Here is an 87,383-nt window from a genome sequence, read left to right as displayed (position 1 = left end):
ATAGGCTGATTCAAGGCATTTACGGGAGAAAAAATCGGCTCAAACATGAAGAAATGAAATGACTGAGTCAGCCGAGAAGTATTTCCCCGCTTATTCGCACCTTCCTTAGCAAAGCTGGTAAGCAATGGATGGTCAAATAATTTCCTCAATGCCGCCTTTACCTCGGCATTAATGTTTGGTTATTTCATCGGCTCTCTTACCGGTGGGTTCATCGGTGATTATTTTGGGCGGCGCAGGGCTTTTCGCATAAATCTTCTCATCGTCGGTATTGCGGCAACAGGGGCCGCTTTTGTCCCTGATATGTACTGGCTCATCTTCTTTCGCTTCCTGATGGGCACAGGAATGGGGGCGCTGATTATGGTTGGCTATGCTTCGTTTACGGAGTTTATCCCCGCGACGGTGCCTGGAAAATGGTCCGCGCGGCTCTCATTTGTCGGTAACTGGTCGCCCATGTTGTCTGCGGCGATAGGCGTGGTGGTTATCGCTTTTTTTAGTTGGCGGATAATGTTTCTGCTGGGTGGTATTGGCATACTGTTAGCCTGGTTTCTCTCAGGTAAATACTTTATTGAGTCGCCTCGATGGTTGGCGGGGAAAGGACAAATCGCAGGTGCAGAAAGCCAACTTCGTGAAGTAGAGCAGCAAATTGAAAGAGAGAAGAGTGTTCGTTTACCCCCGCTTACTTTGAATCAGAGCAACAGCAAGGCTAACGTAATCAATGGTACTTTCTGGCTGCTGTTTAAAGGGGAAATGTTACGACGTACATTAGTCGCGATTACTGTTTTAATTGCAATGAACATTTCACTTTATACCATCACCGTATGGATACCGACCATATTTGTTAACTCCGGCATTGATGTTGATAAATCAATATTAATGACTGCTGTTATTATGATTGGCGCTCCGGTAGGAATATTTATTGCGGCATTAATTATTGATCATTTTCCTCGTCGATTATTTGGCTCCGCCTTACTTATTATTATTGCCGTGTTAGGCTATATCTATTCAATTCAGACTACAGAGTGGGCGATTTTAATCTATGGCCTGGTGATGATCTTCTTTTTATACATGTATGTTTGCTTCGCGTCGGCGGTTTATATCCCGGAGCTTTGGCCAACGCATTTACGCCTGCGTGGTTCAGGTTTCGTTAATGCCGTCGGACGGATCGTCGCGGTCTTCACGCCTTATGGCGTTGCGGCACTATTAACGCATTATGGGTCAATCACGGTGTTTATAGTGCTTGGCGTGATGTTAGTACTCTGTGCGCTGGTTCTCTCCATTTTTGGCATCGAAACGCGGAAGGTGTCATTGGAAGAGATTTCTGAGGTGAATTAAATCTTTCGTTGATGGCGTCAATTGCCAGATGTACCACTGACGTGTTTTATCTGGCCTACAATGGCAGTACAGAATTGTAGGCCAGCATAAAATTACTCCTGCGTCTCTTCCCAGTCTGCCAGCGTATATAGCGTTGCCCCAGCTGCTGACATCTCCATAAACGCGTGCGCACTGTCCTGTGGCTGGATATTCACACCACGACAACCATCGGTAATCACATTAACCTTATAACCTAACTGTAACGCGTCCAGTACGGTAAACTTCACGCAATAGTCAGTAGCCAGGCCCATAATGATCAATTCATCGATTTCATGATCGCGTAACCAGTCATCGAGCGTGGTTTTCTGCCGACGGCCGTTATCAAAAAAGGCACTGTAACTGTCAACTAAAGGATTTTCGCCTTTATGGAACACCGCTGCGATCGCTTTTTGGTTCAGTAACGGATGTAATTGTGCGCCTTCACTGTTCTGCACACAGTGATCTGGCCAGAAGGTTTGTGGCAAACCGTCGAGTTGGCCTGGCGTATAAGGCTCTACACCGTGCTGACTGGCAAAACTGCCGTGATTCGCCGGGTGCCAGTCCTGACTGGCGATAACCGCTTCACCGCGCGACTGGCACCAGTCAATCAGGCGGTTAGCGACATCCACCGTACTGTCACCTTCCGGCACGGCGAGCGCGCCACCAGCACAGAAATCATTTTGTAAATCGACCAGTAACAGGGCGCGAGGGGGCATTGCAGTCTCCTTAATCATCCGGCGTCAGTTCGCCGCGCAGGTTTTGGCTCATGGCCTTGCGAATGGTTTCAGTATCCAGTTCCTGGCTAAGCAGGTAATGCAGTTTGGTTAGTGTGGCTTCTACAGTCATATCTGCACCGCCAATAACGCCGGCATGGGCGAGGGCGTTACCGGTGGCATAACCACCCATGTTCACTTTACCGGACATACATTGTGTCAGGTTGACCACCACAATACCGCGATCGCTGGCTTCTTGTAATTCCTGCAGGAAGGCTTTGTTTTGTGGCGCATTACCCACGCCATATGAGCGCAGAATCAATGCTTTCACCGGTTGGCGCAGAAAATTGCGCACGACGTCAGCAGAAATCCCTGGATAAATCGTCACTACGCCAATCGGTTGTGGGGTGATTGGATGAACGATCAATTCCCCTTCACCGTGCGGGGCGGGTGGCGTATTCAAACGACGAATATGGATACCTGCTTCCAGTAACGGAGGAAGGTTTGGAGAGGCAAACGCATCAAAACCATCGGCATGGGCTTTGGTGGTACGGTTGCCACGATAAAGTCGATTATTAAAAAAGAGAGTTACTTCGTTGATAGGATAATTCGCCGCAACGTACAACGCATTCAGCAGATTAATTTGTCCGTCAGAGCGTAACTCAGCTAGCGGGATTTGTGACCCTGTCACAATAACCGGTTTACCGAGATTCTCGAGCATGAACGACAGCGCAGAGGCGGTATACGCCATCGTGTCGGTGCCGTGCAGAATGACAAAACCATCATAGTCGTCATAATGCGCTTTAATATCTTCAGCAATATGCTGCCAGTCTTCTGGCGTCATATCTGAAGAGTCCATCAGCGGCGTATATTCATGAATGGTGAAATCTGGCATCTCCGGGCGATGGAATTCCGGCATCAGCGCCAGTTGGCGCTGTAGATGACCTGACACCGGAATATAACCCTGCTCGGAACGCTGCATCCCGATGGTCCCGCCCGTGTAGGCGACGTAAATTGATTTCTTTTGCATGATATTGATATGAATGATATCGAAAGAGCAAAAGTATATACGTGAGGCAGGGGGAGCGCACCTGATACTATGCGGATAAGGAAATATGGGGCGAGACAGCGGGAAGAGGATTCGTCGAGGTAAAAAAAATGTGGCCGACGATCTGTCGGCCACTTAGTACAAGACTTAACGCACGTTGGCGCAGGTCAGGCAAAACGCATAACGGTTTTGTGGGTCGTTAAACGCTGCCAGCTTGTCGCTTTCACTTTTAACGGTAGAGACTACCGAGGCCAGCGGTGCAGGTAACATGGCCTGGAACGCATCTGGCAACATTGCCCGGACAGAACCAGACATGTTGTCCATCACTTTGTCGAAGAAGGTCGGTTCATCAACGTAGTATTCCAGATGCCACTGTTTCACTTTTGCCAGCTCTGCTGCTTTGGCGACCGCATCATCGAAATCCCCGAGACTATCGACCAGCCCGTTAGCTTTTGCATCCTGACCGGTCCAGACGTGGCCCTGGGCGATTTTATCAATCTGCTCCGGCGTCGAATGACGCGCATCAGCAACCAGCGTGATAAAGCGTTTATAGCCATTCTCAATGCTTAACTGCATCATCTGCTGCGCTTCCGGCGGCAGTGCCCTGGTGATAGAAACATCCGCCAACGGTGAAGTTGATACACCATCAGTATGAACACCAATCGAATCCAGACTATTTTCTACGGTGGTGATCACGCCGAAGATACCGATAGAACCGGTCAGGGTGCTGGGGTTAGCCACAATGTAATTAGCTGGTGTGGAAATCCAGTAACCACCAGATGCCGCCATGCCGCCCATCGATACAACCACAGGCTTACCCGCTGCCCGGGCTGCTGCCAGTTCAGCGCGAATCACTTCAGACGCGGTAACGCTGCCGCCTGGGCTATTAACACGCAGGACAATCGCTTTCACTTTCGGGTCAAGGCGAGCGTCGCGGATTTGTGCCGCAGTGGTATCACCGCCAACATTCCCCTGAGTTTCCTCGCCATCCATAATTGCGCCATTAGCGAAGACGACGCCGATGCTGTCACCGGTATCTGCCGGCGTTTTCAATGCGTAATCGTAATAACTGATGGCGCGATAATTTTTATCAGTCTTGCTCCAGCCGAACTCTTTGGTCAGAGTTTTTTCGATTTCCGCACTCGATGCCAGTGCATCGACCAGCTTGTTTTCCAGCGCATATTTCGCGGTATCGCCACCGGTTTTGGTTAAACCCTCAAGCAACCCTTGCGCGCCAGGGAATACCTGCTGAGCAGGGATCTGCCGGTTAGCGGCAACAGTATTCAGATAGTTTTGCCACAGCTCACCAATCCAGCGGCTGTCAGCTTCGCGGGCTGCCGGTGACATATCATCACGAATAAACGGTTCAACGGCAGATTTATACGTACCCACGCGGAACACATGGGTGGAAACTTTCAGCTTATCCAGTAACGATTTGTAGTACAGACCGTTGGTGGCAAAGCCGTGCAGATCAACCACGCCTTGCGGAGACAGCCAAATTTTATTGGCGAAACTGGCGAGATAATATTGCCCCTGGCTGTAGTTCTCGCCTATGGCATAAACTGGTTTCCCGCTGTCACGAAACTCTTTCAGGGCTTTGCCGATGTACTGCATAGACGGCTGGTCGCCGCCTGCGAAGTTTTTCAGATCCATCACGATACCGGTGATATTGCGGTCGTCCTTCGCCTGGCGAATGGTGTTGACGATATCAAACAGTGAGTTTTCCTGCAGACGATCGGAACTGGCACCAAGTAGTTGGCGGCTTAATTTACTAAACCGCTGAGAACTGTCGGGTTTATCGACGATCACACCAGATATGTCCAGCAGCAGCGCGCCACGACTGGCCGTTTCTTTCGAATCACCACCACTGACCTGCATCCAGATCCCCACACCAACCAGCACGAGAAAAATAAAGAACAGGTTAAGTACCATTTCACGGACGAAATTCAGCAGACGCCACGTCCATTTAAAAAATCCGGCAATAAATCGCCAAAGGGTTCGCATGTATTCTCCCAACTTAAGGTCACACCTGTCACAGGCGCAATAGATGTGGTTATCGTAATGACCCAACCGGCACTTGTCAGCAGGAATTGCGGACTGTGCTGTAACAAAATCCACTCTCGTGTTAATTTTGTGAATAAATATCATGACAGGAGTTAATCAAATGGATGCACTCGAACTATTGATCAATCGCCGTAGCGCCTCCCGCCTGGCTGAACCTGCGCCAACGGGTGAACAACTGCAAAACATACTGCGAGCGGGTATGCGTGCGCCGGACCATAAGTCCATGCAACCGTGGCATTTTTTTGTGATTGAAGGGGAAGGACGCGAGCGTTTCAGCGCATTATTGGAACAGGGGGCGATTGCTGCCGGTAGTGATGAAAAAGCTATCGACAAAGCGCGTAATGCGCCGTTCCGCGCACCGCTCATCATAACGGTGGTGGCAAAATGCGAAGAAAATCATAAAGTCCCGCGCTGGGAACAGGAAATGTCTGCGGGATGCGCGGTCATGGCGATGCAAATGGCAGCAGTTGCCCAGGGGTTTGGCGGCATCTGGCGCAGTGGCGCATTAACTGAAAGTCCGGTAGTGCGTGAAGCATTCGGTTGCCGTGAGCAGGATAAAATTGTCGGTTTTCTCTACCTTGGTACGCCGCAGCTGAAAGCATCTACGTCGATTAACGTCCCGGACCCGACGCCGTTTGTCACTTATTTCTGATAATTGTCGCGAAACTGTCTGGATTGTGAGCAAAGGCGCAGGAATTCAGACACTCTCACTTATCACTTCACGGAATGAGGGTTACCATACCCGGATTGCATTGACAGGAGATGTCCATGAGCGAGAACTCGATTCGTTTGACCCAATACAGCCACGGAGCTGGTTGCGGCTGTAAAATTTCCCCAAAAGTGTTGGAAACTATCCTGCACAGTGAGCAGGCGAAGTTTGTTGATCCGAATTTGCTTGTGGGTAATGAAACCCGCGACGATGCGGCGGTGTACGATCTGGGCAATGGCACCAGCGTTATCAGTACCACCGACTTCTTTATGCCGATCGTTGATAATCCTTTCGATTTTGGCCGCATTGCGGCGACTAACGCCATCAGTGATATCTTCGCGATGGGTGGCAAACCGATTATGGCGATTGCGATCCTCGGCTGGCCTATTAACAAACTTTCCCCTGAAATTGCCCGCGAAGTAACCGAAGGTGGACGCTATGCATGCCGTCAGGCGGGTATTGCGCTGGCTGGCGGTCACTCCATCGATGCGCCGGAGCCGATTTTTGGTCTGGCGGTAACGGGGATCGTACCGACCGAGCGGGTGAAGAAAAACAGTACCGCACAAGCCGGATGCAAACTGTTCCTGACGAAACCGCTGGGGATCGGCGTTCTTACCACGGCTGAGAAAAAATCACTGCTGAAACCAGAACATCAGGGACTGGCGACGGAAGTGATGTGCCGGATGAACATCGCAGGCGCGTCCTTTGCCAACATCGAAGGCGTAAAAGCGATGACCGACGTTACGGGCTTTGGTCTGCTGGGGCATTTAAGCGAAATGTGTCAGGGTGCTGGTGTGCAGGCGCGCGTCGACTATGAAGCGATCCCGAAACTGCCGGGGGTTGAAGAGTACATTAAGTTGGGCGCAGTGCCTGGCGGCACCGAACGTAACTTTGCCAGCTACGGTCATCTGATGGGTGAAATGCCGCGTGAAGTGCGCGATCTGCTGTGCGATCCGCAAACTTCTGGCGGTTTGCTGCTTGCGGTCATGCCGGAAGCAGAAAATGAGGTTAAAGCTGCAGCCGCCGAGTTTGGCATTGAACTGACGGCAATTGGCGAACTGGTGCCAGCGCGCGGCGGTCGTGCCATGGTTGAGATCCGTTAATTCAATGCGGTTGTTTATTGCCGAAAAACCGAGTCTGGCGCGCGCCATTGCTGATGTCCTGCCCAAACCGCACCGGAAAGGCGATGGCTTTATCGAGTGCGGTAATGGTCAGGTGGTGACCTGGTGTATCGGTCACCTGCTTGAGCAGGCGCAGCCAGACGCCTACGACAGCCGCTATGCGCGCTGGAATCTTGCTGATTTGCCGATTGTCCCGGAAAAGTGGCAATTACAGCCCCGACCCTCCGTGACCAAACAACTTAATGTCATCAAACGCTTCCTGCATGAAGCCAGCGAAATCGTTCACGCCGGTGACCCGGATCGCGAAGGGCAATTACTGGTGGATGAAGTGCTGGACTATCTGCAACTGGCACCGGAAAAGCGCCAGCAGGTGCAGCGTTGCTTGATAAACGACCTGAACCCGCAGGCGGTTGAGCGGGCGATCGACCGTCTTCGTTCCAACAGTGAGTTTGTGCCGTTGTGCGTTTCTGCACTGGCGCGAGCCCGAGCCGACTGGCTGTACGGCATCAATATGACCCGCGCTTACACCATTCTCGGTCGCAATGCGGGTTATCAGGGCGTACTTTCCGTGGGACGCGTGCAGACGCCCGTACTCGGACTGGTGGTGCGCCGCGACGAAGAGATTGAAAACTTCGTGGCGAAAGATTTCTTTGAAGTCAAAGCGCATATCGTGACACCTGCCGATGAGCGGTTTACCGCTATCTGGCAACCGAGCGAAGCGTGTGAACCTTATCAGGATGAAGAAGGGCGCTTGTTACATCGTCCGCTGGCGGAGCATGTGGTCAACCGCATCAGCGGCCAACCGGCTATTGTCACCAGCTATAACGATAAACGGGAATCAGAATCCGCACCGCTGCCGTTTTCGCTTTCGGCGTTGCAGATTGAAGCGGCAAAACGCTTTGGTCTGAGCGCGCAGAACGTGCTTGATATCTGCCAGAAGTTGTACGAAACGCACAAGCTAATCACTTATCCGCGTTCCGATTGTCGCTATCTGCCGGAAGAGCATTTTGCCGGACGCCACGCAGTGATGAATGCCATCAGCGTTCATGCACCGGGGTTGTTACCGCAGCCAGTGGTCGATCCAGATATACGCAACCGCTGCTGGGATGACAAAAAGGTCGATGCGCACCACGCCATCATCCCGACCGCACGGAGTTCTGCGATCAACCTGACGGAGAACGAAGCGAAGGTCTATAACCTGATTGCCCGTCAGTACTTGATGCAGTTCTGCCCGGATGCGGTGTTCCGCAAGTGTGTTATCGAACTGGACATTGCCAAAGGCAAATTTGTCGCTAAAGCCCGTTTTCTTGCTGAAGCAGGCTGGCGCACACTGTTAGGCAGCAAAGAGCGCGATGAAGAAAACGACGGCACGCCGCTGCCTGTGGTGGCGAAAGGCGATGAGTTGCTGTGTGAAAAAGGTGAAGTGGTAGAGCGGCAAACCCAGCCGCCGCGCCATTTTACCGATGCAACACTGCTTTCAGCGATGACCGGGATAGCACGTTTTGTGCAGGACAAAGATCTGAAAAAGATCCTTCGTGCGACCGATGGTCTGGGGACAGAAGCGACTCGCGCCGGGATTATTGAACTGCTGTTCAAGCGAGGCTTCCTGACCAAAAAAGGGCGCTATATCCACTCCACCGACGCCGGAAAAGCGTTATTCCATTCGCTGCCAGAGATGGCGACGCGACCGGACATGACCGCGCACTGGGAATCGGTGCTGACGCAAATCAGTGAAAAGCAGTGTCGCTATCAGGACTTTATGCAGCCGCTGGTGGGGACATTGTACCAGTTGATTGATCAGGCAAAGCGCACGTCGGTAAGGCAGTTTCGGGGAATAATGGCTCCCGGCGGTGGAGAAGGGAAGAAAAAGGATTCGCCACGCAAGAGAGCGCCGAAAAAAAGCCCGCCATCAGAAGAGGCGGGCAATGGAGTGATAACATAAAGGTTCTTTCAACCATCTGATACTGAAGATTTTTATTGCCGGATAAGGCGTTTGCGCTGTATCCGGCACAATTGTCTTAAATCACGCCCTGGCTTAACATCGCATCCGCAACCTTCACAAAACCGGCAATGTTCGCGCCCTGCACGTAGTTGGTTTGCTCACCTTCACCACCATGCTCAACACAGGCATGGTGGATATCCAGCATGATGTGATGCAAACGTGCGTCAACTTTCTCGGCTTTCCAGCCCAGGCGCGCAGCGTTTTGCGCCATTTCCAGGCCCGATGTTGCTACACCGCCAGCATTAGCCGCTTTACCCGGTGCAAACAGTACGCCTGCCTGCTGGAACAGTTCAGTCGCTTCGATGGTGGTCGGCATATTTGCCCCTTCGGCGACGGCTTTAACGCCATTGGCGATAAGCTGATGCGCGGCGTCAACATCCAGTTCGTTCTGGGTGGCGCAAGGCAGGGCGATATCAACTGGTACAGACCACGGCTGTTGGCCTTCGAGATAGACCAGACCAAATTCTTTGGCGTAATCTGCCACTCGACCATCGCGGCTGGCTTTGATTTCGATAAGACGCGCCAGTTTCTCTTTCGTGAATCCGCTTTCATCAACTACAGTGCCACTGGAGTCTGACGCAGTGATCACACGAGCACCAAATTCCATCGCTTTTTCGATAGCGTACTGGGCGACGTTGCCGGAGCCAGAAACGGAAACGCGCATTCCTTCAAAACCCATACCGTGGCGTTTTAGCATTGCTTCTGTGAAATAAACCAGACCGTAGCCGGTAGCTTCCGGGCGAATAAGACTGCCGCCAAATGAAAGGCCCTTACCGGTGAAGACGCAGGCGGTATTGTTGGAGAGCTTTTTCATCATCCCCGCCATAAAGCCGACTTCACGACCACCAACCCCGATATCACCTGCCGGAACGTCGGTATCCGCGCCCAGGTGGCGATACAGTTCAGTCATCAGCGCCTGGCAAAAACGCATCACTTCACCTTCGCTTTTTCCTTTCGGATCGAAATCGCTGCCGCCTTTACCACCGCCCATCGGCAGAGTAGTCAGGGCATTTTTGAAGGTTTGTTCGAAGCCGAGGAATTTGAGAATGGAAAGGTTAACTGACGGATGGAAGCGCATACCGCCTTTGTACGGGCCGATGGCAGAGCTGAACTGCACACGCCATGCACGGTTGACCTGTACCTGGTTGCGATCATCAACCCATACCACGCGAAACTGGATCACGCGCTCCGGTTCAACCAGACGCTCCAGTAATGACATCTGGCGATATTTTGGATTTTGTTCAAGAAAAGGCCAGAGTGTGGTCATTACTTCACGAACGGCTTGCGCGAACTCGGTTTGATTCGGGTCGCGCTTTTGGACATGGTTGAGGAATGACTCCAGAGAATATGTCTGATCCATAGATATAAAACCCTTATATATTAATACGATTGTGCTTATGTTGTTTATGTCATGTGCTTTTGCAGTTTTCGACTATACCATCAAGAATGTGACGGTAAGCAAGAAAAAATGACCCAGGAAAGCAAATTAATAACGAGAGTAATCTCATAACCAAATGCGATAACTCAGACGCTAAAGTTTTGCCACCCGGCTACCGTTATCAGTAGCAGAGACAATAACGTTAAGGAGTTCCCTGTGAGTCGAGCATTGTTCGCCGTAGTATTAGCATTTCCATTAATTGCACTGGCTAACCCGCATTATCGTCCGGACGTGGAGGTAAACGTACCGCCAGAAGTGTTCAGTTCAGGCGGGCAGTCAGCGCAGCCCTGTACTCAGTGCTGCGTTTATCAGGATCAAAATTATTCTGAAGGGGCGGTAATTAAAGCCGAAGGAATACTGCTGCAATGCCAGCGTGATGACAAAACCCTTAGCACTAATCCGCTGGTCTGGCGGCGCGTAAAGCCATAAACGCCTCTAATAGTGGAATGTCAGCAGGGGCCAGCGGATATTGCAGCGCCTCTTCAGGTGAGCACCAGACCAGCGCCTGATGTTCATGTGCCTGTAACGTCCCGTGGAAGTCGGGTACGTGCCAGGCATGAAGATGGATAATCCGCCCCGAAACTTCTCGCTGATGGCTGGCAACATATTCACCCACAGCTGCTTCGATGCCCAGTTCTTCGCGTAACTCACGCACCAGCGCCTGCCGCTGGCTTTCATCCGGCTCGACTTTACCACCGGCAAACTCCCATAATCCCGCCTGATCGCTATGGGCGGGGCGTTGCGCGAGTAAAATTTTGCCATCACGTTCGATGATGGCGGCAACAACTTCAATCATTTTCATAAATTACACACGGGCAGATAAGCGAAAAATGCCATAATATCCGCACTGTTGCTCAATCAGAAAGGCTTTATATTTAAGGAGTGCCTGTGCTAGACCGCCATCTTCATCCCCGGATTAAACCGTTGTTGCATCAGTGCGTGCGGGTTCTTGATAAACCGGGCATTACGCCAGATGGTTTAACATTAGTGGGATTTGCCATCGGCGTGCTGGCACTGCCTTTTCTGGCGCTGGGCTGGTATCTGGCGGCGCTAGTCGCCATTTTGTTGAACAGGCTGCTTGATGGTCTGGACGGTGCGCTGGCGCGGCGCAGAGGGCTTACCGACGCGGGCGGCTTTCTCGATATTTCTCTCGATTTTCTTTTTTACGCGCTGGTGCCTTTTGGGTTTATCCTTGCCGCACCGGAGCAAAACGCGCTGGCAGGCGGCTGGCTGCTGTTTGCGTTTATCGGCACGGGCAGCAGTTTTCTCGCCTTTGCTGCACTGGCAGCAAAACATCAGATTGATAACCCCGGTTATGCACATAAGTCGTTTTACTATCTGGGGGGATTAACCGAAGGCACTGAAACGATCTTACTGTTTGTGCTGGGATGTTTATTCCCTGCATGGTTTGCGTGGTTTGCGTGGATCTTCGGTGCGTTGTGCTGGATGACGACCTTTACGCGGGTGTGGAGTGGGTATCTGACGCTGAAGTCGCTCCAGCGTCAGTAATTGCAATGTTATTTGCTGCTGTCCGGGCCGCGTTCACCGGTTGCAACCGGATTTTTTGGATCGCTGCTCCATTCGTACCAGCCGCCGTCGTAAACGGAGACGTTATTCCAGCCCATTGCTCGTGCGTACATAAAGGTTTCGGATGCGCGCCAGCCGGTGCCGCAGTAGAATGAAACTTGCTGATCTGGCTTGATATTCCATGCTTTCCACATAGCGGTAATATCATCGGCGCTACGCATGGTGCCATCCGGGTTATGGAAATCTTCCATATGCGTCGAGTCGCTACCAGCGTGTCCCCAACGTGCTCCGGCTATTTCACCTTTTGGTTTAATATAGCTGTAACCGCTGGTCGTACCGATAAATTCTGGCCACGAACGAATGCTCACCAGCGATGCATCCTGGCGATGCAGCAGTCCACGCGCCTGTTCCATATCAAGCATCAGTTGCGGTTGTGCCGGGATCTTCACGCCGAAATCCGGTTCCGCTTTCACTTTCGGTGGCGTTCCGCGCTCAACGGGCAGTCTCGCGTCGGACCAGGTTTGCCAGCCGCCGTCCAGCAGGCGGACATCTTTCACGCCAGCGTAGAGCATAATTTGTGCCACACGCGCTGCAGCGTATACGTCACGCCCGTACAGAATGACCGTGGTGTCATGGCGAATGCCGTGTTTTGCCAACATCGCTTTTAGTTGTTCATCAGAAACTTTGTTCCACAGCGGTTCGCTTTCCACTTCGTTGGTATCGATGTAGTCAGCGCCGGGAATATGGCTGATAAGGTAAAGCTTAGGAGCGCCCCAGGCCGCTTCAATGACTTTCCAGTCACCGGCAGGTTTCGCCGTAACCTCTTTACCTTGTTGCAGGTCATGCAGCCATTGCGGATAAACCAGCTGCTCAAAGTGCGGCAGTTTTTGCAGACGGGAAGGTTCGCTTAGCGCGTCACTCAGAATGGAGATATGCGTAAAACCTGCTTTTTGCAGTCGCGTTTTGACGGCGTCGACATCTTTGTCATTACCGTACAGCGCCACCGGAGCATCGGCTTTCAGGTTATGTTGCTTGATCCACGCGTTAAGCTGTTCGGTGCTCATTTTGTCGAGCCAGCTAGCAGAGAGGTTTAAGGCGGCAGGTTCATGACCAGAAGGGCCATTTAAGGTTTGTGGCCAGCCGTTATAAAACGCGCTGGGGCGAGTATCTATCGCTTTGCCATTTTGTTGTTGAAGCTGGTCAAGTGTAAGAGGCTTCGCCAGTTCAGCGGCCCACGAAGAAGCGCAAGCCAGCCCTAAAGCCATTGCCAGCGCGGTCATTTGAGAAACACGTTTCATCGAAAATCCCGACATTGTAGTTTTGAGTGCGCCATTCTGAACTGACGCATTGGGAAAAACTTTGCGTTATCGCAGTTTGTTGTAATTTTCTGACCACTGCGCCATATCCAGAACAGAACTATCAGCAGGAACATCCTGGAGATCGTGCGTTACCTGAACGACGGGGATCGCCTGGGCGCGAACTTCGCTGAACACCCACTGGCGAAAATTATCGCGCAGAGCCACATCAAGACGGCTGAATGGCTCATCCAGTAGCAACGCTTTTGGCTGAGCGAGAAGAGCGCGAAGCAGAGCAACGCGCGCTCGCTGACCGCCAGACAAAGTGGCAGGATCCTGATGGAACATACCGCCAAGCCCCGCACGCTCCAGCGCATCATTTACCGCATCGCGCCTTGCAACACCTTTGAGTGCCGCTGGCAGAGCCAGCAGTAAATTTTGCCCGACGCTGAACTGGTCAAATAACAGTGCATCCTGGAAAAGAATGCCAATCTGACGCTGAGCGGTGGGTAGCATGTCAATCCGTTGCTCATTGAGCCATAGCTCACCTGTACAAGAAAACTGTCCGGCCAGCGCACCAATCATCCATGAAAACAGTGTAGATTTTCCACAGCCAGACGGCCCCATTAACGTGACAATGTCACCTTTATCTACCGTAAAGTTAACGTTTGTCAGCAAGCGGCTTTCTGGTAAACGTAGCGAAACATTTTTCACGCAGAGCATTAGCGGAGTCCTTGTCTGACATAACCTACCCATTTTGCGACTAACGCGGTCAGGGCAAAAATAATAAGCGGTAATAGCAGTTGCCATAAAGCCTGGGCGGCGAGAATGCCGTTGCTGCCGCCGCTGCTTAATGCCACCGCTTCAGTGGTGAGCGTCGGAAAACGCCCCGCGCCCAGCCACAGCGTCGGCATATACTGCGCAATACTGACTGAAAATCCCACCGCGAAGGCAATCAGCGTAGGGCGTAGCATAAGCGGACATTTCACGTAAAAGAAGATTTTGGCCCGCGACCAGCCCAGTGTTTGCGCAATCAAAATTAACCGTGAATCAATGCGCTGCCAGGCGGGTTGCAGGATAAACAGCATCCACGGCATTACCCACAGCAGATGCCCCCAGACCACCGCCGTCCAGCTTCCATCCAGGTTCAGCCATAGCGCCAGCGTGTACTGGCACGCCACCAGCGGCAGAGCGGGTAATAAAATGGGCAACCATAGCCACAACTGGCGACGCTGTGGCCCCCATTCCAGCCACAGCAGTAACAGGAGCAAAGCGATGAATGCCGCCACCAGCCCCATTGTCAGGCTGTTGATGAGCGCTTCACTATTGATCGTCGACTGATCCGCGAGGATCGCCAGCAGAACCACACACAGCACACCGGTTAAGGGTAAAAAACTCGCCAGCGTAATGCCTGGCAATAAAGGCGTGGCAGGCTTACGAACGCCATCTACGCGGGGAATAGTACGCCGCCAGCTACGCCATAGCAGATAGCCCAGCAAAACGTAGGCGGCGAGTAACAGCATCAGCAGCAGGCTGGCGAGTGCGCCTTTCGTTTGTTGATCGGCGTCGCCCTGAGTTAACCACTGCCAGCTAATTACTGCCAGCGTCGGGGGATTACCTGGCCCAAGGATAATCGCCACATCCACGACCGACAGCGACCAGGCGACAATCGCCAGCATCGCCATTGCCAGTGCAGGTGCGACGGAGGGCAACAACAGCCAGTTCAGGCATTGCCAGCGGCTGTAGCCCAGCGAATCCAGTACAATAACTTGCTGCAACAGCCGTTTTTCGCTCAATACTGCCGCTAAGATCCACAGCAGAAATGCGCTTTCTTTCACTGCAAGGGTGAGGCCCAGACCGATGCCAAATCGATCCATTGGCGGAGTGAAATACGGGAAATAGTCATAAAGCAGCCCTCCGTCAGCAAAGAGCAGAAGGGCGCTGGTGGCAAAAGCCACATGGGGAATGGCGAGCAGCCACGGCAGACGGGCGCACATACGCTGCCATTTCGGCCCTGGCCACAGCGTCACAATCACCAGCAGGGCAATCAACAACGCCCCGACCGCCGCGATGGTTGTCGACACCAGCGTTGCCAGTAATGCCTGCGGTAACTGTGGATCGGCAAATAACGTCTGCCAGTGTGTCAACGACAAAGCAGGCGATATCAGCGTGAGAGCTGCCGGGATCAGCGGTGCATAAATCACCGTCACCATCGCCCACAGCAAAAAGATTAATGCGTACCGTAACGGTGTAGCCATTCTTGTTCCAGCGCATTTACCCAACCTGCGTGCGGTTCAGCCAGTACCGGCGGCAGATCCTGCGGCATTCTTGATTGCAATATTTCGCGCTGCCCGTCAGGCAGTTTTTGCGGATCGAGAACCGAAGGATCGCCCCAGACAGCAGGGTCTGCTTTACGCAGTTGTGCATCGGGTGAGAGCAGGAAATTGGCAACTACCTTCGCCGCAGCACTGGCATTCGCGTTGGCGGGAATGGTGACGAAATGCACGTTGCCAATCATTCCCTCGCTAAAGCCAAAGCTGTAACTGCTGGCGGGTAAATCGCCGCTGGCGATTTTTTGCTGCGCATGAGCAGGATTAAAGGTCAGCGACAGGCGCAATGTGCCGGCTTTCAGCAGAGCATCCATCCGCGCGGGCGAAGGCGGGAAATCCTTTCCTTCGCGCCACAAATACGGATGCAGCGCATCAAGATATTGCCACAAGGGAGCAGTGACACGGGCGAAAGTCGCATCGTCCAGCGCTTCTTTTAATGCGGCGGGATCGGGCGTCAGCATAATCAGCAACTGTTCAAGAAACGCCGTGCCGGTAAAGTCCGGTGGGCGCGGATAGGTAACCGTACCGGGATTGGCTTTAGCAAACTCCAGTAAGGCTTGCGGCGTTTGTGGTGACTGTGGCGTAACATCGCGGCGGGCGATAAACGTCAATTGCGCGCCGCCCCAGGGCGATTCCGCACCTTGCGTTGGCACTGAAAAATCTTCCCGCACCGGCAGCTGTGTGTCGACATAGCGCCAGTTGGGCAGAGTCTCCACCCAGCCCGTTTGTAATAAATTGGCCTCTTTTAAGGTGCGGAAGTTTTCGCCGTTCACCCAGAGCAGATCCACCGAACCGCCTGTTTTGCGTCCGGCAGCAGCTTCGGTCTGAATGCGCTTCACCGCGTCTGCGGCATCCGCGAGACGAACAATCTTCAGGTTTATAGCGTAATGGGTTTTCATCTCGCCGCTAACCCAGTCGAGATAGCGGTTAATTGCGGTATCGCCGCCCCAGGCGTTAAACCAGACGGTTTGCCCTTTGGCGTCGTTTTTGATTTCCTGCCAGTCACTGGCATGTGTTGCCAAAGAAAACAGCGATAACAATCCCAGCAACCACCCACAATGGCGCATCATCTCTCCTTAAGAACGTTTTTCAGGAATACGGCACAGCCCCTGAGCGGGGATCGCCAGGGCAGAATTAAAACGAGCCGACAGGTTTTGCAGGCCGATCAATGCCGTCAGTTCGGTGAGCGCCTGAGCGTCAAAATGCGCAGCCAGTCGGGTACGCAGGGCATCATCGACTGTTGGCGGTGTGACGCTTGCGGCTTCGGCGTACTCCAGCGCCAGCCGTTCTTCATCGCTAAAGAGCGGGCTTTGCCGCCAGTCAGCCACTGCCAGCAGTTTATCGGTGCTGCCAGTGCGCTCGGCGACTTTCATACTAGTGATATCCACGCAAAACTCACACAGACACATTTGCGCAATGCGCGCGCTGACAAGCGATCGCACTACCGGATCCAGCGGTGAGCGTTTGCGCTCCAGCCAGCCGACAAACATCGACACCAGATAAAAGATAAACGGGATCCGCCCCCACCAGCGAATCGGGCTTAGCACCTCGCCGTAATGGCGACGATGCAGCCACGCCTGCGGACGTAAAATGAAAGGAATTTTGCTAAGCGGCGGTAAACCCATCAGGCATTCCTCTTCTGGCGCTCAAGCCATATTTTCTTCGCCATAAAAATCACCACGGTCAGGGCAAACAGAATAAACAGTCCGGTGACAAACCAGAAGGTACCGCCTGTTAACATGCTGCCCGCCCAGGAATAAACAATAGTCGCTGGTAACTGACCAAGCCCGGTGGCGATAAAAAACGAGCGAAAACGTATTGAAGTCAAACCGGCAGCATAGCTTACGGGATCAAAAGGCACAAAAGGCAATAATCGGCATACCAGAATGGTGTGTTTACCATAGCGGGTAAAAAAGCCGTCCATACTATTGAGTACCGTTTTACCCGTTAACTTTTCCACCACTTCGCGGCCCATCACTCTGGCGATAAAAAAGCACAGCGCCGCGCCGGCCATCGAACTGGTCCACGACAGCAAGCCGCCCCAGAACGCGCCAAACAGCGACGCATTGGCAAAGGTGATCAAAAACGCAGGTAGCGGTGCAGCAATGGCCTGTAAAATCATCAACAAGAACGAGACAACTGCCGCCAGTGCGCCGTAAGACTGAATAAAGCGTTCTATACCCTGTTGGTCCACGGCGGCAAACGCCGCAACGCTGCGATTGATAAACTCATGGACGCCGGGAAGCAGCGCCCATGCCAGCAGCATAGCGAACAACAGGATGATGAGGGTTATACGGTAGTACCAGATTTTTCGCGATTGCATCTTCATCATCCTTTATCCTGGCTTTATTCGGTGATTTTAAAGGTAACCGTTGCCAGCGTGTTATCCGCCGGGAGAACCGAGGCATTGCCTTTGAATTTAACTTCACCTCGTTTTTCAACCGCACCATAAGTGTATGTTGCATTGCTGACGATGCCGACCGGGCAGCTATCCAGACACACCAGGCAGCCCGTTTTCTTCTCTTCTGCTGCCGTTAAATTACCGCCAAAGCGCATGTCCAGTTTCTTGCCATTACTGTCAACAATCACTTCATCGAAGGAATACGCTTTTGCCGCCCCTTGCCAGTTGACCGAAATATCCAGTTTGCTGCCTGTGACATGAGTCGTTTCTTTATTATCCATCGTCATGTTTTCGCCCGGTGTACCACCTGCCTCTTTCAGGGCTTCATAAAATGCTTTCGGGGTCGCATAACCCATAAACAGCGATTTATGTCCGTTGGAGCCATCTTTAAACACAATACCGTGACGAGTGTCGTCGGTGAGGAAACGACCATTAATTTGCACCAGCATGGTTACCGTATGGTTATTAGCATCGACACGCAGCGGTTGGCTGTTCGAAAGTTCGTCGTATTCCACTTTTGCCGCCGCATTCTCTTTTTGATCGCAGCCGCTAAGCCCGGCAACAGCCAGTAAGCAGAGTGCAGTCAGTCCTTTTTTCCATGACACTGAATAATGTTGCAACATCGTTCTATCCTTCATTTTTGGGGTGAGTAAGTGGGCTGCGGCGAGAAGCAGACAGATCCACATGTTTGTGTCGGGCATAGAGTTTGGCGAGCTGGACGAGAATAAACAGCGCCATGCCCGCCAGACAGAGTTGTAATATAAAGCGCAGCGTAATGCCTTCATTGGCGAGATCGCTTGCCATCACGGTATAAATAACAATACCGGGCAGGGTTGTGAGTGCCGAAATAAGGGTATAAGGCCAGAAGGTGATTGTGGTTAATCCGTAAGCGTAATTTTGAATATTGTAAGGAAACAACGGGATTAAGCGGGTCAGAATAAGAAAATCAATACCGTTACGCGCAATGCCTTTCTCAATGGCCTGGAAGGTATGGCTATGGCCAACGTATTTCAGCAGTAAATCACGTCCCAGCCAGCGCGCCAGCAGGAATGAGCATGAGGAGGCCAGCGTGGCGGCAATTAATGATAGTAGTGTCCCTAAGAGCGGGCCAAAAACTATCCCTCCAGCGATCACCAGTATGCTTCCTGGTAACAGAAAGAGGGTGGCAATGATGAATAACAGAATATAGAGGCTATAACCGAACAATCCGCTCTGGCGAATGAGTGTCTGTAAGTGAGGTAAATCGGTGAGCAGCTCGAATAAACCGAAAGCGTGGATAGCGTAAATGAGCAGCGCAAAAATAAGACAGGCAAAAAGAAATTTACGCTCAGCGTTCATTGTGGAGTTTCCTATATCAAACTTGATAATAGAGAAGTGGTCAGACAACTAAAAACGCAGTGACGGTATAACAAAGGGCGGCAGGCAACAAATCATTACTGACAGTTTGTTGATTTTTCTCAAGGTTAATTCTCCTGACCCAGTTTGAGCCAGGAGAGCTGCTAAATTAGCGGCGGAAGGTCGCCCAGACGGGGGCGTGATCGGACGGTTTTTCCATGCTGCGAATTTCATAGTCGATGCCGGTTTCTACGCAACATTCTGCCAGCGGTTGGCTGGCGAGAAGCAGGTCGATGCGCAGACCACGGTTATCGTCAAAACCTTTTGAGCGGTAATCAAACCATGAGAAACGATCTGCTGTTTGCGGATTCGCATGGCGGAAGGTATCAACCAATCCCCAGCTCATCAGTCTCTCCATCCATTCGCGTTCCTCCGGAAGGAAAGAACATTTTCCGGTACGCAGCCAGCGCTTACGGTTCTCTTCGCCAATGCCAATATCCAGGTCGCCAGGACTGATATTCATATCGCCCATAATCAGCACCGGATTTTCACGCTTGAGTTCGGTTTCCAGATAGTTTTGCAGATTCTGATAAAACTGCGCCTTTGCCGGGAATTTTATCGGATGGTCGCGGCTTTCACCCTGCGGGAAGTAACCGTTGATCACGGTGACATTGCCCAGCGGCGAGGGGATTTCCGCCATAATAATCCGCCGTTGCGCCTCTTCGTCGTCACCGGGAAAGCCGCGACGCACGGCAATCGGCGTCTCTTTGGTCAGCAGCGCCACGCCATAATGGCCTTTCTGCCCGTGATAAAACACGTTGTAGCCGAGCTTCGCCACCTCTTTGAGCGGAAACATATCGTCATGAACTTTTGTCTCCTGCAGGCCAATCACATCCGGTTGGTGCTTTTCGACGATGGCTTCAAGCTGGTGAGGTCTGGCGCGCAGGCCGTTGATATTAAAAGAGACAAATTTCATAGTCGCTGCCATTTATTCAGATAAAGAGTGCGTGGATGGTAGCAGAATTTCGCTTTGCGTACCGCCTGTTGTTAAGTGATTTGATCGATGGTTGTTAATGATGTCAACGATGGCGCAAAAAATGCCCGCTTTTGGTGCGCGCTGCGTCAGAATGGCGCAGTAATTTCCAGTAAATTTCGTCAATGATCACAATTCCAGAATTATATTTTACTTCTGCATAACATTGCGTTTTTTATTCTTTTTATTCACCCATATCGCAAACGTATTCACTTTATATGCACTTTAAATGCATATGGTTTGGTTATAACTCCTTGATTTCCAGTTAGCCACCGCGGTTTATGCACTTTTATCACTGGCTGGCACGAACCCTGCAATCTACATTTACAGCGCAAACATTACTTATTATTAACATATAAATAACGAATTATTTACTGTAGAGGTCGCTATGTCTCAGCCAATTACGCGTGAAAACTTTGATGAATGGATGATACCTGTTTACGCTCCGGCACCGTTTATACCGGTACGTGGCGAAGGTTCGCGCTTGTGGGATCAGCAGGGGAAAGAGTATATCGACTTCGCGGGTGGCATTGCGGTGAACGCGCTGGGCCATGCGCACCCGGAACTGCGTGAGGCGCTGAACGAACAGGCGAGTAAGTTCTGGCATACCGGCAACGGTTACACCAACGAGCCGGTACTGCGACTGGCGAAAAAATTGATCGACGCCACGTTTGCCGATCGCGTCTTCTTTTGTAACTCCGGTGCGGAAGCCAACGAAGCGGCGCTAAAACTGGCGCGTAAATTCGCTCACGACCGCTACGGCAGCCATAAGAGCGGTATCGTGGCGTTCAAAAATGCGTTTCATGGTCGCACGCTGTTTACTGTCAGTGCGGGTGGGCAGCCCGCCTATTCACAGGATTTTGCGCCACTGCCGCCGGATATTCGTCATGCTGCATATAACGATATTAACTCTGCCAGCGCGCTGATTGACGACTCTACCTGTGCGCTGATTGACGACTCTACCTGTGCGGTGATTGTCGAACCCATCCAGGGGGAAGGCGGTGTGGTGCCAGCCAGCAACGCATTTTTACAAGGTCTGCGTGAATTGTGTGACCGCCACAATGCGCTGTTGATTTTTGATGAAGTACAAACCGGCGTCGGGCGCACCGGGGAACTGTATGCCTATATGCACTACGGCGTGACGCCTGATCTGTTAACTACCGCCAAAGCGCTGGGCGGCGGTTTCCCGGTCGGTGCGTTGTTGGCAACCGAAGAGTGCGCCAGCGTGATGACTGTTGGCACTCATGGCACCACCTATGGCGGCAATCCGCTGGCCTCGGCGGTGGCAGGCAAAGTGCTGGATCTCATCAACACGCCAGAGATGCTTAATGGCGTTAAACAGCGTCACGACTGGTTTGTTGAGCGTCTTAATACCATTAATCACCGCTACGGTTTGTTCAGTGAAGTTCGCGGCTTAGGTTTGTTGATTGGTTGCGTGTTGAATGCCGATTACGCCGGGCAAGCGAAACAGATCTCTCAGGAAGCGGCGAAAGCAGGCGTGATGGTACTGATTGCGGGTGGCAACGTGGTGCGTTTTGCGCCTGCGCTCAATGTTAGCGAAGAAGAGGTGACGACCGGACTGGATCGCTTTGCAGCTGCTTGCGAACACTTTGTTAGCCGAGGTTCTTCATGATGGTCATCCGTCCCGTTGAGCGTTCAGATGTCTCGGCGCTGATGCAGCTTGCCAGCAAAACGGGCGGCGGCCTGACGTCGCTTCCCGCCAATGAAGCCACGCTTTCGGCGCGTATCGAAAGGGCAATCAAAACCTGGCAAGGCGAACTGCCCAAAAGTGAGCAGGGCTATGTGTTCGTGCTGGAAGATAGCGAGACAGGCACAGTGGCGGGGATTTGCGCCATTGAGGTGGCAGTTGGGCTGAACGATCCCTGGTACAACTATCGCGTCGGCACGCTGGTTCACGCTTCGAAAGAGCTGAATGTCTATAACGCGTTGCCGACGCTGTTTCTCAGTAACGATCACACCGGCAGCAGCGAGCTGTGCACGCTGTTTCTCGACCCGGAGTGGCGCAAAGAGGGCAACGGCTTTTTGCTGTCGAAATCGCGCTTTATGTTTATGGCGGCTTTTCGCGACAAGTTTAATGACAAAGTGGTTGCCGAAATGCGCGGGGTGATTGACGAACATGGCTATTCACCGTTCTGGCAAAGCCTCGGTAAGCGCTTCTTTTCGATGGATTTTAGCCGCGCCGATTTTCTCTGCGGCACCGGGCAAAAGGCATTTATTGCAGAACTGATGCCGAAACATCCGATCTATACCCACTTTTTATCTCAGGAAGCCCAGGACGTCATCGGTCAGGTACATCCGCAAACCGCGCCTGCCCGTGCGGTACTGGAGAAAGAAGGTTTTCGCTACCGTAATTATATCGACATCTTCGACGGTGGGCCGACGCTTGAGTGTGACATCGACCGCGTGCGCGCCATCCGTAAAAGTCGGCTGGTGGAAGTGGCAGAAGGGCAGCCTGCGCAGGGCGATTTTCCGGCCTGCCTGGTCGCCAATGAAAATTATCACCATTTCCGCGTGGTGCTGGTGCGTACCGATCCGGCAACCGAGCGTTTGATTTTAACCGCCGCACAACTGGATGCCCTCAAATGCCACGCAGGGGATCGCGTTCGTCTGGTGCGCCTGTGCGCAGAGGAGAAAACAGCATGACTTTATGGATTAACGGTGATTGGGTAACGGGCCAGGGCGCATTGCGTGTGAAGCGTAATCCGGTATCGGGCGAGGTGTTATGGCAAGGCAATGATGCCGATGCCGCTCAGGTCGGGCAGGCTTGTCGGGCAGCCCGTGCGGCGTTTCCGCGCTGGGCGCGTCTCTCCTTTGGCGATCGTCAGGTAAGAGTTGAACGCTTTGCCGGATTGCTGGAAAGCAATAAAGCCGAATTAACCGCGATTATTGCCAGAGAAACGGGTAAGCCGCGCTGGGAAGCGGCAACCGAAGTGACGGCGATGATCAATAAAATCGCGATATCAATTAAGGCGTATCATGTTCGTACCGGCGAGCAGCGTAGCGAAATGCCGGACGGCGCGGCGAGCCTGCGCCATCGCCCGCACGGCGTGCTGGCGGTGTTTGGGCCGTATAATTTCCCTGGTCATTTGCCGAACGGACATATCGTTCCGGCATTGCTGGCAGGTAACACCATTATCTTTAAACCCAGCGAACTGACACCGTGGAGTGGCGAAGCGGTAATGCGTTTATGGCAGCAGGCTGGCTTGCCGCCGGGCGTGCTGAACCTGGTGCAGGGCGGGCGTGAAACGGGTCAGGCGCTGAGTGCGCTGGAGGATCTCGACGGCTTGCTGTTTACCGGTAGCGCCAATACTGGCTACCAGTTGCATCGTCAGCTTTCCGGTCAGCCGGAGAAAATTCTCGCCCTCGAAATGGGCGGCAATAACCCGCTGATTATCGATGAGGTGGCGGATATCGATGCCGCTGTCCATCTGACCATTCAGTCGGCATTTGTCACAGCCGGGCAACGCTGCACCTGCGCCCGCCGTTTATTGCTGAAAAGCGGGGCGCAGGGCGATGCGTTTCTTGCTCGTCTGGTTGCCGTCAGCCAGCGATTAACGCCGGGCAACTGGGATGACGAACCGCAGCCGTTTATTGGCGGGCTGATATCAGATCAGGCCGCGCAGCAGGTGGTGACGGCCTGGCAGCAACTGGAAGCGATGGGTGGACGCCCCCTGCTTGCGCCGCGCTTATTACAAGCAGGGACATCGTTGCTGACGCCGGGGATCATTGAAATGACGGGCGTTGCTGGCGTACCAGATGAAGAGGTGTTCGGTCCGCTATTGCGCGTCTGGCGTTATGACACCTTTGATGAGGCGGTTCGGATGGCGAACAACACCCGCTTCGGACTCTCTTGCGGTCTGGTTTCCCCCGAGCGGGAAAAATTCGATCAACTGCTGCTTGAGGCACGGGCGGGGATTGTTAACTGGAACAAACCGCTTACCGGCGCTGCCAGTACCGCGCCATTCGGCGGCATTGGCGCTTCCGGTAACCATCGCCCCAGCGCCTGGTATGCCGCAGATTATTGTGCCTGGCCGATGGCGAGCCTGGAGTCGGACTCGTTAACATTGCCCGCCACACTTAACCCCGGGCTGGATTTTTCCGAAGAGGTGGTGCGATGAACGACTGGGAAGTCAATTTCGACGGGCTGGTAGGGCTGACGCATCATTACGCGGGCCTGTCGTTTGGTAATGAAGCCTCTACCCGTCACCGTTTTCAGGTCTCTAACCCGCGACTGGCGGCGAAACAGGGCTTACTGAAAATGAAAACCCTTGCCGATGCGGGATTCCCCCAGGCCGTGATCCCGCCGCACGAGCGTCCGTTTATTCCGGTGCTGCGTCAGTTGGGATTCAGTGGTAGCGATGAGCAGGTACTGGAAAAGGTTGCACGCCAGGCACCGCACTGGCTTTCCAGCGTCAGCTCCGCTTCGCCAATGTGGGTAGCCAATGCGGCAACGATCGCGCCATCTGCCGATACGCTGGATGGCAAAGTGCACCTCACCGTTGCCAACCTGAACAATAAATTTCACCGTTCGCTGGAAGCCCCTGTCACCGAATCGCTGTTAAAAGCGATTTTTAACGATGAAGAAAAATTCACCGTCCATTCGGCGTTGCCGCAGGTAGCCTTGCTCGGTGATGAGGGAGCGGCAAACCACAATCGTCTCGGCGGTCATTATGGCGAACCAGGTATGCAGCTTTTTGTCTACGGGCGAGAAGAAGGCAATGATACCCGGCCTTCCCGTTATCCGGCGCGGCAGACTCGCGAAGCCAGCGAGGCGGTGGCAAGGTTGAATCAGGTGAATCCCCAACAGGTGATTTTCGCCCAGCAAAACCCGGACGTTATCGACCTGGGCGTTTTTCATAATGACGTGATTGCCGTGAGCAACCGCCAGGTGCTGTTTTGCCATCAACAGGCGTTCGCTCGCCAGTCACAGTTACTGGCAAACCTGCGTTCGCGGGTCAATAGTTTTATAGCGATAGAAGTTCCGGCGGCACAGGTTTCCGTGTCGGATGCGGTGTCTACGTATCTGTTTAACAGCCAACTGCTGAGCCGCGATGATGGTTCCATGATGTTGGTGCTGCCTCAGGAGTGTCGGGAACACGCCGGAGTATGGGGGTATCTCAATGAACTCCTTGCCGCTGACAACCCGATTAGCGAACTAAAAGTCTTTGATTTACGTGAAAGCATGGCGAATGGCGGAGGCCCGGCGTGCCTGCGGTTGCGCGTGGTATTGACAGAAGAAGAACGCCGGGCGGTGAATCCGGCGGTGATGATGAACGATACGCTGTTTAATGTGCTCAATGACTGGGTGGATCGTTACTACCGCGATCGTCTTACTGCTGCCGATCTGGCCGACCCGCAATTGCTGCGTGAAGGGCGGGAAGCACTGGATGTATTGAGCCAATTACTGAATCTCGGTTCGGTTTATCCGTTCCAGCGCGAGGGAGGGGGCAATGGATAATTTTCTTGCTCTGACCTTAACGGGTAAAAAACCGGTTATCACCGAGCGAGAAATCAACGGCGTTCGCTGGCGCTGGCTGGGCGATGGTGTGCTGGAACTGACGCCATTAACGCCACCGCAAGGCGCACTGGTGATTTCAGCGGGAATACACGGTAATGAGACGGCACCTGTGGAGATGCTGGACGCGTTGCTTGGCGCGATATCTCACGGCGAGATCCCGTTACGTTGGCGGTTGCTGGTGATCCTCGGGAATCCTCCTGCGCTGAAGCAAGGGAAACGTTATTGCCATAGCGATATGAACCGAATGTTTGGCGGTCGTTGGCAGCTATTTGCTGAAAGCGGGGAAACCTGTCGCGCGCGCGAACTGGAACAGTGCCTGGAAGATTTTTATGACCAGGGCAAAGAATCTGTGCGCTGGCACCTTGATCTCCATACCGCAATTCGTGGCTCCTTGCATCCGCGGTTTGGTGTATTACCGCAACGCGACATTCCCTGGGACGAGAAATTTCTGACGTGGCTGGGTGCGGCGGGTCTGGAGGCACTGGTGTTCCATCAGGAGCCTGGTGGTACGTTTACCCATTTCAGCGCCAGACATTTTGGCGCGCTGGCCTGTACGCTGGAACTCGGCAAAGCGTTGCCCTTTGGACAAAACGATCTTCGCCAGTTTGCAGTCACTGCCAGCGCAATTGCTGCGCTGCTATCTGGTGAGAGTGTCGGTATCGTGAGAACGCCGCCGCTCCGTTATCGGGTGGTTTCGCAAATTACTCGCCACTCGCCGTCCTTCGAAATGCATATGGCAAGTGACACGCTGAATTTTATGCCGTTTGAGAAAGGAACATTGCTGGCGCAGGACGGGGAGGAACGTTTTACCGTAACCCATGATGTAGAGTATGTGTTATTCCCTAATCCTTTGGTAGCGTTGGGATTACGCGCGGGATTAATGCTCGAAAAAATAAGCTAATACTTACCCGCAGAAATCATTCTGCGGGTATTAAGTTACTTTCTTATAAATTAATACAGATTAATCCTGGTTATTTGCTTTATTTATCACCAGTCATCCGGTATAGTTCTTCATAATCTCTGCAAAATCATCGTGTTGTAATATTCCCTCATCACTCTCCATCAAATTTTCTTTTTTTCTCCATAATTGGCGCAAAAGTGTTTTTTACACTTTCATTGTTTTACCGTTGCTCTGATTAATTGACGCTAAAGTCAGTAAAGTTAATCTCGTCAACACGGCACGCTACTTAAGAAAGCCGTAATAAATAACTGAAAGGAAGGATATAGAATATGCGTAAATTAACTGCACTGTTTGTTGCCTCTACCCTGGCTCTTGGCGCGGCTGACCTGGCCCATGCCGCAGACACCACTACCGCAGCACCGGCTGACGCGAAGCCGATGATGCACCACAAAGGCAAGTTCGGTCCGCATCAGGACATGATGTTCAAAGACCTGAACCTGACCGACGCGCAGAAACAGCAGATCCGCGAAATCATGAAAGGCCAGCGTGACCAGATGAAACGTCCGCCGCTGGAAGAACGTCGCGCAATGCATGACATCATTGCCAGCGATACCTTCGATAAAGCAAAAGCTGAAGCGCAGATCGCAAAAATGGAAGAACAGCGCAAAGCTAATATGCTGGCGCACATGGAAACCCAGAACAAAATTTACAACATCCTGACGCCGGAACAGAAAAAGCAATTTAATGCTAATTTTGAGAAGCGTCTGACAGAACGTCCAGCGGCAAAAGGTAAAATGCCTGCAACTGCTGAATAATCTTTCAGCCAAAAAACTTAAGACCGCCGGTCTTGTCCACTACCTTGCAGTAATGCGGTGGACAGGATCGGCGGTTTTCTTTTCTCTTCTCAAACAGATGCAAAAAAAGCCTGATCGCCACTAACGTAAATCACCCGAGTTGCCGATAACCATCCACGGTTACCTGAACGATAACAATGAAAAGAACGGGCCGGGAGCGAGTATGGAATACTTTGATATGCGTAAAATGTCGGTGAATCTGTGGCGAAACGCTGCCGGTGAAACGCGCGAAATTTGCACTTTCCCACCGGCAAAACGTGATTTTTACTGGCGTGCCAGCATTGCATCCATCGCGGCGAATGGGGAGTTTTCTTTGTTTCCCGGTATGGAAAGGATAGTGACGTTGCTGGAAGGCGGCGAGATGTTCCTTGAAAGCGCAGACCGCTTTAACCATACCCTAAAGCCGTTACAGCCTTTTGCCTTTGCGGCAGACCAGGTGGTTAAAGCGAAACTGACGGCAGGGCAGATGTCGATGGATTTCAACATCATGACACGCCTGGATGTCTGTAAGGCGAAAGTCAGAATTGCCGAACGTACGTTTACTACCTTTGGCTCACGCGGCGGGGTAGTGTTTGTCATTAACGGGGCGTGGCAATTGGGCGACAAACTGCTCACTACCGACCAGGGCGCGTGCTGGTTCGATGGCAGGCACACCCTGCGGCTTTTACAACCGCAAGGCAAACTGTTGTTCAGTGAAATCAACTGGCTCGCTGGTCATTCGCCGGATCAAGTTCAGTAATTTCATAATTACCGGAAAGCAGCGGCTTACAAAGAATTTTATAACCGTCGTGATCAAACCCGGCGGGTGTCCGAATTAACGTTGTCGCTTCTTCCAGCGAATTAACCGCCCCCAGCCACAGCCAGTTTTGAATAATATGATATTGAGTCATTTCCGGGTGCTGTTCTTTCAGCGCCACCGCACCATTCCACGGCCAACAAACTACTCGCAAACGTTCCAGAGCCTGGCGCAAGCGTAGCGCATGATCGTCATGGCTCTCTTTACCGCAACACGCCCCGGCGCAACGTTTTAATGCAGAACGAAAACATGAACGACCGCGGCTAAACGGTTCCAGTCCCAACAGGCCATAACAAAGTTTTTGTTCATCGGCGATGGTCTGCAATGCTTGCAAAGCTGCGCGCCTATTGGCAAACAGGCCAAACAGGTTGGGGGCTCGTGAAAAATCCACCTCTTTGGCATACACCACATCGACGCGCTTTTCATTTAATTGCAGGGCACAGAGCTGGCGATTGCGGCGCAACCGTTTATTAAACAGCGGCTGTTGTTCTTTGATTAATCGCGCTTCAAGGAGCAGAGCGCCGATTTCGCCTGCGGTGCAGATCCAGCTAATTCGCCGGGATTGCCGTAGCATGGCGGCTTCATCCGGGGTGCGTAAATGAGAAAGCACCCGACTGCGGATATTAACGCTTTTGCCGATATAGAGCGGCATGGTGTCACTTTCGCCATGAAACAGATACACCCCTGGTCGGGTGGGTAAGTCATTAAGGAATGAACGTAAATGTTCGGGATATTCATAAATTGCCGCAGCTTCAAATTCGAGCCGCGGAGAAGTTAAACGCCGTACCACTGTTGACTCCGAATGCTGGTTATCTATCCAGTGTAACAGGCGGGGAGCGATTAAAAAAGAGGCGGGTTGATGACAAAGGTTACACCGTCTGACGTGCTACGCCTGTCAGGCCTATTCGACTCATGCAATATATTGAATTTGCATAGTTTTGTGGGGCGAATAAGGCGTTCACGCCGCATCCGGCGTGAACAAAGTACTCTTTTTCGCACAAACCAATATGTGCAAATTATTACTTTTTCCAGAAATCATCGAAAACGGTAATTGGCGGACGGCGTTTATGTTCGGTTTTCAGATACCAGTTCTCTATTGTTCTGGCGACCTGTTCAGGTACGTTTTTCCCTTCCAGATAGTCGTCGATATTGTCATAGGTCACGCCGAGTGCCACTTCATCTGGCAGAGAAGGGCGATCATCTTCCAGATCGGCCGTTGGGGCTTTCTTATAAAGGTGTTCCGGGCAACCTAATGCTGCCAGTAACTGTTTACCCTGACGTTTGTTGAGACGATACAGTGGATTAATGTCCGTACCGCCGTCACCATATTTAGTGAAGAATCCGGTAATGGCTTCTGCTGCATGATCGGTGCCCACCACGACACCGCTGGTCATACCCGCAATGCTATATTGTGCTTTCATCCGCTCACGCGCTTTTTCATTGCCACGAACAAAATCGCTCAGTTCAATGCCCGCTTCGCGCAGCGCCTGTTCGCTGGCCAATACCGCGCCCTTGATATTAACGGTTAATACGCGATCCGGTTGAATAAAGGCAATGGCATCCTGGCAATCTTGTTCGTCAGCCTGAACACCATAGGGCAGGCGTACGGCAATAAATTGCAGTGATTCGTTGCCAGTTTCCTGGCGCAGCTCATTAATCGCCATCTGGCACAGCTTTCCGGCAAGCGTGGAGTCCTGACCGCCGCTGATCCCTAGCACCAGTGATTTAATGAACGGATAAGTTTGCAGGTAGCTTTTCAGAAAATCGACACTACGACGAATTTCCTCTTCAGCATTAATCTGCGGTTTTGCGCCCAGCGCCTTTATTATTTGTTGTTGCAATGTCATTGAACCCCTCCAGACAGAAAAGACAAAACTTCCTTAAAGCTAACCCGTTGCTACTGAAACGACAAGCGACAGCGGGCTGAATGGTGGTTAAAACGTCATACAGGAATCCTCTGAAAGCGGAGCCGTTTCGTTCACGGGCTTGAAAAAGCGCCCAATGTATTCCAGGCTTATCTAACACGCTGATAAACAAGAGGACGGAATATGAACAAGAATATGGCAGGAATTCTGAGTGCAGCGGCGGTATTAACCATGCTGGCGGGTTGTACGGCTTATGATCGTACCAAAGACCAGTTTGTACAGCCTGTGGTGAAAGACGTCAAAAAAGGCATGAGCCGGGCGCAGGTTGCACAAATTGCGGGTAAACCTTCGTCTGAAGTGAGCATGATCCATGCTCGTGGTACTTGCCAGACCTACATCCTGGGTCAACGTGATGGTAAAGCAGAAACCTACTTTGTCGCGTTAGATGATACCGGACATGTCATCAACTCCGGTTATCAGACCTGTGCTGAATACGACACTGATCCACAGGCTGCGAAGTAATCACTTCGCCTGAAAGCTTGAGTTACAACGGAAACCGGCCATTGCGCCGGTTTTTTTTGGCCTGAGTTCTTAATTATCTTCGCGAATTATTTGCCCGAAATGTGAAGAGGGTCATAACCGCAGGTCAAGGAGAGACAATTTATAAGGTCAAAGAAATACTATTGCTCAGGTCTATACCGTATACTCCTTTCAGCCACAAAAAAAGTCATGTTGGTTTCGCAAGTTACCCAGAGCATGGAAGCAGGTTAAGGCTTGCGGAGTGTCTGGCTGACAGATAATCGTCGATGAGGGCAGTTTTATGGAAAAGAAACACATTTATCTGTTTTGTTCTGCGGGCATGTCTACCTCTTTACTGGTATCAAAAATGCGCGCACAGGCAGAAAAATATGAAGTTCCGGTCATTATTGAAGCATTTCCGGAAACACTGGCTGGTGAAAAAGGTCAGAATGCCGATGTCGTGTTATTAGGGCCGCAGATTGCTTATATGTTGCCCGAAATCCAGCGTTTGTTACCCAACAAACCGGTTGAAGTAATTGACTCGCTGCTTTATGGCAAAGTCGATGGTTTAGGCGTGCTTAAGGCTGCGGTTGCAGCGATTAAAAAAGCCGCAGCAAATTAATTTATTTTAAATTTTCCCGTCAAAGAGTTATTTCATAAATCAATACCGTAATATTTAAATTGCGGTTTTTAAGGGTATTTTTCTATGAGTAATGTTATTGCATCGCTTGAAAAGGTACTCCTCCCTTTTGCAGTTAAAATAGGAAAGCAGCCACACGTTAATGCAATCAAAAATGGCTTTATTCGCTTAATGCCGTTAACCCTTGCGGGGGCCATGTTTGTATTAATTAACAACGTTTTTCTAAGCTTTGGGGAGGGGTCGTTTTTTTATTCCTTAGGTATTCGCCTGGATGCCTCAACCATTGAAACACTTAATGGTCTGAAAGGTATTGGCGGCAACGTATATAACGGAACATTAGGGATAATGTCTTTAATGGCACCGTTCTTTATTGGCATGGCGCTGGCAGAAGAGCGTAAAGTCGATGCGCTGGCGGCTGGGTTGTTATCCGTTGCAGCATTTATGACCGTCACCCCATACAGTGTCGGTGAGGCCTATGCGGTTGGCGCAAACTGGTTAGGTGGGGCGAATATCATCTCCGGGATTATTATTGGCCTGGTGGTGGCAGAAATGTTTACCTTTATTGTCCGCCGCAATTGGGTCATTAAATTGCCCGATAGCGTACCTGCTTCAGTATCGCGTTCCTTCTCGGCTTTAATTCCCGGCTTTATTATTCTTTCCGTGATGGGGATTATTGCCTGGGCGTTGAATACCTGGGGCACCAACTTCCATCAGATCATTATGGATACCATCTCAACCCCACTGGCATCGTTGGGTAGCGTGGTGGGCTGGGCCTATGTGATCTTTGTTCCACTGCTCTGGTTCTTCGGTATTCATGGTGCGCTGGCGCTGACCGCACTGGACAACGGCATTATGACGCCTTGGGCGCTGGAAAATATCGCGACCTATCAGCAATATGGTTCCGTCGAAGCGGCGCTGGCAGCCGGTAAGACCTTCCATATCTGGGCCAAGCCGATGCTGGACTCCTTTATTTTCCTCGGTGGCAGTGGTGCGACTTTAGGTCTGATCCTGGCTATCTTTATCGCTTCTCGCCGTGCTGATTATCGTCAGGTGGCAAAACTGGCGCTGCCGTCCGGCATCTTCCAGATTAACGAACCGATTCTGTTTGGTCTGCCAATTATCATGAACCCGGTGATGTTTATCCCGTTTGTACTGGTACAACCGATTCTGGCGGCAATCACCCTGGCAGCGTACTACATGGGCATTATTCCTCCGGTGACCAATATTGCACCGTGGACCATGCCAACCGGTCTGGGAGCCTTCTTTAACACCAACGGTAGCGTCGCCGCATTGCTGGTCGCACTCTTCAACCTTGGTATCGCAACGTTAATTTATCTGCCCTTTGTTGTGGTCGCTAACAAAGCACAAAACGCGATTGATAAAGAAGAGAGCGAAGAAGATATCGCTAACGCCCTGAAATTTTAATCGATGCCGGTACGGGTAATCGTGCCGGTAAGAATAGAGAGGAACGATGTATGATGGATCTCGATAATATTCCCGATACGCAAACGGAAGCTGAAGAGCTGGAAGAAGTGGTGATGGGGCTTATCATCAACTCCGGACAAGCGCGCAGCCTGGCGTATGCGGCACTGAAACAGGCGAAGCAGGGCGATTTTGCCGCAGCAAAAGCCATGATGGATCAGTCACGGATAGCATTGAATGAAGCGCATCTGGTACAGACGAAACTGATTGAAGGCGATGCGGGCGAAGGTAAGATGAAAGTGAGTCTGGTGCTGGTCCACGCTCAGGATCATTTAATGACGTCCATGCTTGCGCGTGAACTGATTACAGAATTAATTGAGCTTCATGAAAAACTGAAGGCATAAGGAGTCGATGATGCAGCCAGTGATTAACGCGCCGGAAATTGCCACTGCCCGAGAACAGCAGTTGTTTAATGGCAAAAACTTCCATGTGTTTATCTATAACAAAACTGAGAGTATCAGCGGACTGCATCAGCACGACTATTATGAATTTACTCTGGTATTAACCGGGCGTTATTTCCAGGAGATTAACGGTAAGCGCGTGTTACTGGAACGGGGCGATTTTGTTTTTATTCCGTTAGGTTCGCACCATCAAAGTTTTTATGAGTTTGGTGCCACGCGCATATTGAATGTTGGGATCAGTAAACGCTTTTTTGAGCAGCATTACCTGCCGTTGTTGCCTTATTGCTTTGTCGCTTCGCAGGTATACCGGACCAATAACGCTTTTCTCACCTATGTGGAAACAGTGATTTCTTCATTGAATTTCCGCGAAACAGGGCTGGAAGAGTTTGTTGAGATGGTTACTTTTTATGTCATTAACCGTTTACGTCATTACCGCGAAGAACAGGTGATTGATGATGTACCGCAGTGGCTGAAAAGTACGGTAGAAAAGATGCATGATAAAGAGCAGTTTAGTGAGTCGGCACTGGAGAATATGGTGACGTTGTCAGCCAAATCACAGGAATATTTGACGCGAGCGACTCAACGATATTATGGCAAAACGCCAATGCAGATTATTAATGAAATCCGTATTAATTTTGCCAAAAAACAACTGGAAATGACCAACTATTCAGTGACGGATATTGCGTTTGAGGCCGGTTATAGTAGCCCGAGTTTGTTTATTAAAACGTTTAAGAAATTAACGTCCTTTACGCCTAAGAGCTATCGTAAGAAATTGACTGAATTTAATCAGTAAGTCGTTATACCTGACAATTCACATATCTGTCCTGTTGCTGGATTATTTATGTCCGGGGGGGCAGATATGCCAGATATCAGTATTCTGTACTGAAGGGAGAAATTATGAGCCAGAAATTAAAAGTCGTCACTATTGGTGGCGGGAGCAGCTATACCCCGGAGTTACTGGAAGGATTTATTAAGCGTTATCACGAATTGCCGGTCAGCGAATTATGGCTGGTGGATGTCGAAGGTGGTAAAGCTAAACTGGATATTATTTTTGATCTCTGCCAACGGATGATTGATAACGCTGGCGTCCCGATGAAGCTTTATAAAACGCTGGATCGCCGCGAAGCATTGAAAGATGCTGATTTCGTTACTACCCAACTGCGCGTAGGCCAATTACCGGCGCGCGAACTGGATGAACGTATTCCATTAAGTCATGGTTATCTTGGTCAGGAAACTAACGGCGCGGGCGGTCTGTTTAAAGGTCTGCGTACCATTCCGGTGATTTTTGACATCGTAAAAGATGTCGAAGAACTTTGTCCGAATGCATGGGTGATTAACTTCACTAACCCGGCGGGAATGGTCACTGAAGCCGTTTATCGTCATACCGGATTTAAACGCTTTATCGGCGTGTGTAATATTCCGATCGGCATGAAGATGTTTATTCGCGATGTTCTGATGCTGAAAGACAGCGATGATTTATCTATCGATCTGTTCGGCCTCAACCATATGGTGTTCATTAAAGATGTGCTGGTAAATGGCAAATCACGCTTTGCCGAATTGCTTGATGGTGTGGCATCCGGGCAGTTAAAAGCATCTGGCGTTAAAAATATTTTCGATCTGCCATTTAGCGAAGGCTTAATTCGTTCTCTGAATCTGTTGCCGTGTTCTTATTTACTTTATTACTTCAAGCAAAAAGAGATGCTGGCTATTGAAATGGGCGAATACTACAAAGGCGGCGCACGAGCACAGGTAGTACAGAAAGTCGAGAAACAACTTTTTGAGCTGTATAAAAACCCGGAGTTGAAAGTTAAGCCGAAAGAACTGGAACAGCGCGGTGGGGCTTATTACTCTGATGCAGCGTGCGAAGTGATCAACGCTATCTACAACGACAAGCAAGCTGAACATTACGTTAATATCCCGCATCATGGGCATATTGATAATATTCCGGCAGACTGGGCGGTAGAAATGACCTGTACGCTGGGGCGCGATGGCGCGACGCCACATCCGCGCATTACGCATTTCGATGATAAAGTGATGGGGCTGATTCACACCATTAAAGGCTTCGAGATTGCTGCCAGCAACGCTGCACTTAGCGGAGAATTTAACGATGTGTTACTGGCGCTAAACCTTAGTCCGTTGGTGCATTCCGATCGCGATGCTGAGCTGCTGGCACGCGAGATGATTCTGGCGCACGAGAAATGGCTGCCAAATTTTGCCGACTGCATCGCAGAGCTTAAAAAAGCACATTAACCGAGGCTGATTATGGAACGCTTACTGATTGTTAATGCCGATGATTTTGGCTTAAGCAAAGGTCAGAACTACGGCATTATCGAGGCCTGTCGCAATGGGATTGTCACGTCGACGACGGCACTGGTGAATGGGCAGGCTATTGACCATGCAGTGCAGTTGAGTCGTGATGAACCGAGTTTGGCCATAGGGATGCACTTTGTCCTTACTATGGGCAAGCCACTGACAGCTATGCCGGGGTTAACCCGCGATGGCGTGCTGGGAAAATGGATCTGGCAGTTGGCAGAAGAAGATGCTTTACCGCTGGAAGAAATTACTCAGGAGCTCGCCAGTCAGTATTTGCGTTTCATTGAGCTATTTGGACGCAAACCTACGCATCTTGATAGCCATCATCATGTGCATATGTTCCCGCAGATTTTCCCGATTGTTGCCAGGTTTGCGGCTGAAGAGGGGATTGCGTTGCGCATCGACCGTCAGTCGCTTTCTAAGGATGGTGATTTACCGGCTAATCTGCGCAGTTCGCAGGGATTCAGTAGCGCGTTTTATGGTGAAGAGATTAGCGAGACACTGTTCCTGCAAGTGCTTGATGACTCCAGTCATCGCGGCGAGCGCTCGCTGGAAGTGATGTGCCACCCGGCGTTTATCGATAATACGATTCGCCAGAGTGCTTATTGCTTCCCTCGGTTAACGGAACTGGATGTGCTGACTTCAGCGTCGTTGAAATATGCGATTGCTGAGCGTGGTTATCGGTTGGGTAATTATCTTGATGTGTAAGTAAGGTGGTAAGGTCACTCCCCAGGGGGCGTGACCTTATCCATATTTACGCCGGAATTTTGTCAATCTTAGGAATGCGTGACCACACGCGGTGTGCTGCCATCAGAGTTAACAGTTCATCCATAAAACTACCGTCGGCGCTGTCAGCTTCCACAATCCCTTCCTCACCCTGGTCAGAGACCTTGATTGTTGCTTTAAACTTACGCGCGTCTCCCGCCAGCGCAATCGGTTTAAGGTGTTTGTAGGCTTCCATCAGGTAGTAGTTGGCATCGCCGTTGTCAGCGATATCCGCGATATTGCCGCAAGGGACAATAACCGCATCGACCGTCAACGAAGGCGCACCGGCAAAGGTAGCAGCTATAGGCAACACCGTACCGTCATCCGCAGTCACTTCACCCATTCGGGAGTAGAGCAGTTTGGCATGAACGCCTTTGGCCTTCAGCGCCTTGAGAATGGCCAGAAGGTCTGCCGATCTGACTTCATCATTAAGCAAAATCGCTACCACGCGACCTTTTACATCACCGTCAGGAATGGCGTACAGACTTAAGGATGGATCCTTTTTCAGACCGTTGACGTCCGGAGGCGGGGTGATATTCAGCTGGTCGTCAGTCAGTTCGATACCGAGATTTTTCGCCACCGCCTGGGCCAGAGTGAGATCAATATGCGCCAGCTGGTCAACAACGCGCTCACGAATATACGGCCGAACTACTTTGCTTAACTCAAAACTGAAACCATCGACAATATGGCGCTGCTCGAATGGCGTCTGACTTAGCCAGAACAGACGCGGATGGGAATAATATTCGCCAAACGATGGACTGCGCTCGCGAACTTTATTGCCTTCCACGCGTTCCTGGTATGATTCAAAACCGCCACGTTTCGGCCCCGGCGGTGTTTCGCGCGGCCAGTTATCGTTGATCGAGTTCGGTTCGTAATTCGCCGGGTTAGTGTCGATCCCCATACGATGCATGCCGTCACGCTGGAAATTATGGTAAGGGCAGGTCGGGCGGTTAATCGGAATCTCATGGAAATTGGGTCCGCCAAGACGACTGATTTGTGTATCGGTATAAGAGAACAAACGCCCCTGCAACAGCGGATCGTTGGTGAAATCCAGACCGGGGACAATATGCCCAGGATGGAAAGCCGCCTGTTCGTTTTCGGCAAAGAAGTTATCCGGGTTGCGATTGAGCACCATTTTGCCAACACGCTGAACGGGTACCAGTTCTTCCGGGATGAGTTTGGTTGGATCGAGAAGATCGAAGTCGAACTTAAATTCATCTTCCTCAGGAATCAACTGGAAGCCCAGTTCGTATTCCGGAAAATCGCCTGCTTCGATGGCTTCCCACAACTCGCGGCGGTGGAAGTCCGGGTCACGTCCGGTTAGTTTTTGTGCTTCATCCCAAACGAGTGAGGCTTTACCTGCCAGTGGTTTCCAGTGGAAACGTACGAACGTTGCCTTCCCTTCGGCATTAATCAGGCGGAAGGTGTGAATACCGAAGCCTTCCATGGTGCGGTAACTGCGTGGGATCCCGCGATCCGACATCGCCCACATCACGTTGTGCAGAGTTTCAGGTTGCAGAGAAACATAATCCCAGAAAGTATCGTGGGCGCTTTGCCCTTGTGGAATTGCCCAGTGCGGTTCTGGTTTTACCGCATGAACAAAATCGGGGAATTTATGCGCATCCTGGATAAAGAAGATTGGCGTGTTATTGCCAACGAGGTCAAAAATACCCTCTTCGGTATAGAACTTGGTGGCAAAGCCACGGATATCACGCACGGTATCGGCAGAGCCAGCACCACCCTGAACGGTAGAGAACCTAACAAATACTGGGGTGATTTTGTTCGGATCTGAGAGGAAATCCGCTTTGGTGATATCGCTTAAGCTTTTATATGGCTGGAAATAACCGTGAGCTGCTGATCCGCGTGCATGAACAATACGTTCCGGGATGCGCTCATGGTCAAAGTGAGTGATTTTCTCGCGCAGAATAAAATCTTCCAGCAGCGTTGGACCACGGTTACCGGCACGCAGTGAGTTTTGATCGTCGGCGATGCGTACGCCCTGATTAGTGGTCAGCGCATAATTTTCACTGCCTTTGCGTACGTCTTCCAGAGAATTAAGTTTTTCGTTACGCGTATCAGGGGCTTTCAGGCTCCCTGGGGCGGTAGGTTGTGCACCTGGCGGTGTTGGTTCAGTCGCTGGACGATGAGATCCGTCCTCAGGTGCCAGTGAGTCCATCCCCGGTTTCGCTTCGCTGGAATCGTGTAGTGGTGACTGGTGCTGATGTGGGTTCTTTTCGTTATGTTGCGACATTGAACTCGTCTCCTTAATTTATTACTGAAAGGGCCGCTGTTTTGGTCAAAAAACCCTCTAACTATAGACCATCAGCCAGATCCCGCTTCGGAGACTATTCTGGAAACGGTGTTATGAAATACACGCAAAGCGGGACGTATGGGGGCTAGATCGGCTAAACTACAGTTTTTCTGATTTTTAATATGCGTTTAGTGAAGCCAGTAATGAAGAAACCGCTCCGCCAGCAAAACCGCCAGATTATTAGCTATGTCCCACGCACGGAACCCGCGCCGCCAGAACATGCGATAAAGATGGATTCGTTTCGTGATGTCTGGATGCTACGTGGCAAATATGTTGCGTTTGTACTGATGGGAGAGTCATTTCTGCGCTCACCGGCGTTTACTGTGCCTGAATCCGCCCAGCGTTGGGCAAATCAGATCCGCCAGGAAGGGGAAGTGACTGAGTAAGGATTACGTACCTCCCGGTTCTGCCGGGAGTTACATGGCCTGAAATTCTGTATTTCATTGCTACATTCATTCAAACCACCTGTAACAAAAAGCTGCCTTTGACGATCTATTGCTATAAATAAGTGAACTTTTTTCTTTAATTGTTTATTTATTTTAAAATGGTTAAGTTTTGCTAATCATGATGAGCTATTTTTGATAGTTCATCCTGTGGTGTCGCTCTTAAACTTATATTGTAAATGACTTAGATTTAAATGAGATAATAATTTTGTTAACAATATGAGGCGGGAGATGTTTTCTACAAACTTAATACAGAATGATTATGGTAATTTAAATATTAAAAACCTTGCCTTCGACTCTTTTAAAGAAAGACTGCAGTCTACCATGACAGCACTCACTTTCTTTATATCAACGGGTCAATGTGCCTGCGATGAAATAGCAGAATCAAACTTCAATTATATGATTGCCTATATGTCTAACATTAACTATGATGCCTCAAAGCCAGGAGCGCCAGCACTTAGTTTTGATACATATCTGCAGGACAATGTTAAATATAGAGTGATAATTAATAATCTTTATGGTAGTGAAATTAGGATAAGAGGTATTAATGAGAATTTTGTTGGGATGGATTTTACCTGTGAATTCCGACCAGAAAAAATGACCAATTTGATCAATATAAAAAACAGGTTGGTTATTCACTATTTAAGAACGATATACTATGAACAAAATTATATACATCCTGTTGGGAGCATTTTTGCTGCGATTCAAAAAAATGAGAGTCTCCTAAAGTTTCCTTCGGTAATATCAATGCTTAATGTCAATCTTCTTTTTAATCCACTGAATCTTCCGGGAATGGGAAGTGGTGTGCTTGAAGAGATTATGAGTATTTCAGATAGTTCACTTAGAAAACGTCTTGGGTATGAGGTTTTAAGCTTCTCGCTACAAGCACATTCATTGAGTCAGGAATGTATCGATAAGTTAGCCATTTTTTTCGCTGACGATCTGTTTAAATATGAGTCAGTATGCATCGCCGCGATGGAACATTTAAAAAGTAAGGCAACGGCTCCTATACAAAACGGACCGTTGCCAGCATAAGAATTAACGGTGTGCCAGTTCGGCGTCGTCTTCGCTATCCAGAATGGCTTTATCGGTTTGCTTCAGCCACTGGCTGGTCAGCGTGCCAGCGGTCATCGAGCCACTAACGTTTAGCGCCGTACGCCCCATGTCGATAAGCGGTTCAACGGAGATTAACAATGCCACCAGCGTTACAGGCAGGCCCATCGCAGGCAGCACAATCAGTGCGGCGAAAGTTGCACCACCACCGACACCGGCAACGCCTGCGGAACTAACGGTAACAATACCGACCAGCGTCGCAATCCACATCGGGTCCATCGGGTTAATGCCAACCGTAGGCGCAACCATCACCGCCAGCATTGCCGGATACAAACCGGCACAGCCGTTCTGACCAATGGTTGCACCGAAAGAGGCGGCGAAACTGGCGATGAATTCAGGAACACCCAGACGACGCGTTTGTGCTTCCACATTCAGTGGGATAGACGCAGCACTGGAACGGCTGGTAAAGGCAAACGTCAGAACTGGCCATACCTTACGGAAGTACTTCAGCGGGCTCACGCCATTAATACCCAGCAGAAGGCCATGCACTGCAAACATAATCAGAAGACCGAGGTAGGACGCGACAACGAAACTTCCCAGTTTGATGATGTCTTGCAGGTTAGAACCTGCAACCACTTTGGTCATCAGCGCCAGAACGCCGTAAGGGGTCAGCTGCATGACCAGGCGAACCAGTTTCATCACCCAGCTTTGCAGGGTATCGATAGCGGTTAAGACGCGTTCACCTTTCGGCGCATCATCCTTCAGCAGCTTCAGCGCAGCTACGCCGAGGAATGCGGCAAAAATTACCACGCTGATAATTGACGTCGGATTGGCTCCGGTCAGATCGGCAAACGGGTTTTTCGGGATAAAGGACAAGACCAGCTGCGGAACGCTCAGGTCAGAGACTTTACCAACATAGTTACTTTCAATGGCGTTCAGACGTGCAGTTTCTGCACCACCCTGAACCAGACCTTCAGCCGTCAAACCAAACAGGTTGGTGACCAGCACACCGACCAGCGCCGCAATCAGCGTGGTAAACAAAAGCGTACCGATGGTCAGAAAACTGATTTTGCCTAACTGAGATGCGTTATGCAGACGGGCAACCGCGCTCAGAATAGAGGCGAAGACTAACGGCATAACGATCATTTGCAGCAGTTGAACATAGCCGTTACCAACAATGTTAAACCACTGTACAGAATCTTTAAGTACCTGGCTGTCAGAACCATAAATGGTATGCAGGGCGAGGCCAAAAACCACACCCATCACCAGACCCACCAGCACTTTTTTCGCCAGACTCCACTGTTTATGGCGGGTCTGAGCCAGCGCAAACAGCAGTACAACGAACACCACGATGTTCGCAATTAATGGAAAGTTCATCCCCGTTCTCCTGATCTTATTATTTCTATCACTGCGTAGCAGTCATAGTGTTGGCGCAAGATTAACAGAACTGTGAGCTGGCTCTTATATTCAAATGGAATTGCTTATTCCAGAAAGGTGATTTTTGCCTTTTTAGTATTCAACCTGATGCTTAATAAGCCGATGAAACTGGATCTGCAAAGTATTGATCATTTGCGATGACCAACGAACAGCGCTGTTTTCGGGTAATGAATGGGGCATCCATACCGACCAGACAAATAATGCCATGCAGATAAAACGTTCCAGTTGGTTGCCCTTTTGGGGAACCAGGATAGGCAAGCGGAAACGCCAGCGGCATGGCCAGAGCAGGGGAACACCGGCGGGTGTCAGCATATCGGCAAGTATGTGGCTCAAATAACCCAGCACCATTCCTTGTAGCGCATCAGCCGGAATGAACCAGCTTTCAGGAACCTTAAGGTAAAAGGTTGCCAGCAGCGCAAATACCGCCAGCAGACTGTGGGTAAAACCACGATGCCCAAAAGCGCGGGCGATCGGTTTTGATATCCACTTTAATCGCTGCCCAAGAAACGACTTTGGGTGATCGATGTCCGGTAACAAACACGTCAGGATTGCGGAAGGGACAATATGCCACCAGTCACCCTGTGCCAGCACGGGCGTCAGCTCGGCATTTTTGGCAAATACCGCACAAGCAATAGAAAAGAGAAGGTGACCTTCCGCCGTCATGATAAAACTCACTAAACTGTCAATACGTACAGTATAGGATTTTTATACAGTGCACGGAAGTGGTGACGGTGTAACTCTTTCTCTTAAATTGACGATTAATCCGTCAGTTGAATGCAAATTCAGATAAAGAACCAGGAGCAGTGTGATCACTGCCCCTGGTCATTAACCGAGAAGGTCTTTTGCGGTGAGTTCTGTCAGCGATGAGAGTTTGACGTTTGCTAATACAAAACGTGGATCATTTTGCGCTTCTGGCGCAGGAACGACGATGGAACGCATGCGGGCTGCTTTAGAAGCGATCATGCCATTTACCGAGTCTTCCAGCGCCACGCAGGTCAGTGGGTCAACGCCCAGTTTTGCTGCGCAGTCGAGATATACTTGCGGATGCGGCTTGCTGTAAGGCAGTTTTTCAGCCGAGGCGAGGGCATCGAAACTGTCGCGTAAGTCAAACATGGTCAACACTTTTTCCAGCATATGTAGTGGTGACGCGGAGGCCAGTCCCACTAATAAACCTTGTTCTTTGCATAACGCAACAGCTTCGCGCACGCCTGGTAATAATGGACGCGTCTCTTCAACCAGTGAAATGGCACGAGCAATAACCCGTTCTACTACTTCCTGACGGCTTGGCCCATTCCAGGGTTGCCGGGCGTACCAAAGATCGACCACCATATCGATGCGTAAACCTAAGGTGTCCGGCAGCTCGTTACGACGGGAGATATCCACCCCCAGGCTTGCCATCACATCCAGTTCAGCTCGATCCCATAAAGGTTCTGAGTCGATAAGTAATCCATCCATATCAAAAATTGCAGCAAGAATCTGACGCGGGGTTGACATTACAACCTCTCCTTTAGAGCATTATGTGTAAAGTATTAAGCCGTGCTTATGATTAAGCGCCTATCATATCGCCTTTAAAGAATGGGCGAAAACAGATATCTACAGGTAAACTAAGTGAAACGACGCGTCTTAATCAAGGAGAACTCATGACGTATCAACAAGCTGGACGCATTGCTGTTTTGAAAAGGATTTTGGGTTGGGTGATTTTTATACCTGCATTGATCTCTACACTGATTTCTTTGCTGAAATTTATGAATACCCGGCAGGAAAACCAGGAAGGCATTAATGCGGTCATGCTCGACTTTACTCATGTCATGATCGATATGATGCAGGCGAATACGCCTTTTTTGAATCTGTTCTGGTATAACTCCCCGACGCCCAATTTTAATGGTGGCGTGAACGTTATGTTCTGGGTGATTTTCATCCTGATTTTTGTCGGACTGGCGTTGCAGGATTCCGGTGCCCGGATGAGTCGCCAGGCGCGCTTCTTGCGGGAAGGTGTTGAAGATCAACTCATTCTGGAAAAAGCCAAAGGGGAAGAGGGGCTAACGCGTGAACAAATTGAGTCACGTATTGTTGTGCCGCACCATACTATTTTCCTGCAGTTTTTCTCGCTGTATATCCTGCCGGTTATTTGTATTGCTGCAGGTTATGTGTTCTTTTCTCTGCTGGGGTTTATTTAATCAAAAGGCCGCACGGAGCGGCCATTATCCTCACCCCATATTATGCTGCTAATAATCTATCCAGTGACTGCTGAGCAATAACCAAATGCTGACCGCCAAATAACCTTGCACGATTTAACAGCGTGTAGAGTTGGTAAACCGGTTGACGTTCAAGGAAATCGGCAGGTAGCGGGGATACTGACTGATAGCCGTCATAGATTTGTGGCGGCTGTTCAGTATGCAGCGGTAACATCGCCAGGTCGCACTCTCGGTCACCCCAGTAGCAGGCCGGGTCGAAAATGTACGGGCCATCCGGACCCAGCGCACAGTTGCCGGACCATAAATCGCCATGCAACAGAGAAGGCTGCGGTTGATGCGAGGCCAGACGCTGCTGAATATGCTCTACGATGGCGTCGATATTGCCGAAAGCGATCCCTTTCTCTGCTGCTAGTTCCAACTGCCAGCCAATCCGTTGTTCAGCAAAAAACGTTGACCAGCGACGTTGCCAGGTGTTGGGCTGCGGAGTTGTGGAGAGCGAGTTATCAAAATCGAGGCCAAATTGTGGTTGGTCGCTCCATTGATGTAAACGCGCAATTTGCTGACCAAGAATAAATGCGCTATGCGCATCCAGCGGGCGAGGTGGGAGATAATCCATCACCAGAAAACTGTAGTCACGGTCAGCGCCAACTGCCCAAACCTTAGGCACGGTGACGGTTTTACTACGCGACAGTAACTCCAGTTGGTCGGCTTCGGCGGTAAAACCGGGAAGCAGTTCCCTTTCATCACATTTGACGAAAAAGTCACGTCCTGCATAGCGCAAATGCCATGCGGCATGGACTTCTCCGCCAGGCAGTTCATTACGCAGTTCGATTTCGCCTTCACCTAACTGCTCGCTCAAAAGACGACTGATTGCCTGCCACATGATGTCTCTCCCATGTTGTCTGCCAGATCATAAGGTTAGCGCAAGAATGCGGTGTAAAAACACGAGCTAAAGCACACCACAGACTGATTATTGCCCAAAAACCATTTATTTTCTGTTGCTATTCCATTCCTCCCAGGTCGTGATGGCGATTTCAGGATCTTTACCGGTTGCACTTTGGGTAAGCCCCGAAACCAGTTCTCTAATTTCTTCTTCACTTTGGGTACTGATAAGTCCAAAAGTGTTAGTCCCCAGCTCATGGATATTTCCATCATCATCCGTCATGGTGAGCAAAAAACCGTCGCGAGTCAGGTAATTATTCAACTCGTTAATTTCAGTCAATGTATCCTCATGCAACATGACGGTTATGACATAACGGACAAGATCGCCACTGGCCATAGTTCACCCCTTTGTTATCACATGACTTTTGAGCATAGTCGGAGAAACGCGTTGCCGACAGGTTGGTGGTGATTCCCCCAATGCAGGGGGAATGTTTCAGTTAGCGGGAAAGGTAAGCGTAAATTTTTTGTGTATCGTCATGGGAGCACAGGCGTGTTCCCTGATTGAGTGTGGCTGCACTCCCCGCAGCTACGCCAAAACGGACCATCTCTTCAAGAGAGGCATTTTCTGCCAGTTTCAGTGTCATCGCGCCGACCATGCTGTCACCAGCGCCAACGGTGCTCTGGCTTTTCACCGGTGGTGGCACAACCTGAATGCAGTTTTCACTATCAACGCCCAGCGCCCCTTGTGGACCCAGGGAAACGACAACTCGTTTGGCCTTGCCGCTATTAACGATTTCCTGCGCGGCTTTGCGGACATCGTCTGGCTGGGTGAGTTCGCGATTCACTAGCGCACTGAGTTCTTTTTGGTTAGGCTTAACCAACTCGATATTACCAATCGCCAGTGCTGCACTTAACGCTTCGCCAGAACTGTCGACGATGCAGCGAATCCCTTGTTTTTGCGCAGCGGAAATCAGTTGGGTTAATTTTTCCAGCTTCACACCTGGCGGCAGGCTTCCGCTTATGACCAGGATAGCACCGGATTCAATTTCCAGAACTTGCTCTTCAAGCTGGCGAAACTCATCTTCACTTAATGCCGCGCCTGGCATGACAAAACGATACTGCTCACCGCTTGCTTCCACATGTACGTGTAAATTCTGCCGGGTCCAGTCTTTGGCTTCTACAGTAGCGACGGGGACATTTTCATCTGCCAACAGTGAAACCAGATGTTCGCCGGTCGCACCACCCGCCGGGAAGATCGCTGTGGCACTGCCTCCAAGATGGGCAATGGCGCGGGCGACGTTGATGCCGCCGCCTCCGGGTTCGAATACCGGTGCGGTACAGCGCAGCTTTCCTTCGGGATAAATTTGCGGGGTAATTGTTGCGCTATCGAGAGAGGGCGCAAGTGTCAACGTATAGATACGTACCATCATTTCCTCCTATAGGCTGATTTCAGTCTGGCACCGAATCAGCGGAAAGGGAAGAAATTAACAATATGATTTATTAGAGCTTTATTTAAAATTTTGCAGATAAATATATATAAATAAAAATCTGTTTTCTTCACATGCTTATTCAAAAAATGAAATAAGAATACATTGCTAAGTTATTCAAGCCTTTTTATAATTCGTTACCTTTCCAGGGACGCTAATCTTTGATCCTTAAGAAAGTTTCCGGGACCGCGATGGTCTCTTTTTTTGTTGTACGGACTCTTGATAAATGAAGCTTTTGAAGACAGTTCCTGCCATCGTTATGTTGGCGGGGGGCATGTTTGCGTCATTGAATGCAGCTGCCGATGATTCCGTTTTTACTGTCATGGACGATCCTGCCAGCGCTAAAAAACCTTTCGAAGGTAATCTGAACGCAGGATATCTTGCACAATCAGGCAATACGAAAAGCTCCTCACTTACGGCTGACACCACCATGACCTGGTATGGACAAACCACTGCCTGGTCGCTGTGGGGGAACGCCAGTAATACTTCTTCTAATGATGAGCGTTCTTCAGAAAAATATGCCGCGGGCGGGCGTAGCCGTTTTAATTTAACTGATTATGACTATTTATTTGGGCAGGCAAGCTGGTTGACAGACCGTTATAACGGCTATCGAGAGCGCGATGTGTTGACCGCGGGTTATGGTCGCCAGTTTTTGAATGGCCCGGTACACAGTTTCCGCTTTGAATTCGGTCCAGGTGTGCGTTACGACAAATATACCGATAATGCCAGTGAAACCCAGCCGCTGGGTTATGCCTCCGGGGCTTATGCATGGCAGTTGACTGACAACGCTAAATTTACGCAGGGTGTTTCCGTCTTTGGCGCGGAAGACACAACGCTGAACTCCGAAAGCGCATTAAATGTTGCTATTAATGAACATTTTGGACTGAAGGTGGCTTACAACGTCACATGGAACTCTGAACCTCCAGAGTCTGCACCGGAACATACCGATCGTCGGACAACCTTATCGCTGGGCTACAGCATGTAAAATTATCTGCCGGACCGTGTTATGCGGTCTGGCTGTCTTCGTTTGTCACTGCTCAGCCCCAAATCATTGCTGCCCAACGTAGCAACAACATAGCGCCACAAATTGCCAGTAGCACCACCACCATCTTCCAGTGTTTTTTATCAAAGCGTTTAGTCGGCATACCAGTGTCCTGCATATCTCTTGTGCGTGATAACGAAGTGTAACAAAAGGGACAGGCATCAAGGGATTTTTTGTTATTACAGCCGTCGGGTGGCGTTGTACACCTGATCACTGTTTTTGCGGTTTATGAAAAAAATAAAATTATGTATCGATATATAAATGTCTGGTTATAAATACGTCTTTAGTTCATCAGCACTAAAACTCAGGCTTTGGCTGATTACGTTTATAGCAGCATAATATGTTTCTACAGTTTTATAATGATTATGATGAATGGCTATATGAACAGCTGACATGTTGTCATGATTTTTAGCGGCCAACAATGTGAATAACTGACATTGACTAAAAGAATATTTTTTTGCAAAAGTACCCAGCGTTGATATATAAGATAACACGACGTCTTTATTACCCTTGCGCATGGCGATGTATAAAGCAGGGGTTCCATGTGCTGTTGCGCCTTTTAATAAATTCATAATGTTAATTTTGCTGAGGTTATATTTAACAGCGATTCCATAAACTTTAGAGAGGAACCGTGTGACACACAAAGGGTGATTATTTTCCATTGCGGCATATAATCCTGGCTCACCATCACGTGTTTTCATTGCTAAAATATCCATCACCATTTTTTTGCTTAAAAGCTCTTGTGTTATTGGAGTGGTTAATGCATTCAGAAAGATATCGATTATTTCATCGAATCCATACAACATGGAGATATAGAGTCCAGGTGTTTCGTTAGCACTTTTAGTTTGCAGTAATTTAACCAGATTATCTTCATGAATGATATGATTATCTACCAGTGACTGAATTTCTTGCATAAATATTTTTACGTTGTCAGTATGTCCGTTCATCATAGCCAGAAATAAAGCAGGTGTACCAACGCTATTCTGCGCAGTTATTATTTCAATGATTTCTTTTTCAGGGAGTATGGGTAACTGTTTGAATAATGTAATAAGCTGTTGAGTCTGGCCTGTGGCCATTATTAACAACATTGCCGATGGATGTATAGGGGCAAATGGCATTCGTGTCGCGATACCCGTGAAAATAGCCCCTGGAACTCCCTCAGGTAATAGGGGCAGAAAAGCAATTGCACAGTTGCGAACATACATATCAGCCCAGGTCTGAGCATCGGGACCTGAACTGATGAACTTATCAAGCGAGAGAAAGCCCCGTGCTGTCCTGTGGGTGCCTCTGACGGCAACGTTGGTATCGTTCGGGTCGTAAACGGACACAACATAATTTAATTGCCCATACACTGACTGCTTTATTCGTAGCCTTACTGACAAAGTATGATTGTCTATATATAAAATCGCGGACATATGACTGACATTGTTTGCCATCATTCGACAGAAGAAAATATCTAAAGCGAAGCCAAAATCCTTACTCGCGATAACGCGACTCCCTGCAGGAGGATGGCGAAGTAATGATCTGAACTCCGCGTCCCGGACTAAGGGGACATGCTGCTGTATGGATTCAACGGAGGAGTAATGTTTAATCAGATTGACTTTGCCTTTTCCATTTCTCAGTGAATCAAGGGCGTATTGCAATGACAGATGGCGACAAAAAATAGCGTCAGAAGGAGATTGCAAAAAAAATGCACTACCATTGAGATTTACTGTTGGTTGTATAGTTTTTTCTCTATGGATTTTTTTAGACAGTTTCATACAATGGTTACGATTTTCGGCAGTTAACTGTTCCTGTTCAATATAATCCAGTATGCTTCGCAAATGGTTAGCTTTAATAGGCGTGGTTTCCAGTAATAAGGAAATGATTTCTTTTTTATAGTGTAATGTAATGAGTATATTTTCTGCATGGATGGGTGAAGTGGCAAAGTTAATGGTAAAAAGGGCAGTGGAATAACAATTTTGTGATATTTTTCGACAGTTTGCGGTAAATTCCTGAGTAACACAGTATGACAGCATCGAACTTAAGTCAGAGGTATCAAGTAGGGTGATGAGTTGGCGCGCAAATTGATTAATAGGCTCTGATGAAGGCGTTGGTATGTTGCTATCGATGTGCATTCTATGAGGAGACTTATAATGAGTTCTGATAATAATGTCGTTTTGACTCATAATCTATTCGCCTTATATATGTCTGGAGGTTTTGAGGATGATGATTAATTATTATCGCCAGAACGAAATGTGCACGAAAAATTGCTATAAGAATTGTGTCACTTTTATCATTGTGATATGACCACTTCGTCATTAATCTTATGATCGTTTAAATAGTACCGCCAAATCACGCAACGAACTTTGCTGGATTCAGTTTATGCTGCTGCAAATCCGCTCGCAGTAAACCTTTCAGACGCTCCGTGATGTTATCAGTGGTTCTTTAAGCGTTTTGCTGGTGTACTCACTACAAACGAATTGCGAATCGAATCAATGTGAAACGGAAAGGTACAATCTCCCTTTTTTTAGTGTTAACATCGTTCCACCGGGTGGAAGGTGAGAGGTTAATGTCTTTCATTTGTGTACCTGATTGCGAACCAATTTAGCATTTGTTGGCTAGATGGTTTCGCAATGAACTGTTAATAAACAAATTTTTCTTTGTATGTGATCTTTCGTGTGGGTCACCACTGCAAATAAGGATATAAAATGCCTGTTATAACTCTTCCTGATGGCAGCCAACGCCATTACGACCACGCTGTAAGCCCCATGGATGTTGCGCTGGACATTGGTCCAGGTCTGGCGAAAGCCTGTATCGCAGGGCGCGTTAATGGCGAACTGGTTGATGCTTGCGATCTGATTGAAAACGACGCACAACTGTCGATCATTACCGCCAAAGACGAAGAAGGTCTGGAGATCATTCGTCACTCCTGTGCGCACCTGTTAGGGCACGCGATTAAACAACTTTGGCCGCATACCAAAATGGCAATCGGCCCGGTTATTGACAACGGTTTTTATTACGACGTTGATCTTGACCGCACGTTAACCCAGGAAGATGTCGAAGCACTCGAGAAGCGGATGCATGAGCTTGCTGAGAAAAACTACGACGTCATTAAGAAGAAAGTCAGCTGGCACGAAGCGCGTGAAACTTTCGCCAACCGTGGGGAGAGCTACAAAGTCTCCATTCTTGACGAAAACATCGCCCATGATGACAAGCCAGGTCTGTACTTCCATGAAGAATATGTCGATATGTGCCGCGGTCCGCACGTACCGAACATGCGTTTCTGCCATCATTTCAAACTAATGAAAACGGCAGGGGCTTACTGGCGTGGCGACAGCAACAACAAAATGTTGCAACGTATTTACGGTACGGCGTGGGCAGACAAAAAAGCACTTAACGCTTACCTGCAGCGCCTGGAAGAAGCCGCGAAACGCGACCACCGTAAAATCGGTAAACAGCTCGACCTGTACCATATGCAGGAAGAAGCGCCGGGTATGGTCTTCTGGCACAACGACGGTTGGACCATCTTCCGTGAACTGGAAGTGTTTGTTCGTTCTAAACTGAAAGAGTACCAGTATCAGGAAGTTAAAGGTCCGTTCATGATGGACCGTGTCCTGTGGGAAAAAACCGGTCACTGGGACAACTACAAAGATGCAATGTTCACCACGTCTTCTGAGAACCGTGAATACTGCATTAAGCCGATGAACTGCCCGGGTCACGTACAAATTTTCAACCAGGGGCTGAAGTCGTATCGCGATTTGCCGCTGCGTATGGCCGAGTTTGGTAGCTGCCACCGTAACGAGCCGTCAGGTTCGCTGCATGGCCTGATGCGCGTACGTGGATTTACCCAGGATGACGCGCATATCTTCTGTACTGAAGAACAAATTCGCGATGAAGTTAACGGATGTATCCGTTTAGTCTATGATATGTACAGCACTTTTGGCTTTGAGAAGATCGTCGTCAAACTCTCCACTCGTCCTGAAAAACGTATTGGCAGCGACGAAATGTGGGATCGTGCTGAGGCGGACCTGGCGGTTGCGCTGGAAGAAAACAACATCCCGTTTGAATATCAACTGGGTGAAGGCGCTTTCTACGGTCCGAAAATTGAATTTACCCTGTATGACTGCCTCGATCGTGCATGGCAGTGCGGTACAGTACAGCTGGACTTCTCCTTGCCGTCTCGTCTGAGCGCCTCCTATGTGGGCGAAGACAACGAGCGTAAGGTACCGGTAATGATTCACCGCGCAATTCTTGGGTCGATGGAACGTTTCATCGGTATCCTGACCGAAGAGTTCGCTGGTTTCTTCCCGACCTGGCTTGCGCCGGTTCAGGTTGTTATCATGAATATTACCGATTCACAGTCTGAATACGTTAACGAATTGACGCAAAAACTATCAAATGCGGGCATTCGTGTTAAAGCAGACTTGAGAAATGAGAAGATTGGCTTTAAAATCCGCGAGCACACTTTGCGTCGCGTCCCGTATATGCTGGTCTGTGGTGATAAAGAGGTGGAATCAGGCAAAGTTGCCGTTCGCACCCGTCGTGGTAAAGACCTGGGAAGCATGGACGTAAATGAAGTGATCGAGAAGCTGCAACAAGAGATTCGCAGCCGCAGTCTTAAACAATTGGAGGAATAAGGTATTAAAGGCGGAAAACGAGTTCAAACGGCGCGCCCTAACCGTATCAATGGCGAAATTCGCGCCCAGGAAGTTCGCTTAACAGGTCTGGAAGGCGAGCAGCTTGGTATTGTGAGTCTGAGAGAAGCTCTGGAGAAAGCAGAAGAAGCCGGAGTAGACTTAGTCGAGATCAGCCCTAACGCCGAGCCGCCGGTTTGTCGTATAATGGATTACGGCAAATTCCTCTATGAAAAGAGCAAGTCTTCTAAGGAACAGAAGAAAAAGCAAAAAGTTATCCAGGTTAAGGAAATTAAATTCCGTCCTGGTACAGATGAAGGCGACTATCAGGTAAAACTCCGCAGCCTGATTCGCTTTCTCGAAGAGGGTGATAAAGCCAAAATCACGCTGCGTTTCCGTGGTCGTGAGATGGCGCACCAGCAAATCGGTATGGAAGTGCTTAATCGCGTGAAAGACGATTTGCAAGAACTGGCAGTGGTCGAATCCTTCCCAACGAAGATCGAAGGCCGCCAGATGATCATGGTGCTCGCTCCTAAGAAGAAACAGTAAGGCCTTCAAGTAGCACTGTCTGTGGAGCCTTTGGGCTTCACAGGCATTGTTCGCCTTTGTTTCGTTTATTAACAATGCGAAGTGGAAGTTATTAAAATGCCAAAAATTAAGACCGTACGCGGTGCTGCTAAGCGCTTCAAAAAAACCGGTAAAGGTGGTTTTAAGCACAAGCACGCTAACCTGCGTCACATTCTGACCAAAAAAGCGACCAAACGTAAACGTCACCTGCGTCCGAAAGCCATGGTTTCCAAAGGCGATCTGGGCCTGGTAATCGCGTGCCTGCCGTACGCATAAGCCGTTAACGTTTTTTAACTTTTTAATTAGAATATAGATACAGGAGAGCACATATGGCTCGCGTAAAACGTGGTGTTATTGCACGCGCACGTCACAAGAAAATTTTGAAACAAGCTAAAGGCTACTACGGTGCGCGTTCTCGCGTATACCGCGTTGCCTTCCAGGCTGTTATCAAAGCTGGTCAGTATGCTTACCGTGACCGTCGTCAACGTAAGCGTCAGTTCCGTCAACTGTGGATTGCGCGTATCAACGCAGCAGCACGTCAGAACGGTATTTCTTACAGCAAATTCATCAATGGCCTGAAAAAAGCCTCTGTTGAAATCGACCGTAAGATCCTGGCTGATATCGCAGTATTCGACAAAGTAGCGTTCACCGCTCTGGTTGAAAAAGCGAAAGCAGCTCTGGCATAAGCCAGTTGAAAGAGGGAGCTAGTCTCCCTCTTTTCGTTTCAACGCCATCAAAACATTGACTTTTATCGCCGTAGCCTTTTCAATAAAGGTCTTTTGAAAAGTACCAAAAGGTAACGCAAGCAATGAATGCTGCTATTTTCCGCTTCTTTTTTTACTTTAGCACCTGACTCCAGGAGGCTAGCGCGTGAGAAGAGAAACGGAAAACAGCGCCTGAAAGCCTCCCAGTGGAGGCTTTTTTTGTATGCGCGTTTTGAAAAAATTAAGTCCAACGAACCAGTGTCACCACTGACACAATGAGGAAAACCATGTCACATCTCGCAGAACTGGTTGCCAGTGCGAAGGCGGCCATTAGCCAGGCGTCAGATGTTGCCGCGTTAGACAATGTGCGCGTCGAATATTTGGGTAAAAAAGGGCACTTAACCCTTCAGATGACGACCCTGCGTGCGCTGCCGCCAGAAGAACGCCCGGCAGCCGGTGCGGTTATCAACGAAGCGAAAGAGCAGGTTCAGCAGGCGCTGAATGCACGTAAAGCGGAACTGGAAAGCGCAGCGCTGAATGCGCGTCTGGCGGCGGAAACGATTGATGTCTCCCTGCCGGGGCGTCGTATTGAAAACGGCGGTCTGCATCCGGTGACCCGTACCATCGACCGTATCGAAAGTTTCTTCGGTGAGCTTGGCTTTACCGTGGCAACCGGGCCGGAAATCGAAGACGATTATCATAACTTCGATGCTCTGAACATTCCTGGTCACCACCCGGCGCGCGCTGACCACGACACTTTCTGGTTTGACGCTACCCGCCTGCTGCGTACCCAGACCTCTGGCGTACAGATCCGCACCATGAAAGCTCAGCAGCCACCGATTCGTATCATCGCGCCTGGCCGCGTTTATCGTAACGACTACGACCAGACTCACACGCCGATGTTCCATCAGATGGAAGGTCTGATTGTTGATACCAACATCAGCTTTACCAACCTGAAAGGCACGCTGCACGACTTCCTGCGTAACTTCTTTGAGGAAGATTTGCAGATCCGCTTCCGTCCTTCCTACTTCCCGTTTACCGAACCTTCTGCAGAAGTGGACGTCATGGGTAAAAACGGTAAATGGCTGGAAGTACTGGGCTGCGGGATGGTGCATCCGAACGTGCTGCGTAATGTTGGCATCGACCCGGAAGTTTACTCTGGTTTCGCCTTCGGAATGGGGATGGAGCGTCTGACCATGTTGCGTTACGGCGTCACCGACCTGCGTTCATTCTTCGAAAACGATCTGCGTTTCCTCAAACAGTTTAAATAAGGCAGGAATAGATTATGAAATTCAGTGAACTGTGGTTACGCGAATGGGTGAACCCGGCGATTGATAGCGATGCGCTGGCAAATCAAATCACTATGGCGGGCCTGGAAGTTGACGGTGTAGAACCGGTTGCCGGTAGCTTCCACGGCGTGGTCGTTGGTGAAGTGGTTGAGTGTGCGCAGCATCCGAACGCTGACAAACTGCGTGTGACAAAAGTGAATGTCGGCGGCGATCGCCTGCTGGACATCGTCTGCGGTGCGCCAAACTGCCGTCAGGGCCTGCGTGTGGCGGTAGCGACCATTGGTGCTGTTCTGCCGGGCGATTTCAAAATTAAAGCGGCGAAACTGCGTGGCGAACCGTCTGAAGGGATGCTGTGCTCCTTTTCTGAGCTGGGAATTTCTGACGATCACAGCGGCATTATCGAGCTGCCTGCAGATGCGCCGATTGGCACCGACATCCGCGAATACCTGAAACTCGATGACAACACCATCGAAATCAGCGTAACGCCAAACCGTGCCGATTGCTTAGGCATTATCGGCGTGGCGCGTGATGTTGCCGTGCTGAACCAGCTGCCGCTGGTTGAACCGGAAATCGTTCCGGTTGGTGCGACCATCGACGACACGCTGCCGATTACAGTCGAAGCGCCGGAAGCCTGCCCGCGCTATCTTGGCCGTGTGGTAAAAGGCATTAACGTTAAAGCGCCAACTCCGCTGTGGATGAAAGAAAAACTGCGTCGTTGCGGGATCCGATCTATCGATGCAGTCGTTGACGTCACCAACTATGTACTGCTTGAACTGGGCCAGCCGATGCACGCTTTCGATAAAGATCGCATTGAAGGCGGCATTGTGGTGCGGATGGCGAAAGAGGGCGAAACGCTGGTGCTGCTTGATGGCACTGAAGCGAAGCTGAATGCTGACACCCTTGTCATCGCCGACCACAACAAGGCGCTGGCGATGGGCGGCATCTTTGGTGGCGAACACTCTGGCGTGAATGACGAAACGCAAAACGTCCTGCTGGAATGCGCTTTCTTCAGCCCGCTGTCTATCACCGGTCGTGCTCGTCGTCATGGCCTGCATACCGATGCGTCTCACCGTTATGAGCGTGGCGTTGATCCGGCACTGCAGCACAAAGCGATGGAACGTGCGACCCGTCTGCTGATCGACATCTGCGGCGGTGAGGCTGGCCCGGTAATTGATATCACCAACGAAGCAACGCTGCCGAAGCGAGCCACCATTACTTTACGTCGCAGCAAACTGGATCGCCTGATCGGCCATCATATTGCCGATGAGCAGGTAACTGATATTCTGCGTCGTCTCGGCTGCGAAGTGACCGAAGGCAAAGACGAATGGCAGGCAGTTGCGCCGAGCTGGCGTTTCGACATGGAGATTGAAGAAGATCTGGTCGAAGAAGTCGCGCGTGTTTACGGCTACAACAACATCCCTGATGAGCCGGTGCAGGCAAGCCTGATTATGGGTACTCACCGCGAAGCAGATCTGTCGCTCAAGCGCGTGAAAACGCTGCTCAACGACAAAGGCTATCAGGAAGTGATCACCTACAGCTTCGTTGATCCGAAAGTGCAGCAGATGATCCATCCAGGCGTTGAAGCCTTACTGCTGCCAAGCCCGATTTCCGTTGAAATGTCAGCAATGCGTCTTTCCCTGTGGACCGGCCTGCTGGCAACCGTGGTGTACAACCAGAACCGTCAGCAGAACCGTGTGCGCATTTTCGAAAGTGGTCTGCGTTTCGTACCAGATACTCAGGCACCGTTGGGCATTCGTCAGGATCTGATGTTAGCCGGTGTGATTTGCGGTAACCGTTACGAAGAGCACTGGAACCTGGCAAAAGAGACCGTTGATTTCTATGATTTGAAAGGCGATCTGGAATCCGTTCTCGACCTGACCGGTAAACTGAATGAGGTTGAGTTCCGTGCAGAAGCGAATCCGGCACTGCATCCGGGGCAATCCGCAGCGATTTATCTGAAAGGTGAACGTATTGGTTTTGTTGGGGTTGTTCATCCTGAACTGGAACGTAAACTGGATCTTAACGGTCGCACTCTGGTGTTCGAACTGGAGTGGAACAAGCTCGCAGACCGCGTGGTGCCTCAGGCGCGCGAGATTTCTCGCTTCCCGGCGAACCGTCGTGACATCGCGGTGGTGGTCGCAGAAAACGTTCCCGCAGCGGATATTTTATCCGAATGTAAGAAAGTTGGCGTAAATCAGGTAGTTGGCGTAAACTTATTTGACGTGTACCGCGGTAAGGGTGTTGCGGAGGGGTATAAGAGCCTCGCCATAAGCCTGATCCTGCAAGATACCAGCCGTACACTCGAAGAAGAGGAGATTGCCGCTACCGTCGCCAAATGTGTAGAGGCATTAAAAGAGCGATTCCAGGCATCATTGAGGGATTGAACCTATGGCGCTTACAAAAGCTGAAATGTCAGAATATCTGTTTGATAAGCTTGGGCTTAGCAAGCGGGATGCCAAAGAACTGGTTGAACTGTTTTTCGAAGAGATCCGTCGCGCTCTGGAAAACGGCGAACAGGTGAAACTCTCTGGTTTTGGTAACTTCGATCTGCGTGATAAGAATCAACGCCCGGGACGTAACCCGAAAACGGGCGAGGATATTCCCATTACAGCACGGCGCGTGGTGACCTTCAGACCCGGGCAGAAGTTAAAAAGCCGGGTCGAAAACGCTTCGCCCAAAGACGAGTAATCTGATCTAACTAAAAAGGCCGCTTTGCGGCCTTTTTTCTTTTCACTGTCGAAGAGTCACCGTAAAATCAACGCCATGACACTTCAGCAGAACGGATACCATGCTGACACTTGCCCGCCAACAACAGCGACAAAATATTCGCTGGTTATTATGCCTGTCAGTTTTGATGCTGCTGGCGCTTCTCTTAAGCCTTTGCGCCGGTGAACAATGGATTTCGCCCGGTGACTGGTCTACTCCTCGTGGCGAACTGTTCGTCTGGCAAATTCGCCTGCCACGTACGCTGGCTGTATTGCTGGTTGGTGCGGCGCTGGCTATATCCGGCGCAGTAATGCAGGCGTTGTTTGAAAATCCTCTGGCAGAACCTGGACTACTTGGCGTCTCTAACGGCGCAGGCGTAGGGCTTATCGCCGCGGTGTTGCTTGGGCAAGGGCAACTCCCAAACTGGGCACTAGGGCTGTGTGCGATTGCTGGCGCGCTTATCATCACTTTAATACTCTTACGTTTCGCCCGTCGTCATCTTTCGACCAGTCGGTTATTGCTGGCTGGCGTTGCATTAGGGATTATCTGTAGCGCACTAATGACGTGGGCTATCTACTTTTCCACCTCTGTTGATTTACGTCAGCTGATGTACTGGATGATGGGCGGTTTTGGCGGCGTAGACTGGCGGCAAAGCTGGCTGATGCTGGCATTGATCCCCGTGTTGTTGTGGATCTGTTGTCAGTCCAGGCCGATGAATATGTTAGCACTTGGCGAGATCTCGGCGCGGCAACTGGGTTTACCCCTGTGGTTCTGGCGCAATGTGCTGGTGGCAGCGACCGGCTGGATGGTTGGCGTCAGTGTGGCGCTGGCGGGTGCTATCGGCTTTATTGGTCTGGTTATCCCACATATTCTCCGGCTGTGTGGTTTAACCGATCATCGCGTATTACTTCCCGGCTGCGCGCTGGCAGGGGCGAGCGCATTGCTGCTGGCCGATATTGTAGCGCGCCTGGCATTAGCTGCCGCAGAGCTGCCTATTGGCGTGGTCACCGCAACGTTGGGTGCGCCGGTGTTTATCTGGTTATTGTTAAAAGCAGGACGTTAGCCGCAAAAAGACGGTCTATGATTAAAAGCTAAGATTTTTACTGACCACACCCAGGAGAAACGATGCAAGATTCCATTCTGACGACCGTAGTGAAAGATATCGACGGTGAAGTGACCACGCTGGAGAAGTACGCCGGTAATGTGCTGTTGATTGTCAATGTCGCCTCAAAGTGTGGCTTAACGCCGCAATATGAGCAGTTGGAGAATATTCAGAAAGCCTGGGCCGATCGAGGTTTTGTGGTGCTGGGATTCCCGTGCAACCAGTTTCTGGAACAAGAACCGGGCAGCGATGAAGAGATTAAAACTTACTGTACCACCACATGGGGGGTGACGTTCCCGATGTTCAGTAAGATTGAAGTTAATGGCGAAGGACGCCATCCGCTGTATCAAAAATTGATTGCCGCAGCGCCGACCGCAGTCGCGCCGGAAGAGAGCGGATTCTATGCCCGTATGGTCAGCAAAGGTCGTGCACCGCTGTACCCTGATGATATTTTATGGAATTTTGAGAAATTTTTAGTTGGCAGGGACGGATTGGTCATCCAGCGTTTTTCCCCGGATATGACGCCGGAAGATCCCATTGTGATGGAAAGCATTAAACTGGCGTTGGCAAAATAATGTCTATTGTGATGCAGTTACAGGATGTTGCGGAATCTACCCGCCTGGGGCCGCTTTCTGGCGAGGTTCGGGCAGGGGAGATCCTGCATCTGGTGGGGCCGAATGGCGCGGGTAAGAGTACCTTACTGGCGCGAATGGCCGGAATGACCAGCGGTAAGGGAAGCATTCAGTTCGCGGGGCAACCACTGGAAGCATGGTCCGCAACAAAACTCGCGCTGCATCGCGCCTATCTTTCACAACAACAGACGCCACCGTTTGCAATGCCGGTCTGGCACTACCTGACACTGCATCAGCACGATAAAACGCGTACCGAACTACTGAATGATGTCGCAGGGGCGCTGGCTCTTGATGACAAACTCGGACGTAGCACCAATCAACTTTCCGGCGGTGAATGGCAACGCGTACGTCTTGCTGCGGTGGTGCTGCAAATCACACCACAAGCCAATCCCGCAGGTCAATTGCTGCTTCTTGATGAGCCGATGAACAGTCTTGATGTTGCGCAACAAAGTGCGTTAGACAAAATTCTGAGCGCGCTGTGTCAGCAAGGACTGGCGATTGTGATGAGCAGTCACGATCTCAACCACACATTGCGTCATGCGCATCGGGCGTGGTTGCTAAAAGGTGGAAAAATGCTGGCCAGTGGACGCAGAGAAGAGGTGCTCACGCCGCCAAATCTGGCGCAGGCCTATGGGATGAATTTTCGCCGTCTGGATATCGAAGGTCACCGAATGCTGATTTCGACCATCTGATTTCATTAGTATCTTGAAAATCGGGTAATTAAGACGCTAAATTAATGCAAGAATAAAAAACAGAGGAACCGTACGGAATGCGTTTCTGCCTTATTTTGATCACAGCACTGTTTCTGGCCGGGTGTAGCCACCATAAAGCACCGCCGCCAAATGCCAGACTTTCTGATTCGATTACCGTTATTGCCGGTTTGAACGACCAGCTACAGAGCTGGCATGGCACGCCGTATCGTTATGGTGGCATGACGCGGCGCGGTGTGGACTGTTCGGGGTTTGTGGTTGTGACGATGCGCGATCGTTTCGATTTGCAGCTGCCCCGTGAAACCAAACAACAAGCCTCTATCGGCACGAAAATTGATAAAGACGAGTTGCTGCCTGGTGACCTGGTCTTTTTCAAAACGGGCCCCGGACAAAATGGTTTGCATGTAGGTATTTACGATACCAACAACCAATTTATCCACGCCTCTACCAGCAAGGGAGTGATGCGTTCCTCACTCGATAATGTCTATTGGCAGAAAAATTTCTGGCAGGCGAGACGAATCTAGTATGTCGAAAAATGGACGGCGATGATACATCTCCGTCCATTTACTCCTGAATACAGTAGTATTTTACAGACAAAAATTCCGTAAATGGATTATTCGTTTATAATCAGGATAATCTAATAAAAGGACCCCTGAAAAAGTGGTTAACATGGAACAAATGAAAGTTACTCCTTCTGTAATTGTTATGTCTTATGGCCTCATCCCTTTTAACCGGATACTGAAAAACATCCTTCGAGAGGGACGGTTACCATGAAGATTTTTTTGGAGAATCTTTATCATTCTGATTGCTATTTCCTGCCGATAAGAGATAACCAGCAAGACCTTGTCGGCGTTGAGTTAATTACCCATTTCTCCAGTGAAGATGGTACGGTTCGTATCCCGACGAGTCGGGTTATAGCGCAACTTACCGAGGAGCAACATTGGCAATTATTTTCTGAGCAGTTGGAATTGCTAAAATCATGCCAACACTTTTTTATTCAACATAAACTCTTTGCCTGGCTTAATTTAACCCCACAAGTGGCTACTTTATTATTAGACAGGGATAATTACGCGGGCGAACTATTAAAATATCCGTTTATTGAACTGTTGATTAATGAGAATTACCCGCATCTCAATGAAGGAAAAGATAATCGCGATCTTTTGTCCTTATCGCAAATGTATCCCCTTGTGTTAGGTAATTTGGGCGCAGGCAATAGCACAATGAAAGCGGTTTTTGATGGTCTTTTCACCCGCGTCATGCTGGATAAAAGTTTTATTCAGCAACAAATCACGCATCGCTCCTTCGAACCGTTTATTCGTGCGATCCAGGCGCAAATTTCCCCTTGTTGCAATTGCATCATCGCGGGGGGCATTGATACGCCAGAAATAATGGCACAGATTACCCCCTTTGATTTCCATGCTCTCCAGGGATGCCTGTGGCCTGCCGTTCCTGTAAATCAGATAACGACGTTGGTTCAGCGATAACCCTCCTGTTTGCTGGTGTTTAAGACGAGAGTAACCGTCTACACTATCAAACAGGAGGATCTATGACCCTGTCTTTTGTTACCCGCTGGCGCGATGAATTGCCAGCAACCTATACAACACTTTCCCCTACGCCTTTAAATAATGCCCGGCTGATTTGGCATAATGCCGAACTGGCTAACACGCTGGGTATTCCATCGTCACTGTTTAAAAATGGCGCAGGTGTCTGGGGTGGCGAAACCCTACTGCCTGGTATGTCACCACTGGCGCAGGTTTACAGTGGTCATCAGTTCGGCGTCTGGGCGGGCCAACTGGGTGATGGGCGCGGCATTTTACTCGGCGAACAACGGCTTGCTGATGGCACTACAATGGACTGGCATCTGAAAGGTGCTGGCCTGACGCCTTATTCGCGAATGGGTGATGGACGGGCGGTTTTACGTTCGACGATACGAGAAAGTCTCGCCAGTGAGGCGATGCATTATCTGGGCATTCCGACGACCCGCGCTTTAAGTATCGTCACCAGCGATTCGCCAGTGTATCGGGAAACGGTGGAGCCAGGCGCGATGCTGATGCGTGTGGCACTAAGTCATCTGCGCTTTGGTCATTTCGAACATTTTTACTATCGCCGCGAGCCGGAAAAGGTTCGTCAGTTAGCTGACTTTGCCATTCGTCATTACTGGTCACATCTTGCAGATGATGAGGACAAATACCGTCTCTGGTTTACCGATGTTGTCGCACGTACCGCATCGTTAATTGCCCAATGGCAGACGGTCGGCTTTGCTCATGGGGTGATGAATACCGACAACATGTCGCTGCTGGGGCTGACGCTTGATTACGGGCCGTTTGGTTTTCTTGATGATTACGAACCCGGTTTTATTTGTAATCACTCGGATCATCAAGGGCGTTATAGCTTTGATAATCAACCTGCTGTCGCGTTGTGGAATTTACAGCGTCTGGCGCAGACATTGTCACCATTTGTTGCCGTAGATGCCCTGAATGAGGCCCTGGACAGCTATCAGCAGGTTTTGTTGACGCATTATGGACAACGGATGCGGCAGAAACTGGGCTTCATGACGGAGCAAAAAGAGGATAACGCGCTACTGAATGAATTATTCAGTCTGATGGCGCGAGAGCGCAGCGATTATACCCGCACATTCCGCATGCTGAGTCTGACCGAGCAGCACAGCGCGGCGTCACCGCTACGTGATGAGTTTATCGATCGTGCGGCATTTGATGACTGGTTTGCCCGTTATCGGGTACGTTTGCAACAAGACGAGGTTACCGATAGTGAGCGTCAGCAGCTGATGCAAAGCGTTAACCCAGCTCTGGTGTTGCGCAACTGGTTGGCGCAACGGGCGATTGAAGCGGCAGAAAAGGGTGATATGACGGAATTGCACCGCCTGCATGAGGCGTTGCGAAATCCTTTCAGCGACAGAGATGATGACTATGTCAGTCGTCCACCTGACTGGGGTAAACGGCTGGAAGTCAGCTGCTCGAGTTAAAGGCTACTTGGTCAACAGCAGCTTGCCAGCCTGAGTTTTACGGAGCAGATATTCTTGCCCGTCATGATCGATAATCAGTTTGCCATCCGGACCTAACAGTGTCTGGCTGGTAATTCGCCGAATGGGCTGCGGGGAAGCGGTCTTGTGATTGGCATCCGTTTCAGGCGTGAGTTTTCTGCTATCCGTATAACGCATAAAGATTAATAATAATTGATATAACAATGATTCTTATTATCAATATTATGGCGGGCCAGAGCAAGCAGTAATTTGTTGAGAAGACAACAAGTTGCGCAGAAATGCCCATTCCGTCAGGAATGGGCACGCATTCAGAAACGGGTATCAACTGCAGAGGCGAGTTTTTCGACCAGGCGTTCGGTATCTTCCCAGCCCAGACACGGGTCGGTAATCGATTGACCGTAAGTGAGCGGCTGACCGCCGGCGATTTTTTGCGTTCCTTCGCGCAGGAAACTTTCCGCCATAATTCCAGCAATCGCCGTAGAGCCATTGCGGATTTGCTGACAAATATCCTCACAAACTTCTAACTGGCGACGGTGCTGCTTCTGGCAGTTACCGTGGCTGAAATCCACCACCAGATGTTCAGGTAAATCAAACTCGTGCAGCGTATCGCAGGCTGCGGCGATATCATCGGCATGATAATTCGGTTTTTTGCCGCCACGCATAATAATGTGGCCATACGGGTTGCCGCTGGTCTGATAGATGGTCATCTGACCATTTTTGTCTGGCGAGAGGAACATATGGCTGGCGCGGGCTGCGCGGATAGCATCCACGGCAATCCGCGTGTTGCCATCGGTACCATTTTTAAAACCTACCGGACAGGAGAGTGCCGAAGCCATTTCACGGTGGATCTGACTTTCGGTAGTACGTGCGCCAATCGCGCCCCAACTGATTAAATCAGCAATAAACTGACCGGTCACCATATCGAGGAACTCAGTCGCGGTAGGAACACCCAGCTCATTTACCTGTAAAAGTAATTTGCGCGCCAGCTCCAGACCGTGATTTACCCGATAGCTGCCGTTTAAATCCGGATCGGAGATTAGCCCTTTCCAGCCGACAACAGTTCGTGGTTTTTCAAAATAGGTGCGCATTACGATTTCCAGCCGTGACTGGTACTGGTTGCGCAGCGACTGCAGACGGGTGGCGTACTCCATTGCAGCGGTGAGATCGTGGATCGAGCAGGGGCCAATAATGACCAACAGTCGCTTATCTTCACCATTCAGTATTTTTTCAATTCTGCGGCGGGAGTCGGTGACATGGGTGGCGACGCCAGGCGTTACGGGATACCGTAGCGCGAGTTCGGCGGGCGTTACCAGGCTCTCAATACGCGCAGTACGGAGTTCGTCAGTTCTGTTCATTACAAGTCTCAGAAATTTGTTGCTTCTACGGCAGGACTACCGGGAAGTGATGCGCATCACGATAAACCAATCGCAGCTGATTTCAAGTGCGAGGTGTGTCACACCTCGCCGGGTAGTTAGCATGATAACAAAAAAATAAGCTAATGCACTAGTTCTCTAGTACATTCGGCGGCTAAGGCCCATGATATCGAGGATCTTGGTGGCAATCTCTTCTACCGAATAATTGGTACTGTTAATCCACGGGATCTGATTTTTACGGTACAACGCTTCCACTTCCGCGACTTCCATCCTGCACTGACGAAGCGAGGCATAGCGACTGTTCTCCCGACGTTCCTCGCGAATCGCCGCCAGACGTTCCGGGTCGATAGTCAGGCCGAACAATTTATGCTGAAGCGGTTTGAGCGACGCGGGTAGCACAAGATTATCCATATCGTCGGCAATAAAGGGGTAGTTTGCCGCGCGGATACCAAATTGCATTGCCAGATACAGACTGGTGGGGGTTTTACCACAGCGAGAAACACCGAGCAGGATCACCTGAGCCTGGTCCAGATTGCGCAACGAAATGCCATCATCGTGGGCGAGGGTGTAATCAATCGCCGCAATACGCGCGTCATATTTATTGAGGTTATTAGGGTTCAGGCCATGGGTACGATGAGCAATCGGCGTGGGATCCAGTTTCATCTCTTGTTGTAGCGGGGCAACCAGCGCCTGAACGATATCCTGGCAAAAGCCTTCACTTTGCAAGATGATGGCGCGAATCTCCGGCAACACGATGGAGTAGAAGACCAGCGGGCGCACACCTGTCTGGTGATAAATTGCGTCAATCTGATCCTTCACTGCCCGTGCACGGCTCTCATTTTCGACAAACGGCAGCGTAATGCTGCTGATAGTGACGGGAAATTGTGACATTACTGCGTGTCCTAATACCTCCGCAGTTATTGCCGTACCATCAGAAATATAAAAAACGTGGCGATCAACAGCATTATCCATTTTGTTCTTCCCGTGATGCAGACATAATTCTATGAAAGCATAAATTAAAAACGCACAGAAGCGTAGAACGTTATGTCTGGTTTATAAAATGAACCTTCAATTTTATTTTTTATGAAAACAGCATTTCAATTTTATGGTTTCGTTTATACCGATGGTTTATGTGGAAATTGTCGAAGAGAGCAGATTTGCGCAACGCTGGGATCAGTCTTAAAAAGTAAAAAAATATATTTGCTTGAACGATTCACCGTTTTTTTCATCCGGTTAAATATGCAAAGATAAATGCGCAGAAATGTGTTTCTCAAACCGTTCATTTATCACAAAAGGATTGTTCGATGTCCAACAATGGCTCGTCACCGCTGGTGCTTTGGTATAACCAACTCGGCATGAATGATGTAGACAGGGTTGGGGGCAAAAATGCCTCCCTGGGTGAAATGATTACTAACCTTTCCGGAATGGGTGTTTCCGTTCCGAATGGTTTCGCCACAACCGCCGACGCGTTTAACCAGTTTCTGGACCAAAGCGGCGTAAACCAGCGCATTTATGAACTGCTGGATAAAACGGATATTGACGATGTTACCCAGCTTGCGAAAGCGGGCGCGCAAATCCGCCAGTGGATTATCGACACTCCCTTCCAGCCTGAGCTGGAAAACGCCATCCGCGAAGCCTATGCACAGCTTTCCGCCGATGACGAAAACGCCTCTTTTGCGGTGCGCTCCTCCGCCACCGCAGAAGATATGCCGGACGCTTCTTTTGCCGGTCAGCAGGAAACCTTCCTCAACGTTCAGGGTTTTGACGCCGTTCTCGTGGCAGTGAAGCATGTATTTGCTTCTCTGTTTAACGATCGCGCCATCTCTTATCGTGTGCACCAGGGTTACGATCACCGTGGTGTGGCGCTCTCCGCCGGTGTTCAGCGGATGGTGCGCTCTGACCTCGCATCATCTGGCGTGATGTTCTCCATTGATACCGAATCCGGCTTTGACCAGGTGGTGTTTATTACTTCCGCATGGGGCCTTGGTGAAATGGTCGTGCAGGGTGCGGTTAACCCGGATGAGTTTTACGTCCATAAACCGACACTGGCGGCGAATCGCCCGGCTATCGTGCGCCGCACCATGGGGTCGAAAAAAATCCGCATGGTTTACGCGCCGACCCAGGAGCACGGCAAGCAGGTTAAAATCGAAGACGTACCGCAGGAACAGCGTGACATCTTCTCGCTGACCAACGAAGAAGTGCAGGAACTGGCAAAACAGGCCGTACAAATTGAGAAACACTACGGTCGCCCAATGGATATTGAGTGGGCGAAAGATGGCCACACCGGCAAACTGTTCATTGTGCAGGCGCGTCCGGAAACCGTGCGCTCACGCGGTCAGGTCATGGAGCGTTATACGCTGCATTCACAGGGTAAGATTATCGCCGAAGGCCGTGCTATCGGTCATCGCATCGGCGCGGGTCCGGTGAAAGTCATCCATGACATCAGCGAAATGAACCGCATCGAACCTGGCGACGTGCTGGTTACTGACATGACCGACCCGGACTGGGAACCGATCATGAAGAAAGCATCTGCCATCGTCACCAACCGTGGCGGTCGTACCTGTCACGCGGCGATCATCGCTCGTGAACTGGGCATTCCGGCGGTAGTGGGCTGTGGAGATGCAACAGAACGGATGAAAGACGGTGAGAACGTCACTGTTTCTTGTGCCGAAGGTGATACCGGTTACGTCTATGCGGAGTTGCTGGAATTTAGCGTGAAAAGCTCCAGCGTAGAAACGATGCCGGATCTGCCGTTGAAAGTGATGATGAACGTCGGTAACCCGGACCGTGCTTTCGACTTCGCCTGCCTGCCGAACGAAGGCGTGGGCCTTGCGCGTCTGGAATTTATCATCAACCGTATGATTGGCGTCCACCCACGCGCACTGCTTGAGTTTGACGATCAGGAACCGCAGTTGCAAAACGAAATCCGCGAGATGATGAAAGGTTTTGATTCTCCGCGTGAATTTTACGTTGGTCGTCTGACTGAAGGGATCGCGACGCTGGGTGCCGCGTTTTATCCGAAGCGCGTCATTGTCCGTCTCTCTGATTTTAAATCGAACGAATATGCGAACCTGGTCGGTGGTGAGCGTTACGAGCCAGATGAAGAGAACCCGATGCTCGGCTTCCGTGGCGCGGGCCGCTATGTTTCCGACAGCTTCCGCGACTGCTTCGCGCTGGAGTGTGAAGCAGTGAAACGAGTGCGCAACGACATGGGGCTGACCAACGTTGAGATCATGATCCCGTTCGTGCGTACCGTAGATCAGGCGAAAGCGGTGGTTGAAGAACTGGCGCGTCAGGGGCTGAAACGTGGCGAGAACGGGCTGAAAATCATCATGATGTGTGAAATTCCGTCCAACGCCTTGCTGGCAGAGCAGTTCCTCGAATATTTCGACGGCTTCTCAATTGGCTCAAACGATATGACACAGCTGGCGCTCGGTCTGGATCGTGACTCCGGCGTGGTGTCTGAATTGTTCGATGAGCGCAACGATGCGGTGAAAGCATTGCTGTCGATGGCTATCCGTGCCGCGAAGAAACAGGGCAAATATGTCGGGATTTGCGGTCAGGGTCCGTCCGACCATGAAGACTTTGCCGCATGGTTGATGGAAGAGGGGATCGATAGCCTGTCTCTGAACCCGGACACCGTGGTGCAAACCTGGTTAAGCCTGGCTGAACTGAAGAAATAAAATAAATCCCCGGCGGCGTTCAGTCGCCGGGTTTATGTGATCCCCGAAGATGAAACTTATTCAATCTCTTCACAGACATCCTGCGTTAATCGCCGCATAATATCTTTTCTTAACAAAAACTTTTGTATTTTACCTGAGGCAGTGCGCGGTAGTTTTTCGATTACCACGATATGTTCAGGATATTTATATTTTGCGACCCGTTTACGGCTAAAAAAAGCCACCACCTCTTCCAGCGATAATGAATGATGCGGCGCTTTCAGCACGACATAAGCGCATGATCGTTCACCTAAACGTTCATCGGGCATTGCAACCACACAGGCATCGTGAATTTTAGGATGCTGCAATAAAATATCTTCCACTTCACGGCTGCTAATATTTTCGCCGCCGCGGACAATAATATCTTTTTTGCGTCCGGTAATTTTTATATAGCCAGCCTCATCCATACGGCAGAGATCGCCGCTGTAATACCAGCCTTCTTCATCCAGCGCACGGGCGGTTAATTCAGGTTCATCAAAATATCCCATAAACACATTGGGGCCACGCGAGGCTTCTTCACCTTCGCAACCTGGCGGTAAGGTCTTGCGTGCGTCATCGACCACTTTAATCTCTACACCTGCGGCAGCGTAACCATCGGTGTGCATAAAGCGCGACAAAGGATCATCGAGATTCACCACCGCATGCGGCGAACTTTCTGTGGAACCATAAACACTTAATAATTTAATGCCGAGCTGCTGGCATTCACGCGCCACTTTTTTGGGGATTGTGGTTCCGCCGCAAAGAAAGAAACGCAGCGCTGACAGGTCCGCGGGTTGTTTCTCTAGTACATTCAAAAGATCATAGACAAACGGCGTTGCGCCTAGCATACAGGTGCAACGCTGCTGCTCAAGCAGCGCGAGACACGCATCAGGAGTGAAAATATCTAACAACACGCTGCGAGCACCAATTAAAAATGGTGCTGTTACGCCATGCAGAAAGCCCGTTGCGTGACCAAGTGGCGCAGGCATCATAAAGACATCCTGCCAGGTCAGATTCAGCCGCGCGCAATAAGCCCGCTCACTGGCGAGAATATTGTTATGCGTTAGCATCACGCCCTTTGGCAGACCCTCGGTTCCGGAGGTAAACAGCACCGCGGCTAATTCATCGCCGTGGACCGTTATCGCCGTGGTCAGAGGAGTATTGTCGGCGATAATCTGACTTAATGAGAGAGCAGAGGTGGCGGGAGCCAGTTTGTCCACGCCGACAATTTGTTGTAGTTGTGGAAGCTGATTTTGCAGCGGCAGGATTAAATCTACCGGACGCGTTTGTTTAAACAACGTCGGAGCAAAGAACATTTTTGCCTGACACTTATTGAGCACCCATACCAGTTCTGCTTCCCGCCAGGAAGGCAACAGCGGCACGGAAACCGCACCGATTTTCAGGCAGGCAAGATAGATAACGGTAAATTCACACCAGCCAGGCAGTTGAAATGCGATGCGATCGCCTGATTCAATACCCTTCGCTAACATCCAGTTTGCCAGACAGCTCGCGGCGTGATCGAGCGCGCTATAGGTGTACGATGCACCATGATTATCGACCACGGCAATTTTGTCTGGCATCGCACGAGCGGTCTGCTGCCAGTAATCGGCCAGCGAAGCATCGCCCCATAGCCCTTGCTGACGATACGCCGCACGACGTTGTTCGTTAAACGTTAATGTCACTTTCATTTTGGACTCTCGAAACAGAGCATCAGGCCCGAGATGCGGGCCTGTGGGATGCATGATTAGCCGTAGCGAAAATCAATACCGAAGGTGCCTGCGGGATATTGCCACTGTTCGAGAATAGTGTTACCGCACAGCACCCGACAGGTGCCGCACTCCAGACAACCGGCAGAATCAAAATGAATGTTGCCGGCATCATCCTGCTTATAAAGTCCGGCAGGGCAGGCTTTCATTAATTTACGGAATTCATTGATATCGGGATTTGCCGCCAAAATGATATGCGGGTGGCCCTCATCAACATGGAATTTATTGACGCCTAATTTGATGTCGACGTTAACCGTAGCGTTCTGGCTCATAGCGCGGTTGCTCCCTTAATGCCATCTTTCAGCAAGTTGATCAGCCCAATTTTCTTCGCGTGTCCCATGATCATTTTGCGTACCGGCTGGTTTGGTTTGCCGTCAATGGTGAACATCTCGTTCATGATGTCGGCTACCATTCGTGGGTATTGGCTAAACAGGCGCGGGTTTTCCATCAGCGCCGGGATCTTGCGAAAATGCTGCATATCACGCATGACGCAGCTTTGTTCCAGCTCACGTTTGTATTGCGCAAGACTGCTGGCGGAGAAATCCTCGCGTTCTTTGGCGGCGATCACCGTTGTGGCGGCAGCCTGAGCCGATGCAATGGCTAAATCCATGCCACGAACTGTAAAACCCAAATTCAGGCAGAAGCCTGCGGCGTCACCAACGATCATCACGCCATCGTTAACCATCTGAGGCACCATTGCCAGACCGCCTTCTGGCACCATATGCGCGGAATATTCAAGCAACTTGCCGCCGCTAATCAGCGGGCGAATGGCGGGGTGTTGTTTAAAATCTTCCAGCATTTGCGGCACGCTTTTTTGCGCTTGGGCGATATCACCCAATCCACAAACCAGCCCCAACGATACGGAATCGTTGTTGGTATAGAGGAATCCGCCACCCATCAGGCCGTCAGAAGGGGAACCGGCAAACAGCCAGGCGGCACCTTCCTCGCCCGTAATATTAAAGCGATCGTTGATCTGTTCTGGTGTCAGGCCAATAACCTCTTTAACACCAACAGCGTAATGATGCGGATCGGAAGCGGGAACCATTCCCAGCGAACGGCCAAGCATTGAATTAACGCCATCTGCCAGAATCACCACATTGGCTTCGAGAATATCATCCCCAGCCTGCACGCCAGTTACCTTGTTTCCTTCACGAACCAGCGCATCGACGCGAACGCCTGGGATAAACTGCGCGCCCGCCTGCTCGGCTTGTTCCATCAACCACGGGTCCAGACGATTACGCAATACGGTATAAGATGCGTGTTGCGGAACATCTGGCTGCTCGCGGTGAAAATCGAGGGTAACGGCGCTTTCTTCGGTTAAGAAGGAGATTTTCTCGCGTGTGACCTTGCGTTCTACCGGCGCTGATGCTGCAAAGCCTGGAATGATTGCTTCAAGTGTGTGGGCATAAAGACGCCCGCCGGTCATGTTTTTACATCCGGCACTGTCGCCGCGTTCTATCACCAGGACATCCAGTCCGGCTCGCGCCATGACCAGTGCGGCAACGCTACCAGCAACGCCCGCACCGACCACAATGGCATCAAATTTGTCATCCGACATGCGTTATGCTCCCTTCCCGCTGCGTTTACAGCGGGAGATGTGGTTGAAAGGGGAATTAGCGGCTCAACTGGCTAATCAGGGCAGGGACGACTTTGTAGATATCGCCCACCAGACCGTAGTCGGCATAGTTGAAGATTGGCGCATTTTTATCTTTATTGATGGCGACAATCACTTTTGCGCCGTTGCCGCCAACCATATGTTGGATCTGCCCGGAGATCCCCAGCGTCAGGTAGAGATCGGATTTCAGCAACACGCCGGAGACACCGATATAACGTTCACGCTCCATCCAGTTCTCGCCTTCGGCAATTGGACGTGAACAGCCGACTTCAGCATTCAGCACCGCCGCCAGTTCGTGGACCATTTTCAGGTCATCCTGCGCTGCCAGACCACGACCGACGCCAACCACACGTTTTGCTTTGCTCAGGTCCACGCTGCTTGCCGCTTTCGCACGGCGTTCGCGACAGAGAATTTCATGACGCGGGGCAACATAAGGTACCGTTTCTGTCGGACACTGATGAGAGGTATCACTGGTGCACGGTTCCTGAACACCGGGCGCAAGGGTAATGATCGCCAGCGGGCTATTGATCTTTTCCTGTGCGAACGCTAACCCGCCATACATCCGGTGTTCGGCGCAAATGTGACCATCGACAATATCCACCGCAGTGGCATCGTTCACCAGCGCCGCATTCAGTTGCACACTTAACCGTGCTGCCAGAGCTTTACCGCGTTTCGTCGCGGCCAGCAGCAACATAGAAGGGTGTTTATCTTTCAGCAGGGCAGCAATGCTTTCGGCGTAATTTTCAGTACGTTGCAGCGCATCATTTTGCTCAAGAACATAAATACATTTTGGACCATAAGGCATAACTGCCTGCGCCTGGTCGGTATTTTGTACAATGGCATACACCTGTTGGCCCCATTGCTGCGCGCCGCCAAACAGTTCAGCATAACGTTCAGGATTATCGCTAAAGACCCAGACGCTGTTTAATTGACTCATCGTTTCTTCTCCGTAGGCTTCAGTTCAGGGCTTTTTTCAGATGTTCCGCCAGCTCGGCAATGGCCTCCGGCGAATCGTTATCGAGAATGATGTGCTTACGTTCTGTTTGCGGCGGTACGCGAATGCCGGTCAGTTCAGCAAGTGGTGCGCTCTGGCTCCAGCCAATGTCACTTGCCTGCCACTGATTTACCGGTTTTTTACCCGCGCCGAGAATGGCTTTCATCGAAGGAATGCGTGGCATGTTAATATCGGAGGTGACGCAGAGCACGGCTGGAACAGAGAGCTCAATAACTTCAACATCATCTTCAAGCGTGCGTTCAATCACCAGTGTATTGCCCTGACGCTGAATAGCACTCACTGCATTAATCACCGGAAGTTGCAGAATTTCTCCGACCAGCAAGCCAACCTGCTGGGCATAAAGGTCGCCGGAACCTTCACCAAAGATCAGTAAATCGAAGCCGATCTTTTCAACTGCTGCCGCCAGCGCCTTTGCGGTATCGAGAGGCAGTGCATGTTCAAGTTGCGCATCCTGCACCAAATACAGGCTATGTGGCCCGCGGGATAGCACGTCTTTGCGCACTTTCGAGTTCTGCAACAATGAGCCGCCAATGGTCAGCGCGGCTATCTCATCGTCATCTGTTGCAATCTGGCTTGCAGCTTCAATGGCATTGAGATCGAACTGGCTGATTTTGGCGTCGGCATTGTCGAAATTCAGGGTATATTCTGGAGTGACAACAATGTCCTGTTCTTCAGGCACCAGCTTAAAGCAGGTGATTATTTTCATGATTTCTCCTGTGAGTCGCATACGGAACCATCTCCGATGGAAGGTAAAAATGGCCTGAAAATAGTGTGCGATAGCAGTGCGGGGTTTTCGACGGAGCAAGCTGTTTTCCTTGCCAACAATCTTGCAAAAAAAATGCGATCGCTAAAACAAAAGTGCAATTTGCGGCAATGTTGTTATTCCATGACCGTACAATCTTGCATTCAGTGTAAATAATCTTGTTTAGCTCTCGCTAAACGCGGTTGTATAACCGCAATACACGCCGTATTTTATCCGGCATATATTGTTTTTGCTTGCTCATGGAATAGGGAGGTTGTCATGTATCAACGCTGTTTTGATAACGCCAGCGAAACGCTGTTTGTCGCCGGTAAAACGCCACGGCTTTCACGTTTTGCATTTAGCGATGATCCAAAATGGGAGTCCGGACATCACGTTCATGACAATGAAACCGAGCTGATTTACGTCAAGAAAGGGGTAGCAAGGTTTACCATCGATTCTTCGTTATATGTCGCGCACGCCGATGACATTGTGGTGATAGAACGTGGCAGGCTGCATGCGGTGGCCTCTGACGTTAACGATCCGGCAACGACGTGTACCTGTGCGCTGTACGGCTTTCAGTTTCAGGGGGCTGAGGAAAATCAGCTACTGCAACCGCATTCTTGCCCGGTAATTGCCGCAGGGCAGGGAAAAGAAGTCATTAAAACCTTATTTAATGAGCTAAGTGTGATTTTGCCGCAAAGTAAAAATAGCCAAACATCTTCGTTATGGGACGCATTTGCCTATACGTTAGCAATTCTTTACTATGAAAACTTTAAAAATGCTTATCGTTCGGAGCAGGGATATATTAAAAAAGATGTTCTGATAAAAGATATTCTTTTCTATCTGAATAATAACTATCGCGAAAAAATCACTTTAGAGCAGTTATCGAAAAAGTTTCGTGCCAGCGTCAGTTATATTTGCCATGAATTTACCAAAGAGTATCGCATTTCCCCTATTAACTATGTTATTCAACGGCGTATGACGGAAGCGAAATGGTCACTCACTAATACTGAATTATCACAGGCAGAGATCTCCTGGCGTGTGGGTTATGAAAATGTCGATCACTTTGCCAAACTGTTTTTGCGCCATGTCGGCTGTTCGCCCAGCGATTACCGCAGGCAATTTAAAAACTGTTTTGCGGAACAAGAAATCTTATCTGAATTTCCTCAACCGGTAAGTCTTGCCGGATAAATCTGGCGGCGCAGTTTGTTAAGAAGCTGCGCCGCCTGCAGATTATTTGTTCTGATAATCTTTCAGGATCTGCCGACCCGCTACGTAAATCATAATTTCGTCTGTACCGCCGCCGATACGTTCACAACGGACATCACGCCAGAAGCGAGAGACGCGCGCCTCATCGGTATAGCCCAGACCGCCCATGATTTGAATCGCATCATCAATAACTTCCATTGCGGTACGTGCGCAGTACAGTTTTGCCAGCGCCGCGCTGGTGCGCAGTGACTGATGCTGATCGGCTTGCCATGCCACTTTCAACACCATGTTGCGCATGTTGTCGATCTTAATCGCCATCAGCGCCAGTTTTTCCTGGATCATCTGGTTATGACCAATGGGCTTACCAAAAGCGATACGTTGGTTGGCATAGCGGGCGGCATCTTCAAAGGCACACTCGGCAAAGCCGGTGCTGCGCGCGGCGTTGATCAGGCGCTCCATCTCAAAGTTGTACATCACATTGAGGAAACCCATTCCTTCTTCGCCCACCATGTCGCTCTCTTCAACCTCCACGTTGTCGAGATAGACTTCGCAGGTGCTGAGCATATGCCAGCCGATTTTATGCAGCGGGTTAATCTTAATGCCGGGCTTACTGGAGTCGACCCACCACAGGGTGAAGGCTTTTTTGGGATCTTTCGGTTGCGGATCGCGCGCCAACACCAGCATATACGGGTACTCTTTCGCACCGGTAATAAAGGTTTTTTGTCCGTTGATGTAGACCTTGCCGTTTTTACGCGTGTAAGTGGTAGTGGCACTGTTGTTATCTGAGCCAGCACCTGGTTCCGTCAACGCCAGGGCATAGGCGGGATCACCCGTTTCCAGGGTGCTTTCTGCCGTTTTACGTAGCTGCTCTGCAGAACCGAAACGGCGCATACTGTGAATACATTGACCGTTGGTGATCAAAAATGCCGGAGCACCGCATTTTGACACTTCCATCAGCGCCAGCATTTGGGTGACGTAATCCGCAGGGATACCACCAAATTCTTCCGGCACGCCAAGCATGGAAATACCGTTATCCGCCAGCGCCCGCATAAACTCATGCGGATATGTCCCGTTTTGATCGCAGGTGCGGAAATACTCTTCCGGAAAGTTAGTCGTAATCAGTTCGCGAATACTGGCCAGCAGCAGTTCTTGTTCTTCAGTTAAAGAAAAATCCATCGTGATACTCCTGTTAATGAGCCGCTTCAGGCAGGACAAAACCCATCGCCGCATCGATAAATAATCTTTCGTCCATCAGTTTGAGTTCTGGCGAAATCACTGGGGTGAAGTCCATTTTGTCGAGAATATCTTTTTGTAAATCGACGCCAGGGGCGATTTCGATTAAATGCAGGCCGTCTTCTTTCAGCGTGAATACAGCACGTTCGGTGATGTAACGAACATCCAGTTCCCGTTCGAGCGCGATTTTTCCGCTAAAAGTAATTTCCGGTAGTTCCCGAATAAATTTATTTACCCGTCCTTCCTGGACGATATGCAATTTGCCATCGGCAATTTCTGTTTTTAAACTGCCCGCAGTTAACGTGCCGCAAAAAATAATTTTCTTCGAGGTGGCACTGATATCAATAAATCCACCGGTACCCATGATTTTGCCATTGAATTTATGCACGCCGACGTTACCGTGCTGGTCGACTTCAGCAAAACTCAAATAACAAACATCCAGACCACCACCGTGATAAAAATCAAACTGGGACGTCATATCCAGAATGGCACGGGTATTCACGTTCGCGCCAAAGGCGATCCCCTGTGAAGTAATTCCGCCAATCGGACCTGTTTCTACCGTCAGAATAAAGTCATCAGCACAACCTTCTTCCCGGGCGACCAGGCCAATACCGTCAGCAATACCGACGCCGACATTCCCCACCGCGCCTTTACGCATTTCGAATAATGCACGCCTCGCAACTAATTTACGTTGGTTTAGGGGCAGGCTAAGTTTGGTGCTGTCATCAAGGGTGAAGTCACCAGAAATAAAGCGGTTAACCGGCGCACCGCCATACAGTTGGCTTTGATCCGGATCGACCACCACAATATCCACCAGATAACCCGGAATACGGACAGATTTAGGATGCAGAGTGGCTTTCTTAACCATTTTCTGCACCTGCATCATCACAATACCGCCGTTATTGTGCACCGCCTGGGCAATAACCAATGCGTCGAGATACATCACCTCATCTTCAAAAGTGGCGTAGCCTTCACTGTCGCAGGTGGTAGCGCGAATGAAGGCGATATCTGGCGCAATCGCTTTGTAATAGAGATATTCTTTGTTATCAAACTCGACCAGTTTAATCAGGTCTTCTTTCGTGACTTCATTCAGTTTGCCGCCTTGCTGGCGTGGATCGACAAATGTCCCGATGCCAATATCACTAATAATACCAGGCTGGTGGGCTGCGGCGGCGCGTAAGGTTTGTGTAAGTACACCTTGTGGATAGTTATAAGCAATAATTTTATTTTGTTCTGCGAGTTCAGAAATACGCGGCGATTGTCCCCAGTGACCACATAATGCCCATTTCACCAGACCTTCTTGCGCCAGAGGACTAATACCACGGTCGGCGCGATCGCCAAGCCCTGTCGGACTAATAATCGATAAATTACGTGGCGTTTGAGTCTGTTTATATTTATCAGCAAGAGCTGTAATTAACGTGGTGGCTTCCAGAATACCGCCGCCAGCGCCTAACACACAAAGTGTTGCTTCGTCGGGAATATAATTCACCGCTTCCTGTGCCGACAGGACCGGCACTCGTCCATTAATACGAGGTGGTTTTACAGGTTTCATTGTTAATTCCTGATTCAGATGTGATTTTCCCTACGCCAGATGGAGAATTAGCGCACAGAGACTCACGAAATATTTTTATTAAATACGGTTAAATATATTTTTTAAGTTCGGCGGGGAGGGTGTTCCCGCCGAAATATTATTGCTTATGCCTGGTGTAAAATAGTTAATACCGTGCGTAAATCATTTACCGAGATTTGCCCTGGTGCAGAGGCTTTTTTTACCGCACCAAAAGTTGCCGCCGAGCCAAATACTTCACCAGCCAGACGAGAAATTACGCCAGTTTTTGCCATCGACATCGTGATGATTGGACGATCGGCATACTGCTCCTGCATCTCCAGGGTCGCGGTAAGCAACGTCAGCACATCGCTGGTACTTTGCGGCATCAGCGCAATCTTAGGAATATCGGCGTCGAAGGACTGCATTTTGCGCAGACGGGCAATGATTTCTTCGGCTTCCGGCGTTTTATGGAAGTCATGGTTGGACATGACAACTTTCACATCATGCGCGTGGGCGTAGGCGACGGTTTCTTTAACCTGATCATCGCCGGTAAATAACTCCAGATCGATCATATCAACCAGGCCGCTGTCGATGGCTGCACGATTGAGTGCAATATAAGCCTCGGTGGAAATCGCCTGCTCGCCGCCTTCTTTGGCACTGCGGAAGGTAAACAGCAGAGGTTTTTCTGGCATGGTTTCACGGAGAATTTTTGCCGCCGCCATGACAGAATCCACATTGGAGAGGTCGGCATAGTGGTCAACACGCCATTCCAGAATATCAAAGTCCGCTTCACGATAGGCGAGAGCTTCAGATTTCACGCTGGCGATATCTTTCGCCATCAGCGAGACGATGATTTTAGGTGCGCCCGTACCAATGACGAGATCTTTTACAGTTACGGTTTTCATTTTTTACCCTTTCTGCACGCGGTCAGCCTGTCAGGCACCGAACCCCATGACCTGTTTAACATATTCCAGAGGGAAATCTTTGCCAGTCCATAACGTGAACTGTTCAGCCCCTTGCCACAACAACATGCCGTATCCATCAATCGTTTTGCAACCAGCTTGTTGCGCCTGCTGCAATAACTTCGTCATATGCGGGTTATACACGCATTCAGTGACCAGAAGTCCCGGATGTAACAGACTGATATCATTAACCAATGATTCATTCTCAAGGGGTTTCATACCCACTTTTGTGCCATTGGTTAAAATGTCGGCGGAAGCCAGGGCTTCAGCAAAGGCTTGCTGATCGGCGAGATCGGTAACCGTGACGACACAATCGGTGTTTTCGTTAACCCGCTGCGCGAAGGCGAGGGCTTTATCGAAGAACTCATCCCGACGGTTAAAGAGTTTAATTTCTTTTAAACCTTCAATTGCCCCCTGCGCGCCAATCGCCGTTGAGGCACCTCCGGCCCCTAACAGCACCATCGTTTTGCCTTTGATATCAAAACCGCTCTCTTTAATGGCGCGAATATGGCCCGTGCCGTCGGTGTTATAGCCACGCAGATAGCCATCATCATTAACGATGGTGTTGATGGCACCCACCAGTTTGGCCGCTGGCGTTAATTCATCAACATATTCACACGCCAGTTGTTTGTTCGGCATTGATACACCAGTTCCGCGCATTTTGAGGGCTTTTAATCCTTCAATTGCTCCGGGAAAACTATCGTTATCCACTTCAAAAGCCATATAGGTAAATGGCAATCCCGCTTTTTCTAAGGCTTTATTCTGCATTTCAGGCGATAAACTGTGGCGGATGGGATATGCCATCAGCCCAATCAATTCGTATTTTGCGGTAACATCCATAATTAACTCCTTTAACCTCTATGCTTAATTGTGTTTAACCGGGTGCTAAATTTACGCTCGCCAAACCGCACATCATTTTCAGGAATAATGAAAACGCGGTAATAGCGGATAAAGACAATAATTGCGGTAATCAGGGCCAGCAGCGCGAAAGTAAAATCGAGAGCAATGATATATTGCAGGCCGATGTTCGACAGATAACCGGTAATCAGCGGAATAACAAAATTAGCCAGTCCACCCATCATCATATATATACTGGTGACTTTGGCTTTGCTTTTTGGGAAAAACTCTGACATGACCGAAACGCCGAGCTGTAAAATGCCGCCAGCTGCTGAGAAACCGATAACAAAGGCTCCGGCATTACACACCAATGGAGAAGGGTACAGGTAGATAATGGCAGCTGTTATTGTTGCCAGTGCAGAGTTAAATACATTAGCCCAGATGGGCCGGACCATTTTTTTCAGCAGTGCGGCAAAAATAAAGACACAGACCAACGAGCCCATACTGTAATAAGAGATGGTTTTTAATGCCTCAGCTTCTGACATACCAGCAAAAGCCATCGCATATTTGGGCATCCACACCACAATCACATAAAAGGTCGAGAATGCGGCTACACCGAACAGTACTGATGAAACACCTTCCAGCCAGACTAACGGTTTGCTGTTCATTTGCGGTAATTCATTAGCTACGCTGGCGTCCACCAACTGGCTGGGGAATTTGCTTTTCAACAGCATCAGTGTGATCAGTACAAACAGAATACCCGGAATAATCAGCCCATAGCCGTACCAGATGTTATTGAGCAACATATAGCTCACCAGCATTGGGTAGAACATTTGCCCGAATGACACCATCGCTTTAACCAGTATGACCGCCGAACCAGAGGCTTTCGGAAAGCATTCCATGAGCGCGGGGTAGCCACCCGTATCCAGCGCTGAGTTAGCGATACCTACGCACACTGCCAGACAGTAGGCGAGAGTTAAATTCGGGCAAGCGGGAATACCAAAGAAGAATAGCAGATACATTATTACTGCCATTAATATCACCGCCCGACGACCAAACTTATCGGAGATCACACCGAAGAATAAAATACTGATCAATCGCCCCAAACCGATACCGGAAATTAAATAGGCAATGCCCGCGTTGTCAGTGGAAAACTTTTCTGCCAGAGATGACATATTTTGGGCAAGCGTAATAACACTAATGCCGTGCAGGAAATAGCTGAAGTAAATACAAAGAACAGCCAGGATAAATGGCGTGCTGAAAGCCTTATTTTGAGACATTTTCACAGCTCCTTGCTGAAAGATAATTTCGTTACCGTACGTATTGTTCTCCGACGGTTCACATAATTACTATACTGAAGATGATTTTCCCTGGGTACATGGCATAAAGTTTATGTTTCCAGGAATATTGCATGTCATAGTTTGTTTTTTATCGCGATTTTCGTTAGTTGGCGCAGAAAGAGTTATTTATCCGTAAGATCTTGCATGACCTGAAAAGAATATTGCATTACCCACCCGGAGCGACATTTTCCTTTAGCGAGTGATGCTGCGTTTCTTTGCGGCTGCGTAAGCCGATAAACAGTGCCAGTAAAAAGCCGATGGCAGCGATGGCGGTATCGAACCACATAATATCGGCAATACTTCTTTGGGACAGATGAGCCGTAATCAACGGAATAGTAAAGGTCGCAATACTGCCCGCACTGTAATAGATCCCTGTAGCTTTACCTTTAGCGTAGGGGAAACGTTCAGCCATTAATGTCAGGCCAATTTGCACAACACCTCCAGCAGAGGTAAAACCAATGACAAAAGCAAATATTATCACCACATAAAATGTGGGATGCAGGCAGACGGTAAACAGAGCAGTAAATGAGATAAAGGTGTACAGCATGAGTAATGTTGTTGCTCGAACGGTATTACGAATGAGTGGAGCGGTAATAAATACACAAAGCAGCGAACCCACGGTGTAGATACTGAGTAGTTTGATCGACATAGTGTATGACATGCCTGCAACAAATTGTCCGTACTGTGCCAGCCACTGGCTAACCAGATAAAACGTTGCCATTGAGATATAGCCATATAAGGTATAACTGGCTAAATCGATTATTGAGCAGCGATGTTCCGTAGAGCTGGTGGTTTTCTTTATGACAGGTAAGCGACGACCCGGATGGGGTGGGAACGTACAACGGTATAAAAACAGAGCGTTAATAAACATAATGCCTGCGGCAATCATAAAGGACCAACCGAACCACAGTTCAGCCCACACTAACAGGCTAATGATTAGCGGTAATAAAAATTGCCCGCTGGAAACAAATGCTTTAATTAAAATATTGGCTGTACCCGGTGAGCGTGGAAAAGCTTCCATCAAACTGGGATAGGTGCCTGCATCGAGAAAACTGTTTGCCATTCCCGCCAGAAAGCCAAAAACATAAGCGATAATGATGTTATTGGTGTGCAGGATGCCAAAAAAGAAGGCCATATAGCAACACATCCCGAGCATGATAAAAGGGCGGCGACCAAAGCGATCGGATAATAATCCTGCAAAAAGCAAGACACTTAATCGACCAATACCCAGCGATGAGATAACTATTGAGACGCCTGCGGCATTAGTCTGCCAAAGCGTCTCCAGCGAGGCCATATTCAGGCTCATCAAAATGACGCCCATACCATGCACCAGGTAATTAAAATACAACCCCAGTGCGGTAGGGAAATAGGGATTTTTCATAGGTTCTACTTAGCAAAGGTGCTTTAAAAAGTGAAGCGATGTTGTGTCAGCATCCGTTCATTATTGTTGTAACAACGACAATTCCTTTCTTTGGAAAATTAACAAAGGCGCTCCAGATCGTGTGCATATAATTCAGCGGCTACCGATTGATAGATCTTCCAGTCAATAAAATTGCCATCAGGGTAGACTTGTTGAAACGCGGTTAAGTCGGGGAAAAAACGCATGGTGTTGTTGCCGATGCGGTTATTTATTTTCTCTATGATGGCATGAAGATGTTTTTTTCTTTGCTGACGCATAGCCAACAGTTGCTCGACTACACGATCAGGAATGGCGTATTTGCCATTTTCCCACTGACGCCAGCTTTCACTGTCACCGGTCTGGGCAATCCAGGTCGCGCATTCATCAATAGTCATGGCAAAAATATGGCGGAGTGCCTGGAGTTCATAAGCGTTCATCGTGTAATGGCTGCATGAAATAAACAATAAAATATAAATAACATTATCAGCCTGCTGACGGCTTGAAGAGAGTCACAGTATCTTGTGCAACATTATTGGAAAGCGTGAGGGGCGAGGTAGCGAAGCGGAAAAATGTTAAAAAAAAGCCCATCGTGGGAGATGGGCAAAGACTACACACAGCAATTCGTTGTTTCACTCAGGGGATTTCCATGCTTATAAATCAATATGTTGATTTATAACCGTGAGCTAATAGTAGGCATACGGACTTTTTGCGTCGATCAGATTCGTCTCATTAGTTTAAAAACTGTAAAGAATTTGCGACAGGTACTACCAGCTGAATGGCGGTAAGCAGGAAAATATGGGGAAGAGCAAGCAAATATCAATTAGCAGGGGTTAACAATCAGGCGGCAGAGCCGCCTGATGAGAAATTACTTATTCGGTTTCTCGATTTCGCCAAGTTCTTCGAGAACTTCTTCCGGTTGGTCAGTCGGCGGTGGGACTTCTTCCACCCACGCGGCAAAAAGACGCCAGGAAACGGCTAACAGAACCGGACCAATAAACAGGCCGATCATCCCGAAAGCAATCAAACCACCAATAACGCCAGAGAGAATCAGGATCAGCGGTAAATCGGCACCCATGCGAATTAACATTGGGCGGATGACGTTATCCAGCGTGCCAACCACACCGCTCCACACTAACAATACCGTTCCCCAGGTGGTATCGCCAGTCCAGTAGAGCCAGATAATCGCCGGAATCAGTACCGGCAACGGTCCAAGCTGGACAAGGCAGGAGAGGATCATTAACACCGTGAGCAAAGTTGCATAAGGTACGCCGGATACGGCGAGGCCGATACCGCCAAGCACTGCCTGTACTAACGCTGTCACCACAACACCCAGCGCCACCGCGCGGATAGCTTGTGCCGCCAGCAGCACGGCGGCATCTCCACGAACGCCTGCCAGACGGGTTGCAAAATGGCGAATGCCTTGCGCCACTTGTTCACCGCGCCAGTACAGCAGGGCGCTGAAGAGAAGCATCAGCGCACAATGCACCATAAAGCGCCCGATATGCGCCGCCTGCCCAACGAACCAGGTGGTGGTGGTGCCAATATAAGGACGGACTTTTGCCATGATCGCCGTCCCCCCCATATCCAGCAAGTTGTGCCAGCCTGCATACAGCTTCGCGCCAATCACCGGAATGGTATTAAGCCACGCCAGATCGGGTAACGTCATGTCACCGCTGGAAATGGCTTTAATTAGCGGGCCGCTGCCGTCGACGATACTGTTAACCAGCAAGGCAATAGGGATGATAAACACCATCACTAATAACAGCGTCATCACCAGAACGGCGAGAGAGCGGCGACCAAACATGATCTTTTGCAAACGTAACAATACCGGCCAGGTGGCGATAACCACCGTACCAGCCCATGCAAAGCCGAGAATAAAGGGTTGTACAATCCACAGACATGCCACAATCATGATGGCTAAAAAAAGCACCGAAAGCAGAATTTGTGCGACATCCCTGGGCTGACGAACATTTACCATAACTACTTTTCACCTTTTTTGTGCGTCAAATCGTCGACGCGACGTGAACACGCGAAACTCACCTGCATAATGATGAGCAATTTCAGCGGTTTTTAACAGGCCGATTCTGCCCTTAATTCTGATGGGCGTGTTAGAAAAAAATGTGGTACAACAACTCAGGCAACACGCAAACGATTTACTCGTCGTATTTCAAGTTGCATGTGCTGCGGCTACGTTCGTTCACCCCAGTCACTTACTATTGTAAGCTCCTGGAGTTCACTCGCTTGCCGCCTTCCTGCAACTCGAAATCCATAGAGTAAATAAACATCACCTTTCAGTGCGCTATTGCAGCAGCCTGAAAGAATAGTGTATCGACCTACATCACAGACCGCAGGAAAGGGTCAATATAATGATTCCACAGATTTCCCAGGCACCCGGCGTCGTTCAACTGGTGCTTAATTTTTTGCAAGAGCTGGAGCAACAAGGTTTTACCGGCGATACGGCGACAAGTTATGCCGATCGTCTGACAATGTCGACCGACAACAGTATTTACCAACTTCTCCCCGATGCGGTGGTATTTCCGCGTTCAACCGCAGATGTGGCGCTGATCGCCCGTCTTGCCGCGCAGGAACGCTATTCATCGCTGATCTTTACCCCCCGCGGCGGCGGCACCGGCACTAACGGTCAGGCGCTCAACCAGGGGATTATTGTTGATATGTCCCGCCATATGAACCGCATCATCGAAATTAACCCTGAAGAGGGCTGGGTGCGCGTTGAGGCCGGGGTGATAAAAGATCAACTCAATCAGTACCTGAAACCGTTCGGCTACTTTTTTGCGCCGGAACTTTCGACCAGCAACCGGGCAACGCTCGGTGGGATGATCAATACCGATGCATCCGGTCAGGGATCGCTGGTCTATGGCAAAACGTCAGATCACGTACTTGGCGTACGCGCGGTGTTGTTGGGGGGCGATATTCTCGATACGCAACCTTTACCCGTCGAACTGGCAGAAACGCTGGGTAAAACCAATACCGCAATCGGGCGAATTTATAACACGGTTTATCAACGTTGCCGTCAGCAACGCCAGTTAATCATCGACAACTTCCCCAAACTTAACCGCTTTCTTACCGGTTACGATCTGCGTCATGTCTTTAACGATGAGATGACCGAGTTCGACCTGACGCGCATTCTGACGGGTTCAGAAGGGACGCTGGCCTTTATTACCGAAGCGCGGCTGGATATTACGCGCTTGCCTAAAGTGCGGCGTCTGGTGAACGTCAAATATGACTCTTTTGACTCCGCGCTGCGTAACGCGCCGTTTATGGTTGAGGCGCGGGCGCTTTCGGTAGAGACGGTGGACTCAAAAGTGCTGAATCTGGCGCGGGAAGATATTGTCTGGCATTCCGTCAGCGAGTTGATTACCGATGTGCCTGACAAAGAGATGCTCGGGCTGAACATTGTGGAATTTGCTGGTGATGATGAGGCGCTGATTGACGAGCGAGTTAATGCACTCTGTGTGCGGCTTGATGAGCTGATTGCCAGCCAACAGGCGGGGGTGATTGGCTGGCAGGTGTGCCGCGATCTGGCGGGTGTTGAACGTATCTATGCGATGCGCAAAAAAGCTGTCGGCCTGCTCGGTAATGCCAAAGGAGCAGCCAAGCCAATTCCGTTTGCTGAGGATACCTGCGTACCGCCGGAACATCTGGCCGATTATATTGCTGAATTTCGCGCGCTGCTCGACAGCCACGGCTTAAGCTACGGTATGTTCGGTCACGTCGACGCAGGTGTCTTGCACGTCCGTCCTGCGCTGGATATGTGCGATCCGCAACAAGAGATTTTGATGAAGCAAATCTCTGATGACGTAGTGGCGCTTACCGCGAAATACGGTGGTTTGTTGTGGGGCGAGCACGGCAAAGGTTTTCGCGCTGAATACAGCCCGGCGTTTTTCGGTGAGGAACTTTTTGCAGAACTGCGCAAAGTGAAAGCGGCATTTGACCCGCATAACCGACTCAACCCAGGGAAGATTTGCCCGCCAGAAGGTCTCGATGCGCCGATGATGAAAGTGGACGCGGTGAAGCGCGGTACATTCGATCGGCAGATCCCCATTGCGGTACGCCAGCAGTGGCGCGGTGCGATGGAGTGTAACGGCAACGGTTTATGCTTCAACTTTGATGTCCGTAGTCCGATGTGTCCGTCGATGAAGATCACCCAGAACCGGATTCATTCACCGAAAGGGCGCGCAACGCTGGTGCGTGAATGGCTGCGCTTGTTGGCGGATCGCGGCGTTGACCCACTCAAACTGGAACAAGAACTGCCTGAATCCGGCGTCAGTTTGCGGACGTTAATTGCCCGCACGCGCAATAGCTGGCATGCGAATAAAGGCGAATACGACTTCTCACACGAAGTCAAAGAGGCAATGTCGGGCTGTCTGGCCTGTAAAGCGTGTTCGACCCAGTGCCCCATCAAAATTGATGTGCCGGAGTTTCGCTCTCGTTTTCTGCAGCTCTATCACACCCGTTATTTACGCCCGCTTCGCGACCACCTCGTTGCTACGGTCGAGAGCTACGCACCGCTGATGGCACGCGCGCCGAAAACCTTTAACTTCTTCATTAACCAGCCGCTGGTGCGCAAACTCTCGGAAAAACATATCGGCATGGTTGATTTGCCACTGCTGTCAGTCCCCTCGCTACAACAACAAATGGTGGGGCATCGCTCGGCGAATATGACGCTGGAACAGCTTGAAGCTCTCAATGCAGAGCAGAAAGCGCGCACGGTGTTGGTGGTGCAGGACCCCTTTACCAGCTATTACGATGCACAAGTGGTGGCGGATTTTGTCCGTCTGGTTGAAAAATTAGGATTCCAGCCTGTGTTACTGCCATTTTCGCCAAATGGCAAAGCCCAGCATATCAAAGGCTTTCTTAATCGTTTTGCGAAGACGGCGAAAAAGACGGCGGATTTCCTCAACCGTATGGCGAAGCTGGGGATGCCAATGGTGGGCGTCGATCCGGCGCTGGTACTTTGTTATCGCGATGAATATAAACTGGCGCTGGGCGAGGAACGTGGCGAGTTTAACGTCTTACTGGCGAATGAATGGCTGGCAAGCGCACTTGAGTCACAGCCAGTGGCTACAGTCAGCGGTGAATCATGGTATTTCTTTGGTCACTGTACCGAAGTTACCGCTTTGCCGGGCGCGCCAGCACAATGGGCCGCGATATTTGCCCGTTTTGGCGCGAAACTGGAAAATGTCAGCGTGGGTTGCTGCGGCATGGCAGGGACTTACGGACATGAAGCGAAAAACCATAAAAATTCGCTCGGGATCTATGAGTTATCCTGGCATCAGGCGATGCAGCGACTGCCGCGTAATCGCTGTCTGGCGACCGGATATTCCTGCCGTAGCCAGGTAAAACGGGTCGAAGGCACGGGGGTACGCCATCCTGTGCAGGCTTTACTGGAGATTATTAGATGATATGGAAACGAAAAATCACCCTGGAAGCACTGAATGCCATGGGTGAAGGAAACATGGTGGGGTTGCTGGATATTCGCTTTGAACATATTGGTGATGACACCCTTGAAGCGACAATGCCAGTAGACTCGCGGACAAAGCAGCCTTTCGGGTTGCTGCATGGAGGGGCATCCGTGGTACTGGCCGAAAGTATCGGTTCCGTTGCCGGTTATTTATGTACCGAAGGTGAGCAAAAGGTGGTTGGTCTGGAAATCAATGCTAACCACGTCCGCTCGGCACGAGAAGGGCGGGTGCGCGGCGTATGCAAACCGTTGCATCTCGGTTCGCGTCACCAGGTCTGGCAGATTGAAATCTTCGATGAGAAAGGGCGTTTGTGCTGTTCGTCACGATTGACGACCGCGATTTTGTGACGTTGTCACCAGAAAAGTGTGACGCATATTGCTTTTGGTCATTATCTGCACAGTAAACGGTGGTATACTGTGCAGGTCTTGTCTAAAAGCGAGGATGCTATGTCTACTCAACTTGATCCCACCCAGCTGGCCATTGAATTTTTACGCCGTGACCAGAGCAATCTTTCACCTGCCCAATATCTCAAACGTCTGAAACA

Annotated in this window: 83 protein-coding genes, 1 other RNA gene, 1 pseudogene and 1 other annotated feature (1 of these 86 only partly in view); of the genes and pseudogenes, 43 read left to right on the top strand and 42 right to left on the bottom strand. The window is 50.1% G+C overall.

Going from position 1 to position 87,383, the window contains the following annotated elements:
- Nucleotides 1-105 precede the first annotated feature (105 nt).
- Nucleotides 106-1,332 (top strand): annotated as a pseudogene (locus tag ACJHWK_RS09035) (MFS transporter); the annotation flags it as partial.
- Nucleotides 1,333-1,424: 92 nt separating this feature from the next.
- Here the strand turns inward: ACJHWK_RS09035 and pncA are convergent.
- From pncA to sppA, 3 genes are all read right to left on the bottom strand, one after another.
- Entirely contained in the window at nt 1,425-2,066 is a 642-nt protein-coding gene (gene pncA, locus ACJHWK_RS09030; RefSeq protein ID WP_001135079.1) for a bifunctional nicotinamidase/pyrazinamidase, read from the bottom strand.
- A gap of 10 nt (nt 2,067-2,076) precedes the next feature.
- Nucleotides 2,077-3,093 carry an asparaginase gene (ansA, locus tag ACJHWK_RS09025; RefSeq protein ID WP_001170162.1) on the bottom strand — a complete coding sequence of 339 codons (1,017 nt, stop codon included), beginning with the start codon at nt 3,091-3,093 and terminating at the stop codon, nt 2,077-2,079.
- Between the two features lie 165 nt (nt 3,094-3,258).
- Nucleotides 3,259-5,115: a signal peptide peptidase SppA gene (gene sppA / locus ACJHWK_RS09020; RefSeq protein WP_170886358.1), complete on the bottom strand. Its 1,857-nt coding sequence runs from the start codon at nt 5,113-5,115 to the stop codon at nt 3,259-3,261.
- A gap of 160 nt (nt 5,116-5,275) precedes the next feature.
- Here sppA and ACJHWK_RS09015 point away from each other — a divergent pair, with 160 nt between their 5' ends.
- The 3 genes from ACJHWK_RS09015 to topB all read left to right on the top strand — a co-directional run bounded on the left by ACJHWK_RS09015 (nt 5,276) and on the right by topB (nt 8,947).
- Nucleotides 5,276-5,827, top strand: coding sequence for an NAD(P)H nitroreductase (locus tag ACJHWK_RS09015; protein WP_000339271.1), 552 nt, complete (start codon nt 5,276-5,278; stop codon nt 5,825-5,827).
- Between the two features lie 116 nt (nt 5,828-5,943).
- Nucleotides 5,944-6,987: a selenide, water dikinase SelD gene (selD, locus tag ACJHWK_RS09010; RefSeq protein WP_001520658.1), complete on the top strand. Its 1,044-nt coding sequence runs from the start codon at nt 5,944-5,946 to the stop codon at nt 6,985-6,987.
- 4 nt (nt 6,988-6,991) lie between these two features.
- Nucleotides 6,992-8,947, top strand: a complete 1,956-nt coding sequence (topB, locus tag ACJHWK_RS09005) for a DNA topoisomerase III (protein WP_001520656.1) — start codon at nt 6,992-6,994, stop codon at nt 8,945-8,947.
- A 76-nt stretch (nt 8,948-9,023) separates the two neighbouring features.
- Here the strand turns inward: topB and gdhA are convergent, their stop codons facing one another.
- Complete coding sequence (gene gdhA, locus ACJHWK_RS09000; protein WP_000373044.1) at nt 9,024-10,367, bottom strand: NADP-specific glutamate dehydrogenase; 1,344 nt, start codon at nt 10,365-10,367, stop codon at nt 9,024-9,026.
- A gap of 234 nt (nt 10,368-10,601) precedes the next feature.
- On the opposite strand from gdhA, the gene ACJHWK_RS08995 reads away from it, so the two are divergent.
- A complete protein-coding gene (locus ACJHWK_RS08995) occupies nt 10,602-10,874 on the top strand; it encodes a YnjH family protein (protein WP_000085240.1) in 273 nt (90 codons plus the stop codon).
- Here ACJHWK_RS08995 and nudG read toward each other — a convergent pair.
- Nucleotides 10,840-11,247 (bottom strand): CTP pyrophosphohydrolase, encoded by a 408-nt coding sequence (gene nudG, locus ACJHWK_RS08990; RefSeq protein ID WP_000781866.1) that lies wholly within the window; start codon nt 11,245-11,247, stop codon nt 10,840-10,842. The two genes, ACJHWK_RS08995 and nudG, sit on opposite strands and share 35 nt — an antisense overlap.
- A gap of 86 nt (nt 11,248-11,333) precedes the next feature.
- On the opposite strand from nudG, the gene ACJHWK_RS08985 reads away from it, so the two are divergent.
- On the top strand, nt 11,334-11,954 hold the full coding sequence (locus tag ACJHWK_RS08985; protein ID WP_001314789.1) for a CDP-alcohol phosphatidyltransferase family protein: 621 nt from the start codon (nt 11,334-11,336) through the stop codon (nt 11,952-11,954).
- 8 nt (nt 11,955-11,962) lie between these two features.
- Here the strand turns inward: ACJHWK_RS08985 and ynjE are convergent, their stop codons facing one another.
- The 9 genes from ynjE to xthA form a co-directional block, all read right to left on the bottom strand.
- The gene (gene ynjE, locus ACJHWK_RS08980) at nt 11,963-13,270 is read right to left on the bottom strand and encodes a thiosulfate sulfurtransferase YnjE (protein WP_020233084.1); all 1,308 of its coding nucleotides are present in this window, start codon (nt 13,268-13,270) and stop codon (nt 11,963-11,965) included.
- Between the two features lie 66 nt (nt 13,271-13,336).
- Nucleotides 13,337-13,990 carry an ATP-binding cassette domain-containing protein gene (locus ACJHWK_RS08975; protein WP_001520652.1) on the bottom strand — a complete coding sequence of 218 codons (654 nt, stop codon included), beginning with the start codon at nt 13,988-13,990 and terminating at the stop codon, nt 13,337-13,339.
- Nucleotides 13,990-15,525: an ABC transporter permease subunit gene (locus ACJHWK_RS08970; protein ID WP_410234822.1), complete on the bottom strand. Its 1,536-nt coding sequence runs from the start codon at nt 15,523-15,525 to the stop codon at nt 13,990-13,992. Before ACJHWK_RS08970 ends, ACJHWK_RS08975 begins: the two co-directional genes overlap by 1 nt.
- Nucleotides 15,498-16,664, bottom strand: a complete 1,167-nt coding sequence (locus tag ACJHWK_RS08965; RefSeq protein WP_001520650.1) for an ABC transporter substrate-binding protein — start codon at nt 16,662-16,664, stop codon at nt 15,498-15,500. The genes ACJHWK_RS08970 and ACJHWK_RS08965 overlap by 28 nt, the downstream gene beginning before the upstream one ends.
- A gap of 9 nt (nt 16,665-16,673) precedes the next feature.
- The gene (locus ACJHWK_RS08960; RefSeq protein WP_001520649.1) at nt 16,674-17,222 is read right to left on the bottom strand and encodes a carboxymuconolactone decarboxylase family protein; all 549 of its coding nucleotides are present in this window, start codon (nt 17,220-17,222) and stop codon (nt 16,674-16,676) included.
- Entirely contained in the window at nt 17,222-17,929 is a 708-nt protein-coding gene (locus tag ACJHWK_RS08955; RefSeq protein WP_000977133.1) for a TVP38/TMEM64 family protein, read from the bottom strand. The genes ACJHWK_RS08960 and ACJHWK_RS08955 overlap by 1 nt, the downstream gene beginning before the upstream one ends.
- A 14-nt stretch (nt 17,930-17,943) precedes the next feature.
- A complete protein-coding gene (ydjY, locus tag ACJHWK_RS08950) occupies nt 17,944-18,621 on the bottom strand; it encodes a lipoprotein YdjY (protein WP_000939217.1) in 678 nt (225 codons plus the stop codon).
- Nucleotides 18,622-18,625: 4 nt separating this feature from the next.
- A complete protein-coding gene (locus ACJHWK_RS08945; protein WP_001520643.1) occupies nt 18,626-19,336 on the bottom strand; it encodes a TVP38/TMEM64 family protein in 711 nt (236 codons plus the stop codon).
- A gap of 166 nt (nt 19,337-19,502) precedes the next feature.
- Entirely contained in the window at nt 19,503-20,309 is an 807-nt protein-coding gene (xthA, locus tag ACJHWK_RS08940) for an exodeoxyribonuclease III (protein ID WP_001520642.1), read from the bottom strand.
- Between the two features lie 445 nt (nt 20,310-20,754).
- On the opposite strand from xthA, the gene astC reads away from it, so the two are divergent.
- From astC to ves, 7 genes are all read left to right on the top strand, one after another.
- Nucleotides 20,755-21,999, top strand: a complete 1,245-nt coding sequence (gene astC / locus ACJHWK_RS08935; RefSeq protein WP_170886359.1) for a succinylornithine/acetylornithine transaminase — start codon at nt 20,755-20,757, stop codon at nt 21,997-21,999.
- Nucleotides 21,996-23,030 carry an arginine N-succinyltransferase gene (astA, locus tag ACJHWK_RS08930; protein ID WP_021523121.1) on the top strand — a complete coding sequence of 345 codons (1,035 nt, stop codon included), beginning with the start codon at nt 21,996-21,998 and terminating at the stop codon, nt 23,028-23,030. The genes astC and astA overlap by 4 nt, the downstream gene beginning before the upstream one ends.
- Entirely contained in the window at nt 23,027-24,505 is a 1,479-nt protein-coding gene (astD, locus tag ACJHWK_RS08925) for a succinylglutamate-semialdehyde dehydrogenase (protein WP_001520641.1), read from the top strand. The genes astA and astD overlap by 4 nt, the downstream gene beginning before the upstream one ends.
- Complete coding sequence (gene astB, locus ACJHWK_RS08920) at nt 24,502-25,845, top strand: N-succinylarginine dihydrolase (RefSeq protein WP_001520640.1); 1,344 nt, start codon at nt 24,502-24,504, stop codon at nt 25,843-25,845. The genes astD and astB overlap by 4 nt, the downstream gene beginning before the upstream one ends.
- Nucleotides 25,838-26,806 carry a succinylglutamate desuccinylase gene (gene astE / locus ACJHWK_RS08915; RefSeq protein WP_001520639.1) on the top strand — a complete coding sequence of 323 codons (969 nt, stop codon included), beginning with the start codon at nt 25,838-25,840 and terminating at the stop codon, nt 26,804-26,806. The genes astB and astE overlap by 8 nt, the downstream gene beginning before the upstream one ends.
- Before the next feature lie 329 nt (nt 26,807-27,135).
- Nucleotides 27,136-27,621, top strand: a complete 486-nt coding sequence (gene spy / locus ACJHWK_RS08910) for an ATP-independent periplasmic protein-refolding chaperone Spy (RefSeq protein ID WP_410234821.1) — start codon at nt 27,136-27,138, stop codon at nt 27,619-27,621.
- 202 nt (nt 27,622-27,823) lie between these two features.
- Nucleotides 27,824-28,399: an environmental stress-induced protein Ves gene (gene ves / locus ACJHWK_RS08905; RefSeq protein ID WP_000455601.1), complete on the top strand. Its 576-nt coding sequence runs from the start codon at nt 27,824-27,826 to the stop codon at nt 28,397-28,399.
- On the opposite strand, the gene cho is transcribed toward ves, so the two are convergent.
- Together cho and nadE are read right to left on the bottom strand one after the other, a co-directional pair.
- On the bottom strand, nt 28,359-29,246 hold the full coding sequence (gene cho / locus ACJHWK_RS08900; RefSeq protein WP_021523120.1) for an excinuclease Cho: 888 nt from the start codon (nt 29,244-29,246) through the stop codon (nt 28,359-28,361). The genes ves and cho overlap by 41 nt on opposite strands.
- Nucleotides 29,247-29,475: 229 nt before the next feature.
- Nucleotides 29,476-30,303 carry an ammonia-dependent NAD(+) synthetase gene (gene nadE / locus ACJHWK_RS08895; protein ID WP_000175037.1) on the bottom strand — a complete coding sequence of 276 codons (828 nt, stop codon included), beginning with the start codon at nt 30,301-30,303 and terminating at the stop codon, nt 29,476-29,478.
- 201 nt (nt 30,304-30,504) lie between these two features.
- Between nadE and osmE the strand changes: the two genes are divergently transcribed.
- The 7 genes from osmE (at nt 30,505) to chbG (ending at nt 36,384) form a co-directional block, all read left to right on the top strand.
- Nucleotides 30,505-30,843: an osmotically-inducible lipoprotein OsmE gene (gene osmE / locus ACJHWK_RS08890; protein WP_001039044.1), complete on the top strand. Its 339-nt coding sequence runs from the start codon at nt 30,505-30,507 to the stop codon at nt 30,841-30,843.
- A gap of 298 nt (nt 30,844-31,141) precedes the next feature.
- Nucleotides 31,142-31,462 carry a PTS N,N'-diacetylchitobiose transporter subunit IIB gene (gene chbB, locus ACJHWK_RS08885; RefSeq protein ID WP_000412169.1) on the top strand — a complete coding sequence of 107 codons (321 nt, stop codon included), beginning with the start codon at nt 31,142-31,144 and terminating at the stop codon, nt 31,460-31,462.
- 84 nt (nt 31,463-31,546) lie between these two features.
- Nucleotides 31,547-32,905: a PTS N,N'-diacetylchitobiose transporter subunit IIC gene (gene chbC, locus ACJHWK_RS08880; protein WP_000073041.1), complete on the top strand. Its 1,359-nt coding sequence runs from the start codon at nt 31,547-31,549 to the stop codon at nt 32,903-32,905.
- A 50-nt stretch (nt 32,906-32,955) separates the two neighbouring features.
- Nucleotides 32,956-33,306, top strand: coding sequence for a PTS N,N'-diacetylchitobiose transporter subunit IIA (gene chbA, locus ACJHWK_RS08875; RefSeq protein WP_000968913.1), 351 nt, complete (start codon nt 32,956-32,958; stop codon nt 33,304-33,306).
- 7 nt (nt 33,307-33,313) lie between these two features.
- Entirely contained in the window at nt 33,314-34,156 is an 843-nt protein-coding gene (chbR, locus tag ACJHWK_RS08870; protein ID WP_000983653.1) for a transcriptional regulator ChbR, read from the top strand.
- Nucleotides 34,157-34,260: 104 nt separating this feature from the next.
- Nucleotides 34,261-35,613 (top strand): 6-phospho-beta-glucosidase, encoded by a 1,353-nt coding sequence (celF, locus tag ACJHWK_RS08865; protein WP_000078748.1) that lies wholly within the window; start codon nt 34,261-34,263, stop codon nt 35,611-35,613.
- A 12-nt stretch (nt 35,614-35,625) separates the two neighbouring features.
- Nucleotides 35,626-36,384 carry a chitin disaccharide deacetylase gene (gene chbG / locus ACJHWK_RS08860; RefSeq protein WP_001520637.1) on the top strand — a complete coding sequence of 253 codons (759 nt, stop codon included), beginning with the start codon at nt 35,626-35,628 and terminating at the stop codon, nt 36,382-36,384.
- A 46-nt stretch (nt 36,385-36,430) separates the two neighbouring features.
- On the opposite strand, the gene katE is transcribed toward chbG, so the two are convergent.
- Nucleotides 36,431-38,692, bottom strand: a complete 2,262-nt coding sequence (gene katE / locus ACJHWK_RS08855; RefSeq protein ID WP_001520636.1) for a catalase HPII — start codon at nt 38,690-38,692, stop codon at nt 36,431-36,433.
- A gap of 182 nt (nt 38,693-38,874) precedes the next feature.
- Here katE and cedA point away from each other — a divergent pair, with 182 nt between their 5' ends.
- Both cedA and ACJHWK_RS08845 read left to right on the top strand, forming a co-directional pair.
- Nucleotides 38,875-39,138 (top strand): cell division activator CedA, encoded by a 264-nt coding sequence (gene cedA / locus ACJHWK_RS08850; RefSeq protein ID WP_001241561.1) that lies wholly within the window; start codon nt 38,875-38,877, stop codon nt 39,136-39,138.
- A 288-nt stretch (nt 39,139-39,426) separates the two neighbouring features.
- Complete coding sequence (locus tag ACJHWK_RS08845; protein ID WP_001520635.1) at nt 39,427-40,230, top strand: hypothetical protein; 804 nt, start codon at nt 39,427-39,429, stop codon at nt 40,228-40,230.
- Between the two features lie 3 nt (nt 40,231-40,233).
- On the opposite strand, the gene tcyP is transcribed toward ACJHWK_RS08845, so the two are convergent.
- The 3 genes from tcyP to hxpB form a co-directional block, all read right to left on the bottom strand.
- On the bottom strand, nt 40,234-41,625 hold the full coding sequence (gene tcyP / locus ACJHWK_RS08840; protein WP_001520634.1) for a cystine/sulfocysteine:cation symporter: 1,392 nt from the start codon (nt 41,623-41,625) through the stop codon (nt 40,234-40,236).
- A gap of 132 nt (nt 41,626-41,757) precedes the next feature.
- Entirely contained in the window at nt 41,758-42,348 is a 591-nt protein-coding gene (locus ACJHWK_RS08835; RefSeq protein ID WP_001295408.1) for a metal-dependent hydrolase, read from the bottom strand.
- Between the two features lie 162 nt (nt 42,349-42,510).
- Nucleotides 42,511-43,179: a hexitol phosphatase HxpB gene (gene hxpB / locus ACJHWK_RS08830; protein WP_000106834.1), complete on the bottom strand. Its 669-nt coding sequence runs from the start codon at nt 43,177-43,179 to the stop codon at nt 42,511-42,513.
- 146 nt (nt 43,180-43,325) lie between these two features.
- Here hxpB and ACJHWK_RS08825 point away from each other — a divergent pair, with 146 nt between their 5' ends.
- Nucleotides 43,326-43,862: a YniB family protein gene (locus ACJHWK_RS08825; protein ID WP_000222172.1), complete on the top strand. Its 537-nt coding sequence runs from the start codon at nt 43,326-43,328 to the stop codon at nt 43,860-43,862.
- Nucleotides 43,863-43,902: 40 nt separating this feature from the next.
- On the opposite strand, the gene ACJHWK_RS08820 is transcribed toward ACJHWK_RS08825, so the two are convergent.
- The 3 genes from ACJHWK_RS08820 to pfkB all read right to left on the bottom strand — a co-directional run bounded on the left by ACJHWK_RS08820 (nt 43,903) and on the right by pfkB (nt 46,189).
- Nucleotides 43,903-44,763: a fructosamine kinase family protein gene (locus tag ACJHWK_RS08820; protein WP_001520632.1), complete on the bottom strand. Its 861-nt coding sequence runs from the start codon at nt 44,761-44,763 to the stop codon at nt 43,903-43,905.
- A gap of 105 nt (nt 44,764-44,868) precedes the next feature.
- Nucleotides 44,869-45,159 (bottom strand): type V toxin-antitoxin system endoribonuclease antitoxin GhoS, encoded by a 291-nt coding sequence (ghoS, locus tag ACJHWK_RS08815; protein WP_000146147.1) that lies wholly within the window; start codon nt 45,157-45,159, stop codon nt 44,869-44,871.
- A gap of 100 nt (nt 45,160-45,259) precedes the next feature.
- Complete coding sequence (gene pfkB, locus ACJHWK_RS08810; protein ID WP_000251740.1) at nt 45,260-46,189, bottom strand: 6-phosphofructokinase II; 930 nt, start codon at nt 46,187-46,189, stop codon at nt 45,260-45,262.
- 286 nt (nt 46,190-46,475) lie between these two features.
- On the opposite strand from pfkB, the gene ACJHWK_RS08805 reads away from it, so the two are divergent.
- Nucleotides 46,476-47,234, top strand: coding sequence for a YdiY family protein (locus tag ACJHWK_RS08805; protein ID WP_000771396.1), 759 nt, complete (start codon nt 46,476-46,478; stop codon nt 47,232-47,234).
- A 52-nt stretch (nt 47,235-47,286) separates the two neighbouring features.
- On the opposite strand, the gene yniD is transcribed toward ACJHWK_RS08805, so the two are convergent.
- Together yniD and espL1 are read right to left on the bottom strand one after the other, a co-directional pair.
- Nucleotides 47,287-47,394 carry a small membrane protein YniD gene (yniD, locus tag ACJHWK_RS08800; RefSeq protein ID WP_001142445.1) on the bottom strand — a complete coding sequence of 36 codons (108 nt, stop codon included), beginning with the start codon at nt 47,392-47,394 and terminating at the stop codon, nt 47,287-47,289.
- Nucleotides 47,395-47,560: 166 nt separating this feature from the next.
- Nucleotides 47,561-49,459, bottom strand: coding sequence for a type III secretion system effector EspL1 (gene espL1, locus ACJHWK_RS08795; protein WP_170886360.1), 1,899 nt, complete (start codon nt 49,457-49,459; stop codon nt 47,561-47,563).
- 522 nt (nt 49,460-49,981) lie between these two features.
- Here espL1 and thrS point away from each other — a divergent pair.
- From thrS to selO, 14 genes are all read left to right on the top strand, one after another.
- On the top strand, nt 49,982-51,910 hold the full coding sequence (thrS, locus tag ACJHWK_RS08790) for a threonine--tRNA ligase (protein ID WP_001144202.1): 1,929 nt from the start codon (nt 49,982-49,984) through the stop codon (nt 51,908-51,910).
- Nucleotides 51,911-51,913: 3 nt separating this feature from the next.
- Complete coding sequence (gene infC, locus ACJHWK_RS08785) at nt 51,914-52,456, top strand: translation initiation factor IF-3 (protein ID WP_001700733.1); 543 nt, start codon at nt 51,914-51,916, stop codon at nt 52,454-52,456.
- A 96-nt stretch (nt 52,457-52,552) separates the two neighbouring features.
- Nucleotides 52,553-52,750, top strand: coding sequence for a 50S ribosomal protein L35 (gene rpmI, locus ACJHWK_RS08780; protein WP_001124225.1), 198 nt, complete (start codon nt 52,553-52,555; stop codon nt 52,748-52,750).
- Between the two features lie 53 nt (nt 52,751-52,803).
- Nucleotides 52,804-53,160 (top strand): 50S ribosomal protein L20, encoded by a 357-nt coding sequence (gene rplT / locus ACJHWK_RS08775; RefSeq protein ID WP_000124850.1) that lies wholly within the window; start codon nt 52,804-52,806, stop codon nt 53,158-53,160.
- A gap of 116 nt (nt 53,161-53,276) precedes the next feature.
- Nucleotides 53,277-53,401: a sequence feature (Phe leader region), on the top strand.
- The gene (gene pheM, locus ACJHWK_RS08770) at nt 53,283-53,327 is read left to right on the top strand and encodes a pheST operon leader peptide PheM (RefSeq protein WP_001386830.1); all 45 of its coding nucleotides are present in this window, start codon (nt 53,283-53,285) and stop codon (nt 53,325-53,327) included. (Overlaps the previous feature by 45 nt.)
- 64 nt (nt 53,402-53,465) lie before the next feature.
- Nucleotides 53,466-54,449, top strand: coding sequence for a phenylalanine--tRNA ligase subunit alpha (gene pheS / locus ACJHWK_RS08765; RefSeq protein WP_170886361.1), 984 nt, complete (start codon nt 53,466-53,468; stop codon nt 54,447-54,449).
- A 14-nt stretch (nt 54,450-54,463) separates the two neighbouring features.
- Nucleotides 54,464-56,851: a phenylalanine--tRNA ligase subunit beta gene (gene pheT, locus ACJHWK_RS08760; RefSeq protein WP_000672359.1), complete on the top strand. Its 2,388-nt coding sequence runs from the start codon at nt 54,464-54,466 to the stop codon at nt 56,849-56,851.
- A 4-nt stretch (nt 56,852-56,855) separates the two neighbouring features.
- On the top strand, nt 56,856-57,155 hold the full coding sequence (gene ihfA, locus ACJHWK_RS08755) for an integration host factor subunit alpha (protein WP_001229265.1): 300 nt from the start codon (nt 56,856-56,858) through the stop codon (nt 57,153-57,155).
- Between the two features lie 100 nt (nt 57,156-57,255).
- Nucleotides 57,256-58,236, top strand: coding sequence for a vitamin B12 ABC transporter permease BtuC (gene btuC / locus ACJHWK_RS08750; protein WP_001520628.1), 981 nt, complete (start codon nt 57,256-57,258; stop codon nt 58,234-58,236).
- A gap of 62 nt (nt 58,237-58,298) precedes the next feature.
- Nucleotides 58,299-58,850 (top strand): bifunctional thioredoxin/glutathione peroxidase, encoded by a 552-nt coding sequence (gene btuE / locus ACJHWK_RS08745; RefSeq protein ID WP_001154187.1) that lies wholly within the window; start codon nt 58,299-58,301, stop codon nt 58,848-58,850.
- Nucleotides 58,850-59,599 carry a vitamin B12 ABC transporter ATP-binding protein BtuD gene (gene btuD, locus ACJHWK_RS08740; protein ID WP_000029466.1) on the top strand — a complete coding sequence of 250 codons (750 nt, stop codon included), beginning with the start codon at nt 58,850-58,852 and terminating at the stop codon, nt 59,597-59,599. Before btuE ends, btuD begins: the two co-directional genes overlap by 1 nt.
- A gap of 77 nt (nt 59,600-59,676) precedes the next feature.
- Nucleotides 59,677-60,141 (top strand): C40 family peptidase, encoded by a 465-nt coding sequence (locus tag ACJHWK_RS08735; RefSeq protein WP_170886362.1) that lies wholly within the window; start codon nt 59,677-59,679, stop codon nt 60,139-60,141.
- Nucleotides 60,142-60,387: 246 nt separating this feature from the next.
- Entirely contained in the window at nt 60,388-61,101 is a 714-nt protein-coding gene (ydiV, locus tag ACJHWK_RS08730; protein WP_001520627.1) for an anti-FlhDC factor, read from the top strand.
- A gap of 62 nt (nt 61,102-61,163) precedes the next feature.
- Entirely contained in the window at nt 61,164-62,600 is a 1,437-nt protein-coding gene (gene selO, locus ACJHWK_RS08725) for a protein adenylyltransferase SelO (RefSeq protein ID WP_021517148.1), read from the top strand.
- Between the two features lie 3 nt (nt 62,601-62,603).
- Here the strand turns inward: selO and hemP are convergent, their stop codons facing one another.
- The 3 genes from hemP to ppsR all read right to left on the bottom strand — a co-directional run bounded on the left by hemP (nt 62,604) and on the right by ppsR (nt 64,963).
- Nucleotides 62,604-62,795 (bottom strand): hemin uptake protein HemP, encoded by a 192-nt coding sequence (gene hemP / locus ACJHWK_RS08720; protein ID WP_001270810.1) that lies wholly within the window; start codon nt 62,793-62,795, stop codon nt 62,604-62,606.
- Between the two features lie 131 nt (nt 62,796-62,926).
- Entirely contained in the window at nt 62,927-63,973 is a 1,047-nt protein-coding gene (aroH, locus tag ACJHWK_RS08715) for a 3-deoxy-7-phosphoheptulonate synthase AroH (protein ID WP_001520625.1), read from the bottom strand.
- Nucleotides 63,974-64,129: 156 nt separating this feature from the next.
- Nucleotides 64,130-64,963, bottom strand: coding sequence for a posphoenolpyruvate synthetase regulatory kinase/phosphorylase PpsR (ppsR, locus tag ACJHWK_RS08710; protein ID WP_000368046.1), 834 nt, complete (start codon nt 64,961-64,963; stop codon nt 64,130-64,132).
- 332 nt (nt 64,964-65,295) lie between these two features.
- On the opposite strand from ppsR, the gene ppsA reads away from it, so the two are divergent.
- Complete coding sequence (gene ppsA, locus ACJHWK_RS08705) at nt 65,296-67,674, top strand: phosphoenolpyruvate synthase (RefSeq protein ID WP_000069375.1); 2,379 nt, start codon at nt 65,296-65,298, stop codon at nt 67,672-67,674.
- A gap of 56 nt (nt 67,675-67,730) precedes the next feature.
- On the opposite strand, the gene fadK is transcribed toward ppsA, so the two are convergent.
- Genes fadK through ACJHWK_RS08680 form a run of 5 tightly spaced genes read right to left on the bottom strand, consistent with a single transcriptional unit; the run spans nt 67,731 to nt 72,791 of the window.
- The gene (fadK, locus tag ACJHWK_RS08700) at nt 67,731-69,377 is read right to left on the bottom strand and encodes a medium-chain fatty-acid--CoA ligase (RefSeq protein ID WP_001520624.1); all 1,647 of its coding nucleotides are present in this window, start codon (nt 69,375-69,377) and stop codon (nt 67,731-67,733) included.
- Between the two features lie 56 nt (nt 69,378-69,433).
- Nucleotides 69,434-69,727 carry a ferredoxin family protein gene (locus ACJHWK_RS08695; RefSeq protein ID WP_000081071.1) on the bottom strand — a complete coding sequence of 98 codons (294 nt, stop codon included), beginning with the start codon at nt 69,725-69,727 and terminating at the stop codon, nt 69,434-69,436.
- Nucleotides 69,724-71,013 carry an FAD-dependent oxidoreductase gene (locus ACJHWK_RS08690; RefSeq protein ID WP_001520622.1) on the bottom strand — a complete coding sequence of 430 codons (1,290 nt, stop codon included), beginning with the start codon at nt 71,011-71,013 and terminating at the stop codon, nt 69,724-69,726. The genes ACJHWK_RS08695 and ACJHWK_RS08690 overlap by 4 nt, the downstream gene beginning before the upstream one ends.
- A gap of 55 nt (nt 71,014-71,068) precedes the next feature.
- Nucleotides 71,069-72,007 (bottom strand): electron transfer flavoprotein subunit alpha, encoded by a 939-nt coding sequence (locus ACJHWK_RS08685; protein WP_000080714.1) that lies wholly within the window; start codon nt 72,005-72,007, stop codon nt 71,069-71,071.
- A 19-nt stretch (nt 72,008-72,026) separates the two neighbouring features.
- Nucleotides 72,027-72,791: an electron transfer flavoprotein gene (locus ACJHWK_RS08680; protein WP_000692117.1), complete on the bottom strand. Its 765-nt coding sequence runs from the start codon at nt 72,789-72,791 to the stop codon at nt 72,027-72,029.
- A 315-nt stretch (nt 72,792-73,106) separates the two neighbouring features.
- On the opposite strand from ACJHWK_RS08680, the gene ACJHWK_RS08675 reads away from it, so the two are divergent.
- Nucleotides 73,107-74,018: an AraC family transcriptional regulator gene (locus tag ACJHWK_RS08675; protein ID WP_000284798.1), complete on the top strand. Its 912-nt coding sequence runs from the start codon at nt 73,107-73,109 to the stop codon at nt 74,016-74,018.
- 42 nt (nt 74,019-74,060) lie between these two features.
- Here ACJHWK_RS08675 and ACJHWK_RS08670 read toward each other — a convergent pair whose 3' ends face one another.
- The 9 genes from ACJHWK_RS08670 to ydiK all read right to left on the bottom strand — a co-directional run bounded on the left by ACJHWK_RS08670 (nt 74,061) and on the right by ydiK (nt 83,334).
- Nucleotides 74,061-75,212 carry an acyl-CoA dehydrogenase gene (locus ACJHWK_RS08670; RefSeq protein WP_001520619.1) on the bottom strand — a complete coding sequence of 384 codons (1,152 nt, stop codon included), beginning with the start codon at nt 75,210-75,212 and terminating at the stop codon, nt 74,061-74,063.
- Between the two features lie 13 nt (nt 75,213-75,225).
- The gene (locus ACJHWK_RS08665; protein ID WP_000805690.1) at nt 75,226-76,821 is read right to left on the bottom strand and encodes an acyl CoA:acetate/3-ketoacid CoA transferase; all 1,596 of its coding nucleotides are present in this window, start codon (nt 76,819-76,821) and stop codon (nt 75,226-75,228) included.
- Nucleotides 76,822-76,964: 143 nt separating this feature from the next.
- Complete coding sequence (aroD, locus tag ACJHWK_RS08660) at nt 76,965-77,723, bottom strand: type I 3-dehydroquinate dehydratase (protein ID WP_001520616.1); 759 nt, start codon at nt 77,721-77,723, stop codon at nt 76,965-76,967.
- Nucleotides 77,724-77,753: 30 nt separating this feature from the next.
- Nucleotides 77,754-78,620, bottom strand: a complete 867-nt coding sequence (ydiB, locus tag ACJHWK_RS08655) for a quinate/shikimate dehydrogenase (protein ID WP_000383469.1) — start codon at nt 78,618-78,620, stop codon at nt 77,754-77,756.
- An 11-nt stretch (nt 78,621-78,631) separates the two neighbouring features.
- Entirely contained in the window at nt 78,632-79,897 is a 1,266-nt protein-coding gene (locus ACJHWK_RS08650; protein WP_001328865.1) for an MFS transporter, read from the bottom strand.
- A gap of 226 nt (nt 79,898-80,123) precedes the next feature.
- Nucleotides 80,124-81,338: an MFS transporter gene (locus ACJHWK_RS08645; RefSeq protein WP_410234820.1), complete on the bottom strand. Its 1,215-nt coding sequence runs from the start codon at nt 81,336-81,338 to the stop codon at nt 80,124-80,126.
- Nucleotides 81,339-81,436: 98 nt separating this feature from the next.
- A complete protein-coding gene (locus ACJHWK_RS08640; RefSeq protein WP_001308680.1) occupies nt 81,437-81,793 on the bottom strand; it encodes a YdiL family protein in 357 nt (118 codons plus the stop codon).
- Between the two features lie 135 nt (nt 81,794-81,928).
- Nucleotides 81,929-82,036, bottom strand: an RNA gene (gene rprA, locus ACJHWK_RS08635) — antisense sRNA RprA.
- Between the two features lie 185 nt (nt 82,037-82,221).
- Nucleotides 82,222-83,334 carry an AI-2E family transporter YdiK gene (gene ydiK / locus ACJHWK_RS08630; RefSeq protein ID WP_000248640.1) on the bottom strand — a complete coding sequence of 371 codons (1,113 nt, stop codon included), beginning with the start codon at nt 83,332-83,334 and terminating at the stop codon, nt 82,222-82,224.
- Between the two features lie 388 nt (nt 83,335-83,722).
- Between ydiK and ACJHWK_RS08625 the strand changes: the two genes are divergently transcribed.
- The 3 genes from ACJHWK_RS08625 to ACJHWK_RS08615 all read left to right on the top strand — a co-directional run.
- Complete coding sequence (locus ACJHWK_RS08625) at nt 83,723-86,779, top strand: FAD-binding and (Fe-S)-binding domain-containing protein (RefSeq protein WP_170886365.1); 3,057 nt, start codon at nt 83,723-83,725, stop codon at nt 86,777-86,779.
- The gene (gene menI / locus ACJHWK_RS08620; protein ID WP_000637986.1) at nt 86,776-87,186 is read left to right on the top strand and encodes a 1,4-dihydroxy-2-naphthoyl-CoA hydrolase; all 411 of its coding nucleotides are present in this window, start codon (nt 86,776-86,778) and stop codon (nt 87,184-87,186) included. Before ACJHWK_RS08625 ends, menI begins: the two co-directional genes overlap by 4 nt.
- A 99-nt stretch (nt 87,187-87,285) precedes the next feature.
- Nucleotides 87,286-87,383, top strand: partial view of a YdiH family protein gene (locus tag ACJHWK_RS08615; protein ID WP_001296104.1) — the 5' portion only. Its footprint extends 91 nt past the window's final position; 98 of the gene's 189 nt are visible here — the first part of the coding sequence; the start codon lies at nt 87,286-87,288; its stop codon lies beyond the right edge, outside the window.

Origin of the sequence: Escherichia sp. WS547, from assembly GCF_046486065.1 — a bacterium.
In the GTDB taxonomy this organism is placed as follows: Bacteria; Pseudomonadota; Gammaproteobacteria; order Enterobacterales; family Enterobacteriaceae; genus Escherichia; species Escherichia coli.
The sequence above is the reverse complement of the archived record's forward strand: the minus strand, read 5'-3'. Positions and strand labels throughout refer to the sequence as shown.

Bases quoted from the DNA above. Each gene is read 5' to 3' on its own strand.
- pncA (WP_001135079.1), bottom strand. From the start codon at position 2,066: ATGCCCCCTCGCGCCCTGTTACTGGTCGATTTACAAAATGATTTCTGT.
- ansA (WP_001170162.1), bottom strand. From the start codon at position 3,093: ATGCAAAAGAAATCAATTTACGTCGCCTACACGGGCGGGACCATCGGG.
- sppA (WP_170886358.1), bottom strand. From the start codon at position 5,115: ATGCGAACCCTTTGGCGATTTATTGCCGGATTTTTTAAATGGACGTGG.
- ACJHWK_RS09015 (WP_000339271.1), top strand. From the start codon at position 5,276: ATGGATGCACTCGAACTATTGATCAATCGCCGTAGCGCCTCCCGCCTG.
- selD (WP_001520658.1), top strand. From the start codon at position 5,944: ATGAGCGAGAACTCGATTCGTTTGACCCAATACAGCCACGGAGCTGGT.
- topB (WP_001520656.1), top strand. From the start codon at position 6,992: ATGCGGTTGTTTATTGCCGAAAAACCGAGTCTGGCGCGCGCCATTGCT.
- gdhA (WP_000373044.1), bottom strand. From the start codon at position 10,367: ATGGATCAGACATATTCTCTGGAGTCATTCCTCAACCATGTCCAAAAG.
- nudG (WP_000781866.1), bottom strand. From the start codon at position 11,247: ATGAAAATGATTGAAGTTGTTGCCGCCATCATCGAACGTGATGGCAAA.
- ynjE (WP_020233084.1), bottom strand. From the start codon at position 13,270: ATGAAACGTGTTTCTCAAATGACCGCGCTGGCAATGGCTTTAGGGCTG.
- ACJHWK_RS08975 (WP_001520652.1), bottom strand. From the start codon at position 13,990: ATGCTCTGCGTGAAAAATGTTTCGCTACGTTTACCAGAAAGCCGCTTG.
- ACJHWK_RS08970 (WP_410234822.1), bottom strand. From the start codon at position 15,525: ATGGCTACACCGTTACGGTACGCATTAATCTTTTTGCTGTGGGCGATG.
- ACJHWK_RS08965 (WP_001520650.1), bottom strand. From the start codon at position 16,664: ATGCGCCATTGTGGGTGGTTGCTGGGATTGTTATCGCTGTTTTCTTTG.
- ACJHWK_RS08960 (WP_001520649.1), bottom strand. From the start codon at position 17,222: ATGGGTTTACCGCCGCTTAGCAAAATTCCTTTCATTTTACGTCCGCAG.
- ACJHWK_RS08955 (WP_000977133.1), bottom strand. From the start codon at position 17,929: ATGATGAAGATGCAATCGCGAAAAATCTGGTACTACCGTATAACCCTC.
- ydjY (WP_000939217.1), bottom strand. From the start codon at position 18,621: ATGTTGCAACATTATTCAGTGTCATGGAAAAAAGGACTGACTGCACTC.
- ACJHWK_RS08945 (WP_001520643.1), bottom strand. From the start codon at position 19,336: ATGAACGCTGAGCGTAAATTTCTTTTTGCCTGTCTTATTTTTGCGCTG.
- xthA (WP_001520642.1), bottom strand. From the start codon at position 20,309: ATGAAATTTGTCTCTTTTAATATCAACGGCCTGCGCGCCAGACCTCAC.
- astC (WP_170886359.1), top strand. From the start codon at position 20,755: ATGTCTCAGCCAATTACGCGTGAAAACTTTGATGAATGGATGATACCT.
- astA (WP_021523121.1), top strand. From the start codon at position 21,996: ATGATGGTCATCCGTCCCGTTGAGCGTTCAGATGTCTCGGCGCTGATG.
- astD (WP_001520641.1), top strand. From the start codon at position 23,027: ATGACTTTATGGATTAACGGTGATTGGGTAACGGGCCAGGGCGCATTG.
- astB (WP_001520640.1), top strand. From the start codon at position 24,502: ATGAACGACTGGGAAGTCAATTTCGACGGGCTGGTAGGGCTGACGCAT.
- astE (WP_001520639.1), top strand. From the start codon at position 25,838: ATGGATAATTTTCTTGCTCTGACCTTAACGGGTAAAAAACCGGTTATC.
- spy (WP_410234821.1), top strand. From the start codon at position 27,136: ATGCGTAAATTAACTGCACTGTTTGTTGCCTCTACCCTGGCTCTTGGC.
- ves (WP_000455601.1), top strand. From the start codon at position 27,824: ATGGAATACTTTGATATGCGTAAAATGTCGGTGAATCTGTGGCGAAAC.
- nadE (WP_000175037.1), bottom strand. From the start codon at position 30,303: ATGACATTGCAACAACAAATAATAAAGGCGCTGGGCGCAAAACCGCAG.
- osmE (WP_001039044.1), top strand. From the start codon at position 30,505: ATGAACAAGAATATGGCAGGAATTCTGAGTGCAGCGGCGGTATTAACC.
- chbB (WP_000412169.1), top strand. From the start codon at position 31,142: ATGGAAAAGAAACACATTTATCTGTTTTGTTCTGCGGGCATGTCTACC.
- chbC (WP_000073041.1), top strand. From the start codon at position 31,547: ATGAGTAATGTTATTGCATCGCTTGAAAAGGTACTCCTCCCTTTTGCA.
- chbA (WP_000968913.1), top strand. From the start codon at position 32,956: ATGATGGATCTCGATAATATTCCCGATACGCAAACGGAAGCTGAAGAG.
- chbR (WP_000983653.1), top strand. From the start codon at position 33,314: ATGATGCAGCCAGTGATTAACGCGCCGGAAATTGCCACTGCCCGAGAA.
- celF (WP_000078748.1), top strand. From the start codon at position 34,261: ATGAGCCAGAAATTAAAAGTCGTCACTATTGGTGGCGGGAGCAGCTAT.
- chbG (WP_001520637.1), top strand. From the start codon at position 35,626: ATGGAACGCTTACTGATTGTTAATGCCGATGATTTTGGCTTAAGCAAA.
- katE (WP_001520636.1), bottom strand. From the start codon at position 38,692: ATGTCGCAACATAACGAAAAGAACCCACATCAGCACCAGTCACCACTA.
- cedA (WP_001241561.1), top strand. From the start codon at position 38,875: ATGCGTTTAGTGAAGCCAGTAATGAAGAAACCGCTCCGCCAGCAAAAC.
- ACJHWK_RS08845 (WP_001520635.1), top strand. From the start codon at position 39,427: ATGTTTTCTACAAACTTAATACAGAATGATTATGGTAATTTAAATATT.
- tcyP (WP_001520634.1), bottom strand. From the start codon at position 41,625: ATGAACTTTCCATTAATTGCGAACATCGTGGTGTTCGTTGTACTGCTG.
- ACJHWK_RS08835 (WP_001295408.1), bottom strand. From the start codon at position 42,348: ATGACGGCGGAAGGTCACCTTCTCTTTTCTATTGCTTGTGCGGTATTT.
- hxpB (WP_000106834.1), bottom strand. From the start codon at position 43,179: ATGTCAACCCCGCGTCAGATTCTTGCTGCAATTTTTGATATGGATGGA.
- ACJHWK_RS08825 (WP_000222172.1), top strand. From the start codon at position 43,326: ATGACGTATCAACAAGCTGGACGCATTGCTGTTTTGAAAAGGATTTTG.
- ACJHWK_RS08820 (WP_001520632.1), bottom strand. From the start codon at position 44,763: ATGTGGCAGGCAATCAGTCGTCTTTTGAGCGAGCAGTTAGGTGAAGGC.
- ghoS (WP_000146147.1), bottom strand. From the start codon at position 45,159: ATGGCCAGTGGCGATCTTGTCCGTTATGTCATAACCGTCATGTTGCAT.
- pfkB (WP_000251740.1), bottom strand. From the start codon at position 46,189: ATGGTACGTATCTATACGTTGACACTTGCGCCCTCTCTCGATAGCGCA.
- ACJHWK_RS08805 (WP_000771396.1), top strand. From the start codon at position 46,476: ATGAAGCTTTTGAAGACAGTTCCTGCCATCGTTATGTTGGCGGGGGGC.
- yniD (WP_001142445.1), bottom strand. From the start codon at position 47,394: ATGCCGACTAAACGCTTTGATAAAAAACACTGGAAGATGGTGGTGGTG.
- espL1 (WP_170886360.1), bottom strand. From the start codon at position 49,459: ATGAGTCAAAACGACATTATTATCAGAACTCATTATAAGTCTCCTCAT.
- thrS (WP_001144202.1), top strand. From the start codon at position 49,982: ATGCCTGTTATAACTCTTCCTGATGGCAGCCAACGCCATTACGACCAC.
- rpmI (WP_001124225.1), top strand. From the start codon at position 52,553: ATGCCAAAAATTAAGACCGTACGCGGTGCTGCTAAGCGCTTCAAAAAA.
- rplT (WP_000124850.1), top strand. From the start codon at position 52,804: ATGGCTCGCGTAAAACGTGGTGTTATTGCACGCGCACGTCACAAGAAA.
- pheS (WP_170886361.1), top strand. From the start codon at position 53,466: ATGTCACATCTCGCAGAACTGGTTGCCAGTGCGAAGGCGGCCATTAGC.
- pheT (WP_000672359.1), top strand. From the start codon at position 54,464: ATGAAATTCAGTGAACTGTGGTTACGCGAATGGGTGAACCCGGCGATT.
- ihfA (WP_001229265.1), top strand. From the start codon at position 56,856: ATGGCGCTTACAAAAGCTGAAATGTCAGAATATCTGTTTGATAAGCTT.
- btuC (WP_001520628.1), top strand. From the start codon at position 57,256: ATGCTGACACTTGCCCGCCAACAACAGCGACAAAATATTCGCTGGTTA.
- btuE (WP_001154187.1), top strand. From the start codon at position 58,299: ATGCAAGATTCCATTCTGACGACCGTAGTGAAAGATATCGACGGTGAA.
- btuD (WP_000029466.1), top strand. From the start codon at position 58,850: ATGTCTATTGTGATGCAGTTACAGGATGTTGCGGAATCTACCCGCCTG.
- ACJHWK_RS08735 (WP_170886362.1), top strand. From the start codon at position 59,677: ATGCGTTTCTGCCTTATTTTGATCACAGCACTGTTTCTGGCCGGGTGT.
- ydiV (WP_001520627.1), top strand. From the start codon at position 60,388: ATGAAGATTTTTTTGGAGAATCTTTATCATTCTGATTGCTATTTCCTG.
- selO (WP_021517148.1), top strand. From the start codon at position 61,164: ATGACCCTGTCTTTTGTTACCCGCTGGCGCGATGAATTGCCAGCAACC.
- hemP (WP_001270810.1), bottom strand. From the start codon at position 62,795: ATGCGTTATACGGATAGCAGAAAACTCACGCCTGAAACGGATGCCAAT.
- aroH (WP_001520625.1), bottom strand. From the start codon at position 63,973: ATGAACAGAACTGACGAACTCCGTACTGCGCGTATTGAGAGCCTGGTA.
- ppsR (WP_000368046.1), bottom strand. From the start codon at position 64,963: ATGGATAATGCTGTTGATCGCCACGTTTTTTATATTTCTGATGGTACG.
- ppsA (WP_000069375.1), top strand. From the start codon at position 65,296: ATGTCCAACAATGGCTCGTCACCGCTGGTGCTTTGGTATAACCAACTC.
- fadK (WP_001520624.1), bottom strand. From the start codon at position 69,377: ATGAAAGTGACATTAACGTTTAACGAACAACGTCGTGCGGCGTATCGT.
- ACJHWK_RS08695 (WP_000081071.1), bottom strand. From the start codon at position 69,727: ATGAGCCAGAACGCTACGGTTAACGTCGACATCAAATTAGGCGTCAAT.
- ACJHWK_RS08690 (WP_001520622.1), bottom strand. From the start codon at position 71,013: ATGTCGGATGACAAATTTGATGCCATTGTGGTCGGTGCGGGCGTTGCT.
- ACJHWK_RS08685 (WP_000080714.1), bottom strand. From the start codon at position 72,007: ATGAGTCAATTAAACAGCGTCTGGGTCTTTAGCGATAATCCTGAACGT.
- ACJHWK_RS08680 (WP_000692117.1), bottom strand. From the start codon at position 72,791: ATGAAAATAATCACCTGCTTTAAGCTGGTGCCTGAAGAACAGGACATT.
- ACJHWK_RS08675 (WP_000284798.1), top strand. From the start codon at position 73,107: ATGTATCAACGCTGTTTTGATAACGCCAGCGAAACGCTGTTTGTCGCC.
- ACJHWK_RS08670 (WP_001520619.1), bottom strand. From the start codon at position 75,212: ATGGATTTTTCTTTAACTGAAGAACAAGAACTGCTGCTGGCCAGTATT.
- ACJHWK_RS08665 (WP_000805690.1), bottom strand. From the start codon at position 76,821: ATGAAACCTGTAAAACCACCTCGTATTAATGGACGAGTGCCGGTCCTG.
- aroD (WP_001520616.1), bottom strand. From the start codon at position 77,723: ATGAAAACCGTAACTGTAAAAGATCTCGTCATTGGTACGGGCGCACCT.
- ydiB (WP_000383469.1), bottom strand. From the start codon at position 78,620: ATGGATGTTACCGCAAAATACGAATTGATTGGGCTGATGGCATATCCC.
- ACJHWK_RS08650 (WP_001328865.1), bottom strand. From the start codon at position 79,897: ATGTCTCAAAATAAGGCTTTCAGCACGCCATTTATCCTGGCTGTTCTT.
- ACJHWK_RS08645 (WP_410234820.1), bottom strand. From the start codon at position 81,338: ATGAAAAATCCCTATTTCCCTACCGCACTGGGGTTGTATTTTAATTAC.
- ACJHWK_RS08640 (WP_001308680.1), bottom strand. From the start codon at position 81,793: ATGAACGCTTATGAACTCCAGGCACTCCGCCATATTTTTGCCATGACT.
- ydiK (WP_000248640.1), bottom strand. From the start codon at position 83,334: ATGGTAAATGTTCGTCAGCCCAGGGATGTCGCACAAATTCTGCTTTCG.
- ACJHWK_RS08625 (WP_170886365.1), top strand. From the start codon at position 83,723: ATGATTCCACAGATTTCCCAGGCACCCGGCGTCGTTCAACTGGTGCTT.
- menI (WP_000637986.1), top strand. From the start codon at position 86,776: ATGATATGGAAACGAAAAATCACCCTGGAAGCACTGAATGCCATGGGT.